The organism is Pseudomonas sp. St29 (assembly GCF_001547915.1).
Lineage (GTDB): Bacteria > Pseudomonadota > Gammaproteobacteria > Pseudomonadales > Pseudomonadaceae > Aquipseudomonas.
The window spans coordinates 5,948,355-6,060,719 of sequence record NZ_AP014628.1 but is presented as its reverse complement, the minus strand read 5'-3'; the positions used below and the strand labels follow the sequence as shown (position 1 = coordinate 6,060,719).

The following is a 112,365-nucleotide window of genomic DNA, read 5'->3' as shown; positions in this document are numbered from 1 at the left end:
TCAGCACCTCGATCCTGCCGCTGGCGGGCCAGACCCGAATCACCTGGCCGGCCTTGTCGGCGAAGTCGATGCCCTTGCGCGCCGGATCGCGATGCAATTCTCCGGAGAACAGGCTGATCAGCACCGCATCGGTCTGCGCTTCGTGGACCAGGGTCACGGGGACCGCTTCCTGGCCCTGATCCAGGTCGGGCAACTGGGCCAGCACCTGTTCGCCGTCCTCGGTGAACTCCACCAGCTGGTTGGTATCGGGCTTGACCGCCAGCCAGCTGTGACGCGAGGGGTGATAGCACAACGAATTGAGGTTGCCGCGGCTGTGAAACACCGGCTCGGGCAGGCGGTATTGCAGGTCCAGCAGTTTGGAGCCGGCCACGTAATCGGTCTGGCTGGCCAGGTAGCGGCCGGCACCGAAGGCGATGTCCGACAACCCCATGATCTCGTCGCGCAGCATCCGCGCCTGCATGTTCATCGAGCGAAAGCCCTCGGCCAGGACCTCGGGCGGCAAGTAGGCGCCGGGGGCATGGGGATCGGGTCGCAGGCGACTGATGCGACCACTGAATGCCTGGTCCGGCAGGCCTGAGCCGGCCTCCACCAGCAGCAGGCTGCCATCGTCTTCCACGCAGATACCGCGAGGGTTCAACAGCCCCTCGGCGATGATGCTGCTTGGGCACGACAGCCGTTGCGGCTGGGCGGGAATGAGTAAAGCAACGGGCATGATCGTCTCCTTGTTCAAGGCTGCCAGGGGGTGCCATTGAGATAGGCCGTCAGCAGGGCGCGCTGGCTCGGCGACATCGAGCGCACCACCGACATGTACAAGGTGGTGTTCTGATACTCGGGCGATATCCGGGCCAGGATCGCCTGCTTGTAGCCCATGACCGCGTCGGGCTGGTTGAGCTGGATGTAGCGCGACATGGCGGGGAAGGCCAGGTAATGGAAGCGCAGCACGTTTTGATACGCCTGTTCCCAGGTGACGATGCTGCCGGCGGGAATGCCGAAGTCGCTCCAGGCATATTTGCGAAAGTTGCTGAAGCTTTGGGTCAGGGGATTGCCGCCGATGCTGTAGGTCAGGGTGGTGAAGCCGGCCTGAGTCCTGGACCCGGCAACGGGGACGACGCTGAAGCTCGCCGAAGGCTGGCCGGCGGTCACGGTGATCGCGCTCGGCAGCTCCAGGAAGTCCCAGTAGCGCAGGGCCTGATAGACCGAGGTCGCCGAGGCCTGAATGCGGATCAGCGTATCCTGCTGCACCGGGGCTCCCAGGTAACGGACTTGCAAGGTGACCTGCACGCCGGGGCTGTCCGGGTCGAGGTAGGTGTTGCGCTGATCGCTGTAGACCCGGTACGGGCACTCCGGGGCCGATAGGGCTGGATTGCGGGCACTCCCGGGAGCGCTGATGCACAGGGGCGTGCTCTGCACCAGTTGGGTCTGGGCGGTGTCCAGGGGCACGTCGATGATGCCGCCGTAGCGGTAGTAGTCCTGCAGGATCGGGGCGCTGGGCTCGAAGCTCGCCAGGGCGCTCGTGCCTGCGGCGATGGTGACGGTCCCGTAGTCGGCGTTGGGGCCGATGGGGCTGGTGATATCGTCACGCACGGCCCTGAACCTCTGCTTGGGGATCAGGTTGACCATGTCGATGCTCAATAGCCCGTTGGCCACCTCGGCGTAGGCGACGCTGGTGATGTTCAGGTCCTCGTCGGCGTTGATGATCTGGCGGCCCGGCGGGCAGATCTGCGGTTCATCGGCGTAGGCCGTGGCCAGGGTGCCGATGACCCGGCCGATGCTCGGGTTGGGGCTGAACTGGTTGGCGGCGTAATCCGCGTTCAGTTGCTCGGTGGTCAGGGTCGGGCACATTTCGAACATCACGAAACGCAGCACGATCCCGGTGGCGTTGGGCGCTTCGATCAGGGCCTTGAGCCCGGCGCTGTCCTTGTTGTAACTGACGATGCTGCTCAGGGGGAACGTCAGTTGAAAGGTGCCGCTGCCGTGAAAGGAGCCGGGGGAATCCATCTTCCCGGGCTCCAGGACTCGGGTGTTGACATCGAAACTGCTGCAGACCGCGTTCCAGCGGATCAACAGTTGCGGACTGTCGCTGCCGCCGATCTGCAAGCCGCCGACAAAGATCTGGGTGGTGGTGGTTGCCGTGGGATCCAGGTCGACCATCATCGGGCCGGAATACGGACCTTGTCCGGTACCTGGCGTCACCGATCCCAGCAGGTACACCGGCTGGCCCACCAGATCCCCTTCCAGCGCAATGTGCCCCGGGGTGCCCTGGGAGCTGATCAGCGCGTTGTGCAGGGTCACCACGTGGTCGCCGTAGTGGTTCCAGCCGCCGGCGGTGTAGCGGCTGTCGGAATCGATCCTGGGGTCCGGGGCGTTGATCAATTCAAACAGCTTGTCATCGCTGTAGGTCCGGGCCTGTTCCGCCACGGTGGAGGTGGTGAGGTCGAACAGGTCCAGGGACGATTCGATGCCATCGGGCAGGGTTGGCGAGTTGTTCGGCACGCTGACGTCGGTGGAGATGCCGCCCCAGAAGTTCAGTCGGGGTCCGTTCAATATGCTCATGGTCTATTCCTTATCCTTGGCGACGCTGGTGACGGGGGCATGGGCGAATCTGAACAGGAAGGAGAAGTCGCTCTTGTACTGGCTGTTGAGCGGTGTCGCCATGGAGTGACAGTTCATGCAACTGCTGTTGGGCTGGATGTAACTCTCCATGGTGACGTTGGCCGACAGCGATGGCGTTGGCTGCCCCAGCGGGTTGCCCGGATTGTCCGGCGACTGGGGGCGTTGGGTGGTGATCAACTGGTAGTACTTGAACACGCTCTGCTGTACCTGCGGATTGCCCTGGTACTGGGTATTGACCTGCTGGGTCGCGTCGGCGATCGGGGTGACCCGGTTCAGCGGGTCCGGGGTGCTGAAGCTGGTGCCGGGTTTGGGCGTGCAGACCATTTTCCCGGCCTGCTGCTGCCACAGGCAGGGGGATTGGTTGAGGCGGTCGGCGGGGGCCTTGGCGTTGAAGTAGGAGTAGAAAATCCCCGAGACCGGCTGGTCCACCCACTTGCCCTCGATCCTGGCCTTGGGAGGCACGTTGTCGACCTGCTCGAAGGTCGACCAGATCCACTGCGGGAAGCCCTCCACCTTGCTGATGATGTGCAGCCCCACCAGCCCCAGGTTGGCGGTCTTGGTGCCGTTGGGCCGTCCCTGGCTGTCGAACTTCGTCACCAGGGCTTTCATCGTCAGGTAGCGGCGGCTGTCGTCGGCGCTGGTGAGGATGCGCCAGCTGGCCTTGATCTCGCTGGCGTTGCTGGGAAAGTTGATGTTCTGCGCGGCATCGACGATCGCCGCGTTGTAGAAGTCGTTGGCGACGATGTAGTTGTAGGACACCTCGTTGGCGGCGATGTCGTAGTAGGTCGGGTTGCCGCGCTGATCGATCAGCCAGCCGCCCACGGCCTGGTTGTCCGACTGCACCACCTGGGTGTTCTTGAGCGCGGCGATGTTGATCAGGCTGAGGTTCCTGCGCGGCAGTTGCGAGTTCCAGGGGCCCGGGTTCTTGGCCCCGGGCAGAAAGGTTTCGCTGACGCTCTTGTAGGTCTGCCACACGGTATTGCCCGGGCTGCCCAGGGACTTGCTGCAATCGGCCACCCCGCGCTGCCCGGCCTTGGCCGGCCAGTTCAGGTTGATGAACATCTGCCAGCTGTATTGATCGAAGGCTGCTTGCGAGGCGCCGGCCGCGGGCACCACGGCGCTGGGTGGGCAAGTGGTCTGCGGTCCGGGCGCGCTGGGCTGCAGGGCATGGGCCGGCAGGCTGCCGAGGCCGAGCAGCAACAGGGCGGTGCAACGGTTCCAATGGTTCATGGCGCGGCTCCTGTCACTGCGGGGTGGGCGAGAGTTGGTTCCACTGCGGCCGGGCACCGTTTTTCAACGAGGGTGGCGGGTTGAAGAGCTGGCAGTCCGGTGGGTTGGCCGGGCACATCTTCGCCACCTGGTCCCAGGTCTTGGCCGGGTCCGGCTTCTCGTTGCGCCAGTTGCGATAGTTCTGGCTGACGATCGGTGCATTGGCGACGCTGGCATCGCCGGAGAAGTAGAACGACTGCGGATGCTGATAGGGCGGCTGGCCCTGGCCGTCGCTGGTGGCCTGCTTGTAGAAGGCGTAGCCGAACAGAATCGGACTCGGCTTGACCGGAATCTCCAGGGCGTAGGCCTGCACGCTACCGTCCAGGTGCTGGCTGCGGGCGGCGCTGTAGGGCAGGTGCTTGATGAAGTCGCGGCGTGGCGGGTGGTTCATCGGCGAGAACATGCAGCAGGCCGGCATGTCCTTGGGCCGATCCTCGGGGTAGGTGAGGAAGTAGGCCTTGTTGCCCAGGGAGACGAAGGAGCAGGTGTAGTTGTTGTTCTTGATCGGGAAGATCGGCAGGCAGTACTTCTCGTAGTGCTCCATCATCGCCCCGGAACCGTCGCCGTCGGCCGGCACATAGTCGTTGTCGTAGTAGCTGGTGCCCTGGGACACGGTGTAGTCGGCAGGCTTGAGGGTACTGGGCGGGCTGCTGTAGGGCGGCGGGTTGTTCTTGTAGTGGGCGGTGACCCGGTACATGGTCCAGTCGCTGACCCAGGTCGCCGGGTAGAGCGGATCGGCCGGATCGCCCGGGTGGCGCTTGGCGATGCAGTTGTTGGTCTTGGCGTCGCAGCCCTTGTTGTTGTGCACGCCCATGTTGAAGTAGACGTTATCGGGGTATTCCTGGGCCCAGGATGCCTGGCTGGCGCACAGCAGGGTGGCGGCCAGCAGCAGGCGCTTGAGTGGATTGGCGTTCATCTGACTCTCCTTTGCAAAGCCGGGCGACTCGGGTCGCCCGGTGTTCCAGTGCCTGAGCGTTGCGGCTCAACCTTGCTGATAGGCGTTGAGGTCGAGCGGGGTCGGTGGGTAGCCCGTGCTCACCAGATCCTTGGCCCAGATCTCCAGCACCTGGCGCCGGCTCTGGGGCAGGTCCCGGGTGATGGGCATGGCCAGGGTGCTGGCCTCCTGGTACTCCTTGCTGATCAGGGTGATGAACTGCTCGATCGCGCCCTCGATGCGCTGCAGGGAGTTGAGCGGCATGTACTTGTTCATGATCGGGTAGAGGTAATAGAAGGGCTGCAGGATTTGCGGAAAGATGAACTCTTTCCAGATCCGCACATTGGCGTCGTCGAACTGGTACACCCGGTTCCAGCAGTCGATGAAGTCCTTGAGCATCTGCGGCTCTTGCGGCAGCACCCGCAACGGCGAGAGGAAGTCGGTGAAGGCGTCGGTGTAGGAGAAGCTGAACGGAATGCCCGTCGGATCGTCCTGAATGAAAAAGCGCAGGGTGGGAAAGCCCGGCGCCACGGCTTGCACCGTCAACTGGGCGATGCCGTCGGCATTGGTCTTGATGCTGGTCAGGCTGTAGTTCACGGTGGCGCCCAGGCCGGCGTCATTGTCCAGCTTCCCGGTCATCGGCTGCGGCTTGTCGAACTTCAGGCACGGCCTCAGGTCGACGGCGGCCGGTGTTTTCAGGAACTCCTGATAGGTGATAGGGGTGCTTACCGGCTCATCGCACGCGGTAGCCTTGACGATCATGGCGCTCAGGCGCCTGCCGCTGCCCTCCCTGAACAGGCTCGGATGCTGCGAACTGTCGACGAACTGGGGCATGCCCGGCTCGTTCTTCGCTCGCATGTCGGGAAGGTCTTTGATCAGCACGAAGTCCGCCGGGTTGCTGAACGCCAGGTAGTAGTTGCTGGTGGTCAGCATGAAGGCGTTGTTGTACTCGGCGACCCACAAGGTGGTGCCGGCCGGCGCGGGCTTGCCGTTGTACTGCACCATGATGTTCAGCGTCCGGCTGTCACCGACGTCGATGAAACTGCCGCTCTCGATGACTTCCGCGGTCCACATCTGCTGGTGGGCGGCGATGGTGTCGGTGCCCTTGAGCCGCAGCGCCAGGTTGCCGTTTTTCAGCAGGGCCTGGGCGCCGGCGTCGAGGGGCAGGTCCAGCAGGCCGGAACGCTTGTCAAAGTTCGATTGCTGATACTGGTCGAAGCTGATGCCGGTCAGGGGCTCGAAGTTGCCGCCCTGCTGGACCCCCAACTCATAGTCGCCGACATGGAACTTGGCGGCGACCGGAATAGCGTTGTTGCGGCCATCCAGGTCAGGGGCGGCCGGAAGGTCATGGACAGCCGGGTAGCTCGGAAAGGTATTGCCCAGGTCCAGCGACAGCGTACTGCCGTTGAGCTGGGCGCTGAGCACGCCCAGGTTGACCACCTGTTCCGGCTTGTGGATCACCGTGTCGCCCGGAACCTTCTTGTAGAAGTCCACCGGGGTCAGGGGCGTCAGGCGCTGGCCGGCCGGGGCGGTGGGGAACTCGTTGTTGAGCCACAGGCCCAGGGTGCCGGCGGTGCGGCTGTAGGCCGGGTTGAAGAAGGTTTCGGTCGGGTTGTCCAGGCCTATTTGATAGAGCATCTGCAGCCTGGACATGTCCCAGGGCGCCTGGGAGTGGCTGTTGACGATCTTGAAGTCGTTGAACAGGCCGTTCTTGTCGTAGACGGTCAGGTAGGTGGTGAACCTGAGCATCAGGCCCTGGGCGTCCTTGTTCTGCTCCATTTCATCCTTCAGGTTCTGCAGCAGTTGCGAACCGCCGAGGAACCAGTCCACCTGGTCTTTGGTAAAGCAGGTCTGCCAGGTACAGGTCACGTAGACCAGGCCGCCGAATGCCCCCCAATTGAAATCCAGGAAGCGGTTGAGCATGCGGCAGCCCTGTTTCAGGGTCACTCCGCAGGTGGTGTCGCCCAGGGTGATCTTGTCGAAGTACAGCGCGGTGAAGGTGTTCTGCCAGGGGCTGATGTCGACAAAACGTGCCGCGGTCGGGCTCGGGTTACCGAAGGAATTGCCCAGCAGTTGGTAGGACTTGTTGATCAGCGGATCGCTGTCGATGTAGCTGTCGACCTTGGATTCCCCGCCGATGATCACCGAGCGAAACTGTTGATAATCCACGGTGCCGCAGGCGTTGTCGCCGAACAGGTCCCACTCGGCGGGAATCATCGGGTAACTGTTGGGATCGCCGTTGGTCGGCACCTGCAGCACATAGTCCGGGACATTCTGGTAGGCCAGCGGGGTGATGCCCCAGGGCATCAGCGTCTGCGGGGCATTCTTGTCGTTGATCCCGTACTCGCTCAAGAAACGCCAGTTCATCTGCATCTTCACCGCGTCGTACAGCGGCAGCACATCGTTGTTGTTGAAGGTCGGCGGGTTCCAGAACATGAAACCGTTGAGGTAGATCCGGGGAAAGTTCAAGACGCTCATGGTGGCTCTCCTTAGCGTTTCCACTGGGCGCGTTTGAGCGACCAGACGTAGTCCAGTTTTTGATAACCGACGAAGTCTTTGTCCGGCAGTACGCTGGTGGGGTAGAGGATTCCGCCTGTGTGGTCGATGTTGAACGAGAAGAAATTGTTCTTCTGTGTCGAGTAGGCCGCGGTGCTGTGGCAAGCCAGGCACGAAGAGCTGCCCTGGAAGGCCGATTCCAGCTGGGAGTTGGCCAGCAGCTTGGGTTCGGCCTGGTGCTGGTCGTACTGCACGCCGATCAGTTCGTACTGGGCCAGGTTCGAATACTGCTGCTGGAAGCTGATGTTCACCGGTTTGGCGGCATCGGTGGGGCCGGTGATGTTGGTCATCGGCTTGGGTGGGGTGTCATTGGTGACGGTGTACTTGGGATTGTTGCGATTCTCGAAGGTGGTCCAGACCCAGTCCGGGGTCAGCTTGTTGATCACATGCATGCCGCTCAGGGCGGCGTAGCCCACCTGATACTGGCCGGTGCTGTCCACGTAGTAGGCCTGGGAGATGTAGTAGCCATCTTCGGCCAGCAGGGTCTTGAAGCCCTGGTCGGTGCCGATCCAGAACCAGGAGGTCTTCAACTCCCAGGCGGTGGCCGGGAAATCCAGGTTGCTGGTCAGCTTGGCAAGGCCATCGCGGTTATAGACCTTGTTGGCCACGATGTAGTTGAAGGTGTCCTTGCCCATCATCAGGTGGAAACGCACCAGTTGTTCGTGCTTCGACGGCGGGACCGGGGCACCGCTGCGCATTTTCAAGGCCAGGCCGTCGACCTGCTGAACGCCGTTCTGCGGGCTGCCAGCGGTGTCGTTGCCCAGGAACTGGAACAGCCCCTTGGGGTCCATGCCCTGTTTTTGCGCCAGCTCCGGCACCTCGCTCGGTAGATTCTCGCGCTCGGAGTAAGGCAGGGGCTCGGCGCCCTTCAACCGGTAGACCTGATCGGAAGGCTTGAAGGTCTCCCAGACCCGGAGGCCGCCGTTGCTGCCGTCGGCCTGGTTGAGGCAGACGAACCAGTTCCAGGCCATGGTTTCCGGGCTCTGCTTGAAGGTGCTCAGGGTTGTGCTCTGATCACCGTTGAAGGTGAGGAAGTTGTTGCAGTTGAACGGGCTGGTGGTCTGGGCCTGGGCTAGGCCGCTCAACACACTCAGCACGACTATAGGGATGGTTCGCCGCATGGAATCTCCTTGGCCTGAGCCGTATCGTCATTGGGGCGCCCTAGGAAATGCTCTAGGAGCAGGTGCTTTACCGCGGTGGCCGGCAGGTGTTCCGGCAGTGGTAAATCGCAGTCGGTGATCAGCAGGGGGCCCACCTCGGGGGTGCTCGGCAAGCGTCCGTGGCTGCCGCGAATCAGTGAGGTGTCCAGTGGAATCAGGTCCATGTAGTAGCGAAAGCCGAGCTTCTTCTGCAGCAGGCGCCGCGCTACCCGTAGCTTGGGAAAGCGGATCGCCGGGTCGATGAACAACTCCAGCGGGTCGTAGCCCGGCTTGCGGTGGATATCCACGGTGCGGGCGAAGTCCGGGGCCAGGCGATCGTCGAACCAGTAGTAGTAATCGAACCAGAAGCCCGCGGCGGCCACCGCCACCAGCTCGCCGCTGCGCGGGTGATCCAGCTGCCAGGCCCGCTGCTCGGTCTTGTCCAGCACCTGTTCGATGCCGGGCTGGCGCTGCAACAGCGCCTTGACCCGGGCGATGTCCTTGGGCTCGCGCACATAGATGTGGGCGATCTGGTGATCGGCCACGGCAAAGGCGGCGCTGGCGCCGGGATCGAGCAACTCCCAGCTCAGGGAGCGACGCACCTGCAACAGGCCCTGTTCACGCAGCACGCGGTTGATGGAGATCGACTGCTGTACCGCTTCGATGCCGTATTCGGACACCAGCATCACTGCCGCGCCCTGCTGCCGGGCAAAATCCAGCAGGCGCCCGACTTCGTGGTCGATGGCCCGCACTTCATCGCTGATGGACGGATGCTCGGGGCCCAGGCGCTGCAGGCTGTAGTCCAGGTGCGGCAGGTAGATCAGCTGCAGGTGCGGCCGGTTGATCTGGAACTCGGCGATGGCGCAGTCGACGATCCAGCGGCTGGAGGCAATCCCCGCCGCCGGGCCCCAGAAGCCGGGAAAGGGAAACTCGCCGATCTGCTGTTCAATGCGCTCGTGCAGTCCGGGCGGTGACGAATAGAGGCCGAACACTTTGCGCCCGTCAGCCGGGTAATGTGGCCGTGGAGTGATGGCCGCGTTCACCTGGGCATGCATGTTGAACCACCAGAACAGTTGGCTGCAGCGCAGGTCGGGGATCTGCCGCTGCAGGCTCTGCCAGATCTTCTCGCCCTGAATCAGCCCGTTGGGCTGCAGCCAGAAACGCACTTCGGCCTGATCGCGCCAGTACCAGCCGTTGCCGACGATGCCGTGTTCCGAGGGCGGCAAGCCGGTGAGGATCGAGGCCTGCACCGTCGAGGTCACGGCCGGGAACACCGGTTGCAGTCTGGCCATCCGCGCCCGTTGCAACAGGGCGTTGATGCGCGGCGTGGCCGGGCCCAGCAGGCTCGGCGTCAGGCCCACCACATTGATCAGCAGCAAGGGCTGGCGCAGGGTTTCAGAGGGCATGGGTGGGGGTCTCCATGAGCGACGCTTGCCCGTGCAGCAAGTGCCGTTGGCGCAGTTGTTCCTCGACCCATTGCAGTTCCGCGGCGATGCCGTGGAGCAGGGCCTGCTCGGTGTCCGGGCGCAAGGCGCCGGGCAGCACGTTCCAGCTGTAGGTCTCGACCTCCAGCACCGGCTGGAACTGTGGGTGGGCGGCTAGAAAGTCGAAGGTGCGCATCAGTGCCTGCTGGCTGCCATGGAGCTCCGGCAGCAGGAACTGCTGGCTGAACAGGGGCACATGGAAGTGGATCCGCAGCTCCGGGCAGTGCCCCTGCTGCGGCTGCGCCGCCTGCAGCGCCTTGGGCAGGTCGGCCCAGGCCAGCAGTTGCCCCGCGCGGTCCCGGGCCTTGACCTGATGCAGGTAGGTGGCTTCGACGAAGCTGCCCAAGGCCTGCAGCACCTGCTGGCGGCGTTGCGGGTCGCCCTCGGGCAAGTGGCAGATCAGCGCATTGGACAACTGGATCTTGCCCACCGGTATGCGCGCCTGCAGCAAGCGTTGCAGCGACTGGTAGCAGTCTTCGAAGACCACCGCCTGGTGGCAGACGTCGAAACACAGCGCCAGGTACTGATGGTGCGGGTCGCAGGTTTTCCAGCGTTGAAAGAAGGCGATGGCCTGATCGGTGTTTTCCAGGACGCAGTCCGGCTCCATTTCCAGGCACAGGAGGATCTTCTTGCCGCTGCGCCGATGCAGGCTGGCCAGCCCGGCGGTCAACTGCAACAGCTGAGCCTCGGCCTGTTGCTGCTGGGCAGCGTCCCACTGCGCGGCATAACCGAAGGGCACGCTGGAAATCACCCCCTGGGGACAGTCCAGGGGCAGGGCGGCAGCCAGCAGTTCCGCCAGTTGCAGGCTGTATTCCAGGCGCTGCGGCTCGGCCCAGGTCGGCCGATAGACCTCGGCCTTGACCGCGCCCTGATGGAATTGGCCATAAGGAAAGCCGTTGAGGGAGGTCAGGTGCAGCCCGCAGTCGTGGAGCAAGCCGAGGAACGCCTCGCGCGCTGCGGGCTGTTGCAATTCGCCGGCCGCCTGGGCGCTGATCCACAGGCCGCTGTCCTGCACCGCCAGCCCGCGCTGGCGGCGCACGCCCTGGAAGTGCTGCTGGATCGACGCCTGCAGATCGGCCACGCTCCGGGCCGGGTGCACGTTGCTGCAGTAGCCGACCTGCGCGGCGCTCCAACCGGCCCGGGCGCTCATTTGACCACCGGTTCCTGGCCGCGCAGGGCCGAGTTGTCCTGCCACTGGCGGCGCTGGTCGATGGGCAGCGGGGTGCTCACCAGCTGTTTGTCCAACTGCCCGCTCTGGGCGAAGAAATCCACCGGGTTGTGGAACAGCACCTGTTCCACCTGGGCCTCGTTGAACCCGGCGGCGAGCATGGCCTGGCCGGTCTTGGGCACCTTGAGCGGATCACTGATGCCCCAGTCGGCGGCGCTGTTGACCACCATTTTCTCGGTGCCGTACTGCTGGAGCAGGGCCACCATGCGCTGTTCCGACATCTTGGTGTTGGGGTAGATCGAATGCCCGCGCCAGCAATCGCTGTCCAGCACCAGGGGCAGGGTCAGTTCATTGAGGTGGTCGATGATCACCAGGTGCTCGGCAATGCCCACCTCGCGGATCACCGCCAGGGTGCGCTTGGTGCCGCCGATCTTGTCCCGGTGCGGGGTGTGCACCAGTACCGGCAGGTTGAACTGCCTGGCCAGTTCCAGCTGCGCGGCGAGAAAACGGTCTTCCTCGGGGGTGATGTCGTCGTAGCCGATCTCGCCGACGGCCACCACGCCGTCCTTGACCAGGTAGCGCGGGAGAATCTCCAGCACCTCGTTGGCCACCGACAGGTCATTGGCCTCCTTGGGGTTCAGGCCAATGGTGCAGAAATGGTGAATGCCGAACATGCTGGCGCGAAAGCGTTCCCAGCCCAGCAGGGTGTCGAAGTAATCGATGAAGCTGCCGACGCTGGTGCGCGCCTGACCTTGCCAGAAGGCCGGTTCGATGACTCCGGTGATACCGGCGGCGGCCATGTTCTGATAGTCGTCGGTGGTGCGGCTGACCATATGGATATGCGGGTCAAAGTACTTCGGCATGGTGAGTTCCTGATGCAGTGGTGAAAAATCGGTGCGGCCTGGCCCGGGGTGTTTCAGGCGCCGGGCGGCACGTGTTCGAGCCAGTGCGCGGGCAGCCGGCGCTGCTGGCACAAGCCGCGCAGGCGCTGGCACTGGGCCTGGCTCAAGAGTTCGAAGGCAATGGCCTGAGGCAGCGTGTCGCTGACGCTGCGGAACGCGGCCAACTGCTCTTCCATGTGTTCCAGGGCCAGCTGGTTGAGGTCGACGCTGCGGCGCTGGGCCAGGCCGACGATGCGTCCAGTGTCCAGGCCCATGCCCAGGGTCTTGAGCACCAACTGGTGGAAGGCCCGCTCGGGGTAGTGGCGGGCGGGGAAGGGGTTGTCCAGGGCGATGGCGGCGAACACTTCGCGGTTGTTGGTACGCCCGGCCTGCAGCGCCAGCTCCAGGCTGCGGCCTTCGCTGTCCAGGTCATCCAGAACCTTGAGCAGCACGCTCTTCTCCTGGTCGTCCCCCCAGAGAAACAGCTGGCGCAGCAAGGCCAGTTGGTCGCTGCCGGCCTGTTGCTCCAGCAACTGCGCCAGGAGCAGGGCCCGGGCCAGCTGAATGCGCTCGTTGCCCGGGTCGGTGAGCGGCGCCGGCTGGCCAAGCCGGCGTTTGCACTGGCTGCTGAGCAGCACCAGGGTATTGGCCGAGGGCTGCTGCGCCAGTTGTTCCTGGGCCGCGTGCCACCAGTGCCGGCTCGGGTCGTCGAGCTGTCGTTCGAGTTGCCGGCGGCGTTCGGCAAAGGCTGCATGGCGCAGGGCAAGCGCAGGTGAGAGCGGGGAAATGACGTCCAGGTTCATGTCGGCTTGATCCAACGTTGAAGGTGGGGAAGCAGGAAGAACACCAGTACGCACAACAGACTGCCCAGGGGCTGATTGGCCAGGGCCAGCACCAGGGCGTCGAACAGCGGCAGGGCCGCGAGGCCCGCACCGATGAAGGCGCGGATCTGCCGCTGCCGTGGGTTGGCCAGGTGGCGCCGGTAGTGCCAGCCCAGCCAGCCCAGCCACAGCAGCAGGACCAGCCAGAACACGCCGTTGTCGGCGTAGAAGGCCAGCACCAGTGGGCTGAGCATCAGCAGCAGCGGCAGGCGGCTGAGCAGCTGGTTGCGGTGCTCCAGCCGGGCCAGGTAGGTCAGGCCGGCGATGTAGGTGCCCAGCAACGCGGCGCACAGCCACAGCGGTTGCGGTGGCAGCGCCAGGCAGGCGGCGGCGGTCAGGTACAGGGCCGAGCGGCAGCCGCCCATCAGCCAGACGCTGTGGGGATAGTTCTTGTGCAGCAGGTTGTAGGCGAGGATGAATAGCAGCAGCAATCCGGCACTGGCCAGCAGCCAGTGGGGCTGGGCGATCAGCTGGCTCAGGCCCAGCACCGCCAGGCTCGCCAGCAGCAACAGCGCGGCGGTGGCCAGGCTGACCTGGGTGCGAGTGACCAGGCCGAGAACAATCGGCCGCGGGTTCTGATGCCGCAGGTCCCAGTCGGCATCCAGCAGGTCGTTGAGCAGCATGCCGGCCAGGTACAGCGCCGAGAGCGCCACCAGCAGCAGGGTCCAGACCAGCGGTGAAGGCGGCGCCTGGGTGGTGGCGCTGCTGGCCAGCAGGGCGGCGGCCAGGGCGTTGGTCCACACCGTCGGCAGGTTGGAGACTCGGCCCAGGGTCAGCCAGGTGGTCAATGAGGAATGGCTCATCGGGCGCAGTCCTCGGTCCAGGCGAAGTCCGGGCCGCCGAAACTGGCCAGGCGCAACAGCGCCTGTTCCATCAGTGGCATGTCGATGTGATGCACATCGATGGAGTGTCCGAGGCGGTTGAGCATCGGGATCGACAGCTGGCCGCCCAGGTGCTGGCGGAACTCTTCCAGGCCGATCAGGACCAGGGAGCGGCCCTGGGCATCCTTCAGGCCGAGCTCCGGTGGGCACAGGTTGAAGCCGAGCCGCTCCAGCAGTTGCAGCAGGCGCTGGGTCTCGGTGTCGCTCAGCAGGCCGCTGGCATTGGCATAGAGCGCGTCCAGGGCCATGCCCACCGCCACTGCCTCGCCATGGCGCAGACGATGCCGGCTGAGGTTCTCCAGCTTGTGCGCTGCCCAGTGTCCGTAGTCCAGGGGCCGGCCATTGCCCCGCTCGAAGGGGTCGCCGGCGCCGGTGATGTGCGCCAGGTGCAGTTCGGCACAGCGGTGGATGGCGTAGCGGCTGGCGCTGTGTTCGAAGGTGGCCAGGGCCTGGGCTTGCTGCTCCATCCATTGGAAGAACGCGGCGTCCTTGATCACCGCCACCTTCACCGCTTCGGCCAGCCCGGCGATCTGGTCCCGGGGCGACAGGCTGAGCAGCCACTGGAAGTCGTTGATCACCGCCGTGGCCGGGTAGAAGGCCCCCAGCAGGTTTTTCTGGGCAAAGGCGTTGATGCCGTTCTTGACCCCGATGCCGGCGTCGTTCTGGGCCAGCACCGTGGTCGGGATGCGGATCAGGCGCATGCCCCGATGGAAGGTGGCGCAGGCGTAGCCCACCGCGTCCAGCAGCGCGCCGCCGCCCAGGGCCAGCACATAGCAGTGGCGGTCCAGGCCGTGTTCGAGCATCTGGGCGTACAACTGCTGCAAGACCTCGGGGGTCTTGCTCAGCTCGCCTGCCGGCACCGGGATCGGCGCGGCCTGCAGGTGCAGGTCGGCGGCATGGGCGGTGAAGTAGGCGTCGATCTGTTGCGGCAACTGCGGGGAGCACTGCAGCAGTTGTTCATCGACGAAGACCAGCACTGTGGTGCGCCCCGCCCGCGGCTGGGCCAGTTGCTGGTGCAGGCAGGGGTTGTCGACCTGGAAGACGTGATCGGTGAACAGCACCGGGTAGTGGTAGCTCACCTCGAAGCGGCCTTCCAGGGCCTGTGCCTGATCGCTCCGTGCCGGGGCCTCGCGTGGCTTGAGCAGGCTGCGGGCGCCGAGGAACAGCCCCGGCAGGACCATGCTGGCGAGAATCGTCGCCAGCAAGGCGTTCTGTTCCACCAGCAGGCTGCCGATGGCCGCATAGGCCAGGGCCAGTCCGGCATTGGCCAGGGTGGTGACCAGCAGGAACTGGCGCAGTGGATAGCGCTGCATGCCGGCGGCCAGCACCGAGGTTTCCGCCAGCACCGGCACGCCACGCAGACAGATCAGGGACAGGGTGCTGAGGCGATAGGCCAGTTGTCCGGGTTGCCAGCTTCTGAGTCCCAGCCAGGTGGACAACAGGCGAAAGTAACCGGCCCCCAGCCAGTAGCCCAGGGCGGCCCCCAGGCACAGCCCGATGAAGATCACCAGATAGCCACCGATGGCGCCCAGGGCCGCCACGGCCAGCAGCGCGACCAGGCTCGAAGGCACCGGCAACAGCACATCCAGCGCCAACAGGGTGATCAACAGCAGGGCCAGGCTGGTGCGTTGCACGGGGTCGGTCGGGAGAAAGCCGCCGAGGTGATTCAGCAGTTGCTGGATCTGTTGCTCGAACAGCAGGAAGCTGGCAACCACCAGGGTCGAAAACAGCAATAAGGAAAGCCAGTAGTTTTCCGCCGTACCCTTCAGTGAGAAAGCACGAGGCAATGAGCTGCGCTTCATCAAGCGTCCCTCTTGATTGATATGACTAATTCCGTGTCAGTGTCAGCTGGGTCAGGCAGGGAGGGTGTCCGGTTATTCAATTCCTCGGCGGTTCTTATTGGTCTTCTGGCAGCAGAAGCGCACTTGTGTGGCGAGTAGCTATCAACTTAGTCAAGGCCACCGGATTTGCAAGCAGGCTCAAAGAAGTGGCCTGCAAGGAAAATATATGGCTCGTTGAGAAAGTCTGGACTAGATGGGTAAACAGCCTGGAAAACTAGCTGCTACGGGGGAGCGTGGTTGTCTTTGCGAGGCCTTTGCCTCAACAAATACGGGGTGCTGCGGCAACAGCATGTTCCTGCTTGCTATATGTTTTATTTCTTTTTTTTATATGTGGTTCAAGTAACTCTTGGAAGTAAGTGTGGGGGCTTTTATGCAGTTGTTATGGGACGAAAGTACAAGGTTAAAAGTCTTGGGCAGTATTCCAGATAATGCGCGGGTTAATTGTTTTTATTAGTCAGCTATTGAGTAGTCGGCTTGTTAGTGACGTTGGTTATTGGGTTCTCATGGGTTGTTTGATGGGCGTTATTGCAACAAGTAATGATTTAAAAGTTAATCGGAATCATTCGTAACTATTCGCAGTTGTGGTACTTGCCGTGTCATGCCGTGAGTGATTGCGGTGGGGCGCGCCCACCGCCAGGCCGAAGGGCTTCAAGCCATTCGTTACGCCGCCAGAAACTCGTCAGTGGACAACACGCTGGCGTAGGCAAAGGCCAGGGCCGCCATCACCGTGCTCTGCACTTGCGCCGCGGCCACGCGCTGACCATTGAATTCCAGGTCGAGGGTGGCGCAGGCATCGTGGATCACCTTCACCGGGTAGCCCAGGTCGGCTGCGGCACGGGCGGTGCCCTCGACACACATGTGGCTCATGTTGCCGACGATCACCAGCTCCGCGATGCCCTGCTGCTCCAGGATCGACTGCAGTTCGGTGTCGCGGAATGAATTGACGAAGTGCTTGAGCACCACCGGCTCGTCGCCCTGGTTCAGCACCTTGGGGTGCAGGCGCGCGCCCTCGGAGCCCGGCGTGAAGAACGGCGCGCTGTCGGAGGTGAATTCATGGCGGACATGCACCACCGGATCGGCGTTCCGGCGAAAGGCCTGGATCAGCCGGGCGGCGTTGTCCGCCGCCGCGTCGACACCGACCAGCGGCCACTTGCCGCCGGCGAAGTAGTCGTTCTGGATATCGATTACGATGAGCGCCTGTTTGGCCATGGGTGTTGCCTCCAAGTGAGTGTTTGCTGTGGGAGCCAGTATCGGCACCCGCGGTCCCTTGGAGGATTGGCCGCAACGACATTAACGGGGGGAAAACTGACAGTGGGCATTCAAGGCACGATCGTTGAGCTTGGCGTACTGCTGTATCCCGGGGTGCAGATGGCGGCGGTGCACGGCCTGACCGATCTGTTCGAGGTGGCCAACCGGATCGCCGCAGAGCAGCCGCAGGCCGCGCTGCCGCGCTTGCGCGTGAGCCATTGGCAGGGCGACGACCTGCACGCGCCGAGGCGGGTCCATGACAGCCTGCCAGGGCCGGACAACGGCTTGCAGGCCGTGGTGATACCCCCGTCGCTGGCGGGATTTTCCGCCAGTCAGGCGTCTGCCGCCCTGGTGACCTGGCTGCGCCAGCAGCATGCCGCCGGCGCCACCCTCGGCGGCGTGTGCGTGGGTTCGATCCTGCTGGCCGAAAGCGGCCTGCTCGACGGCCGCAGCGCGACCACCCACTGGACCTCGGCCCGGGCTTTTGCCGCGCGTTATCCCCAGGTGCGGCTGGAAGCCGACCAGCCCATCGTCGATGACGGCGACCTGATTACCACCGCCGGATTGATGGCCTGGGCCGAACTGGGGCTGCGCCTGGTGGACCGCATGCTGGGGCCGAGCATTGCCAGCGCCACCGCGCGCTTTCTGGTGATGGAGCACAGCGCCAGTGCCAGCCAGTGCGGCAGCAATTTCGCGCCGATCCTCAACCATGGCGACAGCGCGATCCTCAAGTTGCAGCACTGGTTGCAGGCCAATGGCGCGGTGGATGTGTCGCTGCCGGTGATGGCGCAACAGGCGGGGCTGGAGGAGCGCACCCTGTTGCGGCGGTTCCGCGCGGCCACCGGCCTCAAGCCGACTCAGTACTGCCAGCACCTGCGGGTGGGCAAGGCCCGGGAGTTGCTCGAATTCACCAAGGGCACCATCGATCACATCGCCTGGACCGTGGGTTATCAGGACCCGGCGACCTTTCGCAGCCTGTTCCGGAAAATCACCGGTCTGGCGCCCAGCGAATACCGCAGTCGCTTTGGCGCGGCGCCCGGTGCCAGCAGCCGCAGCTAGTGCGGGCTGCGTTTAACGCAGCAGTTTTCACACCGCCCGGGCCCTGGACCTTGCACCGGGCTCGGGAGGCCATCGGCCGGCAATGAGAGTGGCAGCAGGACTCAGCGCTGTACCAGCTTGTTGCGCAAGGCTTGGGCTTCATGGGGCGCCAGTTCCATCCACAGCTGCTGGGTGCCGGCGATCTCGGCGGCGGCGGGCAGGCCGTCGCGATACACCAGGCGATTGCCGCTGAGGGCCGCCACCTTGGGCCCGGGCAGCAGCGTGCCCGCCAGGTTCAGCGGATCGACTCCGCACACGGCGACCAGGCTGCCGTCATGGGGACGCCGGCGGACTTCCCGCAGCAAGGGGATGGCCTCCGGCAAGGCGAACTGTTCGCCGGCCAGGCCGCTGACAAAGCGTCCACCGCGGATGTCCCCCCGGGCCTCCAGGCGATGGAAGGTGCGCAGCAGATCGCGCCAGCTGGGCAGCCAGTCCGCCTCGCGCTCCAGCAGGCGCCAGAACACTACGCCGTAACGCCGCAGCAAGGTCATGGCCACCTGTTCCAGGGTGGCGGCCGGATCCTCGGGCGTGGCGCGCCGCAGCAAGGCCCAGCGTCCGGCATCGTCCATGCCGCCGACGAAGGCGCCACGGCCGCGCCGGCTGCTGCGGTTCTGACGTTTGCTCGCCGGGGTGATCAGGGCGCGCAAGCCGGCGAAGCTGTCGGCGTTGACCAGCCCGGCCCCCACCAGCTCCTGCAGGACGCTTTCCAGCTCGCTGCGCAGCAGGTGGGTTTCATGCAGCAACTCATCGAAAAACAAGGCGCCCTGCTGGCTCAGTACGGCGTGGACCTTCTGGGCCTTGGGCGAGAGTTCGTGCCGCTCGACCGGACAGGTCAAGGCGCTCCAGAGTGCCACCCGGGCACGTGGCAGCAGCACGATCGGTGTGCTGCGCAAGGCACTGCTGGCGGCCTTGCCGGTGCTGTTGATCCGACTCCAGACCACCTTGCCGCTGCGGCACAGTTCATCCAGCCAACTGGCGGAGTAGTCCTTGATCCGTGCTGGCAGCAGGTCGCTGTCCCAGGCCGAAGCCGCGGCCGGGTAGCCTTCGAGTTGGCCGACCACTTCGGCGAGCATGGCGCTGCCCCGGCCCTGGGTGGCGGGTGACAGGTGCTGCCAGTCGAACAGGAAGCGCATGAAGTCTTGCAGCGCCACCGGCTCGATTTCCCGGCGCAGGCGCTTGACCGTGTAGCGATGAATCCGCGCCAGCAGGTGGCGTTCGCACCACTGTTCTTCGCTGGCGCCGGGGGTGAAGTGGCCGCGCAGCACGTAGCCTTGGCTTTCCAACTGAACCAGGGCCTGGCTGACCTGGGTGCCGGGCAGCGCCAGGGGCGCGGCGATCTGCGTCAGGGTCTGGGGGCCGAAGCCGCTGAGGCGGGCGCGGATCAGCTCCACCTGCGCCGATTCCGCGTCCCAGGCCTGGTCGAAGCCGGGCACCGGCTGCAAGGCCGGTCGCAAGGGGGCCTCGGGGTACAGCGCGCGCAGGCAGGTGATGCGCTCCAGGGCCAGCCACAGATCGCCGGCCGCGCTGTGCAAGCGGCAGGCGCGGCCCTGGGTGGCCAGGGTGTCGAGCCATTGGGGCCAGCGGGGATCGGCCCGGGCTTCGGCCTCGCTGATGGCGGCGAGGCTCATCAGCGCCTCGTGCATTTCATCGGCGCTGGACGGGTTGGGCCAGGCTTCTTCGGCCACCGCGGTTATGGCGTCCGCGTCCAGGGCCGCGAGGTCGTCGCTGGCTTGTGGGTCGCTCCAGCGTCGCGCCAGTACCGCCTGGGTGCGGCGCTCTTCCAGGGGCGCGTCATCGAGAAAGGTGTAGGGCTTGGCGCTGAGAATCTCCGCAGCCAGTGGCGAGGGCGCCGGCAGGTCGCGGCTGAGCAGGCGCACCTGCCCCTGTTCCATGCGCCGCAGCAGGTGCAGCCAGCCTTCGCTGTCCATGGCCTGGTGCAGGCAGTCATCGAGGGTCTGCTGCACCAGGGGGTGGTCGGGAATCTCGCGCTCGCCGGCGAGGTTTTCCAGGCAGGCGATCTGATCGGGGAACACGCTGGCGATCAGGTCTTCGCTTTTCATCCGCTGGATCTGCGGTGCCACTTTGCGTCCGCCGCTGTAGCGCGGAAGGGCCAGGGCCACTCCGGCGTTCCAGCGCCAGCGCACGCCGAACAGCGGAGCGTCCAGCAGGGCCTGGATCAGGATGTGTTCGGCACTCTGGCTGTGCAGGTAGCGCCAGACTTCGTCCAGGGCAAAGCTGTGGCTGGTGGACAGCGACAGGACGATGGCGTCTTCGCTGGCGGCGGCCTGCAGTTCGAAATTGAAGGTGCGACAGAAGCGTTTGCGCAGGGCCAGGCCCCAGGCGCGGTTGATGCGGCTGCCGAAGGGGCTGTGGATCACCAGCTGGGTGCCGCCGGACTCGTCGAAAAAGCGCTCCATGATCAGCGTGTCCTGGGACGGCAGCGCACCCAGGGCCAGGCGCGCCGGCGCCAGGTAGTCCACCAGTTGCTCGGCGCTGGCCGGGTTCAGCCCCAGTTCGTGATGCAGCCAGTGGATGGCCGGTTGCAGGTGCCCGGGCGTGGCGCCAAGCAGCTCGTCCAGTTGGGCCAGCAGGCGCGCCACTGCGCTGGATAGCTCGGCGCTGCGGCCCGGGGCCTCGCCGAGCCAGAAGGGGATGTTCGGCGGCTGGCCCTGGGCATCCTCGACCCGCACCTTGCCGGTTTCCACCCGCAGGATGCGATAGGACGTGTTGCCCAGCTGGAACACGTCGCCGGCAATGCTTTCCACGGCGAAGTCTTCGTTGACGCTGCCGATGTTCAGGCCCTGGGGTTCGAGCAGCACGCTGTAGTCGGCGTTGTCGGGGATGGTTCCGCCGCTGGTGACCGCCGTCAGCCTGGCCCCGCGACGGCCGCGCAGGGTGCGGGTCAGGGCGTCGCGATGCAGATAGGCGCTGCGCAGGCCCTGACGGCCGTTGAACCCTTCGGCAAGCATCTGCAGCAGGGCCTGATAGTGGGCCTGATCCAGATCGGCGTAAGGCGTGGCCCGGCGCAGCAGGCTCAGCAGGGCGGCTTCCGACCACTCCTGGCAACTGACCTCGGCGACGATCTGCTGGGCCAGCACATCCAGTGGCGCATGGGGGATCAGCAGGCTGTCCAGCTCGCCGCGGCGCACGCAGTCCAGCAGGGCGGCGCATTCGATCAGGTCGTCCCGGCTCAGGGCGAACAGCCGGCCTTTCGGCGTGCCGCCCACCTGATGGCCGGAGCGCCCGACCCGCTGCAAAAAGGCCGAGATCGAACGGGGCGAACCGATCTGGCACACCAGGTCGACATCGCCGATATCGATTCCCAGTTCCAGGGACGCCGTGGCGATCAGCACTTGCAGCTCGCCGGCCTTGAGTCTTTGCTCGGCGTCCAGGCGCTGTTCCTTGGCCAGGCTGCCGTGATGCGCGGCCACTGCCGGCTTGCCCAGGCGTTCGCTCAGGTGCCGGGCCAGGCGTTCGGCCAGGCGCCGGGTGTTGACGAATATCAGCGTGGTGCGGTGCTCGCGAACCAGTTCGGCGAGGCGTTCGTACAGCAGTTCCCAGACATCGTTGGCCATGACCGCCGACAGCGGCACGGGCGGTACTTCGATGTCCAGATCCCGCGGGCGGGCATGGCCGATGTCGACAATTGCACAGGGCCGCTCATGGCCCACCAGGAACCGCGACACGGCCTCGATGGGTTTCTGCGTGGCGGACAGGCCGATGCGCAGCAGAGGCTCGCTGCACAGGGCCTGCAAGCGTTCCAGGCTCAGGGCCAGGTGGCTGCCGCGCTTGCTGCCGGCCAGGGCGTGGATCTCGTCGACGATCACCGTGCGGGTGCTGGCCAGCATGCTGCGGCCGGAGTCCGAACCCAGCAGCACATAGAGGGATTCCGGCGTGGTGACGAGAATCTGCGGCGCACGCTTGCGCATGGCGTTGCGGTCTTTTTGCGGGGTGTCGCCGGTCCGCACCGCGGTGCTGATGGACAGGTCCGGCAAACCCATCCGGCGCAGCTGCTCGGTGATGCCGAGCAGCGGCTGCTGCAGGTTGATCTGGATATCGTTGCTCAGGGCCTTGAGCGGCGAGACGTAGACCACCAGGGTGGCGTCCGGCAGTCGCCCCCCGGCGGCCAGGCCCTGGCGGACCAGATCATCGATCACGGCGAGAAAGGCGGTGAGGGTCTTGCCTGAACCTGTGGGGGCGGCGATCAGGGTCGAGCGGCGCTGGGCGATCAACGGCCAGGCGCGGGCCTGGGCCGTGGTCACGGCGGCAAAGGTGCGCTTGAACCAGGCGCTGACGGCGGGGTGAAAACCGTCCAGGCCCGGGCTCACGGATTCGGCAAGGTTCATGGAAGGTTTTATGCGGCCGCTGCGGCCAACTTGCAAGTACCGCGCGCCTTGCCGCCGCTGCCGTCGCCGTGGACAGCAACTAGAGTTGAGGCAGGGGATGCATCGGCGCGCACCGTCACTTTCTCAGTGACGGTTGCGCCACAAACCCGCAAAATGCAACGATTCCGGCAATTCTCGACGGTCGAAACCACGGGATTGGCCGATCCAAACCATCGTTCTGAACAGACTGGGCCTGCTGACTCTATGCGAATGCGCCTTATGTTACTGGGCGGCGGAAATGCCCTTGGGCAGGCGCTGATTCGCCTGGGTGCGGAGGAAGACATCGGTTTCCTCGCTCCCCGTCCCCCGCAAGACGGTTGGGACGCCGCGAGCCTCACGCAACTGCTTGATGACACCCGTCCGGATGCCTTGATCAATCTGGCTTACTACTTCGACTGGTTTCAGGCGGAGACGGTGGGCGAGACCCGCTTGAGCGGCCAGGAACGTGCGGTCGAGCGCCTGGCGGAGCTTTGCCAGCATCACAACATCATTCTCCTGCAGCCTTCGAGCTACCGAGTGTTCGACGGCTCTCGAGCCACCGCCTACAGCGAGAAAGACGAGCCGGTGCCTCTGGGGCTGCGCGGCCAGGCGCTGTGGCGGATCGAACAGAGCGTTCGCGCCACTTGCCCTCAACACGTGCTGCTGCGCTTCGGCTGGTTGCTGGACGACAGCGCCGAGGGCATTCTCGGGCGTTTCCTCGCCCGGGCCGAGTCTGCCGAAGAGCTGTTGATGGCGGACGATCGTCGGGGCAACCCGACCCCAGTAGACGACGCCGCGCGAGTGATCATCTCGGTGCTCAAGCAGCTCGATTGCGCCGCGCCGCTGTGGGGCACCTACCACTATGCCGGCCAGGAAGCGACCACCCCCCTGGCCCTGGGGCAGGCGGTGCTCAGCGAGGCCCGGCAACTGCACCCGCTTGCCATCGAGGCCCCCACCGCCCAGGCCCACGCGGCCTGTGCCGATGCCGCTGAAGAACCGCAGCACGCGGTACTGGCCTGCAAGAAGATCCTTCACACCTTCGGGATCAAGCCGCGCGCCTGGCGTGCCGCGCTCCCGGCCTTACTGGATAGGTTTTATCGTCATGGCTGATGGCCCTGTACTGATCACCGGCGGTGCCGGATTTATTGGCTCGCACCTGACCGATGCGCTGCTTGCCCAGGGCTACTCGGTGCGGGTGCTGGACGACTTGTCCACCGGCAAGCCGAGCAACCTGCCACTGGACAACCCGCGGCTGGAGCTGATCGAGGGCGATGTCGCCGATGCGGCGCTGGTGAACCGTGCCATGCAAGGCTGCAGCGCGGTGGCGCACCTGGCGGCGGTGGCTTCGGTGCAGGCTTCGGTGGACGACCCGGTGCAGACCCACCAGAGCAACTTCATCGGCACCCTGAATGTCTGCGAGGCCATGCGCCTGCATGGCGTCAAACGGGTGCTGTTCGCGTCCAGTGCAGCGGTGTACGGCAACAACGGCGAAGGCCAGTCCATCGATGAGGACACGGCCAAGGCGCCGTTGACCCCTTATGCCTCGGACAAGCTGGCCAGCGAGCACTACTTCGATTTCTACCGGCGTCAGCACGGCCTGGAACCGGCGATCTTCCGGTTCTTCAACATCTTCGGTCCACGCCAGGATCCGTCGTCGCCCTATTCCGGGGTGATCAGCATTTTCAGCGAACGGGCCCAGCAGGGGCTGCCCATCACCGTGTTCGGCGATGGCGAGCAGACTCGGGACTTCGTCTACGTCGGTGATCTGGTGGAGGTGCTGGTACAGGCCATCCAAGCGCCGCAGCTGGAAGTGGGGGCGGTCAACGTCGGCCTGAACCAGGCCACCACCCTCAAGCAGATGCTTGCGGCCCTGGCCGAGGTGGTCGGTGAGTTGCCGCCCATCAGCTACGGTCCGGCCCGTGCCGGCGATATCCGTCATTCCCGGGCCAGCAATCAGCGGCTGCTGCAGCGCTTCAGGTTCCCCGAACCCACGCCGATGAGTGTCGGCCTGGCGCGCCTGATGGGGCGTTGAGGGACATTGCAAACATGAAAAAGGCGCCTTGCAAGGCGCCTTTTTTCATGACTGACGAGCTTAGAACTTGTAGCCCAGACCCACCATGTAGACCATCGGGTCGACGTCAACGTTGACCTTGGCGCGAGTGCCGGGAGCCACGCTGTTGTTGTCCACGTAGGCGGTGGTGTTGATGTCGATGTAACGCACTTGGGCGTTGAGCATCAGCTTGTCGGTCAGCATGTAGTCAGCACCCACCTGCCAGGCCAGGCCCCAGGAGTTCTTGGCGCGGAAGTTGTCGAAACCGGCTGCGTTGGCACGGCTGCCGACGTGTTCGTCGTAGATCCAGGTGTAGTTGATACCGGCGCCGACATAGGGTTGGAACACCGACTTGGAGTCCAGCGGGTAGTAGACCACGCTCAGGGTTGGCGGCAGGTGCTTGAGGGTACCGAGCTTGCCGTTGGCCGCGGCCAGGGAGGTGTCCTTGAGCTTCACATCGTGTTCGAACGGAGTGGCGGCCAGCAGTTCGATACCGATGTTGTTGGTGAGCATGTAGGCGAAGTTCAGACCCAGCTGAGTGTCGCTGCTCATGGTGGCCTTGCCACCCAGGTTGGTGCCTTCTGCCGGGCCGCGGTCCACTTTGACGCTGCCGCTGTCGGCTTTCGGATTGACGGTGATGGCACCGGCGCGGACGAGAATGTCGCCCGCTTCGTGGGCGTTGGCAATCGGGGCGGCGATGGCGAGCGCGATCAGGGAAGCGCTAAGCAGAGACTTGTGCATGGGAGCTCCAAAGGACGATTCAAATTGGCTATGTCCAATGGTAAGGATCGTCAAGTTGACCGCCTTGACTCAGCTCAATGAAATGACAAACCCCGGTGGCAGGGCTGAACTATTCTTTTGTTCTGCACTCTTTTGGCCTCGTGCCCAGGCCCTGTCGGCGCCGGCTCCCCGGCGCCGCTGCCGCCTTCACTCCTGCAACTCGTAGACATAGATCTTCTGCGCCGCCATCTGGTAGCCGGCGTCCGCCAGCTCGCTGCTAGAGGGCTTGACCTGCATGTCGCCCTCGATCCAGTAAGGCTGATACAGCTCGTCGAGCTTGACCCCCAGCTCGCTGGTGACGTGGACGATCTGGTTCGACGGCGGTGGCGGCACGTGGATGCAGGCGCCGAAGTAGGGCACCAGGAGAAACTCGGTGGTGCGGCCGTCCTCGTTCACTTCCAGGGGCACGATGTAGCCGGGCAGGCGCACCGACTGGCCGTCCAGGCTCTTCACCACCGGCGCATTGGGCAGGTCCTGCTTGGCGGCGGGGGCCGATTCGGCGGCCAATGCATCGCTCATCTGCGACAGGTCGTGCAGCGGCTTCATGTTCGGCACTTCCGGCGGCGCGTCCGGCGGGATCATTTCCGACCAGGTCAGATCCTTCGGCGCCGCCGCCCACAGCGGCGAGCTGAACAGCAGCGACAGGGCAAGCAGGGAGCGCAGCAAGCGTTGGGTCTTCATAAGGCAGGGCTCATAAACGAATCGACAGGCCGTCGGCCAGGGATTGCCGGTAGGCGCGCCAGGCCGGCACGCTGCCCATCAGCAAGGCGGCGATCAGGATACCGCCCAGCAGCGTCCACTCATATTGGCTGGGCCAGGACAACGGCAGGTACAGGCCGTAGTTCGATTGCACATAGCCCTGGGCCAGGGCGATGCCCAGGTACAGCAGGCCAAGCCCGGCCAGAACCCCGGTCAGCGCCAGGGCGAACGCCTCCAGTACCAGCAGGGTTGCAATATGCCAGGGCCGGGCCCCCACCGAACGCAGAATGGCCATCTCCCGACGGCGCTCGTTGAGGCTGGTGAGGATCGCCGTAAGCATGCCGATCAGGCCGGTGAGCACTACGAACAACGACACCACGAACAGGGCCTTCTCGGCGGTGCCCATCAGGCTCCAGAGCTCCTGCAGGGCCACGCCGGGCAGGATCGCCAGCATCGGCTCGCCGCGGAACTCGTTGATCTCGCGCTGCAGGGCGAAGGTCGAGATCTTGCTGTTGAGGCCGAGCATGAAGGCGGTGATCGCCTGGGGCGTCAGGTCCATGTTGCGCGCCTGATCGGCACTGATACGGCCATCGCCACGGGCCGGCACGCCGTTGTGCCAGTCGATGTGGATCGCTTCCATGCCGCCCAGGCTGATGTGCAGCGTGCGGTCCACCGGAGTGCCGGTGCGCTTGAGGATGCCGACCACGGTGAAGGGCTTGTCGTCATGCTTGACCAGGCTGATGGCCGCAACGCCATGGGCCAGCACCAGCTGGTCCCCCAGCTTGTAGTGCAGGGCTTCGGCGACTTCGGCACCCAGTACCACCTCGAAAGGGTCGCTGGCGAAAGCCCGGCCCACGGCCAGTTGCAGGCTTTGCTGATGACCGTACTGGTAGTGCTGGAAGTAGGCCTCGGTGGTGCCCATGACCCGATAGCCGCGGTGGGAGTCGCCCAGGGAAATCGGGATCGCCCACTTCACCTTCGGGTTGCTGGCGAAATGCTCGAAGCTGTCCCAGCGGATGTTGTTGGTGGCGTTACCGATGCGGAACACCGAGTACAGCAGCAGATTCACCGAGCCGGAACGGGCGCCGACGATCAGGTCGGTGCCGCTGATGGTGCTGGCGAAGCTGGCTCGGGCTTCGGTGCGTACCCGTTCCACCGCCAGCAGCAGGCAGACCGAAAGGGCGATGGCAAAGGCGGTGAGGATCGCGGTGAAGCGGCGGTTAGCCAGGCTGGCCATGGCTAGACGGAACAGATACATCTCAGACCTCTGCAGGCTTGGCGGCGCGATTGAGTTCGGCCAGCGACAGGTTGCGATCGAACAGCGGCGCCAGGCTCTGGTCGTGGCTGACGAACAGCAGGCTGGCCCCGGCCTCGCGGCACTCGGCGAAGAGCAGTTGGATGAAGGCTTCGCGGGCGTCGTAGTCCAGCGCCGAGGTCGGCTCGTCGGCGATCACCAGCTCCGGCTGGCCGATCAGCGCCCTGGCCGCGGCGACCCGTTGCTGTTGGCCGATGGACAAAGAGTCGGCGCGACGGCCGAGCAGGTCGGGGTCCTTCAGGCCCAGGTGGGCCAGCAGGGTGGACGCGGCCTGATCGACGCTGCCGTGGCGCTGCAGGGCGCGACTGGCCCGCAGTTTGGAGAAGTGGCAGGGCAGTTCGACGTTCTCGCGCACCGAGAGAAATGGCAGCAGGTTGAACTGCTGGAAGATGTAGCCGGTGTGATCGACACGAAAGCGATCGCGGGCCCCGGCGGATAGCTCGGTCAGTTCCTGGCCCAGCAGGCGGATGCTGCCGTGACTGGGTTTCTGTACCCCGCCGAGCAGGCCCAGCAGGGTGGTCTTGCCACTGCCGCTGGGGCCCTTGAGGAACAGCGTCTCGCCGGCTTCCAGGCGGAAGGCCGGGATGTCCAGCAACTGAGGGTGGCCGGGCCAGCTGAAAGTCAGGTCGGACAGTTCGATAAGTGCTTGGGTCATGTTGGGCCGATCATGCAGTGAGTGGTGTAGCCGCCACCGCGGGCGGCTACAGGTGCAGCGCTCAAAACTTCAGGGTGGCAGCCTTGGCCGTGGCTTCGACACCTTGCTGGCCGCTTGGCGAAATCAGTTGTACCTGAATTTTCTGGGTGGCGGGGAAGGTCTTGAAGATCTGCCCCAGATCGAGGCTCTTCAGGGCGTCCGGCTTGGCGCAGGTGAACTGGTAATGAGCGTGGATTTCGCTGTGCTCATGGTGATGCTCATGGCCGTTGGCGTCCTTGGCCTCTTCGTCGTGGTCGTCGTCATCGTGATCATCGGCATCGGGCTTGTCACCGAACAGCGGGCTCTGCAGTTCCTGCTTGGCTACCACGCACGCGGCCGCCTTGGGCAGGCTGAACAGCACCAGGGGTTGTTCCAGCTGGGCGCGGGCGGCAGCTACCTTGGCCTTGTCGGCGTCGGTGCTGGGTGCGTGCTCGAAGCCCACCAGGTTCATCGCCGGGCTTTCCAGCTCCAGCTCCAGGGCCTGGCCGTCGAGCACCGCGTTCAGGCGGGCGACCCCATGTTCATGGGCGCCGAGGCTGCCGTGTTCATGCTCGTGTTCATGGGCTTGCACGGCCTGAGCAACAGCCAGTGGCAACAGGGCAAACGGCAAGGCGAGGAGCAGACGGCGCATAGCAAGTCTCCAGGGCGAGGATGAAAAAAATGTTATGTAATCTTATAACAATGGGCCGCAGAGTTTGACCGTCTGCTTGGCGTTGCGCAAGACGCGTGGGAGCATGCTCGTCAGAAAAAATCGGGAGTGCAGCGATGTTGCGAATTCGTGGAAGCATCGGCGACTGGCCGGTGGATTTGACCCTGGAACTGGACGAGGGCGATTGGGCGCAACTGGGCGCGCAATTGCAGGCGGCCAGGCCTGAAGCGGCGGCACCGACGCCGGTGAGCAAGCCGGCCAGCCAGGACGATGCCTTGTGGCAGACCGCCAAGGATCTGTTGCGCAAGGCGGGCCAGATTAGCGGGCCCGAGTTGCTGGAGCAGTTGGAGGGGCTGACCGGCAGCGCCGCGTCGGGCAAGCGCCTGCTGGTGCGCTTGCGCCACTGCACCGAGGTCAAGGTGGTCAGCGGCGCCGATACGCCGATCTACAGCTGGGTGCAGTGAGCCTGTAGGAGCCAGCTTGCTGGCGAACGCGTTAGGTCTGTCAGAACGCTTTCGCTGGCAAGCCAGCTCCTACACACGCCGGCACATCCTGCTCAGTACAGGGCGGCGAACAGTTTGCGGCGGTAGGCGGTTACTAGCGGATGATCGTTGCCCAGCAGGTCGAACACCTGCAGCAGGGTCTTGTGGGCAATGCCTTCGTTGTAGCTGCGGTTGCGCATGAAGAGTTTGAGCAAAGCCTCCAGCGCCGCTTCGTATTGCTGGCGGGCCAGTTGCTGGATCGACAGTTGGTACAGGGCTTCGTCGTCTTGCGGGTCCTTGGCCAGGCGCGCCTTGAGGTCGGCGGCGTCCGGCAAGTCTGCGGCTTGCTTGAGGAAGGTGATCTGCGCCTTGGCGCCGGCCAGGGCGGCCTTGTGTTCATCGCCGGTGACCGCGTCGAGCACGGTCTGGGCTTCGTCCAGTTCGCCGCGCTCGGCCAGGCAGCGGGCGTAAAGGATGAGGGCCTTGGCGTTGCTGTTGTCTTCACCCAGCAGCACTTTGAGGACGGCCTCGGCGTCGCCGATACGACCGTCGTTGAATAAGGCTTCGGCCTGTTCCAGCGGGTCGGCAGCGGGCGGTGGCGGCATCTGCACATGGGGTTCGAGCATGGCCCGCACCGCGGATTCCGGCTGTGCGCCGGCAAAGCCGTCCACCGGCTGGCCGTCCTTGAACAGCACCACGGTGGGCAGGCTGCGGATGCCGAAGCGGGCGACGATGTCCTGCTCGACATCACAGTTGACCTTGGCCAGCAGCAGCTCGCCCTGATAGCTCTCGGCGATCTGTTGCAGCATCGGCATCAGCGCCTTGCAGGGCGCGCACCATTCGGCCCAGAAGTCCACCAGGACCGGCTTGTGGAAGGAGTTCTCGATGACTGACTGGTCGAAGTCGGCGGTGCGGGCGTCGAAGATATACGGCGTGTCCTGACTCATGGGGTATCTCGAATAAGCGGGAATGGAAGCACTATAAAGTTGCCCGGGACAGATCGCTATCGCCTGCGGGCGCCGGTTTGCCGGCCAGTGGCCGCTGCGCGTGATACAGGCTCACCTTGCGAAACTCCCAAGGCTCGGCCAGGTCCGGCAGGGTCAGGGCATTGAGCGTTTCCAGGCGCTGATACAGCGGGTGCTGGAAGTCCCTGACCCGGGAGTCCGCCACCAGGGCCTGGCGGCCACGGCTGAGAAACTGGTCCAGTAGCGGCAGGTTGGCCCGGTCATAGAGCACATCCGCCACCAGGATCAGGTCGAAGCGATCGGCCTCGGCGAAAAAGTCCGTGGAATAGCTCAGCTCGACGCCGTTGAGTTCGGCGTTGGCCCGGCAGGCGGCAATGGCCAGCGGGTCGAGGTCGCAAGCCACCACTTCCAGGGCTCCGGCCCTGGCTGCGGCAATCGCCGCCACCCCGGAGCCGGCGCCGAAATCCAGCACCCGCTTGCCTTGCACCCAGTGCGGGTGTTCGGCCAGATAGCGGGCCAGGGCCAGGCCGCTGGCCCAGCAGAAACTCCAGTAAGGCGGCTCGTGGAGAATGCGCCGGGTTTCTTCCGGGGTGAAGGCGCGGTCCATGTTCCGGGCGTCGATCAGCCAGAGTTTCAGTTGGGTATCGGGCAGCTCGCAGGCCACCAGTTGCGCGTCCCCCAGCAGTTCGCTGAGGGCGTCTTGCAGGTCGAGCGGTGGGTTCATGGGGCTTTGACGAATTGCAGTGGTCCCAGAGCCTGGGTGGTGGGTTGGTCGATGCGTACCGCCGGCAGGTGCAGGATCAACTGGCCGGATTGGCTGGCGCGGCCACGCAGTTCGACCCGGGCTCCGCTCGGGAACGCCTCGGCGGCGAAACGCAGGCGAAACGGCAGAGCCTGACTGGTGCCGTTGAGGTTGCTGCTGGCCAAAAGGCGTTGCGGGCGACTGCGTTCATCGATCACTAGCAGCGCCAGTTCCACGTCGGCGCCGGCCGGCACGCCCTCAAGGGTGCCGCTCAGTTCGCGCTGATAGGCCGGCAAGGGGCCGAGATCGACAGGTTGCTGATTTTTTTTCACCGTCTGTGGCGAGGAGGAGACGGGGGCCGCAGGTTTCGGGGCATCGCTGCTGCAGGCGACCAGCAGGCTGACAAGACTGAGCAAAACGAGCGGTCTGAGCGGCATCTGAAGCTCCAACAAGGCGAATTTCCGTGTGCGAAACATAATAGTCGGTCTGTATACCGTAAAGGCTATGGCTTGTCTTGCCAGTGGGATGCGCTACCATGGCCCTCCCTTTTTTTGTTGCCTGCCACCATGCACTGTCCCTTCTGCGGTGCCAACGACACCAAGGTCATCGACTCGCGTCTGGTCGCCGAGGGCGAACAGGTGCGCCGCCGGCGTGAATGCCTGGCCTGTGGTGAGCGTTTCACCACCTTCGAAACCGCCGAACTGGTGATGCCGCGCCTGATCAAGACTGACGGCAGCCGTCAGCCCTTCGACGAAGAAAAACTGCGCGCCGGCATGCAGCGCGCCCTGGAAAAACGCCCGGTGAGTGTCGAGCGCCTGGAAGCGGCGCTGGTGCACATCAAGCACAAGCTGCGGGCCACCGGCGAGCGTGAAGTCAAATCCCTGGTCGTGGGTGAACTGGTGATGACCGAGCTGCAGAAGCTCGATGAAGTCGCCTATATCCGTTTCGCGTCGGTGTACCGGCGCTTCCAGGACCTCAACGAATTCCGCGAAGAGATCGACCGCCTCGCCCGCGAGCCGGTCAAGCCATGAGCCAGTCCCCGGAGCAAGCGGTGCTCGACGCGCACTACATGGCCCGCGCTCTGGAACTGGCGCGCAAGGGGCGCTACTCCACCCATCCCAATCCCCGGGTCGGTTGCGTCATCGTGCGCGACGGCCAGGTGGTGGGTGAGGGCTGGCATGTCCGGGCCGGCGAACCCCACGCCGAAGTCCACGCCCTGCGCGCGGCCGCTGACCAGGCCCGTGGCGCCACGGCCTATGTGACCCTGGAGCCTTGCAGTCATCACGGGCGCACGCCGCCTTGTGCCGATGCCCTGGTCAATGCCGGAGTGGCGCGGGTGGTCGCGGCGATGCAGGACCCGAACCCGGAAGTCGCCGGGCGTGGCTTGCAGCGCCTGGCCCAGGCCGGTATCGACACCCACAGCGGTGTGCTGGAGGCCGAGGCCCGGGCGATCAACAAGGGTTTTCTCAAGCGCATGGAACACGGCCTGCCTTATGTGCGGGTCAAGCTGGCCATGAGCCTTGATGGTCGAACAGCGATGGCCAGTGGTGAAAGCCAGTGGATCACCGGACCAGCGGCGCGCTCTGCGGTGCAGCGCCTGCGGGCCGAATCGTCCGTGGTGCTGACCGGTGCCGATACGGTGCTGGCCGATGATGCGCGGCTGACCGTGCGCGCTGGCGAACTGGGCCTGGACGCCGAGCAGACGGCCTTGGCCATGAGCCGGCCGCCGCTGCGGGTGTTGATCGATGGTCGCCTGCGAGTGCCCCTCGATGCACCGTTCTTCAAGGCCGGCCCCGCCCTGGTAGCGACCTGCGCGGCGGTGGAGGAGCAGTATGCCAACGGTCCGGAATGCCTGATCGTGCCCGGCCCCGATGGCCTGGTGGATCTGCGTCGGCTGTTGCTGGAGCTCGCCGCCCGAGGTGTCAACGAGGTGCTGGTGGAAGCCGGTCCGCGATTGGCCGGAGCCTTTGCCCAGCAGGGCCTGGTGGACGAGTACCAGATCTTCGTCGCCGGCAAGTTCCTCGGCTCCTCTGCGCGGCCGCTGCTGGACTGGCCGCTGGCGCGGATGAGCCAGGCGCCCTTGCTCAAGATCATCGAAATGCGCGCGGTGGGCGATGACTGGCGAGTCACTGCCATCCCGGCCCCACCAGCGAGCGTATAATTCCCGACTTTCGCCTACCCGGCGGCCCGTTCTCGAGGAGGACTCCATGTTCACCGGCATCATCGAATCCATCGGCAGCATTCGCGCATTGACCCCAAAAGGCGGAGATGTGCGGGTCTATGTAGAAACCGGCAAGCTTGATCTGGCCGACGTCAAACTGGGCGACAGCATCGCGGTGAACGGCGTCTGCCTGACCGCGGTCGAGCTGCCGGGCGATGGTTTCTGGGCCGATGTCAGCCGCGAGACCCTGGATTGCACCGCCTTCCATCAGTTGAAAACCGGCAGCCGGGTCAACCTGGAGAAAGCCCTGACCCCGACCACTCGCCTGGGCGGTCACCTGGTCAGTGGTCACGTCGACGGCGTCGGTGAAGTGGTGGCGCGGGAGGAAAATGCCCGGGCCATTCAGTTCCGTATCCGTGCGCCGAAGGAGCTGGCCAAGTACATCGCCCATAAAGGCTCGATCACCGTCGACGGCACCAGCCTGACGGTCAACGCGGTGAATGGCGCCGAGTTCGAGCTGACCATCGTGCCCCACACCCTGGCGGAAACCATCATGGCCGACTACCGGCCGGGTCGGCAGGTCAACCTCGAGGTCGACCTGCTGGCGCGCTACCTGGAGCGCCTGCTGCTGGGCGACAAGGCGGCCGAGGCCACTGGCGGCACCATTACCGAAAGTTTTCTGGCCGCTAACGGCTATCTCAAATCCTGACTCAAGGGGGTGCCGCGTGGCGCTCAACAGCATCGAAGAACTGGTTGAAGACATCCGCCAAGGCAAGATGGTCATCCTCATGGATGACGAAGACCGCGAGAACGAAGGCGACCTGATCATGGCCGCCGAGTGCTGCAAGGCCGAGCACATCAACTTCATGGCCAAGCACGCCCGTGGCCTGATCTGCATGCCCATGAGCCGCGAGCGTTGCGAGCTGCTCAAGCTGCCGCTGATGGCGCCGCGCAACGGTTCCGGCTTCGGCACCAAGTTCACCGTCTCCATCGAGGCCACCGAAGGCGTGACCACCGGCATCTCGGCCGCCGACCGTGCGCGCACCGTGCAAGCGGCGGCCGCCAAGGACGCCAAGCCCGAGGACATCGTCAGCCCGGGCCACATCTTCCCGCTGATGGCCCAACCCGGCGGGACCCTGGCCCGTGCCGGCCACACCGAAGCCGCCTGCGACCTGGCGCGCATGGCCGGTTTCGAGCCAAGCGGGGTGATCTGCGAGGTGATGAACGACGACGGCACCATGTCCCGTCGCACCGAGCTGGAAGCCTTCGCCGCCGAGCACAACATCAAGATCGGCACCATCGCCGACCTGATTCACTACCGGATGATCCACGAACGTACCGTTCAGCGGATTGCCGAGCAGCCCCTGGACAGCGAACTGGGCCAGTTCAACCTGGTGACCTATCGTGATTCCGTGGAAGGCGACGTGCACATGGCCCTGACCCTGGGGGACATCTGCGCAGAGGAACCGACCCTGGTGCGGGTGCATAACATGGACCCGCTGCGCGACCTGCTGATGGTCAAGCAGCCGGGCCGCTGGAGCCTGCGCGCGGCCATGGCCACCGTGGCCGAGGCCGGCAGTGGTGTGGTGCTGTTGCTGGGGCACCCGCTGGATGGCGATGTACTGCTGGCGCACATCCGTGAAACCGCGGAACACCAGCCGGTGAAGAAACCCACCACCTACAGCATCGTGGGTGCCGGTTCGCAGATCCTCCGCGACCTGGGCGTCCGCAAAATGCGCCTGATGAGTGCGCCGATGAAGTTTAATGCGATATCCGGTTTCGACCTGGAAGTTGTAGAATACGTGCCCTCCGAATAACAGCCGGTCGTTTGCGGCTTGAAATTCGCGGTTCAAATATCACTGAAGAGCGTGTGCTAGACACGCTCTGGCTCTTTAAGAGATTTGTCGAATGACCCTGAAGACCATCGAAGGTACCTTCATCGCCCCTAAAGGCCGCTATGCCCTGGTGGTCGGCCGTTTCAACAGCTTCGTCGTCGAAAGCCTGGTCAGTGGCGCGGTTGACGCCCTGGTTCGCCACGGCGTGAGCGAAAGCGACATCACCATCATCCGTGCCCCTGGCGCCTTCGAAATTCCGTTGGTTGCCCAGAAAGTCGCACAGAAGGGTGAATACGCGGCGATCGTCGCCCTGGGCGCGGTCATTCGTGGCGGCACTCCGCACTTCGAATACGTGGCCGGCGAATGCACCAAGGGCCTGGCCCAGGTGTCCATGGAGTTCGGCGTGCCAGTGGCCTTCGGCGTGCTGACCGTTGATTCGATCGAACAAGCCATCGAGCGTTCCGGCACCAAGGCCGGCAACAAAGGTGCTGAAGCTGCCCTGTCCGCCCTGGAAATGGTCAGCCTGCTGGCGCAGTTGGAGGCCAAGTGATTAGCGACGAAAGCGATCGTTTCAACCCGCGCGATCCCAAGCCTGCCAACGCCGGCAAGCCATCCAAGAGCGCCAAGCGTCGCGAAGCCCGTCAGCTCGCGACCCAGGCGCTGTACCAATGGCACATGGCCAAGCATTCGCTGAACGAGATCGAAGCGCAGTTTCGGGTCGACAACGATTTCACTGATATCGACGGCGCCTACTTCCGGGAGATCCTGCACGGGGTTCCGGCCAACAAGAACGAGATCGACACCGCGCTCGTGCCTTGCCTGGACCTCGCCATCGATGAGCTGGATCCGGTTGAACTGGCGGTTCTGCGCCTCTCCACCTGGGAACTGCTCAAGCGCGTCGACGTGCCTTACCGCGTTGTGATCAACGAAGGTATCGAACTGGCCAAGGTCTTCGGTTCCACCGATGGCCACAAGTTCGTCAATGGTGTTCTCGACAAGCTGGCACCGCGCCTGCGCGAAGCTGAAGTGAAGGCGTTCAAGCGCTGATCCGCGCTTGCAGCTGCCATGGGCGAGTTTGAGCTGATCCGTCATTACTTCGCTGCCGCGCCCTGTGCGCAAGGCGGCGAGGGTATTGCCCTGGGGATTGGCGATGACTGCGCCTTGCTGGCGGTTGCACCTGGCGAGCAGTTGGCGATTTCCACCGACACCCTGGTGGCGGGTGTGCATTTCGCCGATCCCTGCGAGCCCTTTCTTCTAGGCCAACGCTCTCTGGCGGTGGCTGTCAGCGACCTGGCCGCCATGGGCGCCACGCCGCTGGCCTTTACCCTGGCCCTGACCCTGCCGACGGTGAGCACCGATTGGCTGCAGGCCTATGCCCGCGGCTTGAACCTCATGGCCCAGGACTGTGGCGTGCGCCTGATCGGCGGCGACACCACCCGCGGTCCGCTGACCTTGACCCTGACCGTGTTCGGACGGGTTCCCGGCGGCCAGGCCCTGACCCGCAGCGGCGCCCGTGCCGGCGACCTGCTGTGTGTCGGTGGCGAGTTGGGCAATGCGGCCGGCGCCTTGCCGCTGGTACTGGGGCAGCGCCGCGCCGAGGCGGCGGTGGCCGAGCCGTTGCTGGCCCACTACTGGTCGCCCCGACCGCAGTTGGCCCTGGGTCAGGCCCTGAGAGGCAAGGCCAGCGCCGCCCTGGACATTTCCGATGGCCTGCTGGCCGATTGCGGGCATATCGCGGCCGCCTCGGCGGTTGCCGTGCAACTGGACCTGGAAAAACTGCCCCTGTCTCCGGCGCTGCTCAGCTTCCTGGGGCTGGAAGGTGCTCGCGCTGCCGCCCTGAGCGGGGGCGACGACTATGTCCTGGCCTTCACCCTGCCGCCTGCCGAACTGGCGCCGCTGCGGGCGGCGGGGTGGCCGGTGCACGTGGTGGGGCGAGTGCTGGCGGGGCAGGGGGTGACCCTGCTGGATGCCGGCGGCCAGGACATCACCCCCGGTATCCGGGGTTATCAACACTTTCCGGAGACACCGTGACAGATCATCCCAAGCAGGTCCCGGCGGAGTTCGTCCCGCCGTCGGTCTGGCGCAATCCCTGGCACTTCCTGGCTTTCGGCTTCGGCTCCGGCACCTTGCCCAAGGCGCCCGGCACCTGGGGCTCGCTGGTTGCGCTACCCTTTATCCCGCTGTGGCAGATGCTGCCGGACTGGGGCTACTGGCTGATGCTCGGCATCACCATGCTGTTTGGCTTCTGGCTGTGCGGCAAGGTGGCCGATGATCTGCGGGTGCATGACCACGAAGGCATCGTCTGGGACGAAATGGTCGGCATGTGGATCACCCTGTGGCTGGTGCCTGAAGGCTGGTACTGGCTGCTGGCGGGTTTCCTGATGTTCCGCTTCTTCGACATTCTCAAGCCATGGCCGATTCGCTGGGTCGACCGGCATGTGCACGGCGGTGTCGGCATCATGCTCGACGATGTGCTGGCCGGTGTGTTCGCCTGGCTGGCGATGCAGGGGTTGGTGTGGTGTTTCAGCTGAGAGGTTAGGCATGGATGTGCGCCGCGTGCTGCTGGTATTGCTGGTTGTCTGGAGCTGCGGCGTCCGGGCCAATGAGTTGCAGGCGCAACCCCAGCAGATCCGCATCGCCAGTGAAGAATGGAGCCAGTACACCGAAGCCAATGGCGAAGGCCTGGCCTGGGACATTCTGCGGGAAGTGTTCGAGCCCCAAGGGGTGCGCATCGAGCGCAGCAGCGTGCCTTACACCCGCTCGGTGGGCCTGGTGCAGCGTGGTGAAGCGGATGCGCAAGTGGGCGCCTATCGCGACGAATCTCCCGGGTTGCTTTACCCGCGCTGGAACTACGACACCGACCACATCTACTCCCTGGGGCTGGCCAGCCATCCCGAGCTGACCCTGGCCAACCTCGGCAGTTACCGTCTGGTCTGGGTGCGTGGCTACAAGTACCAGGACTACCTGCCCAATGCCCGGCGCTACAACGAGATTCGCCGGCGCATCGGCATCCTGCCAATGTTGCAGTACGGCCGGGCCGACTATTACATCGACGCCCAGACCGAGATCAGCTACGTGCTCGCGCAAGCCCAGGACCCGAGTCAGTTCAAGATCAGCCACCTGGCCGAGCTGCCCCTGTACCTGGGCTTTGCCGACAACCCCCGCGGTCGTGCCCTGCTGGCCCTGTATGACCGGCGCATGGAGCAGTTGGTGAAAGACGGGGTCCTGCGCCCGATCTTCCAGCGTTGGAAGCAGCCTTATCCCTTTGACGAGAGCCGGCAGCCGGCGGTCCGTTGATCAAACTTATCGATCTTTATCTCCGATAATTCAGCCTAAGCGTGCAGTGGAGGCTGCTGTTACAATGCCGCCTCTGCGAATCTCCAGTCCTCATACAGATCAGGAGCACAACAGTGCCCGTCGTTTTTGTTGCCGCTTCCAAGCTGCCTACGCCTTTTGCGCAATTCACCATGCATGGTTTTCTGGATGAAGCCACCGGTCGCGAGCACGTGGTGCTCAGCCTGGGGGACATCGCCGATGGCGCGCCGGTTCTCGGCCGCCTGCACTCCGAATGCCTGACCGGCGACGCCTTGTTCAGCCAGCGTTGCGATTGCGGCTCGCAACTGGAAGCCGCGCTGCGGGCCATCGCCCGGGAAGGTCGCGGGGTGCTGCTGTACCTGCGTCAGGAAGGTCGCGGCATTGGCCTGCTGAACAAGATCCGCGCCTACGAGCTGCAAGATGGCGGCGCCGATACCGTGGAAGCCAACGAGCGTCTGGGCTTTGCCGCGGACCAGCGTGACTACGCCATGTGCCTGCCGATGCTCGAGCATCTGGGGGTCAAGTCCCTGCGGCTGATGACCAACAACCCGCGCAAGGTCAAGGCGTTGACCGACATGGGCATCCAGGTTGCCGAGCGGGTGCCGCTGCACACCGGGCACAACCCCCACAACAAGCTGTACCTGGCGACCAAGGCCAGCAAGCTCGACCACATGATGGGCAATGAGCATCAGGGCGAGGTCGACCGCGCGTGACTCGGGGCCAAGTCAAGCGGCGCCTGGCCGTCAGTTGGTGGCAGTACCTGGCCCTGGCCTTGCTGCCGCTGTTTGTGATCAACCTGGTGTTTGGCCAGGGCGAGGCCTTGATGCCGGTGCTGGCGATGCCATTCTTTATCGCCGGTACGGCCTCGATGTTCGTCAGCCTGCGTTTTTTCAACGGCTACAAACATGCCTTGATCGCCGCCGGCAAGGCCCTGGATACCCCTGAGGAGCCTGCCGCCTGGATCACCCTGGCGGCCCGTCGTCGTGCCGCCTTCCTGGCGGCATCCTTGCCAGCCTGGATCGGTGCCCTGGCGGTGTTCGTCGGCCTGGAAGCGGTGCCGCTGATGCTCCTGGCCCTGTCCACCGCCGTGCTGTTCTACCTCTACCGTATTCCTCGTCAGCTCGGCTGATGTGGCGCTGGCTGGCGGTCCTGTGCCTGCTGGTCGGCACACCGGCACTGGCGGCGCAGCGGGTGGTCAGCCTGGCGCCGTCGCTCTCGGAAATCGTCGTCGAGCTGGGGGCTTCCGACTTGCTGGTGGGCGTGCTGGATGCCGGTGAACGGCCGGCGCCGCTCAAGGACCTGCCTTCGGTAGGGCGTTATGGCCAGTTGGATATCGAGCGTCTGCTGAGCCTTCGACCGGATTTGCTATTGCTCTGGCCGGGCAGCGTCGGCCCGGCCCAGCGCGATCAACTGGCGCGCCTGGGGATCCCCACTTATGTCGCCGAGCCTCATGACTTCAAGCAACTGACGGCGCAGATCGCCGAAATCGGCGAGCGTCTGGGGCGCTCGGCGGCCGCTCGTAAACTGGCCGCCGAGTTGGACGGGCAACTGGCCGGTTTGCGTGCCCGCTATCACCGCGAACCGGCGTTGCCGGTGTTCTACCAGGTCTGGGACCGGCCGCTGTATACCGTGGGCGGTGGCCAGATCATCAGCGAAGCCCTGAGCGTCTGTGGCGCCCGCAATGTGTTTGCCGACCAGTCGTTGCCGGCGCCCCAGGTCAGCATCGAATCGGTGTTGCAGCGCAACCCGCAGGCAATCCTGGCCACCGCGCAAGGGCAGTTGGATGCCTGGAAAGCCTGGCCGCAGATTGCGGCGGTGCAGCAGGGGCGGCTGTTGTTGGTGAGGGACAAGGGGCTGGAGCGACCCAGCGGGCAGATGATCGCTGCGACGGCCAAGCTCTGTGCGTTGATCGCGCCTGAGCGCTGAGCCCCTTCGCCGGCAAGCCGGCTCCTACGGGTTCTGCAGGAGCCGGTGTGTGGGCGAGGCGGGTGTTACAACTCGGGCGTCCAGGTCACGCCGAACATCCAGGCGCGGCCTTCGGTGCGGTAGCCATAATCGTTGCCGTCGTACTCGTAGAGCGCGCGGCTATAGGCCTTGTCGAAGAGGTTGTCGAGCTTCAGGTCCAGCTTGAGTTCCTGATTGACTGCCCAGCTACCGCGCAGCCCGAACACGCCGTAGCCGCCCACAGGCACCTGTTTCTTCACGCTCAGGTCTTCATAACTCCTGCTCACCAATTGCCAGCTGGCGCCGAACGCCAGGTCGCCGAACTGCCGGTCCAGATCCAGATTCAAGGTACGGCGGGCTCGACGTGGCAGTTGATGGCCATCCTGACGATTGCGCGGGTCGATGAGCGCGGCACCGAGGCTGCTTTGCCAGCCGAACAGTGTTTGTTTCAGGGTTGCCTCGAAACCGTTGATCCTCGCGGCGCCGACGTTTTCCGGGCGCTGGGCGACGCGGTCATAAATAATCGCGTCCTTGATATCGGTACGGTAGATCGAGGCTTCCAGGCGGCTGTCTGGCGTCAGCTGGCTGCGCCACTGCAACTCATAGCTCTTTGAGTGTTCCGGCTTGAGGGCCGGGTTGCTGAAACCCGGGTAATACAGGTCGCTGAAATTCGGCGCCCGAAAGCCTTCGCTGTAGGACAGCAGCAGGTCGTTGTCCGGATTCAGCGGCAGAGTGAAGGTGCCGCTCCAGGTGTTCTGGCTGCCGTACTGCTGGTTCTGGTCGCGGCGCAGACCCAGTTCGGTGGAAAAACTGTCGCCGTGAAAACGATGCTGAATAAAGGCGGCGCGGTTCCAGCGGCGGCCTTCGGCAAAGCGGACCGGGCTGGTGTTGAGTCGATCCTCGTACCAGTCCGCCCCCAAGATCAGGCTGTTGTCTTCATCCAGGCGCAGATCGTTCTGCCAGTTCAGCGAGTCGCGGTAGGTGTTGAACACGCTGCGCTCATCACTGAGCTTGTCGCGCTTGAGGTCACGGTTTTCGCTGTGTCCGAGCTCGACCCGCGATTGCCAGTTGTCATGGATGTTCGCGTCGAGATAGCCGCTGAGGCTGCTGACACTGAAGTCGGTGTAAGGGTCTTGGGCGAAGACGTTGTAGTTGGAGTCGTAGCGTCCGAAAGGGTTGTCATAGCGGCTGCGACCACGGTTATCCAGCAGGTTGAAACCCAGCTCCAGGTCATCGCTCAGGGCGTGGCTGAGGGTCAGGCTCAGGGACCTGTTGCGATAGCCATCGTGGTCGGCATCGCTGGGAAACGACGGGCGAGTCCAGTCGATGCCGGCACTTTCATCCAGGTTGGCGCCGAGGCTGAATCGGGTCTGGGCGTCGCCGCCGGACAGTCCCAGGCTGCGCTCCCAGGTCTGGTTGCTGCCGGCGGCGATGTGCATGCGCCCGTGCAGTCCCGAGTCGGCGCCGCGCCGGGTGAAGATCTGGATTACCCCGCCAATGGCATCGCTGCCGTAGATCACCGAGCGCGAGCCGCGCAGCACTTCCACCCGCTCGATCTGCTCGACGCTGATGAATTGCAGGTTGCTGTCGCCGGAGGATGAACTGCTGATGCGCTGGCCATCCACCAGCACCAGGCTCTGGGCCGAGTTGGTGCCGCGAATGAAGATGTTCGGCAGGTTGCCGCGTCCGCCGCTCTGGGCAACCTGCACCCCGGGCACCCGTTGCAGCAGGTCGGTCAGGCTGGTGGGTTGCAGGCGGTCGATATCTTCCCGGGTGAATACCGTGTTCGCCGCGCTGCTGTCGTTGCGAGCTTCCACCTGTCGGTTGGCACTGATCAGCATCTCGGGCAGTTTCAGGGCCTGGTCGCGCTCGAGGGGCTCGGCCAGAAGTTCGGTACAAGGCAGGAGGCAAAGGGGCAGGGCAAAGCGAGCAAGTTGCATGGCTATTCCATTAGCGCACTGCGGCCTTGGCCGCGGGCAGCGAAAGGGCAGGTCGTGCAGCGGACGCCCGCGTGGCGGGCGTCCGCAGTCGCGTGTGGCGATTACAGGCCCAGCAACTCCAGGCGCTGGCGCACCGAGGCTTCGATGCCGGCTTCGTCGAGCCCACATTCGGCAAGCATCTGCGCCGGTTTGGCGTGCTCGACGTAGGCGTCGGGCAAGCCCAGGTGCAGGATCGGCTTGAGGATGCTTTCGCGGGCCAAAAACTCGCTGACCGCGCCACCGGCGCCGCCCATGATGGCGTTCTCTTCGATGGTCACCAGCAGTTCATGGCTACCGGCGATCTCGCGCACCAGGGCTTCATCCAGGGGTTTGACGAAACGCATGTCGACCACGGTGGCGTCGAGCTTTTCGGCCACTTGCAGGGCTTCGGCCAGTTGCACGCCGAACACCAGCAACGCGACCTGTTTGCCCTGGCGACGGATCACGCCCTTGCCGATCTCGATCGGTTCCAGGTCCTTGTCGATCGGCGCGTTGGGGCCGGTGCCGCGCGGGTAGCGCACGGCGGCGGGGCCGTTGTACAGGTGCCCGGTGCTGAGCATCTTGCGCAACTCGTTCTCGTCGCTCGGCGTCATCACCAGCATGCCGGGAATGCAGCGCAGGTAGGACAGGTCGAAGCTGCCGGCGTGGGTCGGGCCGTCTTCGCCCACCAGTCCGGCGCGGTCGATGGCGAACAGCACGTCGAGGTTCTGTACCGCTACGTCGTGGATCAGTTGGTCATAGCCGCGCTGCAGGAAGGTGGAGTAGATCGCCACCACCGGCTTGGCGCCTTCGCAGGCCATGCCGGCCGCCAGGGTCACCGCATGCTGCTCGGCAATCGCCACGTCGAAATAGCGCAGCGGGAAACGCTCGCTGAAGGCCACCAGGTCCGAGCCTTCCTTCATTGCCGGGGTGATGCCCACCAGGCGCGGGTCGGCGGCGGCCATGTCGCACAGCCACTCGCCAAACACGCCGGAATACTTCGGACCGCCGGCCTTTTTCGGCGCGGCCGCCGGAGCATCCAGGGGTTCCAGCTTGGTGATGGCGTGGTAGCCGATCGGGTCGACTTCCGCCGGGGCGAAGCCCTTGCCCTTCTTGGTCACCACATGCAGGAACTGCGGGCCCTTGAGGTCGCGCATGTTGCGCAGGGTGGCGATCAGGGTCGGCAGGTCGTGGCCGTCGATGGGGCCGATGTAGTTCCAGCCCAGCTCTTCGAACAGGGTGCCGGGCACCAGCATGCCCTTGGCGTATTCTTCGGTGCGGCGGGCGATTTCCCAGGCACCGGGCAGGCGCGACAGCACTTTCTTGCTGCCTTCGCGCATGCTGGCGTAGGTGCGGCTGGAGAGAATCTTGGCCAGGTAGTTGGACAGCCCGCCGACATTGCGCGAGATCGACATGTCGTTGTCGTTGAGGATCACCAGCATGTTGGCGTCCACTTCCGGCGCGTGGTTCAGCGCCTCGAAGGCCATGCCCGCGGTCAGGGCGCCGTCGCCGATCACCGCGATGGCCTTGCGCTCGCTGTGCTGCAGGCGGGCGGCGATGGCCATGCCCAGCGCGGCACTGATGGAGGTGCTGGAGTGGCCGACGCCGAAGGTGTCGTACTCGCTCTCGGAGCGCCGCGGGAAGGCCGCCAGGCCGTCTTTCTGGCGCAGGGTGGCCATCTGTTCGCGACGACCGGTGAGGATCTTGTGCGGATACGCCTGGTGACCCACGTCCCACACCAGTCGGTCGTCCGGGGTGTCGAACACGTAATGCAACGCGATGGTCAGCTCGATGACGCCGAGGCCGGCACCGAAGTGCCCGCCGGTCTGGCCGACCGTGTAGAGCAATTCCAGGCGCAATTCATCGGCCAGGGTTTCCAGCTCGGCTTCACCTAACCGGCGCAGGCCGTCCGGCGTCTGGGCACGGTCGAGCAGCGGCGTGGTCGGGCGTTTGCGGGGAATCTCATGAAACGTCGTGGGCATCAGGCGAATCGTTATAGGTATAGAAAGAGGCGGCAGTTTACCTTATGCATCGCAAGCTGCCCACGCAGAGCGCCGAACTTGGCCGATATGCGGCGCGTCGATCAGTGGCGGCGCTCGACGATATACCGCGCCAGCTCGCGCAGGGGCTCGGCCGCTGCGTCAAACGGACGCAGCGCATGCAGCGCCTGGTCCCGCAGCTCCAGAGCGTATTCCTTGGCCGCGGCCAGCCCCAGCAGCGCCGGGTAGGTCGGTTTGTCCCGGGCGATGTCGGCGCCCTGGCGCTTGCCCAGGGTGGCGGTATCGCTTTCGACGTCGAGGATGTCGTCCTGCACCTGGAACGCCAGGCCGACAGCCTGAGCGTAGGTCTGCAGGGATTTGAGCTCGTCTTTCTCGGCCCGGCCGCTGGCCAGGGCGCCGAGGATCACGCTGGCTTCGATCAGCGCGCCGGTCTTGTGCCGATGCATGTATTCCAGGGCTTGCTGATCGAGCTTGAGGCCTACCGAGCCCAGGTCGATGGCCTGGCCGCCCACCATGCCCGCCGGGCCTGCGGCCTGGGCCAGGGTGGTGACCATGCGCAGCCGGATCTCGGCGCTGGCGTCGCTCAGGCCCGGGTCCAGCAGGGCACTGAACGCCAGGCTCTGCAGGCCGTCGCCGGCGAGAATCGCGCAGGCTTCGTCGAAGGCTTTGTGGGTGGTGGGCTGGCCGCGCCGCAGATCGTCATCGTCCATGGCCGGCAGGTCGTCGTGGACCAGGGAGTAGGCGTGAATCAGTTCCACCGCGCAGGCCGCGCCGTTGGCTTGTTCGGGCCGGCCGCCCAGGGCCTCGCAGGCGGCATAGGCCAGCAGCGGGCGCACGCGTTTGCCGCCATTCATCACGCTGTAGCGCATGGCTTCATAAAGACGGGCAAGTTCGGGGCTGGGAGCGGTGAACAGGGTGTGCATTGCAGCGTCGACGCGGGCCTGGCTGGCGGCCTGATAAGCGGCAATCATTCTGGCTGTTCCGCATCGAAGGGTTGTTCGGCCAGTTCGCCGTCGCGTTCCAGCAGGATCTGCACCTTCTGCTCGGCCTGGGCCAGGGCGGCCTGGCAATCACGGGTCAGGCCGATGCCTTGTTCAAAGGCGGTCAACGAGTCTTCCAGCGACAGCTCGCCGTTCTCCAGACGCTCGACCAGGGTTTGCAGGTCGGCGAGGGATTGTTCGAAATCTAAGGCAGCTTTTTTGCGGGCCATGGCGGCTATCCCGGTTGACGTTAAACCGGCGCGACACTAGCAGACACCGGGGTTTCGGGCAAATGAGAAGAGCTCGCTGGCACACCCGGACCCGGGTGGCGCCAGGCGCCCTGCGGGCCGGTGCAAGGAGGCGTTTTGGAGGGGCTTTGGCGAGCGATCCGGCTTGACCTTCACTTGCACCGCGGCGGTATCAGGGGGAACCGGTATCGGCCTCACCCCGAAACTCCTCGCTGACCTTGCTCGGTTGTACCCGCCAGGCCAGCAGCAGGGCGAACGCCGAAAACATCAGGTAGAAGACCTGGTGCCCGTAGAGGTCCATCAGGGCGCCGCTGAGCAAGGGGCCCAGGCAGGCGCCAACACCGTGGGTGGCCAGTAGCATGGCGCTCAGGGCCACGCGTCGGGATTGTTCGATGTGCTCGTTGGCCAGGGCGACTGCCAGTGGGTAGAGGCTGAACAGCAGCAGGCCGCTGAGGCAGGCGAACAGCAACATCCAGGTGAACGACAGACTGAACAGCCCCCACAAAGGCACGCTCACCAGGCACAGCAGCAGTGCGCAGGCGCGGATCAGCTGCGCGCGGTCGAGGCGATCCGAAAGCCAGCCGAGCGGCCACTGGCCGCACAGGCCGGCGAGGATCGCCACGGCGACGAAGGTGCCGGCCTGGGCCGTGTCCAGGCCGCTCAAGGTGATGAATACCGGTGCCAGGGCATAGAACGAACCCACCAGCAGCCCGGTGACAAATACCGTGCTCAGGGCTTGCGGCACCCGCTGCCAGAAAAAGCCGATCTGCAGCGGCGCCGCCTCCAGTCTGGCCGGGTGCAGGCGCCGGGTCAGGGCGACGGGCAACAGGCAGGCGGCGAAACACAGGGCGACGATCAGTAGCGGCTTGAAGTCCAGCTCGGGGCGCCAGATCAGCACCCCCTGGCCGAGGATCAGGCCCAGGGACACCGCCACCATGTAGCCGGCGAATACCGCTCCACGCTGCTGGTTGCCTGCCTGCTCGTTGAGCCAGCTTTCGATCACCATGTACTGGTTCATCATCACCAGGCCGGTGATGAAGCGCAGCGCCAGCCACAGCCACAGCGCCTCGAACAGCATGTGCAGGAGCACGATCATGGTCGCGGCACCTGCGCAGGCGACGTAGGAACGGATGTGGCCAACCGCGGCGATCATCCGATGGCCGAACTTGGCGCCGCCGACCATGCCGGCGTAGTAGGCCGCAGTCAGGCCGCCGATCCACAGTTCACCAACCCCGTCGCCGGTCAGGCGCAGGCCGATATAGCTGAAGAACAGCCCGTTGCCGGTGAGCATCAGGAGGGTGGCGCAGTACAGCGCGGGAAATGTCAGCAGGGTCAGGTTCATGAAGTCGTCAGGTCTGGGCGGTCAAGGACCGGTTTCGTGGGCCAGCTGGGCATGCTCCAGCAGCCATTGGCGAAAGCGGCGCACGGCGGTGGGCGGATTGCGGTGGTGCGGTTGCATCAGGTTCAGGCGCCCGCGGCTGGGCATGCGCTGCGGTAGCGCGCGTTGCAGGCGTCCGGCGGCGAGTTCGTCCTGCAACAGGCTTTCCCAGCCCAGGGCCACGCCCTGGCCCATCACCGCCGACTGCATCAGCAACTGGTAGCTGTTGGTGCGCAGGGCGTGTTGCGGGGAGTGATAGGTCGCGCCCACGGCGCTGAACCAGTCGGACCAGGTCAGCCAGTCGTGATAGTGGTCCTCGACGATCAGCAGCCGGTGCTCCTGCAGCAGGTGTTGCGGATCGCGAATCGGCCCCTTGCGGCTCAGGTAGTCCGGGCTGCAGACGCAGATCACCTGCTCTCCGGCAAATACCGGGGTCAGCTCCAGGCCCAGGGGCGCCGGCAACTCGTCCAGGTGATAGAACAGTCCCAGGTCGTACTCGCTGACATCCAGGTGCAAGGGGCTTTCACTGCAGAGGATGCGGATGTCCAGCTCCGGATACAGGCTCTGGAACGCCGGCAGCAGGCGCGCCAGCCAGATCGAGCTGATGGTCGGGGTGCTGGCCAGGGTCAGTTGGCGCTCGGCGCCGCGGCGGCGCAGTTCCGCGGACTCGCGGTCCAGCTCGCGCAGCAGGCGCTGGATGGTGCGAAAGTAGCGCTCGCCCGCCGGGGTCAGGCTGATGCCCAGGTTGTGGCGGTGGAACAGCGGCCGGGCGAGGTTTTCCTCCAGCCGCTTGATCTGGCGGCTGACCGCGCTCTGGGTCAGGTTCAGTTCCTGGGCGGCCCGGGTAAAGCTCAAATGACGGGCCACGGCCTCGAAAGGCTGCAGGCAGTTGAGAGGGGGCAGATCGACGTTTCGATGCGACATGCGGGTACCAGTCTGCAGGGGGCGGGCGCTGTGTCCTGCGTCCCGCCGTGTCTCGGAGATTGGGCATCCTGCCACGCTTTACAGCGTGGATCGGGCGATCCGTTTGTGCCACTGGCGTTGATGGGTCTGCCGGCCATCGAGCCGCGCAACCTGGGTGGCGCGCAGGTAGAACCATTGGGCGTCGGCGTGCAGGCCCAGGGTGCTGTCCACCTCCACCGACCAGGTGCCGCGGCCGGCCCGGTAGTGCCATTGGATGTCGGCCCGGGTCGACAGCGGGTCCCAGGGCAGGGTGCGGTATTGCTCGGTGCAGCGCTGGTCGACCCACAGGCCGTGATCGAGCAAGCGCATGGCGCCCAGATCGTCATCGATACGCACGCAGACTTCGCCGCTGGCTACGTCTTCGCTGAGGGTGCGCTTGGGGGCGGCGGCGCGGATGATTTCCAGGTTGGCCGGAGGCGCGCTTTGCGGGGCTTCGAACGGACACGCCACGGGTTTGCCGATGAACACCGGCAATTGCACGCTCTGCAGCTCGGGCAGCAGGGTCAGGGTGGTCAGCTCCCGGGCTGGCCACAGCAAGGGGAAACTGGCGGTGCTCAACGCCAGGCGCAGGCGATAGCCGGCCGGCAGGCGATAACCGACATGGTCGAGGTTGAAGCGCACCTGCAGGGGCGCGCCGGGCTCGGGTGGGCTGGCCACGGCGAAGTCGTCGCGTAGCGACAGGTTCAGGGTGCCGTAGGTGATCTGCGCCACCTGACCGTCCGGGGCCACGGCATTGAGCCGGGCGACGATCTGCCCGCAAGGCCGGTCCGAGGTCAGGCGCAGGTCCAGGCGCACATCACCCAGCAAGGCCAGGGGTTCGCTCAAGGGCTGGCTGTCGAAGCACAGCGAGTGGGCGTCGTCCCGGCGCTGGTCGGTGGGGCCGTCCGGGCCGAACCAGATGGCGCAGTACTCGCCCTGATGCAGGCCGGTGGTCAGGGGCGAGCAGATGCTGCGTTTTTCGCTCAGCGCTTGCTCTCCTGCGCTGAGCCCGCTGGCGCTGAGGCTGAAGCTCTGCCACTGGATCTGTGGGGCGGGCCAGCCGGCGGTCTGCACCCAGACACCCGGGCGTTCGGCGTAGCTGGCCTTGGGCGGCACGGCGTCCTGCAGGTAGAAGGTGCAGGCGGGCTCGTCCATCACCCCGTTGTCGATGCCCTTGAGCCAGTGGTCCCACCAGCGCTTGGCCTCCTGGAGAAAACCAATGGCCGGGTTGGGCACGGCAAAGTGCGGGTACTTGTGGATCCAGGGCCCGAGCAGGGCTTTCTTCGGGCCATTCAGGTGCTGCATCAGGCGCGGCACGCTGTTCTTGTAGGCATCGCCCCAGCCGCCGATGCAGTACACCGCGGCCTTGATTGCCGCGTAGTCCTCGCACACCGAGCCCTGGCGCCAGTAGTCGTCACGGGTCTGATGCTGCAGCCAGGTTTCCGCCAGCAGCGGCATGGCGTCCAGGCGTTGCTGCCATTGCGCCTGCCAGTCCTGTACCAGCAGCGGGTCGGGTACGGCGGCGCTGAAGTTGAGCATGGTGGCGGCCCAGCCCTGGTTCTCCATCAACAGGTTGCCGCCCTTGTAATGAATGTCGTCGGCGTAGCGGTCGTCGGTGGAGCACAGGGTAATGATGGCTTTCAGCGCTGGGGGTTGATGGGCGGCCACCTGCAGGCCGTTGAAGCCGCCCCAGGAGATGCCCATCATTCCCAGGTTGCCGTCGCACCAGGGTTGGGCGCAGAGCCAGTCGAGCACTTCCAGGGCGTCCTGTTGTTCCTGCGGCAGGTACTCGTCGGCCATCAAGCCTTGGGACTCGCCGTTGCCGCGCATGTCCACGCGCACGCAGGCGTAACCCTGGCCCGCCATCCAGGGGTGGGTCAGGGCATCGCGCACGGCGGTGCCGTCGCGCTTGCGGTAGGGCAGGTATTCGAGGATCGCCGGGTAACGCCGGGTGCCGGCATCGGCCGGCAGCCAGATACGCGCGGCCAGTTGGGTGCCGTCACGCAGAGGGATCAGGCAGTGCTCGATCTCGCGGATCGGATGGGGAAAGTCGCGGATAACGTCCATGGGCTACTCCAGTCGAAAAAGGGGCCGGCACCGGGCCGAGCGCGGTGGATCACAGCAGGCTGAAGGGGTATTCGGTGACCAGGCGGATGTGGTCGATATCGCCGTTCGAAGTTCCGTGGATGCGGTAGGTGCCCTGGCGCAGGCTCAGGGACAGGTCCTTGGCGACGCCGCTCTGCACCCGGTAGCTCAGGTCGATGTCCCGCTCCCATTGGCGCTCCTTGTCGGCGTAGTAGCGGTAGGGGCTGTCCTGGGGGATCCGCCGGCCGTCGACATGGCTGCCGCGGATGTAGCGGGTGCCCAAGGACAGGCCGGGCAGGCCCAGGTGCTCCAGGTCGAGTCGGTAACCCAGGCTCCAGGAGCGCTCGCCGGGGCCGTTGAAGTCGGCGATCAGCGAGGCGTTGGCCAGGTAGATCGAGCCGTGGAAGCCGCCGCCGCTCAGGGCCAGGTAGTCGAAGGGCTGCTGGCCATGGATGCGTTGGTGGGCCAGGGTCACGGTGTGCGGACCCTCCTTCAGGGCCAGCGCCGCCGACCAGGCCGTTACCGCGATGTCTCCGGCCAGGGCCTTGCCATCGTCCAGGGAGCGATAGAGCCGCAAGTCCAGGTTCAGGCTGCGCCGATCCTCGGCGTCCAGGGGCTGGTCGAGGTTGAGGTTGAGGTAATGCTGGCGCCACAGATCCTGGTAGCGCGAGCTGTAGAGCCCCAGCTCGACCTGGGGATGCAACTGGTAGGTGCCGCCCAGATAGCTGGCGTCGCCGCCCTCGACCCTGGCGTAACCGGCGTGGAAACCGCCCCGATGACCGGTCTGGTTGAAGTCCCGGGAGGCGGTGAAGTGTCCGCCCTCCAGCAACAGGCCTTCCACCTCGCGGCTGCTGAAAGCCAGGCCGGTGGCGGTCGCCGGCATCAGCCGGTTGTCGGCCAGGGCCAGCACCGGGGTCTGTGGCCGCAGGTCGCCGTACTTGAGCTCGGTATTGGACAGGCGCACTTTCAGCGCGGCCCCGGCGGTGGCCGATTCCCGGCGGCTGCTGCCGTCGCTGTCGCTGACCAGCATCATGGTGCGCGCCCGGCCGCCGCCGCTGTCGAGCCGGGTGGCGAAATAGGCATGGGCATCCAGGCCCCAGCCCAGGGTGCCTTGGGTGTAGCCGGAGGCGTAGTCCAGCTGCAGGCCCTGGCCCCATTCGCGGGCATCCAGGTCCAACTGACGATGGTCGTTGTTGCGGTAGTTGTTGCGCACCAGGCCGTTGATTCGGCTGTCTTCGACAAAGCCCCGGGATTGCGCCTGACTGGCGTGGGCCAGCGCCGGGCAGAGCAGCGTCAGGCCCAGGCCGCCCAGGATCAGGAGACGGACGTTCATGGGGTAGGCCCTCGTGGCGAGTGGCTTTCCCGGAGCTCGTCCGCCGGCAGCGGCGGCGTCAGCAAGGATGGGTTTTTCATCCAGATGATCAGTGCGCTGCTGGAGAGCAGGACGATCAGCATGCCCGGCAGCCCGCCCAGGTTGGAGAGCATCTTGACCCCGTCGATGCCGACGTAGGCCACCATCACCCAGGACACGCAGCCGATGATCGCGCCCCAGATCACCTTGAGCAGCGGGCTGCCGTCCAGATCGGAATCGGCAGTGACCCCGCGACTGCATAGATTGCCGATGACGTCGGTGCTGGAGTCGGCAGCGGTGACGAAGGAGATGAAGGCAATGAACAGCAGGAAGGCAATGATCAGTCCGCTCGCCGGCAACTGCTGGAACACCTGGTACAGCACGTGCTCCACCCCTTGCTCGTTGAGCACGCGGTTGAGTACCCCATCACCCTGGGCGTCGAAGTACAGGCTGCTGCCGGAGAAGATGCAGATCCACAGGGCGGTGAACAGCGCCGGGTAGAGCATGGAGATGTGGATGAACTCGCGCACGGTGTAACCACGGCCGATCTTGCCGAGGAACATGGCGCTCACCGGGGCCCAGGCGAACCACACCGACCAGTAGAACACCGTCCAGCTCTGGGGCCAGTGGTCGCCACTGGCCGCGCCGGTGAAGAGGCTGCGGCCGAAGAAGGTCTGCAGGTAGGTGCCGAAGGACTCGATGCCGAGGCTGAAGATGTACAGGGTCGGCCCGCAGACCAGAACGAACAGCCCCAGGGCCAGCATGATCCAGGTATTGAAGGTGGAGAACTTGACGATGCCCTTCTGCAAGCCGCTGGCGGCGGAGAACACGAAGGTGGCGACGATCACCGCGATGATCAGTCCCAGGCGCAGCGGTGTGGTTTCTCCGCCGATGTACTGGCTCAGGCCGCCGGACAGGGTCAGGGCGCCGGTGCCCAGGGAAGAGGCCATGCCCGCCACCAGGGCGAACATCGCCAGGGTGTCGATCAGCCCGGCATGGCGCTTGACCCATGCCTGGCCGAGCAGGGGCTGCAGCATGGCGCCGATGGAGAAGTGGCCGCGCAGGTTGTAGAAAACCAGGGCGAACACCAGTGAGGGCACCAGATAGATGGCGTAGGGCGTCAGGGTCCAGTGCAGGAACATGCTGGACATGGCGAAGTGCTTGGCCTCGCTGCTGCCGGCTTCGATGTTCAGGCTCGGGGGTGGGCCATACAGGTGATAGAGCGGCTCGGCGGTGGTCCAGAACAGCACGCCGACCGCCAGGGTGGTGCACAGGGCCACCATGAACCAGCGCGGCTTGCTCAGCAGGGGCTTGGCGTCTTCGCCACCGATGCGCACCCGCCCCAGGGGCGAAAAGTAGACGATGGCGGTCAGTACCAGGAGGAAGAAGCTGCCGGCGCTGAACAGCCAGGAAAAGTTGTCGAGGATGATCCGGTTGAGCTGCCTGCTCACCGCCAGGAAGCCCTGCAGATCAAGGTGACTGGCAATCACCGCTGCCAACAGAATCAGGAAGGTGGGCCAGAAGACCCAGGCTCTTAACGGATACTTCATCAGTGAGGCACTCCCGTTGCTTATCTTTTTTATGGCCAGGCGAGGCCGCAGTTGCAGGGCGCCGCCGTGCAGCGCTGCGACGGTCCTAGATAAGCGTTGAGCGGTGCGCGGTGGCAATCGACTAATGGGTATGGGGTCATTCCTTGAGGGAATGGGCGATGGCACCCGGCTGCCAGGGGCGATGGCCGGGTCGATGGGCGCAACAGGCATTCCAGAGCGCTTGCCGCAGGGGCCAGCGGCAAGCCGTCGGTGGTTGATGGCCGGACACCTGCGGGTGCTGAAGAGGCGGACGCTCCGGGGCAGATTCGTACTTGAACTAAGGGCGGAGCTTGGCGGCCTGTGAGGCGGGCAAATAATGGCTTAAAGCCACCTTTCTGCAGGGGTGTGATGTCGCCGTAGTGGCACTTGCGGGGCGGAATTCGGCGGGGTGTCGATTGCCCTGCAAAATCCCTTTTCGCCAATTGTGTAACAGGCACCAAATCGCTAATCTGCGGCCTTTCCAACGCCCGTTGTCGCCGGGCGCTCCCATTGTGAATATTTGCAGCCGCGCCGAGGATCTGGCGCCAGGGTTTCCCCATGCATGGCAGGACGCATTACATGCGCGTTTTCTCCTCCCTTCTGCTGACCTTGCTGCTGGCCGGCACGGCCCTCGCCGAGCCTTCCGCCGAGCTGCAGGAACCCCTGGCCGGCTGGCGCTATTCCGGCTTGCTGGACCGCACCGAGCAGGACCGGGTGGCCTACCCGACGCCACCTATCGACCGCGGCGTCCAGCGCAATCGCACCCTGATCGAAGGCCAGCTCAAGGCCATCGGCCATTTGCGCCAGCCCCACAGTCTGTCGGTCAACGGCAATCCGCTGAATCTGTACACCGACGAACAGGGCCGCTTCGCCCGCCCTTATGCGTTTGGCGCCGGCTCCAACAGCGTCGAAGTGCGCAGCTCCGAGGGCAAGTCCCTCAAGCGCGTGCAGTTCTACGAGGCCAACCCGAACAAGACCCCGCCGCGGATCCGCGTGGTGCTGGGCTGGGACGATCCCAAGGCCGAGCTGGACATGCACATCATCACCCCCGACGGCCAGCACGCCTTCTTCGGCCACCCCGGCCTGACCAATGGCGGCGGCCTGGACCCGGACGGCGTCGACGGCCCGGGACCGGAGATGTTCACCATGACCGCGCCGCTGCGGGGCACCTATCTGATCTACGTCAACTACTGGGGCAACTTCGGCAGTGGCGGGTACAACTTCGACGAAGGCAGCAATCAGAACGAGGTGATCACCTCGCAGATCAACCTGATCCTTAACGAAAACACCGTCGATGAGAAACGCGAGACCTTTATCGTGCCCATGCGGGCCATCGGCGACCTGTTGCTGGTCAAGTCTTTCAACTATTGAACATCCCGCACCACGGATGAATTGGGCTTTGTGAATCATGAGCGAAAACACCGCATCCCCGGTGGCCGGCGTGCCCGGCCCTGAACAATCCGGCAGCAAACGGCGCTGGCCGGCTCTGGTCGCGGGCCTGTGCCTGGTGGCGGCCGCCATCGCGGGCGTGGGCTGCAAGCCCAAGACCCCGCAGGCCGATCTGGCCGGCGACAAGCTGGGCCTGAGTCGTCCTGACGGGCTGCTGGAAACCCATTCCCTGACGCAACTGCCCAAGGACCTGCTGGCGGTGCCTTTCCTCAAGGAAACCCTGACCGAGGACTTCGTCTTCTACTATCAGGCCCACGCCGACCGCCTGGGGCTGATCGGCAGTCTGCGGCGGATCATCTACGAGCATGACCTGAAACTGCAGGACAACCTGATCGAACAACTGTTCGACCAGCCGGCGGACGTGGCGTTGTGGCGCGGTGCCGACGGGCGCCTCAAGGACTTCCTGCTGGTGATGGACCGCGGCGGCCTGGCCAAGCTGCTGGAGCCTCTGGCCAAGGTCGCCCTGGACGACACGCAACTGAGCAAGCTGGCCGAGCTCAAGGTCGGTGGCGATGCGGTGACGCTGTACCAACTGAACTACAACGCCGGCAAATCCCTGGCGTTCGCCTCCCACGGCGACAAGCTGGTGGTGTTGTCCAACCCGAGCAAACTGTACGACCTGAGCCAAGGTGCCGACGATCAACACGGCGCCGTCTCCACGGCGGCCCTGGAGGCGCTGCTCAACGGTGACAAGCTGTTCCCCGAGGCGTTCGGCCTGGAGGCGCGCAAGCCCGAGGTGCAGCAGCGGTTGGCGGTCAACGCCGGTGTCCTGGCCATGGGTTACCAGCGGTTCATCCCCAACTTCGCCGGTCTGCGTTTCGACATGGACGACAAGGGCTGGCACAGTTATCTGGCCCTGCTGGAGCAGGACAACCAGCCGGACTTCGACTTCAAGCCGATCTGGCAGGCCATGCCCATGGGCGCCAGTGCCTGCGTGGCGCTGCCTCTGGCGGCGGAGCAGCAGAAGCCCTTGCTGGTCAAGCTCGGTGCTGAAGAAACGATGGCCACGACCCTGACCGAGCACATGGCCGGCACCGCCGGGCTGTGCTGGTACGCCGATTCCCGGCTATACACGCCGCTGTTGGTGGCCAGCCTCAAGGACAAGGACAACACCCGGCTCGATGGAGAACTGGGCAAGCTGTTCGGCTCCATGGTCGGGGCCCGGGAAAGCAAGGTGCCGGAGCGCCTGTTCCCGGTGGTCGAGCAACACAATGGCGAGGTGCACCAGTGGCAGCGCCAGGTCAGCTCCAACTTCGGCCAGTACCCGGCCAAGGAGGCCAAGGACCCGCAAGCCATCACCGGCCGCGCCTTCATGCAGGTCAGCCTGGCCCGCCACGGTTCGACCCTGGTGTTCTCCCTGGACGACAAGTTGGTGACCAAGGCCCTGGGCACCCTGGACAAGCGCTTCCCGCCCCTGGCCGACGTGGTGCCCAAGGATGCGCTGATGCCGGTGTACCTGGGCCCGCAGTCCCTGGCGCAGCTGATCCAGCAGGAAACCTTCGACAGCCTGCCCCAGGACATGGAGCCGGTGTTCAACAACGCCGCGCAAACCTACCTGGTGCCCAAGCTGCGCACCCTCGGCGGTTATGGCAAGTACGCCCTGACCCTGCCTGAAGGCAGTGAGCCCAACGGCCACTGGCAATGGCTGCCCCTGCAATGGCGCGCGCTGTGAGTGCATGGCGCAAGAGTCTGTCCAGCCTCGGCCTGTTGGCCCTGTTGCTGAGCAATGCCGTGGGCGCGACCCAGGTGCCGCCGCTGGACGTGCAGCAGTCCCAGGTGTTCCGTGCCTGGTTCGTGCGCATTGCCCAGGAGCAACTGAGCCAGGGGCCCAGTCCGCGCTGGTATCAGCAGGACTGCGCCGGGCTGGTGCGCTTTGCCGCCAACGAAGCGCTCAAGGTCCACGACAGCAAGTGGCTGCGGGCCAACGGCTTGTCCAATCGCTACCTGCCGCCGGAGCTGCAATTGAGCGAAGGCCAGCGTGGCCTGGCCCAGCAGTGGCAGCAGGGCGGCGGCCAGACCGGGCCCTACGTCAATGCAATCAAGCTGATCCAGTTCAACAGCCACCTGGTCAGCCGTGACCTGGGTCAGGCGCGCCCCGGCGACCTGCTGTTCTTCGACCAGGGCGACGACCAGCACCTGATGATCTGGATGGGCCGCAACATCGCCTATCACACCGGCACCACCACCCCCACCGACAACGGCATGCGCTCGGCCAGCGTGCAGCAACTGATGACATGGAAGGACACCCGATGGATACCCGACCCCGCCAACCCCAACTTCATCGGCATCTATCGACTGAACTTCCTCACCCAATGAGCGAATCGCGTATGTGGCGTTTTCTGTTTCGACTGACTGTTGTTCTGACCCTCGCGGCCCCCGCGAGCCTGGTCAATGCCGAAGACTCGGTGCCGTCCAGCGATTACGCGGCGGTCTCCGGCGAGAGTTTCTTCCTGCTGGCCGACAGCAGCTTTGCCAGCGACGAGCAGGCCATGGTGCGCCTTGAGGCCCCGGGTCGGGATTACCGGCGCTTTCGCATGGAGCCCTACGGCGGCGCCGACATCCGGGTGTACCGGATCAACCAGCCGCTGGACTTCCTCAAGCGCCAGAAGAACCTGCACCGGGTGGTCAGTGACGGTCAGTTCAAGGGCGAGGGCCTGTCCAACACCCTGGCCTACCTGTGGGACAACTGGTATCGCAAATCCCGTCGGGTGATGCAGCGGGCGTTCTCCTACGAGTCGCGCAAGCAGGTGACCGAGGAGGTGCCGGAACTGAAGGTCGGCAACTCCCTGCTGGCGCCCACCCCCTATGACGCCCAGCCGCAGTTCGCCCTGATCCCGGGGCTGCCGCTGGTGACCCAGTTCCGTTATCCGCTGTGGCAGGCCAAGCCGATCCAGCCGCCGGCCGGGGTTGACCTGTCCGGTTCCTCCAGCCAGTTCATCAACGTCGCGCCGGGCAACGTCTATATCCCCTTGGGGCAACTCAAGCCGGGCCTGTACCTGGTGGAAGCCCTGGTGGGCAAGTACCGCGCCACCACCATGGTCTTTGTTTCCAACACCGTGGCGGTGAGCAAGATAGCCGGCGATGAACTGCTGGTCTGGGCCGCGGGCAAGCATGAAGGCAACTCGGTGTCCAAGGTCAACGTGCTGTGGACCGACGGCCTGGGCGTGATGAACAGCGGCGCCACTGACGAGCAGGGCCTGGTGCGCCTGAAACACGTCAGCCCCGAGCGCTCCTACGTGATCGGCGAGGACCAGGAAGGCGGGGTATTCGTCTCCGAGAATTTCTATTACGACAGCGAAATCTACGACACCAAGCTCTATGCCTTTACCGACCGGCCGCTGTATCGCCCGGGGGACTGGGTATCGCTGAAAATCGTCGGCCGCGAGTTCAAGAATGCCCGGGATTCGGTGCAGCCGGGGGCCGGCACGGTGAATGTCAGCGTGCTGGATGCCGCTGGCACCGCGCTGCAGAACCTGACCCTGAACCTGGATGCCAAATCCGGTACCCAAGGCCGCTTCCAACTGCCGGAAAACGCCGTGGCCGGTGGTTATGAGCTGCGTTTTGCCTACAAGGACCAGGTCTACAGCAGTGCCTTTCGCGTGGCCGAATACATCAAGCCGCATTTCGAGATTTCCCTGAGCCTGGCCAAGCCGGATTTCAAGACCGGTGAGCCGGTGAAGGGCAATCTGGTGCTGCTCTATCCGGACGGCAAGCCGGTGGCCAATGCGCGCCTGCAGCTGAGCCTGCGGGCTCAGCAACTGTCGATGGTGGACAACGAGCTGCAGTACATGGGCCAGTTCCCGGTGGAACTGACCAGCGCCGAGCTGACCACCGACGCCAAGGGCAGTGCCACCCTCGATCTGCCGGCGGCCAGCAAGCCTAGCCGCTACATGCTCACCGTGTTCGCCAGTGACGGCGCGGCCTACCGGGTCAAGACCACCAAGGAAATCCTCATCGAGCGCGGCGCTGCAAGCTTCAGCCTGAGTGCGCCACAGCGCTTCAGCGCCGCTGGCGACAAGGTGCAGTTCAGCTACGTCAACCAGAACACCGGCGAGCAGAGCCAGAAGGTTTCCCCCAGCCGCTACAGTTGGGTGCGCCTGGAAGACCAGTCCACCGGCGAGGGCAAGCTGGGCGAGGCCGACAAGGGCTTTGCCCTGGCCTTCGAGCGTCCCGGCACCTACAACCTGACCCTGAAGGACGAACATGATCGGGTCCTGGGCGGCACCAGCCACTCGGTTACCGGCGAAGGGGTGAAAGCGGTGCCGGGTACCGTGGAAATCGTTATCGACAAGCCCGAGTACCAGGCCGGTGATGAAGCCCTGGCGCTGATCACCTTCCCCGAGCCGATCAACGATGCGCTGCTGTCGCTGGAGCGCGACAAGGTCGAGGCCACGGCGCTGCTGTCCAAGGGCGGTGACTGGCTGAAGGTGGAAAAACTCAGCCCCACCCAATACCGCGTGCGGGTCCCGGTGAAGGACAGTTTCGCGCCGAACCTGACCTTCTCCGTGCTCTACACCAAGGGCGGGGAATACAGCTTCCAGAATGCCGGGATCAAGGTGCTGACGCCGCAGATCGATGTGGCCATCCACACCGACAAGGACAAGTACCAGCCGGGTGACCTGGTCACCGTGGACCTGTCCACCCAGTTCGCCGGCAAACCGGTGCCGGCGCACCTGACGGTCAGCGTGGTGGACGAAATGGTCTACGCCCTGCAACCGGAAGTGGCGCCAAGTATCGACCAGTTCTTCTATCACCCACGGCGCAACAATGTGCGCACCAGCGCCAGCCTGTCGTTCATCAGCTACGACGTGGCCCTGCCGGGCAGCCCCACCGCACCAGGCAAAGCCAACCGCAGCGAACGCGGGGTCAAGGTGCTGGAGCGACCACGGCGCGAAGACGTTGACACCGCTGCCTGGCAGCCGGAGCTGGTGACCGATGGCAGCGGCAAGGCGCGTTTCACCTTCCGCATGCCCGACTCCCTGACCCGCTGGCGCATCACTGCCCGGGCCATCGCCGATGACGGCCAGGTGGGGCAGAAGAAGCAGTTCGTGCGCTCGGAAAAAGCCCTGTACCTGAAGTGGAGCGGCCCGACCCGCTTCCGCAGTGGCGACAAGCCGGAGCTGGGGGTGTTTGTTTTCAGCCAGTCCGAGCAGACGGCCAAGGCCGAGCTGGTGGTTCGTTATGCCGGGGAGTCCCAGCGTCTGCCGCTGACCCTCAACAGCGGTATCAACTACGTGGCCCTGCCGGCCATTGCCCCGGGCAACGGCGAGTGGAGCGCCGAGCTGGTGCAAGGCGGCAAGACCGTGGATGCCCTGGCCGTGCGCCTGCTCAGCAGTGCCGCCGGTTGGCAGACGGTGCAGACCCAGAGCCTGGACGTGGCCGGCACCAGCACGCCGTTGGGCCTGCCGGCCGATGCCGCGCAGATCCGCCTGCGCCTGGACGACAGCCCGCAAGCGCTGTTCCGTTCGGCCCTGGACGACCTGTTGGAATACCCTTATGGCGGCGTCGAACAGACCGCCAGCCAACTGCTGCCGTTGAGCGTTGCCTACCCGGCGCTGGCCAGCAACCCGCAGATTCGCGATCGCTTGCGCCTGATCATGCAGAACAGTCGCCTGCGCCTGGTGCACATGGCCGGGCCGGAAGCGGCGTTCACCTGGTGGGGTGAAGACGCCGATGCCGACGCCTTCCTCACCGCTTACGCCTATTACGCCGATTGGCATGCCAGCAAGGTCATGGACCTGAACCTGCCGCCGGAGCACTGGCAGCGGGTGCTGGAGGTCTACGCCAAGCAGGCCGGCAATACGCCGTTGCTGCAACGGGCGCTGATCCTGTCCTTCGCCCGTGAGATGAACCTGCCGATCGCGACGCTGGTCAGGGGCCTGATGGACGATCTGGCCAAGGTCGGTAGCGGTCCGGCTGACAGCGTGGACGCTGGAAGCAGCGACAGCCTGGTGATGGCGGATGCGGATTCGGCCCTCGGTCTGGCCGCTGCCCGGGTGTTGACCGCGGCCCTGGCGCGGGACGCCAAGGTCACCCCGCCACCGGCCTTCGTGGCGCAGTTGGACGCGGCCCAGCAACAGCTCGACCTCAGTTCGCAGCCGTTCGCTCAGGCCCTCAACCTGTCCTTGAAGCCTTTCGATCAAGCGACGGCGCGTGCCCTGCTGCAACGCCTGCTGCCATCGCAACCGACCCTGGACCGGGCCCTGGCCCTGACCTGGCTGCAGCGCAGCGTGGCTCAGGCCGCACCGGCCGTGGCCCTGAACCCGGGGCAGGGCTGGCAACAGCAGCAAGGCGCCAGCGGCGAACGCTACTGGCTGTGGCAGGGGCCGCAGGTGCCTGCGGTGCTGACCCTGGACCCATTGCCGGAGCGGCCGTTGCGTGCGTCGCTCAGTTACCAGAGCCAACTGGAGGCGGGCACGCCCTTGCCGGTGAACATCACCCGTCGTCTGTTGCGCCTGGTGCCGGGCGACGAGGCGTTCACCTTCAAGCTGGAACCGGTGGGCAACAAGCCGATCGCCAGTGACGGCCTGTACCTGGACGAAGTGATCATCGCCAACGAGAGCAAGCGGCCGCTGCTGTACGGCATGCTGGAAGTGCCGCTGCCGCCGGGTGCCGATGTCGAGCGCACCACCTGGGGGATCAAGCTGGCCGGTCCTGCGGGCACGGAAGCGGCGTCCCTGGAGAAGGCCCGCTTCGAACCCGGGCAGATGAGCTACGCGGTGCCGCTGGATGCCTTGAACGACAGCAGCGAAGTGCGTCTGCGGCACTTGATCCGCTTCTCCCAGAAGGGCCAGTTCAACCTGCCTGCGGCACGTTTCTATCAGGTCTACGCGCCGGAGCATCAGGCTCGGGAGCGCACGCCGGCACTGGGTCAGGTCACGGTCAAATAACATGACGCGGTGTTGGGCCTGGTTGTGCCTGTGTCTACTCCCTGGGCTGGTGACAGCCCAGGACGAGCCTCTGCGCCTGGCCTGGAAAACCGCCCCGGACAGCGAGCTGGTGAGCCTGAGCAAGACCCAGGTGCTGGCTCGCGAGCCGTTGCCCCAGGACCTGCAGGCACCCCTGGGCAGTGTCTGGAAGCTCTTTGTCTATGCCTGGTTGGCGGATACCGGCGCGCAAGAGCCGGCCTATGCCTGCCAGGGCAAATCCAAGGACGAGGTCTATTGCTGCACGGCCGGTGGCAGCATCGCCCGGGATCAGGCCCTGGTCCGTTCCTGCGGGTTGTACTTCGAGCCGCAACGCTTGCAGCTGTCCAGCGCCGACTGGCGCCAGTACTGGCAAGCCCGCCATGCGCCCGAGTGGTTGCGCGATCTCGACCGCCTGCAGCCGCAGACCCGGGTGCCGGTGGCGGAGCTGTTGCAGGTGCTGGCGCAGTTGCCGGCCCAGGAGACGGCACGCCGGGTGCTGCTGGATGTGGTGCTCAACGCCTCCGATGGCGCGGTGTTGGGAGCCTTGGGCGGGCGCCTGCGGGTCAAGACCTGGAGCTGGCTGGCGGACCAGGACCCGCAGTCGCGCCAGGGCGGTTTTGCCGGTTGGCTGGTGGACGGCACACCCCTGTGGGTGGGGGGACGAGGCACCAGTCAGCGGGTGTTGAAGGATTACGCCCAGGTTCTGGACCAGGTACTGCCGCAGCGTCCGGCCCTGGACAAAGGCCGTTGCGTGGAGGTCAGCCTGTTCTCCCGCTATCCGCTCAAAAGCGTCAGCCAGAATGCCCGGGCCGCCAGGCCAGGTGCCCTGCAAGGGGATTACCAGGTGGAATTCGCCAATGGCAATCAATTGGATATCCACAGTGGCGGCGAGCTTTTCCTGCAAGCTGACGCCTCGGCCCTGCAACTGGTGGCCCGTCTGGACCGCGAGGAATACGTGGCCCGGGTGCTGCAGCGCGAGGCCTCCAGCGAACCCCGGGAAGCCGCCAAGGCCCTGGCCGTGGCCATACGTACCTATCTGTTGCAGAACGCCGGGCGCAGTGGTGAATGCCTGAGCATCGATGACAGCAGCAACCGCCAGCGGGTCGCTCCGCGTCCGGCCACCGCCGAGGCGCGGGCCATCGCCGCCTGGACTGCCGATCTGGTGCTGGCCGGAACCCAGGTCACCTACCATTCGGATCTGCAGGCGCCGGACAAACTGTCTTGGCAACAGGCGGTGGAACAGGCCCGGGCCGGCCAGGGCTACGACGCGATCCTGCTCCACGCTTACCCGCGGGCCAGCCTCAGTCGCTGGGACAATCCAAAGGCTTCCTGCGAGCCCTTGCCGGCCGCTCAGGACTGGCTGCTGAACCAGCGTCGGCGCTGGCGCCAGCCCCTGGAACAGGAGGTCGGCTACAACGAAATCAGCCAGTTCGCGGTGTGCCGCCTGAGCTTCGGCCGGCCCTACGTCGACCGTGAACGGCAGCGCATCTACGTGCGTGGCGTGCTTTCGCTGCAAGACCGCCTCGACCTGACTCACGAATACCTGCACCTGGCCTTTGAAGCTCATCCCAACGGCCAGGATGAAACCTACATCGAAGGGCTCGCCCGTCATCTTTTATTGGAATAGGCCATGAAACTTCCTGCTCCCCCGGTCCTCCTGTTCCTTTGTGGAATGTTCAGCCTGCCCATGGCCCTGGCCGACAGCGGCATTCGGCTCGACACGCCCAAAGGCGGCTGGCGGACCCGCGCCGTCGATGGCGAGCAATACATGCAGGAGGTCAATTACCCGGCCTCCTCGGTGAACACGCCCCAGGGCCAGGCCGATAGCGCGCGCATCAGCGGGCAGATAAAAGGCGCGCCGAAGGCCAACAAGGCGCCGGGCAAACTGATCGTCAACGGCGTCAGCATGCCGCTCAAGTTCGATGAACAAGGCGGTTTCGACCGGCCTTATGCCTTCCCCAACGGCAGCAACAGCGTGGAGGTGCGCAGCCCCGACGGTCAGCAGCGCAAGCGCGTGCAGTTCCTCAATACCGGTGGTGGCGTGACCCCGCCCAAGTTGCGCGTGCTGCTGTCCTGGGACAGCGACAACACCGACCTCGACCTGCACCTGGTGACCCCCGATGGCGCGCACATCTGGTACGGCGATCGCGTGGCCCCCAACGGCGCGACCCTGGACGTGGACGTGACCACCGGCTACGGCCCGGAGATCTTCTCCATGCCGGCGCCGCTCAAGGGCCAGTACCTGGTGTATGTGAACTACTACGGTGGCGGCTATCGCAGTGACGAGGATGCAGATGGCGGCCAGGAAAACGCCGTGCAGCCGCTGACCACGGCCCAGGTCACGGTGATCACCGAGGAGGGCACGCCGGATGAGAAGAGCGAATCCTTCATCGTGCCGATGCGTGCCCCCGGAGAGCTGACCCTGGTGCGCAGTTTCAGCTATCCATGATCGGGCTCAATTGCTGCGCCTGCCCGGGCATTGCTTCATTGCCCTGAGACAATACGAGCGCCCGGCGTTTGCCTTGCAATGAAGCACCATTCATTGGCAGGGAAATGCGCAACATGGGTGCTTTTCAATCGTGGTTGAAGTGCTGTGTGATGGCCGGCTGCTGTGTCTCCGGCCTGGTGTTGGCCGCGGGCGCCGACGGGTTGCAGCGGGTCAAGGTGGATCTGGTGACGCCGCCTCAGGTGCATGCCCATGAACAGGTGGTCAGCGGGCCACCGAAGGTGGTGCAGTTCCACATGCAGGTGGAAGAGAAAAAGATGGTGGTCGATGACCAGGGCACCACGCTGCAGGCCATGACCTTCAACGGCTCCATGCCTGGTCCGACGCTGGTGGTGCACGAGGGCGACTACGTCGAACTGACCTTGAGCAACCCGGCCAGCAACAGCATGCCCCACAACATCGATTTTCACGCCGCCACCGGCGCCCTGGGCGGGGCCGCGCTGACCCAGGTCGTACCGGGCCAGGAGGTGGTGCTGCGGTTCAAGGCCGATCGCAGCGGCACCTTTGTCTACCACTGCGCGCCGTCGGGCATGGTGCCCTGGCACGTGGTCTCGGGCATGAGCGGAACCTTGATGGTGCTGCCGCGCGATGGCTTGAAAGACCCTGCCGGCAAGCCCTTGCACTATGACCGGGCCTACACCATCGGTGAGTTCGATCTGTATATCCCCAAGGACAAGGACGGGCATTACAAGGACTACCCGGACCTGGCCTCCAGCTACCAGGACACCCGTGAAGTGATGCGCAAGCTGACCCCGAGCCATGTGGTGTTCAACGGCCGGGTTGGGGCTCTGACCGGGGCCAATGCGTTGACCGCCAAGGTCGGGGAAAGCGTGCTGTTCATCCACTCCCAGGCCAACCGCGACAGCCGTCCGCACCTGATTGGCGGCCATGGTGACTGGGTCTGGACCACCGGCAAGTTCGCCAATGCCCCTTTGCGCAATCTGGAAACCTGGTTCATCCCCGGCGGTTCGGCGCTGGCCGCGCTCTACACCTTCAAGCAGCCCGGCACCTACGTGTACCTCAACCACAACCTGATCGAGGCCATGGAGCTGGGGGCCCTGGCTCAGGTCAAGGTCGAAGGCACCTGGGACGATGACCTGATGACCCAGGTGAAGGCCCCGGGGCCCATTGTTCCGGCCAAGCCTTGACCTGAAGCCGCGCCGTGGCCGCGGGGTTCAGGCCGCAGCGCCGTGGCTTGGCGTCAGAGGTTCAGGGCGAACTTCAGGTAGCCCGGGTACGCCTGGCGCCAGTCGTCCTGGAAGGTATGCCCCTCGGCATGCTCATGGCTCTGGACCTGGTTGCCGGGCGCCAGGGCCTGCTGCGTGGTGGCGGTGAGCTTCTGGTTGCTTTCGTGCTCCTGGGCGCCGTGGACGATGACGATGCGCTTGTCCCGGGCCCGGGGTTCGCCGAACGGAATCCGGTAGCCACCGGGGGATAGCAGCAACGCGCCGCTGTATTGCTGCGGGTACTCGGCGATCAGGTGCGAGGCATGTTCGGCGCCTTGGGAGAAACCCATCAGGGCGATGCGCGAGCGGTCGATGCGGGTCTGCTTTTCCAGCTTCTTCAGGGCGGCGCTGACCGCCTCCTGGGTGCTGTCCACCGAATGCGGCTGCCACATGAACTGATGCTCGTCGCGCTTGAGGGTGCCGTTGATGCCCACCAGCACCGCCTGCTCGCCCACAAGGTCGGCGCGCATGTCGATGCCGTCGCTGCCTTCGGTGCCGAATCCCGACAGCCAGACCACCACCGGCCAGCCTTCGGCGGGGGCCTTGCCCTGGGGAATGCTGAAGGCCGCCAGGCCGGCATCCTTGGCCTTGGCCGGGTAGTTCTTCTCGGCGGCCTGCAGCAGCTTCTGGTAGGCCGGGGTCTGCTGCAGTGATTGCAGTTCGTCGTCTTCCTTGAGGATCACCCACTGCCAGAAGCCACGCTCGCGGGCCTGATCGAGGAACTCGGCGGCGCGCGTGTTCTTGTTCATGGCGGCCAGGCTGCCAGCTGCCTGGTAGGCGGCGTAGGCATTCTTCGGGTCGAGACGGGCGGCGGTCAGGTAGTAGGCGAGGGCGCCGGCGTAGTTGTCGTGCTGGCTCTTTTCGTTGTCCCCGGCTTCGATGAAATCGGCCGGCGTGGCGTCGTCCAGGTACAGATTGGCCATGGCCGCCAGGCCTTGCCAGCGGCCTTTGGCGACGTCCTGCTGGTCTTCGGCGTGGACGTTGGTGAGGCTGAGGGCGGTAAATAGGCAGAGGAACGACAGCGGCAGGCGTACAGCGGCCGGCAACGACATGACTGAGAGTCCTTTTTCAGTGGAAGACGCCTCGGGCGGGTGCCCGAAACGGCGCGCAGCTTAACATGGCAGGTCGCGTCCCTCGACGACCTGCGCATTTGCCGTTGTCAGTCTTGCAGCGGGGCAGAGCTCGTCGTTCAGTCGCTCTGATCGGTGGTGGAAAGCACTTCGTCGATCTTCCAGCAGCCCTTGTCCTTGATCATCCGTACATCGACGATCTGGGTGGTATCCGGGGTGCTGCCCAGCGTGACCTGTTCCTTGGCGCTGGAACCCTTGATCTGCGGCTCGCTGACCTTGATCTGGGTCAGCCACTCATCCATGTAGTCCTGGGCCTTGAGGAAGTAGTCCTCTTCCAGGCCATCGGGGCTGGCCATCTGCTTTTTGATCTTGGCGATCAGCGAGTCGGAGACGTACTTCTTCATTTCCGGGACGCTGTCGGTGATCGGGTCCTTGTCTTCGCTGAAGGTTTGCAGGTACCAACTGTAGAACGCCTGGGTGACAGGCTTGGGCGAACTGGCGCAGTCGGCCAGGGCCAGTGGCTGATGCAGGGCGACGGCGGCCGCGGCCAGCAGCGAGCAGAACAGCATTCTCATGGAGGACCCCTTACGGATGGCGATAGATTTTGTAGTCGGGCTTGTGCACCCGATAGGAATGCCCTGGGTAGAAACCGTGCAACTGCTTGAAGTCTGACACCCAGAGTGAACCGTTGAACATCGCCATGTGCCCATGGGGATGGCCGGGAATCGGCTGAATGATCACTACATCACCGGCCTGAGGCGTCTGGCCAGCGGGTTGCTCGACGAATCCGGCCGAGGTCAGGGATGAGCCGAAGTCCTTGGCCGAATGCTTCCTGTGCAGAATCACCCCACCGCCGCCAGCCTCGATCGCCTGGCGGGTGTAGGCGGCACAGCGTCCGGTACTGCCGGCGTGAGCATGCGCGTTCAAGTGATCGATAGCGGCTTGTTTATTCCACATTCCTTGTCATCCGAGAGTCCTTGAGAGCGGCGATTTTATTCTTGCGCGGGGATGCCGGAAATACTGGCTAAGTGCCTTGTGAGTGGGCATTGGGCTGTGGGTCACAATTATGCCGCCGGATCCTGGCGTCGTGCTCATGTCGGCCGGGGATCGGCCGTTTTGCCTGTGCTTCACGCCGTTCAGCTCAACTGCAGCACAGACGTCCCCCGCGTAACGGTCTGGACCCGGTTACGCCCTTGATCCTTGGCGCCATACAGGGCCTCGTCTGCCTGGGACAGCAGGCGCGAGAGCTCGTAGCCTGCGGTTTGGCTGCTTACCACACCAATGCTGACGCTGAGCAGGCCGGGGGCCAGCAACGGCAGGTGGGCAAAGCCCTCACGGATTCGCTCGGCCACTTGAATGGCGGTCTGTTCATCAGCCGTTGCCAGGAGGCAGGCGAACTCTTCGCCGCCGATCCGAGCGAACACGTCCTGCTTGCGCAGGGTCTGCGTCAGCACCTGGCTGAAGGCAATCAGCGCCTGATCGCCGGTCTGATGACCGAAGGCATCGTTCAAACGCTTGAAGTGGTCCAGGTCGCACAACAACAAGGCCACCGATTCGCCGCGACGGCGGCATTCGATCAGCATCCGCTCACCGTTGACCATGAATGCCCGGCGATTGCCGATGCCGGTCAGAGCGTCACAAAAGGCCGCAGCCTTGAGGCGCAGTTCGACCTGCTCCTTGACCATGGACAAGGTCACGTAGGCGATGCCGATCACATACAGCATCGACTCGAACAGCATGAAGGAGAAAAACGGCACCCCGGCGCCGTAGCCTTTGAGTGCCTGATCCAGCCCCAGGCCCTGATCGATGACGGCGCGCACGCTGTAGAAAACGGTATGCAACAGGGTCAGGGCCAGGGCGGGCAGATAGGCGACCTCCAGGCGCTGGCGGCTGCGCCAGAACTCCAGCATTGTCAGCAGGCCATAGCTGGCGACCAGCAGCGAATAGACCGAGACTCGCACCGTCATCGATTGATAGAAGGACGGAACCAGGCACAGGCACAGGCCCAGCCAGACGGCGGCCCCGGCGAGCATGCCCGGCAGATGGGGCGCACGCCCGGTGAAGACGCGCATTGCCGTCCAGTTGAAGGCTGCGCTGAGCAGCAGGGTCATGTTGCCGAGCACCTTGGGCACGTAATCCGCTCCCTGGTCGCGCAAGCTCACCAACACCATGCCCACCGCGGCCAGCAGCATCATGCCGCCCAGATAGGCCAATGGGCGCTCGCGGGTTTCCCGTAACCAGGCATGGAAGGTCAGCAGACTCATCAGGAAGAAAATGAAGACCGAGACTACGAGCAGGGTTGGGATGTGCAGGACCATGTCCTAAGGTTCTCGTTTGCGTCGTCTCTAGGGCGCGGCGTCGAAGCCCGCTGCCGGAAGGTTGGCGAATTGCCATCAAGGGACGGGATTGTAGCGAGAACTCAGGGGCCACGGGGGATGTTGCTGCAACAACGGTCCGAGCCTAGCGGAACACCCCGCAGACCGCGTTGCCCTGGTATCCATGCATGATCGGCCCGAGGAACATGAACGGGCCGCAGGCGTAAAACTCCGAGCTGATTTTGTGGCTTGAGTACAGGAGGGGGGCTTCGATGCCGCCTATATCATTGCCGTATGAGGTGGCGCTGTAGGACTCGCAAACCGGCAATTTCAGCGGGATGGGCAAGATAACCGCCCAGACGGTGGTGCCACACCACTGGCGTTCGGCAGTGCTCTTTTGCGTGCGGGTGATGACCGGTGTCATCGAGTTGCCGATGAGCGTCTGGTGAGCCGCGGTCTTTGTGACCTGTTCCTCGGGCATGTCCACCCAGGCACCGACACAGCCGCAGAGGCCAAGGGCTGCCAGCGTGGTCATCAGCGTGCGTGTGCTGGCCAGCCACAAGGGGCGCGCGGTGATGGCGTTGCGCTTGATGGCTTGAGGTGAGAGCGGGACTGCAAAGCTGGGTCGGTCGTGCATCCTGCACCTGCTGTGGGAGTGGCCAGTTCTTCCCGTGCCCGGGTTTCAGGCATTAAAAAGCCGGCTTGTGGCCGGCTTCTCGGGGACTGGCTTGGTTCATTTTTGGTAAACCGCACCAGCCTTCAAAACGTACACCCAGCTCTTGCGGCTGGCTGTGGGACTGGGCGGGAAAGTCATCCGCTTCGTCGGGCGATCTGACCGCAGAAAGGGTCGATGCGCAAATGTGGGGCGCAGCATACGCAGGTTCGCCGGGAATTCCCAGTGCAAAGCGCGATCCAGAGGCCTTGAGGGCGAAAATAGTGCGTGGGAATGTGTTGCGCGATGCGTATCTGGTGCAAGCCCGTTCGCCGGCAAGCCGGTTGCTGCGGGAAATCGCGGGCACAAAAAAGCCCCGATCACTCGGGGCTTTCTCTTGAAGCTTGTCGCTCGAAGCCTGCAGCTGCTTCTCAGCCTTTATAGGCCGCGACCGACTTCAGGATCTCGGCACGGGCCGCGTCAGCGTTGCCCCAACCGTCGATCTTCACCCACTTGCCTTTTTCGAGGTCTTTGTAGTTCTCGAAGAAGTGCTTGATCTGTTCCAGCAGCAGGGCTGGCAGGTCGGTGTATTCCTTCACGTCGACGTACAGCTGGGACAGCTTGTCGTGAGGAACCGCGATCACTTTGGCATCGCCGCCGCCGTCGTCGGTCATGTTCAGGATGCCCACTGGACGGGCGCGGATTACCGAGCCTGGCGCTACTGGGTAAGGGGTCACGACCAGCACGTCGAGGGGGTCGCCGTCGTCAGCCAGGGTGTTGGGGATGAAGCCGTAGTTGGCCGGGTAGAACATGGGGGTGGCCATGAAACGGTCAACGAACAGGCAGTCGCTGTCTTTGTCGATTTCGTACTTGATCGGCGCGTGGTTGGCCGGGATTTCGATAGCGACGTAGATGTCGTTCGGCAGGTCTTTGCCCGCCGGAATCTTGCTGTAGCTCATTGGGCGTTGCCCCCGTTAGTTGACCAAATGACTTGGCCGGATTGACCAAAAAGTGGCGGCGATTATAGACACACTCCGCTACCGATGCCACGTGCCAAGGGTCGTAGAACCTTGGTTGTACTGTCGCGCAGAGCGGTCCGGCTGTACCGCGCGACCGGTGGTTTTACCATCGGTCGCCAGGCGGGGAAGTTGTCTTTCAACCGGCCTGCAGATGAACAACGTAACAGCGCGACAGGAACTTAGTGGTGCGTTTGATAGACCGGGTCTTCAGCCTGAAGTTGCTGTAGCCGGGCCAGGGGATTCTGCCGATAAAACAGCTGCAACTGTGCATAGACTTTCGGATAGGCCGCCACCAGCAAGTCCGGGGCGCTGAAGAAGTATTCGCTGGTGACGGCGAAGAATTCGGCCGGGTTTTCCGCTGCGTAGGGATCGATGGCGGTTTCGGCGTCCGGGTCGTGGTCGAGTTGACGGTTGAGGTCGTCGTAGGCGCTCTGCATCACCTGGGCCCAGTCGCTGACTCGCATGTCGCTGTGCAGCGGCGGCAGGCCATTGGCGTCGCCGTTGAGCATGTCCAGCTTGTGGGCCAGTTCGTGGATCACCAGGTTGTAGGCTTCCCAGCCGCCGCTGGCTTGCACCCCGGGCCAGGCAAGGATGATCGGCCCCTGTTGCCAGGCTTCGCCACTGTGCTCGCCATCCCACTCATGCTCGATACCGCTGGCATCGCGGTGGCGCTGGGGGCTGAGGAAGTCGTCGGGGTAAAGGATGATTTCGTGGAAGCCCTGGTACCAGTTCAGGTCGCCCAGGTGCAGCAGCGGCAGTTGCGCCTGGGCCGCCAGCAGCAGGCGCTGTTCCTGATGCAGTTCCACGCCGGGCAGGGTGGTGAGGTGCTTGTCGTCCAGGAACAGCACGCTGGCTTCGCGTAGCCACTGGTCCTCGGCGGCGCTGATGCCGTCGAGGAACGGTAGTTGCTGGCGTACCCGCTGCCAGGTGTCATCGCTGACCGGATGCTTGGCCAGCCGGCGCTTGCGGCGCCAGGCGCTGAGGGACCACATAAGGTTTAGCGGGTTTCGACTTTTTCAGCACTGCGGGCCAAGCGGCTGCGCAGCACGCCAATGATCATCGGCACCAGGGACAGGAGGATGATGGCGACCACCAGCAACGAAAGGTTTTTCTTGATGAACGGCACGTTGCCGAAGAAGTAGCCCAGGGTCACCAGGCCGCCGACCCAGAGAATGGTGCCGGCCACGCTGAAGGCAAAGAACCGCGGGTAGGGCATGCGGGCCACACCGGCGACGAAGGGCGCGAAGGTGCGGATGATCGGCAGGAAGCGGGCCAGGGTCACGGTCTTGCCACCGTGTTTCTCATAGAAGTCGTGGGTTTTCTGCAGGTAGTCGCGGCGGAAGATCTTCGAGTTGGGGTTGCTGAACAGGCGTTCGCCCGCCGTTCGCCCGATCACGTAGTTGGTGCTGTCGCCAAGGATGGCCGCCAGCATCAGCAGGCCGCCCAGCAGCACCGGGTCCATGCCGCCGCCCGCAGCGACTGCGCCGGCGATGAACAGCAGGGAGTCGCCCGGCAGGAACGGCGTCACCACCAGTCCGGTTTCGCAGAAAATCACCAGGAACAGGATGGCGTAGATCCAGGGCCCGTAGTTGGTCACCAGCATGTCGAGATAAACGTCGAGATGAAGGATTAGGTCGATCGGGTTGAAATCCATGGGGGCACCTGTGGTGACAGCCTGGCTCTGCAGGCCTGTGCGATGACTCGAAGAAAGGGACTACAAGGAGGATGTAGCTTTTCTTACGATCCGAAAAGTTCGGCATTATAAAGGCTGACAGGTGAAATGCGCGTTCAGATTGTAGCCGGGCGTTTCGGTTTGCGAGGGGGAGCAAACGCAGAGGATTTGATGTTCGCCGCAGCTGATAAAGCGGCCCTGAGGCCGCTTTTTTGTGGGTCAGTCATCGCTCAGCGGCAATATGTAGTTCTTGAATTCGGTGTCTTCGCGAAACCCCATGGACTCATAGGTTTTCTGTGCCACGGCGTTGTTGCTGCTGGTGGAAACCCGCAGCCGCACGGCATTGGATTCCTTGGCCATTTTCTTCGCGGTGCGCATCAGGTTGTCGGCCACCAGCTGGCGGCGGGCGTCTTCGGCGACGTAGATGTCGTTGAGAATCCACACGCGCTTGAGGGACAGCGAAGAAAAACTCGGGTACAGCTGGCAAAAGCCCAGCAACTTGCTGCTGTCATCATCGGCCAGGGCCAGGTAGATCACCGATTCCTTGCGTCGCAGGCGCTTTTCCAGAAAGGCCCGGGACGAGTCCGGATAAGGCAGGGCGCCATAGAATTCACGGTATTTGACGAAAAGCGGGGTCAACAGATCCAGGTGCTCGAGGGTTGCTTGAGTAATCCGCATGGGTAGCTCTCAACTTCAAGTGGATGTGACGGCACAGGTTGGATGACTCGGGCAGCCGTGTCCCGATGCTGCCCAAAGCGCTGAAAAAGCGCAATCGTCTTGCAACGTCACGCTTGAGGTGGGTCCAACAGGAAATTGCCCTTCATATTCGCCGGGGAATCGTTGTCCAGGGTCTGTATCTGTGCCTCGTCCTTGAGATTCACCCCCGACAGTTGCCGACGGCAGGCTTCGCGCATCAGGTACAGCAGGCGGTGGGCGGCCATGCCGTAGCTCAGGCCCTCCAGGCGCACGTTGGAGATGCAGTTGCGGTAGGCGTCGGTCAGGCCGACTTTTGGCTGATAGGTGAAATACAGCCCCAGGCTGTCGGGCGAGCTGAGGCCGGGGCGCTCGCCGATCAGGATCACGGTCATCTTGGCCCCTAGCAACTCGCCGATTTCGTCGGCCACCGCCACCCGGCCTTGCTCCACCAGGATCACTGGCGACAGCGACCAGCCCTCGGCGGCGGTCTGCTCTTCCATGCGCGCCAGGAATGGCAGGGTGTGGCGATGCACCGCCAGCGCCGACAAACCGTCCGCCACCACCACCGCCAGGTCGACCCCGCCGGGATGGGCACTGGCGTAGTCGCGCAGGCTCTGGGCCGATTCATCACTGAGTCGGCGCCCCAGATCGGGGCGTTGCAGGTAACTGTGGCGATCCGTGGCGGCGCTGTGCACCAGCAGGCTGTCACGGCCGCGCTCGGCCAATTGGGAGCGCAGGTTCGCGTGGTCGAAAGGCAGGTGCACCGCGTCCCGGGCCTGGGCGTGGGCGAACTGGAAGTCCAGCTGGGCGCCGGTGGGCAGGCTGGTGCCGGTACGGCCCAGGGCAATGCGTGCCGGGGTGAGGCGGCGCAGCTCCAGCCAGGGGTTTTGCGAGTCGCTCGGATGTTTTTGCATGAGCCTGTTCCTTATCCCAACTGGGCCAGCGCCTGGCGGAACGCCGGCGGCAGGTTGTTGCCGAAATGCACCTTGCCATCGGCCTGGGTGAAGATGCCGGTCCTGGCCAGCCACTGCTCGAATTCGGGGGCGGGTTTCAGGCCGAGGGTCTGGCGGGCGTAGAGCGCGTCGTGGAAGGACGTGGTCTGGTAGTTGAGCATGATGTCGTCGGAGCCGGGGATGCCCATGATGAAGTTGATCCCGGCCACGCCCAGCAGGGTCAGCAGGGTGTCCATGTCGTCCTGGTCGGCCTCGGCGTGGTTGGTGTAGCAGATGTCGCAACCCATGGGCACGCCCAGCAGCTTGCCGCAGAAGTGATCTTCCAGCCCGGCGCGGATGATCTGCTTGCCGTTGTACAGGTATTCCGGGCCGATGAAGCCGACCACGGTGTTCACCAGGAACGGCTTGAAATGCCGGGCCACGGCGTAGGCGCGGGTTTCGCAGGTCTGCTGGTCGACGCCGAAGTGGGCGTTGGCCGACAGGGCGCTGCCCTGGCCGGTCTCGAAGTACATCAGGTTCTGCCCGAGGGTGCCGCGGTTCAGGCTCAGGCCCGCTTCGTAGCCTTCCTTGAGCACGTTGAGGTTGATGCCGAAACTGGCGTTGGCCGCTTCGGTACCGGCAATCGACTGGAACACCAGGTCCAGGGGCACGCCGCGGTTGATGGCTTCGATGGAGGTGGTGACGTGGGTCAGCACGCAGGCCTGGGTCGGGATTTCGTAGCGCTGGATGATGGCGTCGAGCATTTCCAGCATGGCGCAGATCGAGGCGATGCTGTCGGTGGCCGGGTTGATGCCGATCATGGCGTCGCCGTTGCCGTACAGCAGGCCGTCGAGAATGCTTGCGGCAATGCCCGCCGGCTCATCGGTGGGGTGGTTGGGCTGCAGGCGGGTGGACAGGCGCCCGCGCAGGCCCAGGGTGCCGCGAAACTGTGTCACCACGCGAATCTTCTGCGCCACCAGCACCAGGTCCTGCACGCGCATGATCTTCGACACCGCGGCGGCCATCTCCGGGGTCAGGCCTGGGGCCAGGGCCCGCAGGCTCTGCTCGTCGGCAGCGTCGCTGAGCAGCCAGTCGCGAAAGCCGCCCACGGTCAGGTGGCTGACCGTGGCGAAGGCCTGTTTGTCATGGCTGTCGATGATCAGCCGGGTGACTTCGTCGGTTTCGTAGGGAATCAGCACCTCTTCGAGAAAGTGCTTCAAGGGGATGTCCGCCAGGGTCATCTGGGCGGCGACCCGCTCGCCGTCGTTGAGGGCGGCAACCCCGGCCAGAAAGTCGCCGGAACGGGCCGGACTGGCCTTGGCCATGACGTCCTTGAGGCTGTCGAAGCGATAGGTCTGAGAACCTACGCTGTGGGAAAATTGGGCCATCTCAGTCTCCGTTTCAACGATGTAGGGGCGTTGCCGAGTGCTGGCGGATCATCAGGATGCCACCTTCTTCAGCAGGTTTTCCAGGCGGTTGCCGGCAGCCCTGTGCTGGAGGATGGCAAAGGCCTTTTCCGCCACCAGGCTGCCGCCTTCCAGCGGTGGCAGGCCACCGCGGTAGATGTTCGAGATCACGGTGTATTCGTAGCGAATGTCCGGGTTGCCGCTGAACTGCGCGGCGGCGCGGCGGGCCTGGTCGTCCGGCAGGCGGTAGCCCAGGTAGGCGGACATGCTGCGCGAGGCCAGGGCATCACCGCCGGGGCGCTCGCCGATCAGCACGATGATCAGTTGCGGTTGCAGCGCTTCGCCCACCGATTCCGCCAGCTTGACCCGGCCATAGGGCGCGAGGATCGGCTGGCCGATGCGCAGCTCGCGGCTCTGCAGGCCATCCAGCAACACCGGCAGCAGTTCGGGAATGTTGTGGTGGATGGCTTCGGCGCTGAGGCCGTCGGAAATCACGATCTGCACATCGTTGTATTCCGGTTGCAGGCGCTGCAGCACCTCCTCGGTCAGCCGCGCCCCCAGTTCCGGGTCTTGCAGGTGAGCCAGCTTGTCCGGGGCCGCGGTGCGCAGCTCGCGCAGAGCAATGGCGGCGATTTCGGCGGGGCGCAGGTCGACGTAGATCGCTTCCCGGGCCACCGCCAGGTTGGCCCGCACCGTGCGCGACACCCTGTTGGCCGGCCGCGGGCCGGCGTTGTCGAAGCCGTAGGTGGCCGGGGTGGATTCCAGCAGGCGCTGGAAGTCGATGTCCGACGCGCAGAAGATCCTCGGATTGCCCCAGTTCGGCCCGCGCTCCACGTTGCCGTGGGCATCCTCCTGGAAAATCCCCTTGCCCAGGGCCCAGCGCAGGTATTCCGGGGCCGGTGCCAGGTCGTGGACTTCGCGCAGGGTCTGGTTGTCGTGGGCGCTGGTGTCGAAGTAGGCGAGCATGCGATCGGTGCTCAGGTACACGTCCATGAAGAAGTTGGCGCCGGCGGCGGTCAGCAGTTCGGTGGCCATCTGCTGGCCTTCCAGGGTCACCTGGGAGTGCAGGGTGTAGCAGGGCGCCATGCCCATGGGCAGCCCCAGCAGCTTGCCCATGAACTGGTCCTGCAGGCAGGAGTAGGTCATCTCGAAGTTGTCGAGGTGGGTTTCCGGGCCGATGAAGCCGGTGACGTTGTTCACCATGTACGGTCGATAACGCCGGGCCAGCCCGTAGCACAGGGCCTCGCAGGTGGCCATGTCGATGCCCTCGTGCTTGCCGTAGGTCAGCTCGCTGCCCTGGCCGGTCTCGAAGTACATGAAGCTTTCCGCCACCTCCCGCAGCGGGCCGCGCTCGGCCATGGTCTGCCAGGCCTGGTCGAGCAACGGCACGGTGACGTCGAATTCGTCGGTCAGGGTGCGTTCGGTGCCGGCCAGGCTCTGGAACATGATCTCCACCGGCGCGCCCTGGTCGAGGCAGGCCAGTTGGGTCTTGATGTGGGAGAGCACGCAGATCTGCGTCGGCGCCCCGGTTTCCCGGCGCAACTTGTCCAGGTGGTGCAGGGTGGCGCTGATGTTCTCCACGGTGTCGATGGCCGGATTGAGGCCGATCAACGCATCCCCCGAGCCCATGCTCAGCCCGGTGTAGACCAGCAAGGTGATGCCGCTGAGGTTGTCGGTGGGATGGTTGGGCTGCAACCGTGACGACAGGGTGCCGGGCAGGCCCACCAGGGTGCGGGCCTTGGCCGCCGCGCCGCTCTTGAGTTTTTTCGACAGCAGGATCAGCTCGTGCACATCCAGCAGCTTGGCCAGGGCCGCCGCCATCACCCCGGTCAGGGCCGTGCCGATACGGCGTATTTCGGTGCCGTGGCTGCGCAGCAGGCGATCTTTCAGGGCGCCCAGGGTCAGTGGGGCGATCTCGTCGAAGACGCCGTGGTCGATGTCGTAGTTGACCTGCATGACGCTGTCGATGCGCCCGTGGCGATCGGTCAGCGGGTGTTCGAAATAGTGCGCCAGGGTCAGCTCCGAGAGCACCTTGCGCGCCGCTTCGCGGGTGATCTCGTCCACGGCGGCCAGCCCTGCCACCCGGTCGCCGGCCTTGCTGATGTCGGCGGCGCCGAGCACCGCCTTGAGGCTGCTGAAGGCGATCTCGCGATCCAGCACCCGGGTGCTGTAGCCACGCTCGGCCGGGACGGCGGGAAGGCGGATGTGCTGCAGTTCGGTGAGTGACATGGCAAGAGGCTCCTTGGCCGGCATCGGCATCAGTGCACGCCGTAAAAGGCGACGGGCACGATGTGCCGATGGGGTGTTCCCAGATTGATGAAATGCGCCGAACGCTCGCGCACTTCATCGATGACGATCAGGTTGCAAGAACTGCGCCCCCAATCCGTGGCGTAGTTGCCCAGGACCTTGCCGACGTTGCTTTCCAGCAACAGCACCAGCGGCCATTGAGGTTCGGGCTGGGCGGCGCCCAGGGCCCGGCACAGCAGGGCCCCCAGTTGGCGGATTTCCTCCAGGTCCGGCGCCTGGCCGCTATCGAGCAGTTGCAGGCAGGCACCGTCGCGGCTGCTCAAGGCCAGGGCCAGGGCGTCGTCCAGTTGTTGCCGTGAGGCGTTCATCGGCAGGCGGGCGACGATGGGCAGGTCCTTGAGCGGCAGCACTTCGGGCCGGGGCAGGAACAGGGTGCTGCCGGAGATTTCGGTGTTGTGCAGGGTCAGGCCGTAGACCGTGGCCCGGCCGCGGTTTTCCGGCTGCAGGTGGCCGGCATCCCGGCCCAGTCGTGGGTGGCGGGCGATGGCCAGGGCCAGATCGATGCCCAGGTCGCCGTAATAGGTAATGCCCGGCATGGCTTCGCCTTGCAGGTGGCGATAGAGCAGTTCGCCCACACCACCGGAAAAGGTCAGGGCCGGTTGGGCATTGTGTTCGGGGAGGATCAACGGCAGTTGCTCGGTCAGTTGCCCCAGCGGGCCGGCAAAGAAGGTGCGATCACCTTCGGCGATGGCGACCAGGGCGTCGACGTACCAGTTGACCACCGCATCCCGCTCCGGGTGGTCGAGCGGCTGGCCAACAGTCTTGTGGATCTGCAGGTGATCGAGCAGCGCCCGGCCGAATTCCGACAGCGCGCTGAGGCGATAACCACCCGGTTCGAACTGCAAGTGCCGGGCGCCGATGAAGTGGCAGCCGCTGGCCAGGACATTGCCGTCCAGGCCCCAGGCTGCGTTGGTGGTGCCGCCGCCGATATCCAGGTTGAGCAGCGGTTGCCCCGGATGACAGCGGCTCAGGGTCGAACAGCTGCCCATGAACGCCAGCCAGGACTCCAGCCCGCCGTCGTCGGCGCGGGAGACCAGTACGTTGCCGATCAGTTGCTCCACCCGTCGTGTCAGGGCCTGGGCGTTGTGCCGCCGCGCCGCCAGGCCGGTAATGATCACGCCCGCGGAAAACAGCTGTTCCGGGCGCACTCCGGCCTGCTCAAGCCAGCATTCGATCAGGCCCTGGATCGCCGCTTCATCGATGATCCGCTCCTTGAACGGGGTAAACACCGGCTCGCCGCGAAACAGCACCCGGGGTTCGTTGAGGGCCATGCGTCCGGTGACGCAATGGCTGCTCAGGCTGGCCTGGGCGATCAGCGCGCTGCTGGTGGTGGAGCCGAAGTCCAGCCCCAGCAGCAACACCGATGTGCCGCCCGTGATGGCTTGCATGCTGGCGTTCCTCGCCGCGCCGGAATCAGGCCGTGGCCTTCTGGCCCGCAGGCTCCGGAGTTTCCAGTGCGGTGCCGCCCAGGTACTCGCCCGGGGCGATGATCCCCGCTGCCCGATCCTGGGCTTCCAGTTGCAGCGCCTTGGGCACCGACAGCCAGTAGGCCAGGCCGACGGCGACAAAACCGGCGCTGATCTTGCCGATCAGCACCGGCAGGATGATGGTCGGCTGGAAGTTGGCGGTGAACGACAGGTGGTCCCCCAGCAGGAAGGCGGCGCAGACCCCGAAGGCGATGTTCACCACCTTGTCCTTGGGCGGCATCAGGCGCACCAGGCGGAACATGGCGAGGATATTGGCGATGGTCGCCAGCATGCCGGCACTGCCCACGGCGCTGAGGCCGATCTTGCCGCCGAGGTTTTCCAAAGGCTTGCCCAGGTATTTGCGCAGCAGGTAGACCATGGGGAAGGCACCGGCCAGCATGATGCCGATGTAGCCGGCGGTTTCCAGGGCGCGGGTCTGGTCCTGGGCGTCGGCGATGATCGGGTGGAAGCCCCAGCTGCCGAACACCGCGGAGAAGGCCCCGGTGAAGTACTCGACGATGGAGAACACCAGCACCAGCTTGATCGCCGCGTCCATGGCCCGGCCGAAGATGATGAAGCCCTTGATCATCATGTCCGGCAAAAAGCGCAGGCCCAGGGCCAGGGCCACGACGAAGATCAGGATCGGCAGCAGGTTGGCGAAGATGCTGCCCAGGCCCAGGGCCAGTTGGTAGCTGGCTTCACCGTTGGTGCTGACCAGTTCGCGTACTACCGGGTTGCTGAAGGCCAGGATCAGGCTGGCGATCATCACCCCGACAGGGATGGTGAGGATGCCGGACATGATCCCCAGGGCCATGTACTTGTGGTCGCGCTTGTCGAGCATCGCCAGGCCCATGGGGATCGAGAAGACGATGGTGGCGCCGCCCATGAAGCCGGTGATCAACGCCATCACCAGTGCTTCCTTGCTCGCGGCCAGGGCCGAGGCCAGCTGATAGCCGCCCATGTCCGAGGCGATGATCATGGTCGCTGCCAGGGCCGGGTCGGCGCCCAGGGAGTTGAAGAACGGCCCGAAGACGGTTTCGATGACCACGGTGAGATAGGGGATGGAAGCCATGATTCCCGCCGCCGGCACGAAGATGTAGCCGGTGGCGTGGATGCCTTCCATGAATTCTTTGCCCAGGCCCCGCTCGCTGTCGTAGATGGCGGCGAAGGCGCCGAGTACGGCGCAGAGCATGATGAGGTAGAGCACGTAGTTGCCGATCTGATCCATTGCGTTTGTCCCTTGTTATTGTTTTTCAAGCAGGGTCTGTGCACGACTGGTTTGGCGCAGAACTTCCGACAGCAGTGTCCCGTCCGGCCAGCCTTCGGCACCGGATCAGAGCAGGTAAACAATTGCGGCAAGGCCGCGAAAAGGCCTCCCGGCGACCGGGGTCGCCGGGAGGATCGATCAGAAGAAGCCCAGTGGGTTGATGTCGTAGCTCACCAGCAGGTTCTTGGTCTGCTGGTAGTGGTCGAGCATCATCTTGTGGGTTTCACGGCCAACGCCGGACTTCTTGTAGCCACCGAACGCGGCGTGGGCCGGGTACAGGTGGTAGCAGTTGGTCCACACGCGGCCGGCCTTGATCCCGCGGCCCATGCGATAGGCGCGGTTGATGTCGCGGGTCCAGACCCCGGCACCCAGGCCGAACTCGGTGTCGTTGGCAATCGCCAGGGCTTCGGCTTCGTCCTTGAAGGTGGTCACGCCCACCACCGGGCCAAAGATCTCCTCCTGGAACACGCGCATCTTGTTGGTGCCCTTGAGCAGGGTCGGCTGGATGTAGTAGCCGCTGGACAGGTCGCCTTCGAGTTTTTCCACCTTGCCGCCGGTGAGCAGCTGCGCGCCTTCGTTCTTGGCGATGTCGAGGTAGGAGAGGATCTTGTCGAACTGCTGCTCGGACGCCTGGGCGCCGACCATGGTGTCGGTGTCCAGCGGGTCGCCGCGCTTGATCTGTTCGATCTTCTTCATCACCACTTGCATGAATTCGTCGTAGATCGACTCCTGCACCAGGGCGCGGGACGGGCAGGTGCAGACTTCACCCTGGTTGAAGAACGCCAGCACCAGGCCTTCGGCGGCCTTTTCGATGAACTTGGGTTCGGCCTGCATGATGTCTTCGAAGAAGATGTTCGGCGACTTGCCGCCCAGTTCCACGGTGGACGGAATGATGTTCTCGGCGGCGCATTTCATGATGTGCGAGCCCACCGGGGTCGAGCCGGTGAAGGCGATCTTGGCGATGCGCTTGCTGGTGGCCAGGGCCTCGCCGGCTTCGCGGCCGAAACCTTGCACCACGTTGAGCACGCCCGGTGGCAGCAGGTCGCCGATCACTTCCATCAGTACGGTGATGCCCAGCGGCGTCTGCTCGGCGGGCTTGAGCACCACGCAGTTGCCGGCGGCCAGGGCCGGGGCGAGTTTCCAGGCGGCCATCAGGATCGGGAAGTTCCACGGGATGATCTGTCCGACCACGCCCAGGGGCTCATGGATGTGGTAGGCCACGGTGTTGCCGTCGATTTCCGCGGCGCTGCCTTCCTGGGCCCGCAGGCAACCGGCGAAGTAGCGGAAGTGGTCGGCGGCCAGCGGGATGTCGGCGTTCAGGGTCTCGCGCACGGCCTTGCCGTTGTCCCAGGTTTCGGTGATGGCCAGCAGTTCGAGGTTCTGTTCGATGCGGTCGGCGATCTTCAGCAGGATCAGCGAGCGGGCCTGCACCGAGGTGGCGCCCCAGGCATCGGCGGCGGCATGGGCGGCGTCCAGCGCCTTGTCGATGTCTTCGGCAGTGGAGCGGGGGAATTCGGCAATCGGCTGGCCATTGACCGGCGACGTGTTGGTGAAGTACTGGCCTTTGATCGGCGCGACGAATTCGCCGTTGATGTAGTTACCGTATTTGCTCTTGAACGAAACGATGGCGCCTTCAGTACCGGGGTGTGCGTAACGCATGGTGGGTATCTCCTGGCTTCTTATGCTTATGGGGGAGGACGCGCTTGAGCGCATGTCAAGCGTAGAGCAAAGGTCGGGCCAGCGTGGTGGGGGCCATGTGCATCAAGGGTTTGCGGATGTTTCACCGGCGCGGCGCAGGCACGCTGTGGCGGAACTGGTACAGCGCGAAGTGACAGTTTGTAACCTTTATGGCACAGCCTGTGACTTGCGGGTCAAACCGGCATTGCAATGCAACAGTGGCTGGAGGATGCTGGTTCGCGTGTCGATTCTTGTCAGACAAATCTGATGAGCATTCACCCTTTTGCGGTCGCTGGCAGTCCGGCTGTGGCGATCGAGTTCCGTCTGAGCGTGACAGCGCAGCAGGAGAATAATAAGAAATGCACAGCAGTAATCACTTGAGCCGACACGCCCAGCAGGTGTTGACGGTGGCCCGGGGCAAGGCCCATCTGCAGGGGCCGGGCAGCGATCCTTCCATCGCCCGTTCCTGGTTGCGTTGCCTGGAGGACTATCACTTGGATCCGGCCCAGGTCATGGCGCCCACCGTGCTGGAGCACGGTCGTCTGCTGGAGAGTCGCGAGCGCCTGCAGGATGTCCTGCAGATCGCCGGCACCGAGATGACCAACCTGCATCAGCAATTGTCCGGCGCCGGGCACGCGGTGCTGCTGACCGACGCCCGCGGGGTGATCCTCAACTGCATCACCGCCCCCAGCGAACGCAAGATCTTCGAGCATGCCGGGCTCTGGCTCGGCGCCGACTGGAGCGAGGCTCGCGAAGGCACCAATGGCATCGGCACCTGCCTGGTGGAGCGCCAGTCGCTGACCATTCACCAGGGCGAGCATTTCCGCGGCCGGCACACGGGCCTGACCTGCTCGGCGAGCCCGGTGTTCGATCCCCATGGCGAGTTGCTGGCGGTGCTCGATGTGTCCTCGGCGCGCCAGGATGTTTCCCGGCAGAGCCAGTTCCACACCATGGCGCTGGTCAACCTCTCGGCGAAGATGATCGAGAGCTGCTATTTCCTGCGTTATTTCGAGAATCAGTGGCTGCTGCGCTTTCATCTGCAGGCGGAGTCGGTGGGGCTGTTCAGCGAGGGGCTGCTGGCGTTCGACGGCGAAGGCCGGATCTGTGCGGTGAACCAGAGTGCCCTGAACTTGTTGGGGCACATTCGTGGCGGTTTGCTGGGCAAGCCGGTAGAGAGTTTTTTCGATTGCTCCCTGGATGAGTTGTTTAGCCGCGCCAGCATCAATGCTAGCGCCAGCTGGCCTTTGCGCACTCGGGATGGACGGCGCCTGTTCGCCTTGTTGCGCGGCCAGCCGCAGCCGGCTTCGGCGCCGGTGCTGCGCTCGCCGGTGGTCATTGCGCCGCCGCGCCCGGCAGGCATCTGCCTGGGGGATGATGGCCTGCAGAACGATTTTCGCCGGGCTTCGCGAGTCTTCGAGCGCGATGTGCCGCTGCTGATCAATGGCGAGACAGGCTCCGGCAAGGAGGCGTTTGCCAAGGCCGTGCACCAGGGCAGCGCCCGGGCGGACAAGGCGTTTGTCGCACTCAACTGCGCGGCGATCCCGGAAAGCCTGATCGAGAGCGAGCTGTTCGGTTATCGCGGTGGCAGTTTTACCGGGGCGCGCAAGGAAGGCATGCGCGGCAAGTTGCAACAGGCCGATGGCGGCACCCTGTTCCTCGATGAAATCGGCGATATGCCCCTGGCCTTGCAGACCCGCTTGCTGCGGGTGCTGGAGGATCGGCTGGTGGTGCCGATTGGCGGTGAGCCTCAGGCCGTCAACGTGCGCATCATCAGTGCTACTCACCGGGACCTGCTGGAGCGGGTGCGTGATGGCAGTTTTCGCGAGGACCTGTATTACCGGCTCAATGGCCTGGAGATCGCCTTGCCGGCCCTGCGCGATCGCAGCGACAAATCCCAGCTGCTGGATTTTCTCCTGGCCGAAGAGGCGGGCGAGCAGCCTGTGCTGCTGGACGAAGGCGCGCGTCAGGTCTTGCTGAGCTATTCATGGCCAGGCAACGTGCGCCAGCTGCGCAACGTGCTGCGGACCCTGGCGGCCTTGTGCGAGAACGGTCGCATTGCTCTGGAGGACCTGCCGCCGTTGATCCGCAACAGTCGCCCGGCGCCGGTGAGCGAGCCGGTTGCCGAGGTGCAGGATCGGCCCCTGGACGATGCCGAGCGGGTGGCGTTGCTGGCAGCCCTGGAGCAGCAGCGCTGGCACATGACCCATACCGCCGAGCAACTGGGGGTTAGCCGCAACACTCTTTATAGAAAGCTGCGCAAGCACGGTATCGCGCGCTAAGCCCGGCCTGTAGCCGCTGGTACAGGGTTGCGCGCCTGGTGCCAGTGCCGGCGAGGGCGAGCAACCTCCCGTTCAGCTAATGGGTGCGATTTGCAGCCCTCTAGGCTAACCTGCGCCGATGTTTTTCGAGGTCGACTATGCACATCCATATTCTCGGTATCTGCGGCACTTTCATGGGGTCGATGGCGGTTCTGGCCAAAGAGCTGGGCCATCGCGTAACGGGCTCCGACGCCAACGTCTATCCGCCGATGAGCACCCAGTTGCAGGCCCAGGGCATCGAACTGACTCAAGGCTATGATCCTGCGCAACTGGACCCGGCGCCGGATCTGGTGGTGATCGGCAATGCCATGTCCCGGGGCAATCCGGCCGTGGAATATGTACTGAACAAGGGCCTGCCCTATGTGTCCGGCCCGCAATGGCTGGCGGACCATGTGCTGCAGGGGCGCTGGGTATTGGCAGTGGCCGGCACCCACGGCAAGACCACCACCAGCAGCATGCTGGCCTGGGTGCTGGAGCATGCGGGCATGAGCCCGGGCTTCCTGATCGGCGGCGTGCCGCAGAACTTCGCGGTGTCGGCGCGCTTGGGCGGTACGCCGTTCTTCGTGATCGAGGCCGATGAATACGACAGCGCCTTCTTCGACAAACGCTCGAAGTTCGTCCATTACCGCCCGCGCACCGCGATCCTCAATAACCTTGAGTTCGATCATGCGGACATCTTCCCTGACCTGGCGGCCATCGAGCGGCAGTTCCATCATCTGGTGCGGACCATTCCCAGTGAAGGCCTGGTGATTCATCCCACCACCGAGCCGGCGTTGCAGCGGGTGATCGAGATGGGCTGCTGGACCCCAGTGCAGACCACCGGTGCCGGCGGCCAGTGGCAGGTCAAGTTGCTCAGTGCCGACGGTTCGGCCTTTGAAGTGATGTTCGAGGGTGTGAGCCAGGGCGTGGTGGAGTGGGAACTGACCGGGCAGCACAACGTGGCCAATGCCCTGGCAACCCTGGCCGCGGCGCGTCATGTCGGCGTGGTGCCGTCCATGGGGATTGCCGGCCTGAGTGCGTTCAAGAGCGTGAAGCGGCGCATGGAGAAGGTCGCCGAAGTTCATGGCGTAACCATCTATGACGACTTCGCCCACCACCCGACGGCCATTGCCACCACCCTGGACGGCCTGCGCAAGCGGGTCGGCGATGCCCCGGTGATCGCCATCATCGAGCCGCGCTCTAATTCCATGAAGCTCGGCGCGCATCGTGATGGTCTTCCGGAAAGCGTCAGTCAGGCCGATCAGGTGATCTGGTATGCACCGGCCAACCTGGGCTGGGACCTGGCGGCTACGGCGGCCCTGTGTTCGGTGCCGTCGATTGTCAGTGATTCCCTGGAGGGCATCATCGAACGGGTGAAGAGCCAGGCCAAACCCGGCACCCAGGTGGTGATCATGAGTAACGGCGGCTTCGGCGGTCTGCACGGCAAACTGGCCGAGGCACTGCAATGAGCAACGGTCCGGAACGCATCACCCTGGCCATGACCGGCGCCTCTGGCGCCCAATACGGTTTGCGCCTGCTGGATTGCCTGGTGCGTGAGGATCGGGAAGTGCACTTCCTGATCTCAAAGGCTGCACAGTTGGTCATGGCCACGGAAACCGATGTCAGCCTGCCGCCCAAGCCGCAGATGATGCAGGCTTTCCTCACCGAATACACCGGTGCGGCGGCTGGGCAGATCCGGGTTTACGGCAAGGAAGACTGGATGTCGCCGGTGGCCTCGGGCTCCGGCTCGCCGGCGGCGATGGTGGTGGTGCCCTGTTCCACCGGTACCTTGTCGGCGATTGCCACCGGTGCCTGCAACAACCTGATCGAGCGTGCGGCGGATGTCACCCTCAAGGAGCGCCGGCAGTTGATTCTGGTGCCCCGCGAGGCGCCGTACTCCAGCATTCATCTGGAACACATGCTCAAGCTGTCCAACATGGGGGTGACCATCCTGCCCGCGTCGCCGGGCTTCTATCATCAGCCGCAGACCATCGATGACCTGGTGGATTTCGTGGTGGCGCGGATTCTCAATCTGCTGAACATTCCTCAGGACATGTTGCCGCGCTGGGGCGAACATCATTTGAGCAGCGATGAATAAATCCCTGTTGATACTGCTGGCTGTCCTGCAACTGGCGGGCTGCGCCACGGTGCGGACCTTGAATGCCGCGCAACCGGGGGCGCCGGTGGTGTATTCGGGGACGCGTCTGGACCTGTATGCGATGCAGGGAGGCTGCTGCGCCATGGACCGCTTTGGCGCCGAGGCACCGAGCTATCCGGGGGTGGATCTGCCGGCCAGCGCTGTGCTCGATACCCTGCTGCTGCCGTTGTCAGTGCTGACGGTGTTGGGGGTGGGGTTTCAGGCGACGGGCGGGTTGTAGCGCCTCGGTGGCAAGCCGGATCCCACAGGCGTGTGCGGGAGCGGCTTGCCGGCAATGATTCATTTACCCAGCTTGCGCAGCTCGTCGGACTCGACGACCCGCGTGCCGTTCTGCTCTTCAAGCGCCAGGCGCCACATGGCCCGGGCCAGCTGGCAGGCTTCGATGCCGCGATATTTCCCGGGGATCAGTCGAGACAGCGGCCCGGCCAGCTGCTCGCCCAGGCGCGGCTCGATACGATCCCCCAGCAGCAATGACGGCCGGCAAATGGTCAGTTGTGGCCAGCCCTGCTGTTTCAGGGCTTCTTCCATTTCACCTTTGACCCGGCTGTAGAAAATCGACGACTTGGGATCGGCGCCCAGCGCACTGATCACTATCAGGTGCCGTGCCCCGAGTTCCCGGGCGCGCTTGCCGAAGGCCACCACCAGATCCAGGTCCACCGCGCGGAAGGCCGCTTCGGAGCCGGCCTGCTTGATGGTGGTGCCCAGGCAGCAAAAGGCGATCTCCACCTTGCCGCTCAATTGCGGCAGGACCACTGCCGGATCGCCAACGGGGTTTTCCAGGCGAGGGTGCTCGCTTAACGGGCGTCTGCTGGGTGCCAGGACGCGAACCACGGTGGGCTCGTTGAGCAGGCGGTCGAGTAGTTGCTCTCCGGTCAGGCCTGAGGCGCCGGCGAGCAGGATGTGCTGAGGCGTCAAGTACATGGTCATTCCCCCCTTGATACGGTTCCAGCTTAGTTGCTCTGCGCTTCCTTGCTGCCTATAGAGACACTTTGCAGCGCTTTTCGTGCCTGCTGTTTACGCAGTTGTTGCCAGTGGGCAATGACCCCCTTGGGGGCCCAGATTTGGGGTTCCGACGCCTCGAAGCCATCTGCCTGTTCGCGCTCGGCGACGGTGGCCCTGGCCAGTTTGAAGGCATGCTCCAGATCGTCCGTCTGGTTCAGCGCCTGGGCGAACAGTGCGTCGCCGAAATAGGTGAAGTCGGCTTCTTCCGAACAGCCGAAGGAGACCCGGTCGGCTTGGGAGGCGGTCATGATCAGGGTTCGCTCATCCTTCAGCGCGGGGATGAAGCCGCCGGAATAGCAGGACGAGATGACGATGATCTTGTCGCGATTTTTCAAGGGGGCCAGGACGCTGGCCAGCTCGTCGGCGGGCAGGTCCGCCAGCTCCAGGCGGGGTTGATCCAGCACCAGTTCGTGTTCGCTGGTGCCGTGACTGGTGAGGTAGATGAACACCAGGTCCTCGGGGCTGCTGCGTTCGGCCAGGGTCTGGGCGGCGCGGCGCAGGTTTTCCCGGGTGGCCATCGGCCTGCTCGTCAGGTGGTCGCGGTGGTTCACCAGGCGGATCTGGCCATAGGCGCCGAAGCGGCTGGCGAGCATGTTGCTGACGTAGTCGGCTTCGCGCAGGAACACGCTCTGCTTGCCGTCGCCGGCCAGGGTCAGGCTGTAGAGCTTGATCCCTGGGGTGGAGGCGGGCACCTCGTCCAGGGCTTTTTGCAGCAAGTTGCCCTGGACCAGCAGGGCGCTTTCCAGCGGGTCGGGCAAGAGCTTGCCGTCGGCATCACGAACCCGCAGGCCGTTGTTCCACACGCCGCTTTGCACGCTGCCATCGCGCAGCACCAGCACGCCACGGCCTTGATAGTTGTCGCTGTCGAAGCCGCCAATGTAGAAGCTGCCGTCACTGAGGTTGAGGCGTCCCTCGCCGCTGAAGCGCCAGTCGCTGAAACCGCCGATATAGTGGCTGCCGTCGGCACCGATCAACTCGCCCTTGCCGCCCAGGGCGCCTTCCTTGAATTGGCCGATCCACACGTCGCCGTCGGAGTTTTCGTAACGGCCCTTGCCATTGAGCTGATTGTGTTTGAAGCCGCCGACGTAGATGTCGCCCTCGGCGCTGTTGAAGGTGCCGTTGCCTTCCAGCTGGCCGTTGACGAAGTGGCCGGTGAACTGGTTGCCGTTGCCATCGCTGCGCTGGCCCTCGCCATTGGGTTTGCCCTTGGCGAACTGCCCCTGATACTGGCTGCCGTCTTCCAGCTCCAGGCGACCCAGGCCCGAGTACAGGTCGGCCTTGAATTCGCCGCGGTAGGTCATGCCGTTTTCTTTGAGGGTGCCTTCGCCGTCCCGGCGGCCGAGCTTGAAGCCGCCGCTGTAGCTGCTGTCCTTGGTGGTCAGGGTGCCTTGGCCATGGAACAGGCCCTGCTGGAACTGGCCGCGATAGACCTCGCCATTGCTGCCGTGCCATTCCCCCTGGCCGTGCCATTGGCCCTTGTCGAACTGGCCGGCGTACCAGCTGCCGTTGGGGTAGTCGATGCGTCCCTGTCCCTGGAGCAGTCCATTGACCAGGTCGCCACGATAGCGTCCGCCGTCCGGCAGTCGGGCGTCGGGCGGCAACAGGGATTCGCCGTCTCCGCAAGCGCTGAGCAAAAGGGTCAAAACCAGGGGTACAAGTGGGCGCATAACGGGTTCCGGATAATTAGGGGACCGAGTATGCCGCAGCGGTGTGACTTATATATAGAGAGGTTGAGCGAAACAGCGTGAGCTGTTTCGCATCAGGAGCGTTTCAGACGAAGCAGAGCGACAGGGGCTCGGCGATGTAGGCGGGTTTTTCCTCGCCGTCGATCTCCAGGGTGGCGGTGGCCTTGAGCAGCCATTGGCCGGGCTTTTTCTCGGTGACCTCGGTCAGTTCGACCTTGAGCCGTACCTTGGAGTCGACTTTCACCGGCTGGATGAAGCGCACGCTGTCCAGGCCGTAGTTGACCACCATCTTCAGGCCTTCGGGCAGCACGAGGATGTCTTCCATCAGTTTGGGGATCAGCGACAGGGTCAGGAAACCGTGGGCGATGGTGGTGCCAAACGGGGTCTTTGCCGCCTTGACCGGATCGACGTGAATGAACTGGAAGTCGCCGGTGGCTTCGGCAAACAGGTTGATTCGCTCCTGGTCGATGGTGAACCACGGGGAGCGTCCGAGTTCCTTCCCGACATAATCTTTGAGCTCTGCAACAGGAACATGGGGCATTGAGACTCTCCTTGGATCAACGTTTTTTTAGTATTGGGCGCAGTACTTTGCGCTCCGAAATATCCACTTTAGATCATCATGGCGATCCTTCCCGGTAAACATCCATGCTTTTGGCGAATGCCGGTTCATAGCGCCTGCGTGCTTATAATGCGCGACGGGATCTGGCTGGAGAGGCGGTATGTTGTTACGCGGTTTGACATGGCTGGTGCTGTTCCAATTGCTCGGCACGGCGCTCAATCACCTGCTGTTGCCCGTGCTGCCCGGACCCATCATTGGCCTGTTGCTGCTCCTGGTGTTCCTGGTGCTGCGCGGTGAAGTGGGAGATCCGTTGAGCCAGGCGGCCAGCAGCCTGCTGCGTTATCTGCCGCTGCTGCTGGTGCCGCCTGCCGTGGGGGTGATGGTCTATGCCCGGGATATCGCCGCGGACTTCTGGGCCATCAGTGGCGCGCTGGTGTTGTCGCTGGTTATTTCCATGGCCTTTGTCGGCGTGCTGATGCAGCGCCTGGTCAAGCGCCAGGCTCGCCGGGAGGACCGCCAATGACCTTCGATTGGCAAGGGGCCTGGGCAGCCGTGATTCACCATCCCCTGTTCGGCATCGGCATCACGCTGGGGGCCTATCAACTGGTGCTCGCGGCTTTCGAGAAGACTCGCTGGATGTTCCTGCAGCCGGTGCTGGTCTCCATGCTGCTGGTGATCGGTGTGTTGCTCGGCTGTGGCCTGAGTTACGCCGAGTACCGCAAGAGCACCGAGATCCTGAGCATTCTGCTGGGCCCGGCCACAGTGGCCCTGGCGGTGCCGCTGTACCTCAACCTGCGGCGCATTCGTCAATTGTTCTGGCCAATCTTCACTACGCTGGTGGTGGGTGGGCTGCTGGCCACCAGTCTGGGGGTGGCGCTGGGATGGTGGTTCGGCGCCGAGCACATGATCCTCATGACCATGGCGCCCAAGTCGGTGACTTCGCCCATCGCCATGCTGGTGGCCGAACAGATCGGCGGGGTGGCGGCATTGGCGGCGGTGTTCGTGTTGATCACCGGGGTGATCGGGGCGATCTTCGGCCCGGCCATTCTCGATCGCCTGGGGGTGCATGGTCCCGAGGCGCGGGGCATGGCGCTGGGCATGACCGCCCACGCCGTGGGCACTTCGGTGGCGTTGCAGGAAAGTGAGGAGTGCGGCGCCTTTGCGGCGCTGGCGATGAGTCTGATGGGCGTGGCCACGGCGGTGTTGCTGCCGTTGGCGGTGTCTTTGCTGGTTTAAGGATGGGTGTATGAGCCTGGCACTGTTTCCCCTGAATACCGTGTTGTTTCCCGACTGCATCCTCGATCTGCAGATTTTCGAGGCGCGCTACCTGGACATGATCGGCCGTTGCATGAAGCAGGGCTGCGGTTTCGGCGTGGTGTGCATTCTGGAGGGCGAGGAGGTCGGCCCTGCAGCGCCCGGCTATGCCCTGGTGGGCTGTGAGGCGCTGATCACCGATTTCCACCAGCAGGACAATGGATTGCTGGGCATCAGGGTCAAGGGTGGCCGGCGTTTTCGCGTGCTCAGCAGTGAAGTGCAGAAGGATCAATTGACCGTGGCCCAGGTCCAGTGGCTGCAAGAGGCCAGCGAGCAGCCGCTGAAGGAGGAGGACGCCGACCTGATCGCACTGCTCAAGGCCTTGGCCGAGCATCCGATGGTGGAGGCGCTGGACATGGGCAGCGAGGCCGAGGGGCAATTGTCCCTGGCCAATCAACTGGCCTACCTGCTGCCCTTCTCCGAGCAGGACAAGATCGACCTGCTGCAATTGGATGATCCGCAGCAGCGGCTCGATGCCATCCAGCAATTGCTGGACGAGCTGCAGGGCGAGCTGTTCGCCTGAGCCGGCACCGGTCGCTGCAGGTGGCGCGCCGATTCGTCAATAGGCGTAGCGCAACAGCGCGTGGGGCAGGTGCCGGGTGGCCATGAAGCCGCACATCAGCAGCATCACCGGCAGCACTATCCACCAGGCCCTGGCCGGCATCGGCTTGAGCGGGGTCTGCCATTGAATCAGGGTCAGGCTGGCGGCACAGACGCAGGTCGCCAGCATCGCACCGGCGAGGATGTCGCTGGGCCAGTGAGCCCCCAGGTACACCCGCGACAGGGCAATCGAGGCCGCCGGCAGGCAACCCAGCAGTAGCCAGGTCAGGCGCATCCTGGGCGGCTGGCCGCGTCCGGCCAATACCGCCAGGGTCAGGAACAGCGCAAAGGAGCCCGAGGCGTGGCCGCTGGGCATGCTGTAGCTGGTGAGCGGATCGCTCAGGACTTCAGGCCGCAGGCGGGCGAAAAACCATTTGCTGCCGGTATTGGCCAGGGCGGTGCACATCAGGGTCGCCCCAGCGAATACCGCGTGGCGCCATTGCCGCAGGGCCAGAAGCAGCAAGGTCAGCACGGCGCTGGTGATGAACATGGCGCGAAACTCGCCGACCTGAGTGATCATCACCATGATCTTGTCCAGGGCCGGGTCCCGGTGTTCCTGCACCAGCGCGATCAGCCCCTGGTCGAATGCCGTGAGATAGGGATAGCCGATGAACAGTCCCGTCAGGACCAGCAGGCTGGTGCCGGACATCAGCAGGGTCGCACGGCGGTGGCGCCGCAGGCTGCTGGTGATGCTCAAGCCGATCAGCAGTGCCAGGCTGCCGGCGACAACACCGGCTTGTGGCCAGAAACCTTCGGGCAGTGGCAGGCGGATCGCCGCACCGGTGGCCCAGCCTGGCAGCAGGTAAGCCACGGACCAGCCCGCCGCGGCCAGCAGGCTGACGGCTATGAAACGCGGGAAGGGCATGTCGAACATGCCCGCCACCATGGGGAGCATGGGGCGCAGAGGACCGATGAAGCGTCCCACCAACAGGCTGGCGATACCGTAGCGCTGGAAGTAGTTCTCGGCGCCGTTGATCCATTCCGGGTGCTGCCGCAGGCCCGGCAGGCGGCGGATGCTCTGATGAAAGTGGCGTCCCAGCAGGTAGGACACCAGGTCCCCAAGCAGGCCGCCGAACAGGCCCAGCAGCAGGGTTTCCCCCAGTGACAGCGCGCCGTTGCCGGCCAGCACGGCAATCGCGAACAGCAGCACCGTGCCCGGAACAATCAGGCCGGCAATGGCCAGGCATTCCACGCAGGCGACGATGAACACAGCGGCGGCCAGCCATTGCGGGTGGGTGGTCAGCCAGGCAGTCACGCTGTCGAGCCATGGGCCCATAAATTCAACTCCATTGTGGTTGGCGGCGGGGAGGCGGATGCCGTTGCTTCAGCCGAGGATCAGGTAGTCGCGCCCTTCGACCTGACCGCGTCGCAGCGGGTTCCGAGTGCAGTAGGGGGCGAAGGCGGCATCGACGAAACGGTACATCAGGTGTTCGTCACGGCCATGGGGAATGCCCAGGCGCGTGGTCTGGATGATGCGCGGCACAGTGCTGCCGACGTCCTCGACGAACAGGATTTCATGATCGAAACGTTTTGCATCCCAATTCGGGACTTTGAGGCCCATGGCCTTGCACAGCAGGGTCTGGCCGGCGCAGAGCTTTTGCGCCGGGCGCGGATGACCGCTGGCGTCCGGGTTGTTCAGTTGCATCTGCGCCAGGCTGGCAGGGCCGGAGAGCGGGTCGATCCAGGGGTAGCCGGATTTGATCAGCACCGCGTTGCCGGGGCCCTGGGCGCTGAAGTTCAGCGAATCGCCGCCACGGGCGTAGTACATATAGATGTTGCCGCCATCCAGAAACAAAGCCTTACGTTTTTCTGTGTAGCCGAGGGAGGCGTGACTGCCTTTTTCCTCGCAGTAATAGGCTTCGGTTTCGATAATGCGCGCGGACAACCAGAGTTCGCCGACCTTGTGGCGGATGACTTTGCCCAGCAGTTCACGGGCGAGCAACTGTGCATCACGGTCGAAAAAGCCGTCAGGCAAGGCTTTGGGCGGCTGCGCGGTGGTTGGAATGGGCATGGCGGCGAGGGTTATGGCGAAAAAAGTGACGCAATGGTAACAACTCCAGGCTTAATTCAGGCTGAAGCACGAGTATTTACACTCCATTTCGACCATCCGCCCGTGACCGCTGTCCGTGAACGGGCGCGACAGCTATAATCAGTCGCTTTCCTCTTTGCCAAGACCACACCAGACCATGACTGAGTCCGTTCTTGACTACATGACCCGTTTGGGTCGCGCTGCCCGCCAAGCTTCCCGGGTGATCGCCCGTGCCACCACCGCGCAGAAGAATCGTGCGCTGCTGGCGGCTGCCGATGCCTTGGACGCCGCGCGACCGGAGCTGACCGCAGCCAACGAGCAGGACCTGGCCAACGGCCGGGCCAATGGTCTGGAGCCGGCTCTGCTGGATCGTCTGGCGCTGACGCCCGCGCGTATCGACGAGATGATCGAAGGCCTGCGTCAGGTGGCCAAGCTGCCTGACCCCATCGGTGAAATCCGCGACATGCGCTACCTGCCTTCGGGCATTCAGGTGGGCAAGATGCGCGTGCCCCTGGGGGTGATCGGCATCATCTACGAATCGCGTCCGAACGTGACCATCGATGCCGCCAGCCTGTGCCTGAAGTCCGGCAACGCCACCATCCTGCGTGGCGGTTCCGAGGCAATCCATTCCAACCGTGCCATCGCCACCTGCATTCAGCAGGGCCTGGCGGCGGCCGACTTGCCGCCCCACGTGGTGCAGGTGGTGGAAACCACCGACCGCGCCGCGGTGGGGGCGCTGATCACCATGCCCGAATTCGTCGACGTGATCGTGCCCCGTGGTGGCAAGAGCCTGATCGAGCGGGTTAGCCGTGACGCCAAGGTGCCGGTGATCAAGCACCTGGACGGCGTCTGCCACGTGTATATCGATGTGGCGGCGGACCTGGACAAGGCGATTCGCATTGCCGACAACGCCAAGACCCAGCGCTACGCCCCGTGCAACACCATGGAAACCCTGCTGGTTCACGCCGCCATTGCCGAGCGTGTATTGCCGCCGCTGGCCGCGATCTATCGCGACAAGGGCGTCGAACTGCGCGGCTGCGAGCAAACCCGCGCGATCCTGGGGGCCGACGTGCTGCAAGCGACCGAAGAAGACTGGCGCACCGAGTACACCGCGCCGATCCTCTCGATCCGGGTGCTGGACAACCTGGAGCAGGCCATCGAGCACATCAATACCTATGGCTCGCACCATACCGACTCGATCGTCACCGAGAACTTCAGTGATGCCCGGCGCTTCCTCAACGAAGTGGATTCCAGTTCGGTCATGGTCAACGCCTCGACGCGTTTTGCCGACGGCTTCGAGTACGGCCTGGGCGCGGAGATCGGCATCTCCACCGATAAGCTGCATGCCCGCGGCCCGGTGGGCCTGGAAGGCCTGACCAGCGAGAAATACGTAGTCTTCGGCGACGGTCACGTGCGCACTTGATGGGCAAACGTATCGGTCTGCTGGGCGGCACCTTCGATCCAGTGCATATCGGCCACTTGCGTGGCGCACTGGAGGTGGCGGAATCCCTGCAACTCGATGAGCTGCGCCTGGCCCCCAGTGCCAGGCCGCCGCATCGGGATACACCGCAGGTGTCGGCGCTCGATCGTCTGGCGATGGTCGAATGTGCGGTGGCGGGCGTTTCCCCCCTGGTGGTGGACGACCGCGAGTTGAAGCGGGACAAACCGTCCTACACCATCGACACCCTGGAACAGATGCGGGCCGAGTTGGCCGCGGATGACCAGTTGTTTCTGTTACTGGGCTGGGACGCGTTTTGCGGCCTGCCCACCTGGCATCGCTGGGAAGAACTTCTCCAGCATTGCCACATCCTGGTGCTGCAACGCCCGGATGCCGACAGCGAACCGCCGGATGCCTTGCGCAACCTGCTGGCGGCGCGCTCGGTGAGCGACCCACTGGCCCTGCAAGGGTCGGGGGGACACATTGCATTCGTCTGGCAGACGCCGCTTGCGGTGTCCGCCACCCAGATCCGTCAACTGCTGGCCAGCGGTAAGTCGGTACGTTTCCTGGTGCCTGACGCGGTCCTGGCCTATATCGATGCTCACGGACTTTACCGTGCGCCGAACTGAAGGAACGCTGCCGGCCTGTGCTGAGCGGCGCTCCAAACATACGAGCTGAACGAGTTTTATATGACTAACCAAGTAATGAAAGGCGAAGATCTGGTCAAGGTGGCTGTCGCCGCGCTGGAAGACGTCAAGGCCCAGGACGTCCTGGTGATCGATGTTCGCGACAAGCAGAGCATCACCGACTACATGATCATCGCCACCGGTACTTCCAACCGCCAGATCGGCGCGATGCTGGAAAAGGTCCGCGAAATGGTCAAGGCCCAGGGCGTGCGTCCACTGGGTGAGGAAGGCAAGGGCGACAGTGACTGGGTGCTGCTGGACCTGGACGACGTGATCGTGCACATGATGACCGCCTCGGCCCGCCAGTTCTACGACCTGGAACGCCTGTGGCAGGGCGCCGAGCAGAGCCGCGCGGCCGATGGCAAGCACCACAGCCCGGAGCATGGCCACGAGCACTTCACCAAGCTCAACAAAGACCAGCAATAAGGGACGGCTGTGCGCCTGCGTCTGATCGCTGTCGGTTCACGCATGCCCAAGTGGGTGGAAGAGGGTTGGCACGAATATGCCAAGCGTCTGCCCTCCGAGCTGGCGCTGGAACTGGTGGAAATTCCGCTCAATACCCGGGGCAAGAATGCCGACGTGGCTCGCTTTATCCGTCAGGAAGGCGAGGCCATGCTGGCCAAGGTCGGGCATAACGAGCGCATCGTTACCCTTGAGGTGCATGGCAAGCCCTGGAGCACCGAGCAACTGGCGGTGGAACTGGATCGCTGGCGCCTCGATTCGCGCACGGTGAATTTCATGGTCGGCGGCCCGGAAGGGCTGGCGCCGGAGGTTTGTGCGCGGGCCGATCAGCGCTGGTCGCTGTCGCCGCTGACCCTGCCGCACCCGCTGGTGCGGATTCTCATCGGTGAACAGCTGTATCGCGCCTGGACCGTGCTGTCCGGGCACCCTTACCACAAGTAGCCCGCGCCCCTAATGTCCCAGCCGATCCGTATCAAGGACCACGAAAAAGACGCCCGTCTGGTGCGTGGCCGGGTCGTGTTCGGCGCCATTATGGTGATCTGCCTGATTGGCGTGCTGATTGCCCGGCTGTATTACCTGCAGGTGATCCAGTACGACTATCACTCCACGCTTTCGGAGAATAATCGGGTGCATGTGCAGCCGATTCCTCCGACTCGCGGGCTGATTTTCGACCGCAACGGCGTGGTGGTGGCTGACAACCGGCCCAGCTTCAGTCTGAGCATGACCCGGGAGCGTTCCGGTGACTGGCAGAAGGTCCTCGATGTGATCGTCGAGGTGCTGGAGCTGACTCCGGAAGATCGGGTGCTGTTCGAAAAGCGCATGAAGCAGGGGCGGCGTCCCTTCGAGCCGGTGCCGATTCTGTTCGAGCTGACCGAAGAGCAGATCGCCCGAATCGCGGTGAACCAGTTCCGTCTGCCCGGGGTGGAAGTGGTGGCCCAGCTGGTCCGGCATTACCCTCAGGGCGCGCACTTTGCGCATTCCGTGGGCTACATGGGGCGGATCAACGAGAAAGAGCTGAAGTCCCTGGACCCGGTGAACTACAGCGGCACCCACCATATCGGCAAGACCGGCATCGAGCGTTTCTACGAGCCGGAACTGCACGGCCAGGTCGGCTACGAAGAGGTGGAAACCAACGCTCGTGGGCGGGTGCTGCGGGTGCTCAAGCGCACCGATCCGATTCCCGGCAAGGACATTGTCCTGAGTCTGGACATCAAGCTGCAGGAGGCTGCGGAACTGGCCCTCGGCGGGCGCCGTGGTGCGGTGGTCGCGCTGGATCCGAACACCGGTGAAGTGCTGGCGATGGTCAGCCAGCCGAGCTTCGATCCCAATCTGTTCGTGACCGGCATCAGCTTCAAGGCCTATGCCGAGTTGCGTGACTCGATCGACCGGCCACTGTTCAACCGGGTGCTGCGCGGCCTGTATCCACCGGGCTCGACCATCAAGCCCGCGGTAGCCATTGCCGGGCTGGATGCCGGGGTGGTCACGGCGGCGTCCCGCGTCTACGACCCGGGTTACTACCAGTTGCCCAACTACGATCACAAGTACCGTAACTGGAACCGTACCGGTGACGGTTATGTCGACCTGGATACCGCGATCATGCGGTCCAATGACACCTATTTCTACGACCTGGCTCACAAGCTGGGCATCGATCGGCTCTCGGCCTACCTGAGCAAGTTCGGGATTGGCCAGAAGGTCTCCCTGGACATGTTCGAGGAGTCCCCGGGGCTGATGCCGACCCGTGAATGGAAGCGTGCCACCCGGCGCCAGGCTTGGTTCCCGGGGGAAACCCTGATTCTCGGGATCGGCCAGGGCTACATGCAATCCACGCCGTTGCAGCTGGCCCAGGCCACTGCGCTGGTCGCCAGCAAGGGCAAGTGGAACCGGCCGCACCTGGCCAAGACCATCGAAGGCGAGAAGCCGGTGGATCACAACCCGATGCCGGACATCGTCCTGCGTGATCCCTCGGATTGGCTGAAGGTCAATCACGGCATGCAGCAAGTGATGCACGGTGCCCGGGGCACGGCGCGCAAGGCGGCAATCGGATCGCCGTATCGCATTGCCGGCAAGAGTGGTACGGCCCAGGTGGTGGCCATCAAGCAGGGTGAGAAGTACGACCGCTCCAAGGTTCAGGAACGGCACCGCGACCACGCCCTGTTTGTCGGTTTCGCCCCGGCGGAAAACCCGAAAATCGTGGTCTCGGTCATGGTCGAGAACGGTGAGTCGGGGTCCGGTGTTGCCGCTCCGGTGGTGCGTCAGGTGATGGATGCCTGGCTTCTCGGCCAGGACGGCCAGCTCAAGCCTGAGTTCGCCAGCCCTATCAGCGCGGAGGCTACGGCCCGTGAAGAGTAATTTTGACCGCATCCTCTCCAGCGAGGATGTGATGCGCCGCCGCGCGACGCTGCTGCAGCGCCTGCATATCGATGGCCCCTTGCTGGTGCTGCTGCTGACGCTGGCCGCCGGCAGCCTGTTCGTGCTGTATTCGGCCAGCGGCAAGAGCTGGGACCTGTTGGCCAAGCAGGCCACGTCCTTTGGCATCGGCCTGGTATCGATGATTGTCATCGCCCAGTTCGAGCCGCGTTTCATGGCGCGCTGGGTGCCCCTGGCTTATGTGTTCGGGGTGGTGTTGCTGGTGGTGGTGGACGTCATGGGCCACAACGCCATGGGGGCGACCCGCTGGATCAACATTCCCGGGGTGATCCGCTTCCAGCCGTCGGAGTTCATGAAGATCATCATGCCGGCGACCATCGCCTGGTACCTGTCCAAGCGCACGCTGCCGCCGCATCTCAAGCATGTGGGGATCAGCCTGATCCTGATCGGCATTCCGTTCATCCTGATCGTGCGCCAGCCGGACCTGGGGACGGCCTTGCTGATCCTGGCCGGTGGTACTTTCGTACTGTTCATGGGCGGCCTGCGCTGGCGCTGGATCCTCAGCGTGCTGGCGGCCGCGGTGCCAGTGGCGATCGCCATGTGGTTCTTCATCATGCATGACTACCAGAAGCAGCGGATCCTGACTTTCCTCGACCCTGAAAGCGATCCCCTGGGCACTGGCTGGAACATCATCCAGTCCAAGGCGGCGATCGGTTCCGGTGGGGTTTTCGGCAAGGGCTGGTTGCTGGGCACCCAATCGCACCTGGACTTTTTGCCTGAGAGCCACACCGACTTCATCATTGCGGTCATGGGCGAGGAGTTCGGCCTGGTGGGCATCTGTGCGCTGCTTTTGATCTATCTGCTGTTGATCGGGCGCGGGCTGGTGATCACCGCCCAGGCGCAGACGCTGTTCGGCAAGTTGCTCGCAGGCAGCCTGACCATGACGTTTTTTGTTTACGTTTTCGTCAACATCGGTATGGTCAGTGGCTTGTTGCCGGTGGTGGGAGTGCCGTTGCCGTTCATTAGCTACGGAGGAACTTCGCTGGTGACACTACTGTCAGCGTTTGGGGTTTTGATGTCGATCCATACCCATCGCAAGTGGATCGCGCAGGTTTGATTAAGGTGAAGAATTCAATGCAAGCAATGCGTGGCTGGGCCGCTCGGCAAGCGCCGTGGGTCGGTCTGGTAAGCATCCTGGGTGCAGCGCAAACCGCGTTCGCCGGTGATTACGAAGGTTCGCCGCAAGTGGCCGAATTCGTCGGCGAAATGACTCGGGACTATGGCTTTGCCGGGGAACAGCTGATGGGCGTGTTCCGCGAGGCCGAGCGCAAGCAGTCGATTCTTGACGCCATTTCGCGGCCTGCCGAGCGGGTCAAGCAGTGGAAGGAATACCGGCCGATGTTCATCACCGACGCGCGCATTGCCCGTGGGGTGGATTTCTGGCGTCAGCATGAGGCGGTCCTGGCCCGCGCCGAGCAGGAATACGGCGTGCCGGCCCAGGTCATAGTGTCGATCATTGGCGTTGAAACCTTTTTCGGCCGCAATACCGGGAATTACCGTGTAATCGACGCCTTATCGACCCTGGGTTTCGATTATCCGCCGCGGGCCGAGTTCTTCCGCAAGGAACTGCGCGAGTTCCTGCTGCTGGCCCGCGAAGAGCAGCTCGATCCGCTAAGCCTCAAGGGGTCCTACGCCGGGGCCATGGGGCTGCCGCAGTTCATGCCCAGCAGTTTCCGCGCCTATGCGGTGGATTTTGACGGAGATGGGCACATCAATATCTGGACCAACCCGGACGATGCCATTGGCAGTGTGGCCAGTTACTTCAAGCGCCATGGCTGGGTCGCCGGCGAGCCGGTGGTCAGTCGCGCCGATGTACGTGGCGATCGCGTGGACGAGGGCCTGACCACGGGCATCGAACCGACCAAGACGGTGGGGGAGTTGCGAGCCCTGGGCTGGTCGAGTCATGATGCGCTGCGCGATGATATGCCGGTCACCGCTTTCCGCCTGGAAGGTGACAATGGCCCGGAATATTGGATGGGCCTGAAGAATTTTTACGCGATCACTCGCTATAACCGCAGCGTGATGTATGCCATGGCCGTACATCAGTTGTCTGAACAGCTGGTCCAAGCACGGGGCGTCAAGTAATGCTGGCAATGCCAATCCGCAAACCCCTGAAGCTGCTGGCTTTTGCCACGTTGTCCTTGCTGGTGGTCAGTTGCTCGACGAGCCGCTCGCCGCAGCAGAAATCCTCGAATGCCGTGCGTTCCATGCCTGGGCTGGACGTCAACCGTGCCCACAAGGATGGCGCGCCCTGGTGGGATGTCGACGTTTCGCGGATCCCCGATGCGACTCCGACCCTGCATACCGGCCCGTACAAGGCCAATCCGTATACGGTACTGGGCAAGACCTACTTCCCGATCCAGGAGTCGAAGAACTACGTGGCTTCCGGCACGGCGTCCTGGTACGGCACCAAGTTCCATGGCCAGAACACTGCCAATGGCGAGGTCTATGACCTGTATGGCATGAGTGCCGCACACAAGACCCTGCCATTGCCCAGTTACGTCAGAGTCACCAACCTGGACAACAACCGCAGCGTGATCCTGCGGGTCAACGACCGCGGTCCGTTCTATTCCGACCGCATCATCGACCTGTCCTACGCGGCGGCGAAGAAACTCGGCTATGCCGAAACCGGCACCGCCCGGGTCAAGGTCGAGGGCATCGATCCGCAGCAATGGTGGGCTCAGCGTGGCCGTCCGGCGCCGTTGATGCTCAACGAGCCGCAAGTGGCGCAAAATAGCGCGCCGGTGGTCACGGCTTCCACCGGTACTGTCGAGCAATGGACCCCGCCGCCTCAGCAACACGCGGCCGCAGTGGTTCCGGTACAAGTGAAAAACACTCCTGCAGCCGCCTCAGGCCAGTATTTGCAGGTGGGCGCCTTCGCTAACCCCGATGCTGCCGAGCTGTTGAGGTCGAAATTGAGCAGCATGGTGAGCGCTCCGGTGTTCATCAGCTCGATCGTGCGCAACCAGCAGACGCTGCACCGGGTTCGCCTGGGGCCATTCGGCACGCCGGGTGAGGCCCAGCAAGCGCAGAACAGCGTGCGCTTGGCTAACCTGGGTCAGCCCAGTGTGGTCACCGCCGAGTAGGAACATTGAAGATTGAAGGTCCGCTCGCGGTATTGGGGGGCGGACCCTGGTTGTTGGCTCGTCGAACAACAAAAGCCCGGCAAGGGTCAGTGAGTGAACAACTGCATACGCGACAGCTCGTCAGAAGGCTGTCTGAAATAGTTTTGCCCTCCGGGGCAAGTTTCCATTAGCAACTTCGAGAGACGGATGAACATCACCACCTTTGCCAAACGCCTGTGCCTGCTTGTCCCGCTGATCATCACGCCCGCCGCCTGGGCGGTCGAAGCGATGCCGTCGCCACCGCAACTGGCCGCCAAATCCTATGTGCTCATGGACGCCAGCAGCGGTAACGTGCTGGTGGAGAACAATGGTGACCAGCGCCTGCCGCCAGCCAGCCTGACCAAGCTGATGACTGCCTACATCGCGACCCTGGAGATCCGTCGCGGTCAGATCGGTGAGAACGACCCGGTGACCGTCAGCGAAAACGCCTGGCGTACCGGCGGTTCGCGGATGTTCATCAAGGTGGGATCGCAGGTCACCGTCAGCGACCTGCTGCACGGGATCATCATCCAGTCGGGTAACGACGCCAGTGTCGCGGTTTCCGAGCACATTGCCGGCAGCGAGGACGCGTTCGCCGACATGATGAACAAGACGGCGGCCGACCTGGGCATGAGCAACAGCCACTTCATGAACCCTACCGGTCTGCCGAATCCCGAGCACTATTCGTCGGCTCACGACATGGCGCTGCTGGCGCGGGCGATCATCCATGAAGACCCGGCCCACTACGCCATCTACTCGCAGAAAGAGTTCTTCTGGAACGGTATCAAGCAGCCCAACCGTAACCTGTTGCTGTGGCGCGACAAGACCGTCGACGGTCTGAAAACCGGCCACACTGACGAGGCCGGCTACTGCATGGTGTCTTCGGCCGTGCGTGATGGCATGCGTCTGATCGCCGTGGTGTTCGGCACCAACAGCGAGCAGGCGCGCGCCGCCGAAACCCAGAAGCTGCTGACCTATGGCTTCCGCTTCTTCGAAACCCAGACCTTCTACCAGAAGGGCACCGAGCTGGCCCAGGCCCAGGTCTGGAAAGGCACCACTCATCAGGTCAAGGCCGGTCTGGCCGAAGATCTGACCATGACCATGCCTAAAGGCCAGCTGAAAAAGCTCGCTGCCAGCATGACCATGAACCCGCATCTGGTTGCGCCGATCGCCAAGGGCGACGTGATTGGTAAAGTCGAAGTGAAGCTGGACGATAAGGTGGTGCACAGCGCCGACCTGATCGCTCTGGAAGCGGTCGACGAAGGTGGTATCTTCCGCCGCATGTGGGATAGCATCCGCCTATTCTTCTACGGTTTGTTCAACTGATATTGTCGACCTGCGTGGCCCTCGCTCCGAAGTGGAGCGGGGGTCATGTCCGTCGCCACGGCTTACGAGGCCGTTACTGCCATGACAGACACTGACGTTAAGTCGCACAAGATTGAATTTCCCGTCGATGACTACCCGATCAAGGTGATCGGTGACACGGTTGTCGGCTTCAAGGACACCGTGATCGAGATCCTTGCCAAGTACGCCAAGCTGGACATCAAGTCCCTGGCCGAGCGTCAAAGCAGCAACGGCAAGTACACCACGGTACAACTGCACATCACCGCCACCGGCGAAGACCAACTGCGTGATATCAATAGTGCCCTGCGTGCTACCGGTGTCGTCCACATGGTGCTGTGATGCCGCAAACGCTGGGCTTTCGTGAGCTTGGCCTGATGGCCTACGAACCGGTCTGGCAGGCCATGCAGCGCTTTACCAATGAACGCGGCACCAGCGCGGCAGACGAAGTCTGGCTGGTGCAGCATCCTCCGGTGTTTACCCAGGGCCAGGCGGGCAAGGCCGAGCATCTGTTGCTGCCGGGAGATATTCCGGTGGTGCAGGCCGATCGCGGCGGACAGGTGACTTATCACGGTCCGGGCCAGTTGGTGGCCTACTTGCTGCTGGATGTGCGCAGGCTGGGATTCGGTGTGCGTGATCTGGTCAGTCGCATGGAGCAATGCCTGGTGGAGTTGCTGGCCAGCTATGGCGTGCCGGCGGCGGCCAAGCCCGATGCACCGGGGGTCTACGTCGACGGGGCGAAAATTGCCTCGCTGGGCCTGCGGATCCGGCACGGATGCTCCTTTCACGGTCTGGCCTTGAACGTGGACATGGATTTGCAGCCGTTTCGACGGATTAACCCCTGTGGTTATGCCGGGTTGGCGATGACCCAACTGAGCGACCATGCAGGGCCGATTGAATTTGCCGAGGTAAGTGCCCGGCTGCGTGCGCAGCTCGTCAAACACCTCGACTATGCTGAGCAGACGACCCTAACGGGCGGAATCGACTGATATGACTACTGCGCAAGACGCTGTTGAAACCCTGATCCCGACGCTGGATGTTTCCGAGCGGGCGGCCCGTCCGAAAGTTGAAACCGGCGTCAAATTGCGCGGTGCGGAAAAGGTCGCGCGCATTCCGGTGAAGATCATTCCGACCACCGAGTTGCCGAAGAAGCCGGACTGGATTCGTGTACGCATTCCAGTCTCGCCGGAAGTCGACCGGATCAAGCAGCTGCTGCGTAAGCACAAGCTGCACAGCGTCTGCGAAGAGGCGTCCTGCCCGAACCTGGGCGAATGTTTCTCCGGCGGTACCGCGACCTTCATGATCATGGGTGACATCTGCACCCGTCGCTGCCCGTTCTGTGACGTTGGCCATGGCCGTCCGAAGCCTCTGGATGTCGATGAGCCGATGAACCTGGCGGTGGCCATCGCCGACCTGCGCCTGAAGTACGTGGTGATCACCTCGGTGGACCGTGATGACCTGCGTGACGGTGGTGCCCAGCACTTTGCCGACTGCATTCGCGAGATTCGCAAACTGTCGCCGAACGTTCAGTTGGAAACCCTGGTTCCCGACTACCGCGGTCGCATGGATGTCGCCCTGGAAATTACCGCCGCCACGCCGCCGGATGTGTTCAACCACAACTTGGAAACCGTGCCGCGCCTGTACAAGGCAGCGCGTCCGGGCTCGGACTACCAGTGGTCGCTGACCCTGCTGCAGAAGTTCAAGCAACTGGTACCCCATGTACCGACCAAGTCCGGCCTGATGCTAGGCCTGGGCGAAACCGACGACGAAGTCATCGAAGTCATGAAGCGCATGCGTGAGCACGACATCGATATGCTGACCCTCGGCCAGTACCTGCAACCGTCGCGCAACCACCTGCCGGTTCAACGCTTCGTGCACCCGGACACCTTCGCCTGGTTCGCCGAGGAAGGTTACAAGATGGGCTTCAAGAACGTCGCTTCCGGCCCGCTGGTACGTTCCTCGTATCACGCCGACGAACAAGCGAAGCTGGCCAAAGAAGGCCTGGTTTCCTGATGTAGCCCGCCCGCAAGGCCCTGGCCTTGCGGGCAGCTTTGCCGCTGTTTGGTACGACTTCTGCGCTGCGCCTCCCTTGTATTCTCCGTGGGTGATTTCCCCTCTTCTGTTTGGTGGCATTCATGGCTACTGTGCTGGGGTGAATTCACACAGGGAGAATCTGCATGCCCATCCAACCCACTGCTGCTCTTCACGCTCATCTGCCGGTGCCGGCATTGGCGGCGGAAGGTGTCATTGGCCTTATCGCCCCCGCCGGTCCTGCAGCTCTGGATACCGAAAAAGCCTGCCAATGGATGCGTTCCAGGGGCTATACGCTGCGGATCTTCCCTGGCGTAGGTCAACAGGATGGTTACCTGGCAGGCAGTGATCAGGTCCGTCTCGATGACTTGCACGGGGCTTTTGCCGATAGCGAAATCGACGCCATTGTGTGTCTGCGCGGGGGCTATGGCAGTCCGCGCCTGCTGGACAAGATCGACTTCGAGTTGCTGCGACGCCATCCCAAGCCATTTGTCGGCTACAGCGACATCACCGCCTTGCACCTGGCGATCAATCGTTATGCGGGCTTTGTCAGCTTTCACGGGCCGATGCTCAATGCCGACCTGCTGGGCGGCAAGCAGGCGCCAACCGAGGCGTCGTTTTTCAATATGCTCAGAGGGCAGGTCAAGAGCGGCAGCCTGCTGCCCCATCCGGTAGCCTTTCCCTTGACCACGGTGGAGCCGGGTATCGCCCAAGGGCCGCTGGTGGGCGGCAACCTGTCACTGATTGCCAGTACCTTGGGTACGCCTTACGAAATCAATACCGGCGGCGTCATTCTGTTTATCGAAGACGTCAACGAGCCGCTGTACCGCATCGACCGCCTGCTCAATCACTTGCGTCTGGCCGGCAAGCTGGAGGGGGTGCGCGGGGTCCTGGTCGGCGATGTGGCCGGTGTGGATTTCACCGCGTTGTGCGCGTTGCTCAAGCAGGTCTTCGAGCCCTTGCAGATTCCGGTGCTGGCGGGATGGTGCAGCGGTCACTGCGATCCGAACCTGACCTTGCCGGTGGGGGCGCTGGTCAAGCTGGATGCAGGGGCCAGGGAGTTGACCCTGGCTCAGGACGTGGTGTTCAGGTAAGGCGCTGGCGAAGGAGCCAGCTCCTTCGCACACGCGTGTCTAGCGGCTGCGCAGGCTTTCCAGCAGCTTGTGGGTTGGGTAGCCATCTGCGGGCCAGCCCAGTGCCTGCTGGGCACTGCGAATGGCCTTGCGGGTATTGGCACCGATGATGCCGTCGGGGTTGCCGGCGTCGTATTGGTGGGTGCTGAGCAGGGTCTGCAATTCGATGCGTTCGGAGCGGCTCAGGGGAAGATCGTCCTTGGGCCAACTGCCGTTGATCTGACCAGCGCCGCCAAACCGCTCGGACAGCAGATTGACTGCCAGGGCGTAGGACGATGAGTTGTTGTATTTCAGCACTGCCCGGAAGTTATCCAGAATCAGGAACGCCGGCCCTCGGTAACCCGCGGGCAACAGCAACGACGCGGACAATTGCTCGGTGCCATATGGCAGGGCCTTGCCGTTGCTCGTTGTCATGCCCAGGCTCAGCCACTCGGCCACGGTCTTGCGGGTGGAGGCGTCGGCCAGGGCGTAGTCGAAACCGCTCTTGAGCTGGACCTCAACGCCCCAGGGCTGGCCTTTTTGCCAGCCTGAGCTCTGCAGGTAATGGGCTGTGGAGGCCAGAGCGTCGGCCGGGCTGTTCCAGATATCCCGGCGACCGTCGCCGTCGAAGTCCACGGCGTGGGTGTTGTAGGTGGTGGGAATGAACTGGGTCTGGCCCATGGCGCCGGCCCACGAGCCGAGCATCTTCTCTGGCTGGATGTCGCCGTGCTGGATGATCTGCAAGGCGGCAATCAACTGGCTGTTGGCGAAGGCCGGACGGCGTCCTTCATAAGCCAGGGTGGCCAGGGAGCGGATCACCGACTTGTTGCCCTGGAAGTCGCCGAAATTGCTCTCCATGCCCCAGACCGCCACCAATGCCTGGCGATCCACGCCATAGCGCTGTTCGATCCGCTGCAGGATGTCGCTGTACTGGAGCAGCAGGGCCTGGCCCTTGCGTACCCTGACCGGAGACAGGGCTCCATCCAGGTATTCCCAGACCGGGCGGGTGAACTCCGGCTGGCTGCGGTCAGCCTTGATGACGCTCATGTCCGGGGTGACACCGGCGAAGGCTCGGTCGAAGATGTCGGCGCGAATGCCGGCGTTCAGGGCTTCGGTACGGAATGCGTTCAGCCATTCATCGAAGGTCTGTGCGGGCTGGATGTCCAGATTGTCGGCGGTCAATGGTGCGACAGTAGCGGGTGCGGCGAGGGGGGCTGCCTGGAGGGTGGGCAGCGGCTGGGCGTCGGCGGCGGTAGGTTGTTCCGCGCAGGCGACGAGCAGAACGAGGCTGGAGGCAGCGATCAGTTGGCGCATGTGCCAACGACGGGAAAGACAAAAGGGCATGCACAGGTCCAGAGAGAATAACTATCAGGTGCAGACCTTATCATGCCGACGGGGTTCAGGGCTTCAGGCGGCCAGAAAGTAAGAAGCCTCCCAGCTTTTAGACTGGAAGGCTTCGCGGCGGTAGCTGCCTTTGCCCTTGGCCGGGCGTTCCTGACGGCTGCGGAACAGTGGCTGGGCGACAATGGATTTGGCCTTGTTGGGGCCATGCTTGGATGGCTTGCTCATCGTTTTGTACTCGCGGTTTGTAGAGAGAGGCTGCGGCGCGAATCATCGGCCAGAGTGGAGCGGCTGTCCAGCACTCTGCAGCAGGAAGATGCCAGGCGGGAGATGAGCGGCGTGCTTACTCGGCCGGCAGGGCCAGGCGTTGGCCGGCCATCAGCAGCGACAGGCGGCTCAGGCTGCTCCAGGGCGAACCGCTGGCCTGCCCCTTGATCTGCGCATCGATACGCTGGGCATCCAGCAGCAACTGCCCCCAGCGCTGTGCAGAGTAACGTTGCAGCGCCTTGCTCATCAGCGGCTTGCGTTTGTCCCAGACCGGAGGGCGGGCCTGACTGAACACCTTGTCCAATGGCACGCCCTGGCTGAATTGCAGGGCCAGGTTGGCCAACAGCCGCAGTTCTCGGGACAGGGCCCAGAGAATCACGGGAGGTTCGACGCCTTCACCGCGCAACCCTTCCAGCATGCGCAGGGCGTGGGCGGCTTCACCGTTGAGAATGGCATCCACCAGCCCGAACACATCGAAACGCGCACTGTCGGCCACTGCGGCCTGGACCGTTTCGACGGTGATCTGTCCACCTTCAGCCATCAGCTTGAGTTTTTCGATTTCCTGGGCCGCGGCCAGCAGGTTGCCCTCGACCCGCGCGGCGATCAGCTCCACCGCGTCCTGGCTGGCGGACAGCCCGGCTTGGGACAGTCGCTGACGAATCCACTGTGGAAGCTGGTTGGCGTCCACCGGCCAGATCTGTACGAACTGGGTCTGGGCACCTTCCACCAAGGCCTTGCCCCACTTGGTCTTCTGTGCGCTGCCGTCGAGCTTGGGCAGGCTGATCAGCAGCACTGTGTCCTCGGCCGGACGGGAACAGTACTCGATCAGCGCTGCGGCGCCCTTGTCTCCGGGCTTGCCCGAGGGCAGGCGCAGTTCCAGCAGGCGTTTTTCCGCAAACAGCGACATGCTGGCCCCGGCTTGCAGCAGGGTGCCCCAGTCAAAGCTGGCATCGGCACTGAATACCTGGCGCTCGTCGAATCCCTGCTGGCGTACGGCAGAGCGGATGGCGTCGGCGGCTTCCTGGCAGAGCAGGGGATCATCGCCGCTGATCACATAGACCGGCGCGAGAGGACCTTGCAGGTGTTTGCCGAGTTGGGCGGGTGCGAGTTTCATAGGCGGAGGCCAATGGGGCGCGTGAGCGCCCCACACGGCTTACTGGTTCGGCAGTTCCAGGGGTGACTGCTGCGGAGTTTCCGCCTCAGCCTTGCGTGCAGCTTCCAGCGCCTGGGCTTCGGCCTTGGCTTTGGCTTCGGCTGTGGCTTGCAGTTGAGCAAGCTGGTCCGGGGTCAGCAACTGCAGGCGGATCAGCATGCGCTGGATCAGGTCGCGGCGCATTTCCTTGCGTGTTTCAGACGATTCCTGATCGGAGCCGGTGATGTTGTTGCCGTCATGCACGAAGACCTTCTGCACTTCCAGCTTGTCGTCGAGCAGATGCAGGTTGTCGTGCGTCAGGATTTCGTACCTGAGCGTGGTGCCGATCTCGTATTCGGCCGAGCTGCCACCGCCGGTGTAACTGAGGGTGCGCTGGGAGTTTTCCTCGCTCAGCAGCACCAGCTTGTAAGGCGCGCCGGCATGGACCCGTACACCGCTGCTTTCCAGTTGTTGCTGGAGCATTTTCACGGTGGGGCCGTAGGCATCCCGGGCGCTCAGGTCGAGTTCCTTGATGGTCAGCTCATGGGTTCCCGTTCCGCGCAACTGGAAGCCACAGGCGCTCAGCAGCACGGCCAGACCCATCACCAGCAGGTTACGTTTGATCATGTATTGCTCCCCTTGAAACCATATGGGCCACCTTGTGGCCCTGGAGGTTTTGTTCGGCGCCCGATCCCGGACCGGGCGCCTGATCCAATTAGCTGGCGACGATATTGACCAGTTTGCCCGGCACCACGATGACCTTGCGGATGGTCAGGCCTTCGGTGAAGCGCAGCACGTTCTCGTTGCTGCGAGCCGCGGCTTCGACTTCTTCACGGCTGGCGCTGGCCGGCATTTCGATCTGGCCACGCAATTTGCCGTTGACCTGGATGACCAGTTGCAGGCTGTCTTGAACCAGGGCGCTTTCGTCCAGAACCGGCCAGCCGGCATCGATGATGGCGCCTTCCTGACCCAGCTGTTTCCACAGCTCGTGACTGATGTGCGGAGTGATCGGAGCCAGCAGCAGGGCTACGGTCTGCAGGCCTTCCTGCAACAGGGCACGGTCCTGGTTGCTGCCTTGCGGGGCTTTTTCCAGGACGTTCATCAAGGTCATCACCTGGGCGATGGCGGTGTTGAATTTGTGGTGCTGGCCGACATCCTGGCTGGCCTGCTTGATGGCCAGGTGGATGGCGCGGCGAATGGCTTTCTGTTCGTCGCTCAGGGTGGCGATATCCAGTGCTTGCGGCAGCCCTTGGCTGACATGGGCCTGGGCCAGGCGCCAGACGCGCTTGAGGAAGCGGTGCGCACCTTCGACACCCGAGTCGGACCATTCCAGGCTCAGCTCGGGCGGCGACGCGAACATCATGAACAGGCGGCAGGTATCGGCACCGTATTGCTCGATCATCGACTGCGGGTCGACGCCATTGTTCTTCGACTTGGCCATCTTCTCGGTGCCGCCGATTTCCACCGGCAGGCCGTCGCTGATCAGTTTGGCCCCGATGATCTTGGCCTTGCTGTCGCGCTCCAGCTCCACGTCCGCCGGGTTGTACCAGGTGTAGGCGCCATTGGCCTCACGGCGATAGTAGGTTTCGGCAATCACCATGCCCTGGGTCAGCAGGTTCTTGAACGGCTCGTTGGAGCTCACCAGGCCTTCGTCACGCATCAATTTGTGGAAGAAACGTGCGTAAAGCAGGTGCAGGATGGCGTGTTCGATGCCGCCGATGTACTGATCCACCGGCAACCAGTGGTTGGCCGCCGCCGGGTCCACCAAGCCGCTTTCATAATGTGGCGAGGCGTAGCGCGCGTAGTACCACGAGGACTCGACGAAGGTGTCCATGGTGTCGGTTTCACGCTTGGCAGGCTGGCCGCATTTCGGGCAGTTGCACTCGTAGAACTCGGGCATGCGGGCCAAAGGCGAACCGGCACCATCGGGTACCACGTCTTCCGGCAGCACCACTGGCAGCTGGTTTTCCGGGACCGGAACGTCGCCGCAGCTGTCGCAATGGATGATCGGGATCGGGCAGCCCCAGTAGCGCTGGCGGCTGATGCCCCAGTCCCGCAGGCGGAACTGGGTGCGTGATTGACCGAGGTTTTTCTTCAGCAGGGCCGCTTCGATAGCGTCGAACGCGCCAGGGAAATCCAGGCCGTCGAATTCGCCGGAGTTGATCAGTTCGCCGTGCTCGCCGTAAGCGTCCTGCCATGGCGCAGGGGTTTCATCGCCGGCGCTGGTGCGTACCACGGCCTTGATCGGCAGGTTGTACTTGCTGGCGAATTCGAAATCGCGCTCGTCGTGAGCCGGGACAGCCATGACCGCGCCATCGCCGTAGTGCATCAGCACGTAGTTGGCCACCCACACCGGGAGCTTTTCGCCGGTCAGCGGGTGTTCGACGAACAGCGAGGTAGCCAGGCCTTTTTTCTCCTGGGTCGCCATGTCCGCTTCGGCGACGCTGCCGCCTTTGCATTCGGCGATGAACGCCTGCAACTCGGGGTTGTTGCGCGCGGCCAGGGTTGCCAGCGGGTGCTCGGCGGCGACGGCGACATAGGTCGCGCCCATCAGGGTATCCGGACGGGTGGTGAACACTTTCAGGGTGCCGGTTTCGCCGATCGATGCCTGATCGTAGGGGAACTGCACTTCCATGCCGCGGGACTTGCCGATCCAGTTGCGTTGCATGGTCTTGACCTGCTCGGGCCAGCCCGTCAGTTCGTCGAGACTCTCCAGCAGCTCATCGGCATAGGCGGTGATCTTGAAGTAGTACATCGGGATTTCGCGCTTCTCGATCAGCGCGCCGGAACGCCAGCCGCGGCCGTCGATCACTTGCTCGTTGGCCAGGACGGTCTGGTCGACCGGGTCCCAGTTCACGGTGCCGTTCTTGCGATAGATCACGCCTTTTTCGAACAGGCGGGTGAACAGCCACTGTTCCCAGCGGTAGTAGTCCGGCTTGCAGGTAGTGACCTCGCGGGACCAGTCCACCGCCAGGCCCAGGCTGCGCAGTTGGGTCTTCATGTAGGCGATGTTTTCGTAGGTCCACTTGGCGGGAGCCACGTTGTTCTTCATCGCGGCGTTTTCCGCCGGCATGCCGAAGGCATCCCAACCCATGGGTTGCAGGACGTTCTTGCCTTGCATGCGCTGGTAGCGGGAGATCACGTCGCCGATGGTGTAGTTGCGCACGTGCCCCATGTGTAGCTTGCCGCTGGGGTAAGGGAACATCGATAGGCAATAGTAGGTTTCCTTGCCTGGCTGTTCACTGACTTCAAAGGACTTTTGCTCGTCCCAGAACGACTGGGCGGCGGCTTCGATTTCACGGGGCTGATAGTGTTCGTGCATGGCTACTTTTGTACTGAATAGGGGTGGCCTAATCCTCTTCAATGCAACCACGGGGAGCGATGACGCCAAATACGGCGATTTTCAGTGCCCGATGGAGCTGGAAGTGGAGTTACAGGAAGCGCCGTAGCATACATGACCGCACTCTGCCGAGGGAAACCTTGATTGCTCGGCCGGGCCGTTGGTCGCAGCGGCGCGACGCTTTCGGTCGTCCGACTAAGCTCAAAAAGGGGAGTGAGTCTTATTCTTCGATGAGGTGAACGGATGCTTGAATCGCAGCGAAAAGTAACAGAACCAGAGGTGTATGAAAGGCTGCTGAATCGACTGGCTCTGGCCCTGGATGCACTGAAGACTGCGGATCGACTGCGTGATGAGCGGCCTGTCGAGTTGGAGCTGCGGGGCTTGAGCAGTGCTGAGTTCGAATTGATCCGGGCCTATCTGGCTCGTAGCCAGCGTGAAATGCAGATCAGCATGCCGGGTGATCGGCAGCAGGAAATGCCCCGTTCAGCCAAGATCATTTGGTTGAAGGATCAGGCGCCCGTCAAGGAATCGGTGAAAGTCCGATCGCATCAGTGCAAGTAGTCTCCGGACTGCGTTTGGGGCCCATGAGGTCGTTGCCGAGGCGTTCATGAGCAAAAGTACTCGGCGCTGGTTGTTGCAGCAGGGCTTTGACCTTTAGGCTTCGGGCATCTTTTGGAGATGCCCGATGCCTTTTCGTTATTTCATCAAGCAGTTGCTGTTGCCCCCCGGCATTCTTTTGCTGCTGCTCCTGTTTGCCTGGTGCCTGCGTCACTCCCGTCCGCGGCTGGCGCGATGCTGCTTTGTTCTGGGTTTGGGCGGTTTCTGGCTGATGAGCTTGCCGGTGATGGTGGAGTGGGGCGCGCGCGGGTTGGAGCAGTTGCCTCCTTTGCCCCAGAGTCAGTGGGCGAGCCTGGCCCTGCAGGCGGATGCGATTGTGGTCCTGGGTTCAGGCCGCGAGCGCGGCGATCCGGCCT

The 112,365-nt window shown here is 64.1% G+C and carries 102 protein-coding genes (2 of these 102 running past the window's edge); 45 read left to right on the top strand and 57 right to left on the bottom strand.

The genetic code is table 11. The features are described 5' to 3' along the window. The 13 genes from PST29_RS27000 to PST29_RS26940 form a co-directional block, all read right to left on the bottom strand. Nucleotides 1-712 carry the 5' portion of a hypothetical protein gene (locus tag PST29_RS27000; protein WP_060844769.1) on the bottom strand. It extends 341 nt beyond the left edge of the window, so only the first 712 of its 1,053 coding nucleotides appear in the window; the start codon lies at nucleotides 710-712; its stop codon lies beyond the left edge, outside the window. Between the two features lie 14 nt (nucleotides 713-726). Continuing rightward, nucleotides 727-2,553, bottom strand: coding sequence for a hypothetical protein (locus PST29_RS26995; protein ID WP_060844768.1), 1,827 nt, complete (start codon nucleotides 2,551-2,553; stop codon nucleotides 727-729). Between the two features lie 3 nt (nucleotides 2,554-2,556). After that, the gene (locus tag PST29_RS26990; RefSeq protein WP_060844767.1) at nucleotides 2,557-3,843 is read right to left on the bottom strand and encodes a hypothetical protein; all 1,287 of its coding nucleotides are present in this window, start codon (nucleotides 3,841-3,843) and stop codon (nucleotides 2,557-2,559) included. A 13-nt stretch (nucleotides 3,844-3,856) separates the two neighbouring features. After that, a complete protein-coding gene (locus tag PST29_RS26985) occupies nucleotides 3,857-4,798 on the bottom strand; it encodes a hypothetical protein (RefSeq protein WP_060841329.1) in 942 nt (313 codons plus the stop codon). A 66-nt stretch (nucleotides 4,799-4,864) separates the two neighbouring features. Then, complete coding sequence (locus tag PST29_RS26980) at nucleotides 4,865-7,294, bottom strand: hypothetical protein (RefSeq protein WP_060844766.1); 2,430 nt, start codon at nucleotides 7,292-7,294, stop codon at nucleotides 4,865-4,867. A gap of 11 nt (nucleotides 7,295-7,305) precedes the next feature. Continuing rightward, a complete protein-coding gene (locus PST29_RS26975; RefSeq protein ID WP_060841327.1) occupies nucleotides 7,306-8,493 on the bottom strand; it encodes a hypothetical protein in 1,188 nt (395 codons plus the stop codon). Then, nucleotides 8,472-9,917, bottom strand: a complete 1,446-nt coding sequence (locus tag PST29_RS26970; RefSeq protein ID WP_060844765.1) for an alkaline phosphatase family protein — start codon at nucleotides 9,915-9,917, stop codon at nucleotides 8,472-8,474. Before PST29_RS26970 ends, PST29_RS26975 begins: the two co-directional genes overlap by 22 nt. Beyond that, a complete protein-coding gene (eboE, locus tag PST29_RS26965; RefSeq protein WP_060844764.1) occupies nucleotides 9,907-11,145 on the bottom strand; it encodes a metabolite traffic protein EboE in 1,239 nt (412 codons plus the stop codon). The genes PST29_RS26970 and eboE overlap by 11 nt, the downstream gene beginning before the upstream one ends. Then, a complete protein-coding gene (locus PST29_RS26960; protein WP_060841324.1) occupies nucleotides 11,142-12,026 on the bottom strand; it encodes a TatD family hydrolase in 885 nt (294 codons plus the stop codon). The genes eboE and PST29_RS26960 overlap by 4 nt, the downstream gene beginning before the upstream one ends. 53 nt (nucleotides 12,027-12,079) lie before the next feature. Further along, nucleotides 12,080-12,847, bottom strand: a complete 768-nt coding sequence (locus PST29_RS26955; protein WP_060844763.1) for an EboA domain-containing protein — start codon at nucleotides 12,845-12,847, stop codon at nucleotides 12,080-12,082. Next, on the bottom strand, nucleotides 12,844-13,728 hold the full coding sequence (locus tag PST29_RS26950) for a UbiA family prenyltransferase (RefSeq protein WP_060841322.1): 885 nt from the start codon (nucleotides 13,726-13,728) through the stop codon (nucleotides 12,844-12,846). The genes PST29_RS26955 and PST29_RS26950 overlap by 4 nt, the downstream gene beginning before the upstream one ends. Then, the gene (locus PST29_RS26945) at nucleotides 13,725-15,608 is read right to left on the bottom strand and encodes a 3-dehydroquinate synthase (RefSeq protein ID WP_060844762.1); all 1,884 of its coding nucleotides are present in this window, start codon (nucleotides 15,606-15,608) and stop codon (nucleotides 13,725-13,727) included. Before PST29_RS26945 ends, PST29_RS26950 begins: the two co-directional genes overlap by 4 nt. Nucleotides 15,609-16,307: 699 nt before the next feature. Then, on the bottom strand, nucleotides 16,308-16,856 hold the full coding sequence (locus PST29_RS26940) for a cysteine hydrolase family protein (protein WP_060844761.1): 549 nt from the start codon (nucleotides 16,854-16,856) through the stop codon (nucleotides 16,308-16,310). A gap of 159 nt (nucleotides 16,857-17,015) precedes the next feature. On the opposite strand from PST29_RS26940, the gene PST29_RS26935 reads away from it, so the two are divergent. Further along, nucleotides 17,016-17,954, top strand: a complete 939-nt coding sequence (locus PST29_RS26935) for a GlxA family transcriptional regulator (RefSeq protein ID WP_414159922.1) — start codon at nucleotides 17,016-17,018, stop codon at nucleotides 17,952-17,954. 101 nt (nucleotides 17,955-18,055) lie between these two features. Here the strand turns inward: PST29_RS26935 and PST29_RS26930 are convergent, their stop codons facing one another. Continuing rightward, nucleotides 18,056-22,339 carry a DEAD/DEAH box helicase gene (locus PST29_RS26930; protein WP_060844759.1) on the bottom strand — a complete coding sequence of 1,428 codons (4,284 nt, stop codon included), beginning with the start codon at nucleotides 22,337-22,339 and terminating at the stop codon, nucleotides 18,056-18,058. Nucleotides 22,340-22,582: 243 nt separating this feature from the next. Here PST29_RS26930 and PST29_RS26925 point away from each other — a divergent pair, with 243 nt between their 5' ends. Together PST29_RS26925 and PST29_RS26920 are read left to right on the top strand one after the other, a co-directional pair. Further along, the gene (locus PST29_RS26925) at nucleotides 22,583-23,467 is read left to right on the top strand and encodes a sugar nucleotide-binding protein (protein ID WP_060841317.1); all 885 of its coding nucleotides are present in this window, start codon (nucleotides 22,583-22,585) and stop codon (nucleotides 23,465-23,467) included. After that, nucleotides 23,460-24,389: an NAD-dependent epimerase/dehydratase family protein gene (locus PST29_RS26920; RefSeq protein ID WP_060844758.1), complete on the top strand. Its 930-nt coding sequence runs from the start codon at nucleotides 23,460-23,462 to the stop codon at nucleotides 24,387-24,389. Before PST29_RS26925 ends, PST29_RS26920 begins: the two co-directional genes overlap by 8 nt. A 60-nt stretch (nucleotides 24,390-24,449) precedes the next feature. Here the strand turns inward: PST29_RS26920 and PST29_RS26915 are convergent, their stop codons facing one another. The 5 genes from PST29_RS26915 to PST29_RS26895 all read right to left on the bottom strand — a co-directional run bounded on the left by PST29_RS26915 (nucleotide 24,450) and on the right by PST29_RS26895 (nucleotide 28,526). Next, complete coding sequence (locus tag PST29_RS26915; protein ID WP_060841315.1) at nucleotides 24,450-25,148, bottom strand: OmpW/AlkL family protein; 699 nt, start codon at nucleotides 25,146-25,148, stop codon at nucleotides 24,450-24,452. Between the two features lie 186 nt (nucleotides 25,149-25,334). After that, complete coding sequence (locus PST29_RS26910; RefSeq protein WP_173655963.1) at nucleotides 25,335-25,853, bottom strand: DUF3299 domain-containing protein; 519 nt, start codon at nucleotides 25,851-25,853, stop codon at nucleotides 25,335-25,337. A 25-nt stretch (nucleotides 25,854-25,878) separates the two neighbouring features. Further along, nucleotides 25,879-27,144: an ABC transporter permease gene (locus tag PST29_RS26905; protein WP_060841313.1), complete on the bottom strand. Its 1,266-nt coding sequence runs from the start codon at nucleotides 27,142-27,144 to the stop codon at nucleotides 25,879-25,881. A gap of 1 nt (nucleotide 27,145) precedes the next feature. Further along, nucleotides 27,146-27,856: an ABC transporter ATP-binding protein gene (locus PST29_RS26900; RefSeq protein ID WP_060841312.1), complete on the bottom strand. Its 711-nt coding sequence runs from the start codon at nucleotides 27,854-27,856 to the stop codon at nucleotides 27,146-27,148. 61 nt (nucleotides 27,857-27,917) lie between these two features. Then, a complete protein-coding gene (locus tag PST29_RS26895) occupies nucleotides 27,918-28,526 on the bottom strand; it encodes a DUF2796 domain-containing protein (RefSeq protein WP_060841311.1) in 609 nt (202 codons plus the stop codon). Between the two features lie 134 nt (nucleotides 28,527-28,660). On the opposite strand from PST29_RS26895, the gene PST29_RS26890 reads away from it, so the two are divergent. Next, on the top strand, nucleotides 28,661-29,008 hold the full coding sequence (locus PST29_RS26890; protein ID WP_060841310.1) for a hypothetical protein: 348 nt from the start codon (nucleotides 28,661-28,663) through the stop codon (nucleotides 29,006-29,008). 92 nt (nucleotides 29,009-29,100) lie between these two features. On the opposite strand, the gene trxA is transcribed toward PST29_RS26890, so the two are convergent. Genes trxA through PST29_RS26875 form a run of 3 tightly spaced genes read right to left on the bottom strand, consistent with a single transcriptional unit; the run spans nucleotide 29,101 to nucleotide 31,170 of the window. Further along, nucleotides 29,101-29,973 carry a thioredoxin gene (gene trxA, locus PST29_RS26885; RefSeq protein ID WP_060844757.1) on the bottom strand — a complete coding sequence of 291 codons (873 nt, stop codon included), beginning with the start codon at nucleotides 29,971-29,973 and terminating at the stop codon, nucleotides 29,101-29,103. A gap of 31 nt (nucleotides 29,974-30,004) precedes the next feature. Next, entirely contained in the window at nucleotides 30,005-30,715 is a 711-nt protein-coding gene (locus PST29_RS26880; RefSeq protein ID WP_060844756.1) for a class I SAM-dependent methyltransferase, read from the bottom strand. Continuing rightward, nucleotides 30,712-31,170: a hypothetical protein gene (locus tag PST29_RS26875; protein WP_060841307.1), complete on the bottom strand. Its 459-nt coding sequence runs from the start codon at nucleotides 31,168-31,170 to the stop codon at nucleotides 30,712-30,714. Before PST29_RS26875 ends, PST29_RS26880 begins: the two co-directional genes overlap by 4 nt. 129 nt (nucleotides 31,171-31,299) lie before the next feature. Here PST29_RS26875 and nrdR point away from each other — a divergent pair, with 129 nt between their 5' ends. The 12 genes from nrdR (at nucleotide 31,300) to PST29_RS26815 (ending at nucleotide 39,970) form a co-directional block, all read left to right on the top strand. Next, nucleotides 31,300-31,764 (top strand): transcriptional regulator NrdR, encoded by a 465-nt coding sequence (gene nrdR / locus PST29_RS26870; RefSeq protein WP_060841306.1) that lies wholly within the window; start codon nucleotides 31,300-31,302, stop codon nucleotides 31,762-31,764. Beyond that, entirely contained in the window at nucleotides 31,761-32,894 is a 1,134-nt protein-coding gene (gene ribD, locus PST29_RS26865; protein ID WP_060844755.1) for a bifunctional diaminohydroxyphosphoribosylaminopyrimidine deaminase/5-amino-6-(5-phosphoribosylamino)uracil reductase RibD, read from the top strand. The genes nrdR and ribD overlap by 4 nt, the downstream gene beginning before the upstream one ends. A gap of 46 nt (nucleotides 32,895-32,940) precedes the next feature. After that, the gene (locus PST29_RS26860; RefSeq protein ID WP_060841304.1) at nucleotides 32,941-33,603 is read left to right on the top strand and encodes a riboflavin synthase; all 663 of its coding nucleotides are present in this window, start codon (nucleotides 32,941-32,943) and stop codon (nucleotides 33,601-33,603) included. 16 nt (nucleotides 33,604-33,619) lie between these two features. Next, a complete protein-coding gene (ribBA, locus tag PST29_RS26855; RefSeq protein ID WP_060841303.1) occupies nucleotides 33,620-34,711 on the top strand; it encodes a bifunctional 3,4-dihydroxy-2-butanone-4-phosphate synthase/GTP cyclohydrolase II in 1,092 nt (363 codons plus the stop codon). 91 nt (nucleotides 34,712-34,802) lie between these two features. Beyond that, on the top strand, nucleotides 34,803-35,279 hold the full coding sequence (gene ribH / locus PST29_RS26850; protein WP_016968455.1) for a 6,7-dimethyl-8-ribityllumazine synthase: 477 nt from the start codon (nucleotides 34,803-34,805) through the stop codon (nucleotides 35,277-35,279). Then, nucleotides 35,276-35,776, top strand: coding sequence for a transcription antitermination factor NusB (nusB, locus tag PST29_RS26845; protein WP_047306286.1), 501 nt, complete (start codon nucleotides 35,276-35,278; stop codon nucleotides 35,774-35,776). Before ribH ends, nusB begins: the two co-directional genes overlap by 4 nt. Before the next feature lie 18 nt (nucleotides 35,777-35,794). Then, complete coding sequence (gene thiL, locus PST29_RS26840) at nucleotides 35,795-36,760, top strand: thiamine-phosphate kinase (protein WP_060841302.1); 966 nt, start codon at nucleotides 35,795-35,797, stop codon at nucleotides 36,758-36,760. Continuing rightward, nucleotides 36,757-37,260: a phosphatidylglycerophosphatase A family protein gene (locus PST29_RS26835; RefSeq protein ID WP_060841301.1), complete on the top strand. Its 504-nt coding sequence runs from the start codon at nucleotides 36,757-36,759 to the stop codon at nucleotides 37,258-37,260. Before thiL ends, PST29_RS26835 begins: the two co-directional genes overlap by 4 nt. Nucleotides 37,261-37,270: 10 nt before the next feature. Beyond that, on the top strand, nucleotides 37,271-38,026 hold the full coding sequence (locus tag PST29_RS26830) for a substrate-binding periplasmic protein (protein WP_060841300.1): 756 nt from the start codon (nucleotides 37,271-37,273) through the stop codon (nucleotides 38,024-38,026). Between the two features lie 113 nt (nucleotides 38,027-38,139). Next, the gene (ribA, locus tag PST29_RS26825) at nucleotides 38,140-38,757 is read left to right on the top strand and encodes a GTP cyclohydrolase II (RefSeq protein WP_060841299.1); all 618 of its coding nucleotides are present in this window, start codon (nucleotides 38,140-38,142) and stop codon (nucleotides 38,755-38,757) included. After that, entirely contained in the window at nucleotides 38,754-39,173 is a 420-nt protein-coding gene (locus tag PST29_RS26820) for a hypothetical protein (RefSeq protein ID WP_047306283.1), read from the top strand. The genes ribA and PST29_RS26820 overlap by 4 nt, the downstream gene beginning before the upstream one ends. Then, nucleotides 39,173-39,970, top strand: a complete 798-nt coding sequence (locus tag PST29_RS26815) for a cobalamin-binding protein (RefSeq protein ID WP_060844754.1) — start codon at nucleotides 39,173-39,175, stop codon at nucleotides 39,968-39,970. Before PST29_RS26820 ends, PST29_RS26815 begins: the two co-directional genes overlap by 1 nt. Nucleotides 39,971-40,035: 65 nt before the next feature. On the opposite strand, the gene PST29_RS26810 is transcribed toward PST29_RS26815, so the two are convergent. The 9 genes from PST29_RS26810 to PST29_RS26770 form a co-directional block, all read right to left on the bottom strand. Beyond that, entirely contained in the window at nucleotides 40,036-41,928 is a 1,893-nt protein-coding gene (locus tag PST29_RS26810; RefSeq protein ID WP_060844753.1) for a TonB-dependent receptor plug domain-containing protein, read from the bottom strand. Nucleotides 41,929-42,029: 101 nt separating this feature from the next. Further along, a complete protein-coding gene (gene dxs, locus PST29_RS26805; RefSeq protein ID WP_060841296.1) occupies nucleotides 42,030-43,928 on the bottom strand; it encodes a 1-deoxy-D-xylulose-5-phosphate synthase in 1,899 nt (632 codons plus the stop codon). 101 nt (nucleotides 43,929-44,029) lie between these two features. Continuing rightward, nucleotides 44,030-44,917: a (2E,6E)-farnesyl diphosphate synthase gene (ispA, locus tag PST29_RS26800; protein ID WP_060841295.1), complete on the bottom strand. Its 888-nt coding sequence runs from the start codon at nucleotides 44,915-44,917 to the stop codon at nucleotides 44,030-44,032. Continuing rightward, nucleotides 44,914-45,156, bottom strand: coding sequence for an exodeoxyribonuclease VII small subunit (locus PST29_RS26795; RefSeq protein WP_011063724.1), 243 nt, complete (start codon nucleotides 45,154-45,156; stop codon nucleotides 44,914-44,916). The genes ispA and PST29_RS26795 overlap by 4 nt, the downstream gene beginning before the upstream one ends. Nucleotides 45,157-45,346: 190 nt before the next feature. Continuing rightward, the gene (locus tag PST29_RS26790) at nucleotides 45,347-46,516 is read right to left on the bottom strand and encodes an MFS transporter (protein WP_082729302.1); all 1,170 of its coding nucleotides are present in this window, start codon (nucleotides 46,514-46,516) and stop codon (nucleotides 45,347-45,349) included. Between the two features lie 21 nt (nucleotides 46,517-46,537). After that, nucleotides 46,538-47,476 carry a LysR substrate-binding domain-containing protein gene (locus PST29_RS26785; RefSeq protein WP_060844752.1) on the bottom strand — a complete coding sequence of 313 codons (939 nt, stop codon included), beginning with the start codon at nucleotides 47,474-47,476 and terminating at the stop codon, nucleotides 46,538-46,540. Nucleotides 47,477-47,554: 78 nt separating this feature from the next. Next, nucleotides 47,555-49,561: a CocE/NonD family hydrolase gene (locus PST29_RS26780; protein WP_060844751.1), complete on the bottom strand. Its 2,007-nt coding sequence runs from the start codon at nucleotides 49,559-49,561 to the stop codon at nucleotides 47,555-47,557. Nucleotides 49,562-49,610: 49 nt separating this feature from the next. Continuing rightward, nucleotides 49,611-50,912, bottom strand: a complete 1,302-nt coding sequence (locus PST29_RS26775) for an OprD family outer membrane porin (RefSeq protein ID WP_060844750.1) — start codon at nucleotides 50,910-50,912, stop codon at nucleotides 49,611-49,613. Further along, the gene (locus PST29_RS26770; protein WP_060844749.1) at nucleotides 50,909-52,480 is read right to left on the bottom strand and encodes a BCCT family transporter; all 1,572 of its coding nucleotides are present in this window, start codon (nucleotides 52,478-52,480) and stop codon (nucleotides 50,909-50,911) included. Before PST29_RS26770 ends, PST29_RS26775 begins: the two co-directional genes overlap by 4 nt. 597 nt (nucleotides 52,481-53,077) lie before the next feature. On the opposite strand from PST29_RS26770, the gene PST29_RS26760 reads away from it, so the two are divergent. The 6 genes from PST29_RS26760 to PST29_RS26735 are packed head-to-tail and all read left to right on the top strand — an operon-like array spanning nucleotide 53,078 to nucleotide 63,304. Beyond that, nucleotides 53,078-53,869 (top strand): YfaP family protein, encoded by a 792-nt coding sequence (locus PST29_RS26760; protein ID WP_060844747.1) that lies wholly within the window; start codon nucleotides 53,078-53,080, stop codon nucleotides 53,867-53,869. 37 nt (nucleotides 53,870-53,906) lie between these two features. Next, entirely contained in the window at nucleotides 53,907-55,619 is a 1,713-nt protein-coding gene (locus PST29_RS26755; protein WP_060844746.1) for a DUF2138 domain-containing protein, read from the top strand. Then, nucleotides 55,604-56,263, top strand: a complete 660-nt coding sequence (locus PST29_RS26750; protein ID WP_060841286.1) for a DUF1175 domain-containing protein — start codon at nucleotides 55,604-55,606, stop codon at nucleotides 56,261-56,263. Before PST29_RS26755 ends, PST29_RS26750 begins: the two co-directional genes overlap by 16 nt. Further along, nucleotides 56,260-60,837, top strand: coding sequence for an alpha-2-macroglobulin family protein (locus PST29_RS26745; protein ID WP_082729301.1), 4,578 nt, complete (start codon nucleotides 56,260-56,262; stop codon nucleotides 60,835-60,837). Before PST29_RS26750 ends, PST29_RS26745 begins: the two co-directional genes overlap by 4 nt. A gap of 1 nt (nucleotide 60,838) precedes the next feature. After that, complete coding sequence (locus PST29_RS26740; protein WP_060844744.1) at nucleotides 60,839-62,482, top strand: DUF2300 domain-containing protein; 1,644 nt, start codon at nucleotides 60,839-60,841, stop codon at nucleotides 62,480-62,482. Between the two features lie 3 nt (nucleotides 62,483-62,485). Continuing rightward, nucleotides 62,486-63,304, top strand: coding sequence for a YfaP family protein (locus PST29_RS26735; RefSeq protein WP_060841283.1), 819 nt, complete (start codon nucleotides 62,486-62,488; stop codon nucleotides 63,302-63,304). Here the strand turns inward: PST29_RS26735 and PST29_RS32565 are convergent. Beyond that, entirely contained in the window at nucleotides 63,291-63,419 is a 129-nt protein-coding gene (locus PST29_RS32565) for a hypothetical protein (protein ID WP_258230389.1), read from the bottom strand. The genes PST29_RS26735 and PST29_RS32565 overlap by 14 nt on opposite strands. Here PST29_RS32565 and nirK point away from each other — a divergent pair. After that, nucleotides 63,418-64,509: a copper-containing nitrite reductase gene (gene nirK / locus PST29_RS26730; RefSeq protein WP_060845178.1), complete on the top strand. Its 1,092-nt coding sequence runs from the start codon at nucleotides 63,418-63,420 to the stop codon at nucleotides 64,507-64,509. The two genes, PST29_RS32565 and nirK, sit on opposite strands and share 2 nt — an antisense overlap. Before the next feature lie 53 nt (nucleotides 64,510-64,562). Here nirK and PST29_RS26725 read toward each other — a convergent pair whose 3' ends face one another. From PST29_RS26725 to exaC, 15 genes are all read right to left on the bottom strand, one after another. Next, nucleotides 64,563-65,639: an alpha/beta hydrolase gene (locus PST29_RS26725; protein ID WP_060844743.1), complete on the bottom strand. Its 1,077-nt coding sequence runs from the start codon at nucleotides 65,637-65,639 to the stop codon at nucleotides 64,563-64,565. Nucleotides 65,640-65,776: 137 nt separating this feature from the next. Further along, nucleotides 65,777-66,232 (bottom strand): DUF3828 domain-containing protein, encoded by a 456-nt coding sequence (locus tag PST29_RS26720; RefSeq protein ID WP_060844742.1) that lies wholly within the window; start codon nucleotides 66,230-66,232, stop codon nucleotides 65,777-65,779. Between the two features lie 10 nt (nucleotides 66,233-66,242). Continuing rightward, nucleotides 66,243-66,614: a hypothetical protein gene (locus tag PST29_RS26715; RefSeq protein WP_060841280.1), complete on the bottom strand. Its 372-nt coding sequence runs from the start codon at nucleotides 66,612-66,614 to the stop codon at nucleotides 66,243-66,245. 179 nt (nucleotides 66,615-66,793) lie between these two features. After that, the gene (locus PST29_RS26710) at nucleotides 66,794-67,975 is read right to left on the bottom strand and encodes a GGDEF domain-containing protein (RefSeq protein WP_060844741.1); all 1,182 of its coding nucleotides are present in this window, start codon (nucleotides 67,973-67,975) and stop codon (nucleotides 66,794-66,796) included. A 142-nt stretch (nucleotides 67,976-68,117) separates the two neighbouring features. After that, on the bottom strand, nucleotides 68,118-68,609 hold the full coding sequence (locus PST29_RS26705; protein WP_232513183.1) for a hypothetical protein: 492 nt from the start codon (nucleotides 68,607-68,609) through the stop codon (nucleotides 68,118-68,120). A 446-nt stretch (nucleotides 68,610-69,055) separates the two neighbouring features. After that, nucleotides 69,056-69,583, bottom strand: a complete 528-nt coding sequence (gene ppa, locus PST29_RS26700) for an inorganic diphosphatase (protein ID WP_011063696.1) — start codon at nucleotides 69,581-69,583, stop codon at nucleotides 69,056-69,058. Between the two features lie 239 nt (nucleotides 69,584-69,822). After that, nucleotides 69,823-70,635 (bottom strand): zinc-dependent peptidase, encoded by an 813-nt coding sequence (locus PST29_RS26695; RefSeq protein WP_060841278.1) that lies wholly within the window; start codon nucleotides 70,633-70,635, stop codon nucleotides 69,823-69,825. Between the two features lie 5 nt (nucleotides 70,636-70,640). Further along, nucleotides 70,641-71,297, bottom strand: coding sequence for a DedA family protein (locus tag PST29_RS26690; RefSeq protein WP_060841277.1), 657 nt, complete (start codon nucleotides 71,295-71,297; stop codon nucleotides 70,641-70,643). A 237-nt stretch (nucleotides 71,298-71,534) separates the two neighbouring features. Beyond that, on the bottom strand, nucleotides 71,535-71,993 hold the full coding sequence (locus PST29_RS26685; protein WP_016966085.1) for a GNAT family N-acetyltransferase: 459 nt from the start codon (nucleotides 71,991-71,993) through the stop codon (nucleotides 71,535-71,537). A 107-nt stretch (nucleotides 71,994-72,100) separates the two neighbouring features. Continuing rightward, nucleotides 72,101-72,925 carry an ethanolamine ammonia-lyase subunit EutC gene (gene eutC, locus PST29_RS26680; protein ID WP_060844740.1) on the bottom strand — a complete coding sequence of 275 codons (825 nt, stop codon included), beginning with the start codon at nucleotides 72,923-72,925 and terminating at the stop codon, nucleotides 72,101-72,103. A gap of 11 nt (nucleotides 72,926-72,936) precedes the next feature. Then, entirely contained in the window at nucleotides 72,937-74,331 is a 1,395-nt protein-coding gene (locus tag PST29_RS26675; RefSeq protein ID WP_060844739.1) for an ethanolamine ammonia-lyase subunit EutB, read from the bottom strand. A 51-nt stretch (nucleotides 74,332-74,382) separates the two neighbouring features. Next, a complete protein-coding gene (locus tag PST29_RS26670; protein ID WP_060844738.1) occupies nucleotides 74,383-76,578 on the bottom strand; it encodes an ethanolamine ammonia-lyase in 2,196 nt (731 codons plus the stop codon). Nucleotides 76,579-76,607: 29 nt separating this feature from the next. Beyond that, nucleotides 76,608-78,044: an ethanolamine ammonia-lyase reactivating factor EutA gene (locus tag PST29_RS26665; protein WP_060844737.1), complete on the bottom strand. Its 1,437-nt coding sequence runs from the start codon at nucleotides 78,042-78,044 to the stop codon at nucleotides 76,608-76,610. A gap of 25 nt (nucleotides 78,045-78,069) precedes the next feature. After that, nucleotides 78,070-79,350, bottom strand: coding sequence for an ethanolamine utilization protein EutH (gene eutH / locus PST29_RS26660; RefSeq protein ID WP_047306244.1), 1,281 nt, complete (start codon nucleotides 79,348-79,350; stop codon nucleotides 78,070-78,072). 177 nt (nucleotides 79,351-79,527) lie between these two features. Continuing rightward, nucleotides 79,528-81,048 carry an acetaldehyde dehydrogenase ExaC gene (exaC, locus tag PST29_RS26655; protein ID WP_060844736.1) on the bottom strand — a complete coding sequence of 507 codons (1,521 nt, stop codon included), beginning with the start codon at nucleotides 81,046-81,048 and terminating at the stop codon, nucleotides 79,528-79,530. 377 nt (nucleotides 81,049-81,425) lie between these two features. On the opposite strand from exaC, the gene PST29_RS26650 reads away from it, so the two are divergent. The 4 genes from PST29_RS26650 (at nucleotide 81,426) to PST29_RS26635 (ending at nucleotide 85,741) form a co-directional block, all read left to right on the top strand. Continuing rightward, complete coding sequence (locus PST29_RS26650) at nucleotides 81,426-83,345, top strand: sigma-54-dependent Fis family transcriptional regulator (protein WP_060844735.1); 1,920 nt, start codon at nucleotides 81,426-81,428, stop codon at nucleotides 83,343-83,345. A gap of 137 nt (nucleotides 83,346-83,482) precedes the next feature. Next, a complete protein-coding gene (gene mpl, locus PST29_RS26645; protein WP_060844734.1) occupies nucleotides 83,483-84,832 on the top strand; it encodes a UDP-N-acetylmuramate:L-alanyl-gamma-D-glutamyl-meso-diaminopimelate ligase in 1,350 nt (449 codons plus the stop codon). Next, entirely contained in the window at nucleotides 84,829-85,461 is a 633-nt protein-coding gene (ubiX, locus tag PST29_RS26640; protein WP_060844733.1) for a flavin prenyltransferase UbiX, read from the top strand. The genes mpl and ubiX overlap by 4 nt, the downstream gene beginning before the upstream one ends. Continuing rightward, nucleotides 85,454-85,741 carry a YceK/YidQ family lipoprotein gene (locus tag PST29_RS26635; protein WP_060841268.1) on the top strand — a complete coding sequence of 96 codons (288 nt, stop codon included), beginning with the start codon at nucleotides 85,454-85,456 and terminating at the stop codon, nucleotides 85,739-85,741. Before ubiX ends, PST29_RS26635 begins: the two co-directional genes overlap by 8 nt. 59 nt (nucleotides 85,742-85,800) lie before the next feature. Here PST29_RS26635 and PST29_RS26630 read toward each other — a convergent pair whose 3' ends face one another. The 3 genes from PST29_RS26630 to PST29_RS26620 form a co-directional block, all read right to left on the bottom strand. Beyond that, nucleotides 85,801-86,442: an oxidoreductase gene (locus PST29_RS26630; protein WP_060842018.1), complete on the bottom strand. Its 642-nt coding sequence runs from the start codon at nucleotides 86,440-86,442 to the stop codon at nucleotides 85,801-85,803. Nucleotides 86,443-86,471: 29 nt separating this feature from the next. Next, nucleotides 86,472-88,190, bottom strand: coding sequence for a C13 family peptidase (locus PST29_RS26625; protein WP_060844732.1), 1,719 nt, complete (start codon nucleotides 88,188-88,190; stop codon nucleotides 86,472-86,474). A gap of 103 nt (nucleotides 88,191-88,293) precedes the next feature. After that, nucleotides 88,294-88,749, bottom strand: a complete 456-nt coding sequence (locus PST29_RS26620) for a MaoC family dehydratase (protein ID WP_060844731.1) — start codon at nucleotides 88,747-88,749, stop codon at nucleotides 88,294-88,296. 178 nt (nucleotides 88,750-88,927) lie between these two features. On the opposite strand from PST29_RS26620, the gene PST29_RS26615 reads away from it, so the two are divergent. From PST29_RS26615 to PST29_RS26605, 3 genes are read left to right on the top strand one after another with little or no spacing between them, the layout of a single operon-like run. Next, nucleotides 88,928-89,290: a CidA/LrgA family protein gene (locus PST29_RS26615; protein ID WP_060844730.1), complete on the top strand. Its 363-nt coding sequence runs from the start codon at nucleotides 88,928-88,930 to the stop codon at nucleotides 89,288-89,290. Beyond that, nucleotides 89,287-90,003, top strand: a complete 717-nt coding sequence (locus PST29_RS26610; protein WP_060841264.1) for an LrgB family protein — start codon at nucleotides 89,287-89,289, stop codon at nucleotides 90,001-90,003. Before PST29_RS26615 ends, PST29_RS26610 begins: the two co-directional genes overlap by 4 nt. A gap of 10 nt (nucleotides 90,004-90,013) precedes the next feature. Continuing rightward, nucleotides 90,014-90,604, top strand: coding sequence for an LON peptidase substrate-binding domain-containing protein (locus PST29_RS26605; RefSeq protein WP_060841263.1), 591 nt, complete (start codon nucleotides 90,014-90,016; stop codon nucleotides 90,602-90,604). Nucleotides 90,605-90,640: 36 nt separating this feature from the next. On the opposite strand, the gene PST29_RS26600 is transcribed toward PST29_RS26605, so the two are convergent. Both PST29_RS26600 and PST29_RS26595 read right to left on the bottom strand, forming a co-directional pair. Then, nucleotides 90,641-91,957 (bottom strand): bifunctional DedA family/phosphatase PAP2 family protein, encoded by a 1,317-nt coding sequence (locus tag PST29_RS26600; protein WP_060844729.1) that lies wholly within the window; start codon nucleotides 91,955-91,957, stop codon nucleotides 90,641-90,643. 48 nt (nucleotides 91,958-92,005) lie between these two features. Then, nucleotides 92,006-92,692 carry a DNA-3-methyladenine glycosylase gene (locus PST29_RS26595; protein ID WP_060844728.1) on the bottom strand — a complete coding sequence of 229 codons (687 nt, stop codon included), beginning with the start codon at nucleotides 92,690-92,692 and terminating at the stop codon, nucleotides 92,006-92,008. A gap of 175 nt (nucleotides 92,693-92,867) precedes the next feature. On the opposite strand from PST29_RS26595, the gene PST29_RS26590 reads away from it, so the two are divergent. From PST29_RS26590 to PST29_RS26530, 13 genes are all read left to right on the top strand, one after another. Continuing rightward, entirely contained in the window at nucleotides 92,868-94,133 is a 1,266-nt protein-coding gene (locus PST29_RS26590; protein WP_060844727.1) for a glutamate-5-semialdehyde dehydrogenase, read from the top strand. Next, nucleotides 94,133-94,777, top strand: a complete 645-nt coding sequence (gene nadD, locus PST29_RS26585) for a nicotinate-nucleotide adenylyltransferase (RefSeq protein WP_060844726.1) — start codon at nucleotides 94,133-94,135, stop codon at nucleotides 94,775-94,777. Before PST29_RS26590 ends, nadD begins: the two co-directional genes overlap by 1 nt. A 60-nt stretch (nucleotides 94,778-94,837) precedes the next feature. Beyond that, entirely contained in the window at nucleotides 94,838-95,260 is a 423-nt protein-coding gene (gene rsfS, locus PST29_RS26580) for a ribosome silencing factor (protein WP_015637171.1), read from the top strand. A 9-nt stretch (nucleotides 95,261-95,269) separates the two neighbouring features. Continuing rightward, the gene (rlmH, locus tag PST29_RS26575) at nucleotides 95,270-95,737 is read left to right on the top strand and encodes a 23S rRNA (pseudouridine(1915)-N(3))-methyltransferase RlmH (protein ID WP_011063671.1); all 468 of its coding nucleotides are present in this window, start codon (nucleotides 95,270-95,272) and stop codon (nucleotides 95,735-95,737) included. Nucleotides 95,738-95,749: 12 nt separating this feature from the next. Further along, entirely contained in the window at nucleotides 95,750-97,645 is a 1,896-nt protein-coding gene (mrdA, locus tag PST29_RS26570) for a penicillin-binding protein 2 (protein WP_060841258.1), read from the top strand. Nucleotides 97,646-97,676: 31 nt separating this feature from the next. After that, the gene (gene rodA, locus PST29_RS26565; RefSeq protein ID WP_047306242.1) at nucleotides 97,677-98,780 is read left to right on the top strand and encodes a rod shape-determining protein RodA; all 1,104 of its coding nucleotides are present in this window, start codon (nucleotides 97,677-97,679) and stop codon (nucleotides 98,778-98,780) included. Nucleotides 98,781-98,785: 5 nt separating this feature from the next. Further along, the gene (gene mltB, locus PST29_RS26560; RefSeq protein WP_375136277.1) at nucleotides 98,786-99,808 is read left to right on the top strand and encodes a lytic murein transglycosylase B; all 1,023 of its coding nucleotides are present in this window, start codon (nucleotides 98,786-98,788) and stop codon (nucleotides 99,806-99,808) included. Then, on the top strand, nucleotides 99,808-100,809 hold the full coding sequence (locus PST29_RS26555; RefSeq protein WP_060844725.1) for a septal ring lytic transglycosylase RlpA family protein: 1,002 nt from the start codon (nucleotides 99,808-99,810) through the stop codon (nucleotides 100,807-100,809). The genes mltB and PST29_RS26555 overlap by 1 nt, the downstream gene beginning before the upstream one ends. A 186-nt stretch (nucleotides 100,810-100,995) precedes the next feature. Beyond that, a complete protein-coding gene (locus PST29_RS26550; protein WP_060841255.1) occupies nucleotides 100,996-102,153 on the top strand; it encodes a D-alanyl-D-alanine carboxypeptidase family protein in 1,158 nt (385 codons plus the stop codon). 81 nt (nucleotides 102,154-102,234) lie between these two features. After that, nucleotides 102,235-102,510, top strand: a complete 276-nt coding sequence (locus PST29_RS26545) for a DUF493 domain-containing protein (RefSeq protein WP_011063665.1) — start codon at nucleotides 102,235-102,237, stop codon at nucleotides 102,508-102,510. Further along, nucleotides 102,510-103,157 carry a lipoyl(octanoyl) transferase LipB gene (gene lipB / locus PST29_RS26540; protein ID WP_060841254.1) on the top strand — a complete coding sequence of 216 codons (648 nt, stop codon included), beginning with the start codon at nucleotides 102,510-102,512 and terminating at the stop codon, nucleotides 103,155-103,157. Before PST29_RS26545 ends, lipB begins: the two co-directional genes overlap by 1 nt. A gap of 1 nt (nucleotide 103,158) precedes the next feature. Next, complete coding sequence (gene lipA / locus PST29_RS26535; protein WP_016964512.1) at nucleotides 103,159-104,181, top strand: lipoyl synthase; 1,023 nt, start codon at nucleotides 103,159-103,161, stop codon at nucleotides 104,179-104,181. 164 nt (nucleotides 104,182-104,345) lie between these two features. Further along, nucleotides 104,346-105,293: a S66 peptidase family protein gene (locus PST29_RS26530; protein ID WP_060844724.1), complete on the top strand. Its 948-nt coding sequence runs from the start codon at nucleotides 104,346-104,348 to the stop codon at nucleotides 105,291-105,293. Nucleotides 105,294-105,332: 39 nt separating this feature from the next. Here PST29_RS26530 and PST29_RS26525 read toward each other — a convergent pair whose 3' ends face one another. From PST29_RS26525 to leuS, 5 genes are all read right to left on the bottom strand, one after another. After that, complete coding sequence (locus PST29_RS26525) at nucleotides 105,333-106,655, bottom strand: lytic murein transglycosylase (RefSeq protein WP_060844723.1); 1,323 nt, start codon at nucleotides 106,653-106,655, stop codon at nucleotides 105,333-105,335. Nucleotides 106,656-106,718: 63 nt separating this feature from the next. After that, a complete protein-coding gene (arfA, locus tag PST29_RS26520; RefSeq protein ID WP_015637164.1) occupies nucleotides 106,719-106,880 on the bottom strand; it encodes an alternative ribosome rescue factor ArfA in 162 nt (53 codons plus the stop codon). Between the two features lie 115 nt (nucleotides 106,881-106,995). Continuing rightward, nucleotides 106,996-108,033, bottom strand: coding sequence for a DNA polymerase III subunit delta (holA, locus tag PST29_RS26515; protein WP_060844722.1), 1,038 nt, complete (start codon nucleotides 108,031-108,033; stop codon nucleotides 106,996-106,998). A gap of 39 nt (nucleotides 108,034-108,072) precedes the next feature. Beyond that, nucleotides 108,073-108,678 carry an LPS-assembly lipoprotein LptE gene (locus PST29_RS26510; RefSeq protein ID WP_060844721.1) on the bottom strand — a complete coding sequence of 202 codons (606 nt, stop codon included), beginning with the start codon at nucleotides 108,676-108,678 and terminating at the stop codon, nucleotides 108,073-108,075. A gap of 88 nt (nucleotides 108,679-108,766) precedes the next feature. Further along, complete coding sequence (gene leuS / locus PST29_RS26505) at nucleotides 108,767-111,373, bottom strand: leucine--tRNA ligase (RefSeq protein ID WP_060844720.1); 2,607 nt, start codon at nucleotides 111,371-111,373, stop codon at nucleotides 108,767-108,769. Nucleotides 111,374-111,634: 261 nt separating this feature from the next. Here leuS and PST29_RS26500 point away from each other — a divergent pair, with 261 nt between their 5' ends. Continuing rightward, nucleotides 111,635-111,952 carry a hypothetical protein gene (locus PST29_RS26500; protein WP_060841248.1) on the top strand — a complete coding sequence of 106 codons (318 nt, stop codon included), beginning with the start codon at nucleotides 111,635-111,637 and terminating at the stop codon, nucleotides 111,950-111,952. 124 nt (nucleotides 111,953-112,076) lie between these two features. Further along, a protein-coding gene (locus tag PST29_RS26495) for a YdcF family protein (RefSeq protein WP_060844719.1) crosses the window boundary here: on the top strand, nucleotides 112,077-112,365 show its beginning. It continues 473 nt past the right edge of the window; 289 of the gene's 762 nt are visible here — the first part of the coding sequence; its start codon is at nucleotides 112,077-112,079; its stop codon lies off the right edge, out of view.

What these genes read in the sequence shown, in the direction of transcription:
- leuS (WP_060844720.1), bottom strand. Translation starts at nt 111,373, where the DNA reads ATGCACGAACACTATCAGCCCCGTGAAATCGAAGCCGCCGCCCAGTCG.
- nirK (WP_060845178.1), top strand. Translation starts at nt 63,418, where the DNA reads ATGGGTGCTTTTCAATCGTGGTTGAAGTGCTGTGTGATGGCCGGCTGC.
- PST29_RS26955 (WP_060844763.1), bottom strand. Translation starts at nt 12,847, where the DNA reads ATGAACCTGGACGTCATTTCCCCGCTCTCACCTGCGCTTGCCCTGCGC.
- PST29_RS26770 (WP_060844749.1), bottom strand. Translation starts at nt 52,480, where the DNA reads ATGAAGTATCCGTTAAGAGCCTGGGTCTTCTGGCCCACCTTCCTGATT.
- nrdR (WP_060841306.1), top strand. Translation starts at nt 31,300, where the DNA reads ATGCACTGTCCCTTCTGCGGTGCCAACGACACCAAGGTCATCGACTCG.
- PST29_RS26935 (WP_414159922.1), top strand. Translation starts at nt 17,016, where the DNA reads ATGGCGGCGGTGCACGGCCTGACCGATCTGTTCGAGGTGGCCAACCGG.
- PST29_RS26545 (WP_011063665.1), top strand. Translation starts at nt 102,235, where the DNA reads ATGACAGACACTGACGTTAAGTCGCACAAGATTGAATTTCCCGTCGAT.
- PST29_RS26900 (WP_060841312.1), bottom strand. Translation starts at nt 27,856, where the DNA reads ATGACCCAAGCACTTATCGAACTGTCCGACCTGACTTTCAGCTGGCCC.
- PST29_RS26635 (WP_060841268.1), top strand. Translation starts at nt 85,454, where the DNA reads ATGAATAAATCCCTGTTGATACTGCTGGCTGTCCTGCAACTGGCGGGC.
- PST29_RS26890 (WP_060841310.1), top strand. Translation starts at nt 28,661, where the DNA reads ATGTTGCGAATTCGTGGAAGCATCGGCGACTGGCCGGTGGATTTGACC.
- PST29_RS32565 (WP_258230389.1), bottom strand. Translation starts at nt 63,419, where the DNA reads ATGTTGCGCATTTCCCTGCCAATGAATGGTGCTTCATTGCAAGGCAAA.
- PST29_RS26755 (WP_060844746.1), top strand. Translation starts at nt 53,907, where the DNA reads ATGAGCGAAAACACCGCATCCCCGGTGGCCGGCGTGCCCGGCCCTGAA.
- PST29_RS26590 (WP_060844727.1), top strand. Translation starts at nt 92,868, where the DNA reads ATGACTGAGTCCGTTCTTGACTACATGACCCGTTTGGGTCGCGCTGCC.
- trxA (WP_060844757.1), bottom strand. Translation starts at nt 29,973, where the DNA reads ATGAGTCAGGACACGCCGTATATCTTCGACGCCCGCACCGCCGACTTC.
- PST29_RS26690 (WP_060841277.1), bottom strand. Translation starts at nt 71,297, where the DNA reads ATGGATTTCAACCCGATCGACCTAATCCTTCATCTCGACGTTTATCTC.
- PST29_RS26975 (WP_060841327.1), bottom strand. Translation starts at nt 8,493, where the DNA reads ATGCGGCGAACCATCCCTATAGTCGTGCTGAGTGTGTTGAGCGGCCTA.
- PST29_RS26735 (WP_060841283.1), top strand. Translation starts at nt 62,486, where the DNA reads ATGAAACTTCCTGCTCCCCCGGTCCTCCTGTTCCTTTGTGGAATGTTC.
- PST29_RS26510 (WP_060844721.1), bottom strand. Translation starts at nt 108,678, where the DNA reads ATGATCAAACGTAACCTGCTGGTGATGGGTCTGGCCGTGCTGCTGAGC.
- PST29_RS26970 (WP_060844765.1), bottom strand. Translation starts at nt 9,917, where the DNA reads ATGCCCTCTGAAACCCTGCGCCAGCCCTTGCTGCTGATCAATGTGGTG.
- eutH (WP_047306244.1), bottom strand. Translation starts at nt 79,350, where the DNA reads ATGGATCAGATCGGCAACTACGTGCTCTACCTCATCATGCTCTGCGCC.
- PST29_RS26815 (WP_060844754.1), top strand. Translation starts at nt 39,173, where the DNA reads ATGTGGCGCTGGCTGGCGGTCCTGTGCCTGCTGGTCGGCACACCGGCA.
- PST29_RS26920 (WP_060844758.1), top strand. Translation starts at nt 23,460, where the DNA reads ATGGCTGATGGCCCTGTACTGATCACCGGCGGTGCCGGATTTATTGGC.
- thiL (WP_060841302.1), top strand. Translation starts at nt 35,795, where the DNA reads ATGGGCGAGTTTGAGCTGATCCGTCATTACTTCGCTGCCGCGCCCTGT.
- ribD (WP_060844755.1), top strand. Translation starts at nt 31,761, where the DNA reads ATGAGCCAGTCCCCGGAGCAAGCGGTGCTCGACGCGCACTACATGGCC.
- PST29_RS26775 (WP_060844750.1), bottom strand. Translation starts at nt 50,912, where the DNA reads ATGAACGTCCGTCTCCTGATCCTGGGCGGCCTGGGCCTGACGCTGCTC.
- PST29_RS26875 (WP_060841307.1), bottom strand. Translation starts at nt 31,170, where the DNA reads ATGCCGCTCAGACCGCTCGTTTTGCTCAGTCTTGTCAGCCTGCTGGTC.
- eboE (WP_060844764.1), bottom strand. Translation starts at nt 11,145, where the DNA reads ATGAGCGCCCGGGCCGGTTGGAGCGCCGCGCAGGTCGGCTACTGCAGC.
- PST29_RS26630 (WP_060842018.1), bottom strand. Translation starts at nt 86,442, where the DNA reads ATGTACTTGACGCCTCAGCACATCCTGCTCGCCGGCGCCTCAGGCCTG.
- PST29_RS26830 (WP_060841300.1), top strand. Translation starts at nt 37,271, where the DNA reads ATGGATGTGCGCCGCGTGCTGCTGGTATTGCTGGTTGTCTGGAGCTGC.
- PST29_RS26525 (WP_060844723.1), bottom strand. Translation starts at nt 106,655, where the DNA reads ATGCCCTTTTGTCTTTCCCGTCGTTGGCACATGCGCCAACTGATCGCT.
- PST29_RS26880 (WP_060844756.1), bottom strand. Translation starts at nt 30,715, where the DNA reads ATGAACCCACCGCTCGACCTGCAAGACGCCCTCAGCGAACTGCTGGGG.
- PST29_RS26740 (WP_060844744.1), top strand. Translation starts at nt 60,839, where the DNA reads ATGACGCGGTGTTGGGCCTGGTTGTGCCTGTGTCTACTCCCTGGGCTG.
- ispA (WP_060841295.1), bottom strand. Translation starts at nt 44,917, where the DNA reads ATGATTGCCGCTTATCAGGCCGCCAGCCAGGCCCGCGTCGACGCTGCA.
- mpl (WP_060844734.1), top strand. Translation starts at nt 83,483, where the DNA reads ATGCACATCCATATTCTCGGTATCTGCGGCACTTTCATGGGGTCGATG.
- PST29_RS26915 (WP_060841315.1), bottom strand. Translation starts at nt 25,148, where the DNA reads ATGCACAAGTCTCTGCTTAGCGCTTCCCTGATCGCGCTCGCCATCGCC.
- dxs (WP_060841296.1), bottom strand. Translation starts at nt 43,928, where the DNA reads ATGCCCACGACGTTTCATGAGATTCCCCGCAAACGCCCGACCACGCCG.
- PST29_RS26675 (WP_060844739.1), bottom strand. Translation starts at nt 74,331, where the DNA reads ATGGCCCAATTTTCCCACAGCGTAGGTTCTCAGACCTATCGCTTCGAC.
- PST29_RS26795 (WP_011063724.1), bottom strand. Translation starts at nt 45,156, where the DNA reads ATGGCCCGCAAAAAAGCTGCCTTAGATTTCGAACAATCCCTCGCCGAC.
- lipB (WP_060841254.1), top strand. Translation starts at nt 102,510, where the DNA reads ATGCCGCAAACGCTGGGCTTTCGTGAGCTTGGCCTGATGGCCTACGAA.
- PST29_RS26950 (WP_060841322.1), bottom strand. Translation starts at nt 13,728, where the DNA reads ATGAGCCATTCCTCATTGACCACCTGGCTGACCCTGGGCCGAGTCTCC.
- PST29_RS26685 (WP_016966085.1), bottom strand. Translation starts at nt 71,993, where the DNA reads ATGCGGATTACTCAAGCAACCCTCGAGCACCTGGATCTGTTGACCCCG.
- PST29_RS26670 (WP_060844738.1), bottom strand. Translation starts at nt 76,578, where the DNA reads ATGTCACTCACCGAACTGCAGCACATCCGCCTTCCCGCCGTCCCGGCC.
- PST29_RS26990 (WP_060844767.1), bottom strand. Translation starts at nt 3,843, where the DNA reads ATGAACCATTGGAACCGTTGCACCGCCCTGTTGCTGCTCGGCCTCGGC.
- PST29_RS26555 (WP_060844725.1), top strand. Translation starts at nt 99,808, where the DNA reads ATGCTGGCAATGCCAATCCGCAAACCCCTGAAGCTGCTGGCTTTTGCC.
- PST29_RS26530 (WP_060844724.1), top strand. Translation starts at nt 104,346, where the DNA reads ATGCCCATCCAACCCACTGCTGCTCTTCACGCTCATCTGCCGGTGCCG.
- PST29_RS26715 (WP_060841280.1), bottom strand. Translation starts at nt 66,614, where the DNA reads ATGTGGAATAAACAAGCCGCTATCGATCACTTGAACGCGCATGCTCAC.
- holA (WP_060844722.1), bottom strand. Translation starts at nt 108,033, where the DNA reads ATGAAACTCGCACCCGCCCAACTCGGCAAACACCTGCAAGGTCCTCTC.
- PST29_RS26945 (WP_060844762.1), bottom strand. Translation starts at nt 15,608, where the DNA reads ATGAAGCGCAGCTCATTGCCTCGTGCTTTCTCACTGAAGGGTACGGCG.
- PST29_RS26995 (WP_060844768.1), bottom strand. Translation starts at nt 2,553, where the DNA reads ATGAGCATATTGAACGGACCCCGACTGAACTTCTGGGGCGGCATCTCC.
- PST29_RS26605 (WP_060841263.1), top strand. Translation starts at nt 90,014, where the DNA reads ATGAGCCTGGCACTGTTTCCCCTGAATACCGTGTTGTTTCCCGACTGC.
- PST29_RS26790 (WP_082729302.1), bottom strand. Translation starts at nt 46,516, where the DNA reads ATGAACCTGACCCTGCTGACATTTCCCGCGCTGTACTGCGCCACCCTC.
- PST29_RS26705 (WP_232513183.1), bottom strand. Translation starts at nt 68,609, where the DNA reads ATGCACGACCGACCCAGCTTTGCAGTCCCGCTCTCACCTCAAGCCATC.
- PST29_RS26810 (WP_060844753.1), bottom strand. Translation starts at nt 41,928, where the DNA reads ATGCAACTTGCTCGCTTTGCCCTGCCCCTTTGCCTCCTGCCTTGTACC.
- PST29_RS26695 (WP_060841278.1), bottom strand. Translation starts at nt 70,635, where the DNA reads ATGTGGTCCCTCAGCGCCTGGCGCCGCAAGCGCCGGCTGGCCAAGCAT.
- ppa (WP_011063696.1), bottom strand. Translation starts at nt 69,583, where the DNA reads ATGAGCTACAGCAAGATTCCGGCGGGCAAAGACCTGCCGAACGACATC.
- ubiX (WP_060844733.1), top strand. Translation starts at nt 84,829, where the DNA reads ATGAGCAACGGTCCGGAACGCATCACCCTGGCCATGACCGGCGCCTCT.
- PST29_RS26940 (WP_060844761.1), bottom strand. Translation starts at nt 16,856, where the DNA reads ATGGCCAAACAGGCGCTCATCGTAATCGATATCCAGAACGACTACTTC.
- PST29_RS26980 (WP_060844766.1), bottom strand. Translation starts at nt 7,294, where the DNA reads ATGAGCGTCTTGAACTTTCCCCGGATCTACCTCAACGGTTTCATGTTC.
- ribH (WP_016968455.1), top strand. Translation starts at nt 34,803, where the DNA reads ATGACCCTGAAGACCATCGAAGGTACCTTCATCGCCCCTAAAGGCCGC.
- PST29_RS26895 (WP_060841311.1), bottom strand. Translation starts at nt 28,526, where the DNA reads ATGCGCCGTCTGCTCCTCGCCTTGCCGTTTGCCCTGTTGCCACTGGCT.
- PST29_RS26620 (WP_060844731.1), bottom strand. Translation starts at nt 88,749, where the DNA reads ATGCCCCATGTTCCTGTTGCAGAGCTCAAAGATTATGTCGGGAAGGAA.
- PST29_RS26930 (WP_060844759.1), bottom strand. Translation starts at nt 22,339, where the DNA reads ATGAACCTTGCCGAATCCGTGAGCCCGGGCCTGGACGGTTTTCACCCC.
- PST29_RS26600 (WP_060844729.1), bottom strand. Translation starts at nt 91,957, where the DNA reads ATGGGCCCATGGCTCGACAGCGTGACTGCCTGGCTGACCACCCACCCG.
- PST29_RS26710 (WP_060844741.1), bottom strand. Translation starts at nt 67,975, where the DNA reads ATGGTCCTGCACATCCCAACCCTGCTCGTAGTCTCGGTCTTCATTTTC.
- nadD (WP_060844726.1), top strand. Translation starts at nt 94,133, where the DNA reads ATGGGCAAACGTATCGGTCTGCTGGGCGGCACCTTCGATCCAGTGCAT.
- PST29_RS26925 (WP_060841317.1), top strand. Translation starts at nt 22,583, where the DNA reads ATGCGAATGCGCCTTATGTTACTGGGCGGCGGAAATGCCCTTGGGCAG.
- rsfS (WP_015637171.1), top strand. Translation starts at nt 94,838, where the DNA reads ATGACTAACCAAGTAATGAAAGGCGAAGATCTGGTCAAGGTGGCTGTC.
- PST29_RS26780 (WP_060844751.1), bottom strand. Translation starts at nt 49,561, where the DNA reads ATGGACGTTATCCGCGACTTTCCCCATCCGATCCGCGAGATCGAGCAC.
- PST29_RS26720 (WP_060844742.1), bottom strand. Translation starts at nt 66,232, where the DNA reads ATGAGAATGCTGTTCTGCTCGCTGCTGGCCGCGGCCGCCGTCGCCCTG.
- PST29_RS26725 (WP_060844743.1), bottom strand. Translation starts at nt 65,639, where the DNA reads ATGTCGTTGCCGGCCGCTGTACGCCTGCCGCTGTCGTTCCTCTGCCTA.
- PST29_RS26550 (WP_060841255.1), top strand. Translation starts at nt 100,996, where the DNA reads ATGAACATCACCACCTTTGCCAAACGCCTGTGCCTGCTTGTCCCGCTG.
- PST29_RS26610 (WP_060841264.1), top strand. Translation starts at nt 89,287, where the DNA reads ATGACCTTCGATTGGCAAGGGGCCTGGGCAGCCGTGATTCACCATCCC.
- PST29_RS26650 (WP_060844735.1), top strand. Translation starts at nt 81,426, where the DNA reads ATGCACAGCAGTAATCACTTGAGCCGACACGCCCAGCAGGTGTTGACG.
- PST29_RS26960 (WP_060841324.1), bottom strand. Translation starts at nt 12,026, where the DNA reads ATGCCGAAGTACTTTGACCCGCATATCCATATGGTCAGCCGCACCACC.
- PST29_RS26615 (WP_060844730.1), top strand. Translation starts at nt 88,928, where the DNA reads ATGTTGTTACGCGGTTTGACATGGCTGGTGCTGTTCCAATTGCTCGGC.
- exaC (WP_060844736.1), bottom strand. Translation starts at nt 81,048, where the DNA reads ATGCGTTACGCACACCCCGGTACTGAAGGCGCCATCGTTTCGTTCAAG.
- PST29_RS26860 (WP_060841304.1), top strand. Translation starts at nt 32,941, where the DNA reads ATGTTCACCGGCATCATCGAATCCATCGGCAGCATTCGCGCATTGACC.
- PST29_RS26745 (WP_082729301.1), top strand. Translation starts at nt 56,260, where the DNA reads ATGAGCGAATCGCGTATGTGGCGTTTTCTGTTTCGACTGACTGTTGTT.
- PST29_RS26595 (WP_060844728.1), bottom strand. Translation starts at nt 92,692, where the DNA reads ATGCCCATTCCAACCACCGCGCAGCCGCCCAAAGCCTTGCCTGACGGC.
- mrdA (WP_060841258.1), top strand. Translation starts at nt 95,750, where the DNA reads ATGTCCCAGCCGATCCGTATCAAGGACCACGAAAAAGACGCCCGTCTG.
- PST29_RS26785 (WP_060844752.1), bottom strand. Translation starts at nt 47,476, where the DNA reads ATGTCGCATCGAAACGTCGATCTGCCCCCTCTCAACTGCCTGCAGCCT.
- PST29_RS26500 (WP_060841248.1), top strand. Translation starts at nt 111,635, where the DNA reads ATGCTTGAATCGCAGCGAAAAGTAACAGAACCAGAGGTGTATGAAAGG.
- arfA (WP_015637164.1), bottom strand. Translation starts at nt 106,880, where the DNA reads ATGAGCAAGCCATCCAAGCATGGCCCCAACAAGGCCAAATCCATTGTC.
- PST29_RS26750 (WP_060841286.1), top strand. Translation starts at nt 55,604, where the DNA reads ATGGCGCGCGCTGTGAGTGCATGGCGCAAGAGTCTGTCCAGCCTCGGC.
- lipA (WP_016964512.1), top strand. Translation starts at nt 103,159, where the DNA reads ATGACTACTGCGCAAGACGCTGTTGAAACCCTGATCCCGACGCTGGAT.
- PST29_RS26985 (WP_060841329.1), bottom strand. Translation starts at nt 4,798, where the DNA reads ATGAACGCCAATCCACTCAAGCGCCTGCTGCTGGCCGCCACCCTGCTG.
- rodA (WP_047306242.1), top strand. Translation starts at nt 97,677, where the DNA reads ATGCGCCGCCGCGCGACGCTGCTGCAGCGCCTGCATATCGATGGCCCC.
- PST29_RS26625 (WP_060844732.1), bottom strand. Translation starts at nt 88,190, where the DNA reads ATGCGCCCACTTGTACCCCTGGTTTTGACCCTTTTGCTCAGCGCTTGC.
- PST29_RS26905 (WP_060841313.1), bottom strand. Translation starts at nt 27,144, where the DNA reads ATGTATCTGTTCCGTCTAGCCATGGCCAGCCTGGCTAACCGCCGCTTC.
- eutC (WP_060844740.1), bottom strand. Translation starts at nt 72,925, where the DNA reads ATGCAAAAACATCCGAGCGACTCGCAAAACCCCTGGCTGGAGCTGCGC.
- PST29_RS26665 (WP_060844737.1), bottom strand. Translation starts at nt 78,044, where the DNA reads ATGCAAGCCATCACGGGCGGCACATCGGTGTTGCTGCTGGGGCTGGAC.
- PST29_RS26760 (WP_060844747.1), top strand. Translation starts at nt 53,078, where the DNA reads ATGCGCGTTTTCTCCTCCCTTCTGCTGACCTTGCTGCTGGCCGGCACG.